We start from the raw sequence: 102,616 nt of genomic DNA, 5'->3' as shown, positions 1-102,616 counted from the left end.
CCTCCCCAATCATAACCCCACCGCCCTCTGCCCCCGCAACGCCCCCAACCCAACGGGCTTTGTCGCCAACGCCCCCCAATACGGCCGGCGGGGCAAGGGGTGCCCCGGCCCCCGGCGATTCTATTGACGCGCCTCGCAAGGCCCGTCAGTCTGAGGCCAAAACGGCTCACCGGCTGCTGTCAGGCGTGATGAATTATTCCGATCCATCCATCGTTGCATCCACGGCCGCTCCGTTCCTGAGCCTCGACGGCGTGCGCAAGACCTATCCCGGCGTTGTCGCGCTGGACGGGTTCTCGATCGAGGTCAGGCCCGGCGAGGTCATCGGCCTGGTCGGCGAAAACGGCGCCGGCAAATCGACGCTGATGAAGATCCTCGGCGGCGTGACCCGGCCGGACACCGGCACCATCACCGTCGATGGGGTCGCCCATGACAGTCTGACCGTCGAGGCCAGCATCGGTTCGGGCATCGCCTTCGTCCACCAGGAACTCAACCTGTTCGAGAACCTCGACGTCGCCGCCAATATCTTCTTCGGCCGCGAACCGCTGCGCGCCGGCCCGTTCAGGCTGGTCGACCGCGCCAGGCTGCGAGCGCTGGCGGCGCCGCTGCTCAAACGCGTGGGCGCCAATTTCTCGGCCGATACTCCGGTGTCGGCGCTGTCGCTGGCCCAGCAGCAAATGGTCGAGATCGCCAAGGCGCTGTCGATCAAGGCGCGGCTGGTCATCCTCGACGAACCGACATCGAGCCTGCCGATCGCCGAAACCGACAAGCTGCTCGGTGTCATCAAGGCGCTGAAGGCAGACGGCATCAGCGTCATTTTCATCTCGCACCGCCTGCACGAGGTCGAGCGCGTCGCCGACCGCGTCGTCGTGCTCAGGGACGGCATGCTCGCCGGAACCTTGCCGAAGAGCGCCATCAATCACGACCAGATGGTCAAGCTGATGATCGGCCGCATGCTGAAGGAGCGCGAGAAGGCCGCGGAATCGGCGCGCCCGCCGGGCTCTGTCGCGCTGTCGGTCAAGGCCATTCGCACCGCTGCCTATCCCGACCGGCCCGTCGACCTCGATGTCAGGCATGGCGAGATCCTCGGCCTCGCCGGTCTCGTCGGCTCCGGCCGGACGGAGCTGGCGCGCGTCCTGTTCGGCATCGACAAGAGCTTTGGCGGCTCGTTCCAGCTTGACGGAAAAGATCTGGTTCTAGGTTCGGCTGCGGACGCAGTGGCCAACGGTATTTTCCTCGTCCCCGAGGATCGCAAGCTGACCGGCATCCTGCTCGACCTGTCGATTGCCCAGAACATCTCGCTGCCCAATCTGCCGGCGCATTCGCGGCGCTCGCTGGTCTCGGCCGGCGCGGAATCCGCCACCGCCGAGAAGCAGAAGACCAATCTCGGCATCAGGGCGCCCTCCGTCCAGACGCGCACCGGCACGCTGTCGGGCGGCAACCAGCAAAAGGTCGTGCTGGCCAAATGGCTGGCGATGAAGCCGAAGGTGATGATCCTCGACGAGCCGACCCGCGGCATCGACATCGGCGCCAAGGCCGAGATCTACGGGCTGATGCGGGCGTTGGCCGATGCCGGCGTCGCCGTGCTGATGATCTCCAGCGACATGGAGGAGGTGATCGGCGTTTCCGACCGTATCGCCGTCATGCATGAAGGCCAGATCTCCGGCATTCTCGACAAGGACCGGTTCAGCCAGGAAAACGTGCTGCTGCTGGCGGTCGGCAAGCAGCCGAAGTAGTTCGCAGGCATTGGGAGAAGACGATGAGCAAGAAAGATCTCGGCCTGCTGATCCTGATCCTGGTGGTCGGCGCGGTGGTGGCGATCATCAACCCACGCTTCCTGCTGCCGATCAATCTCGCCAACACCTCGAACCTGATCGGGTTGTTCGGCATCCTGTCGATTGGCCAAGCCTTCGTCATCATCACCGGTGGCATCGAATTGTCGGTCGGCTCGGTGGTTGCGCTGCTCGGCGTGCTGTTCATCGACTTCATCGCCACGCGCGGCATGGCCTGGCCGGTCGCCCTGCCGCTGATCCTGGTGCTCGGCGGCATCATCGGGCTGGCGCATGGCTGGCTGATCACCCGGCTCAAATTGCAGCCTTTCGTGGTGACTTTGTGCGGCCTGTTGATCTATCGCGGCGTGGCGCGCTTCTACACCGCCGACGGCACCGCCGGCTTTGCCTTCGGACAGAACTTCCCGGAACTCGAGTTCCTGACGGCGGGGCGGTCCTGGGGCGTGCCGAACAGCTTCATCGCACTGATCGTCATCGCCGTCGTCATGTGGGTGGTGCTGCACCGGTCGGTGTTCGGGCGCTATCTCTATGCCATCGGCAAGAACGAGGAAGCGGCAAAATATTCCGGCATCCGCACCGGCCGCATCGTCATGGCCGCCTATGTCATCTGCGGCGTGCTGACGGCGCTGTCAGCTATCTATTTCGCCATGTACACACGCTCGATCTCGCCGGCGAGCCACGGCCAGTTCTACGAGCTCTATGCCATCGCGGCCGCGGTGCTCGGCGGCTTCTCGCTGCGTGGCGGCGAAGGCTCGCTGATCGGCGTCCTGCTCGGCACCGTGCTGCTGCAGGAGCTGCAGAACCTCGTCAACCTGCTCGGCATCCCGTCCTCGCTCAACTTCGCCGTCATGGGCGGGGTGATCCTCATCGGCGTGCTGGTCGACCAGCAATGGGGCGTGTTCAGGGCGCGGCGGCGGATGCTGGAAGCCACACGCAAGGGCGTGGCGGGTGCTGCCGCTGAGTGACGCAAAAATAGCTGGATGAAATACGCCGACTGCCATGGCAGGTGGCGTGAAAGAGTCAGCCGGAGCTTCGCGACAGCAGTTCAGGTCGGTCTCTATTTGGAACGAAACCCGTATCTGAGCGTTTATTTAAGCTTTGCTGCGCGGAGGCGTTCCATGCCCACGAATCCAGTTAGTACCGCCAAAGTAGGAACTCACCCCCTCCACCCGATGCTGATACCTTTTCCTGTCGCGTTTCTTGTCGGTGCGTTTGTCACCGACCTGGTTTTCTGGGGGACTGCCGATGCCTTCTGGGCACGAGCATCGATGTGGCTGATCGGGGCAGCCATAGTAATGGCCCTTCTCGCTGCGACAGCCGGTTTTATCGACTTCCTCAACGAGCCGCGCATTCGCGCCTTGTCCGACGCCTGGTACCACATGCTGGGCAACTTGACCGCGGTCGTTGTGGCACTGATCAATTTCTACCTTCGCTATGCGCAAGGCGCCGAAGCCGCGGTCCGCCCATGGGGTGCGCTCTTGTCGTTCATAGTGGTCTGCATACTGCTGTTCACCGGCTGGAAGGGCTGGGAGATGGTGTATCGGCACCACGTTGCAGTTCTGGATACACCAGCGGATGCGCCAGCGAAGCCTTCGACAACCACTGCCACGGATACTCGTCACGCTGGTCGGGACCGGCACGCCGCATGAGGCCATAATCCCGAAAAGTGGATACCGGTTTCCAAAAAGATATCGGTTAGACAAGTAGCGCCCATACCGAATGCATCGGATGGGCGCTACTTTAGATAAGGCCCGACATGTCGGAGAAGGCCATGGCCTTGCGCAGCACCTCGGCGAAGCGCTCGCCGGCGGCTTCACGAGGGCCGCTATTGTCGATCGAGGTGACACCCGGTCCGGACAGCGCCACATTGGCACTGCGCGCCAGCCGTGCCAGCACTTCGCCGCGCGACTCGCGACCGCGCAATGCCAGCCGCTCGGCCAGGATCTCCGGTGTAGCCGTGATCTCGACGATAGCCAGATTGGCGTAGCGCTCCCGCAGCGCCGGGATGATCGCGCGCGAGACGTTGGCGATCGCGACACGGCCGTTGGAGACTGACCAGTCGACTTCGGCCGGGATGCCGTAGCGCAGGCCATGCGCCTCCCAGGAAATGGCGAAGGCGCCATCCGCTTCGGCCTCGACGAAGGCAGCATCGGCTAGCGTATCGTGATCCTCGGTGGCCGCATCGCTCGGCCGGGTGATCACCCGGCGCACGAACTCCAGCCGGCTCTCGTCGGCAAACACGGCGCGCGCATAGCCGATCACCGTGTCCTTGCCGGCACCGCTCGGCCCGACGACGGCGACGAAGACACCGTCGCGGATCGGAAATCCCGTAGCGGACAATTCACGCTCGACCGATGCCGACACCATCATGCGACTCGGCGTCCCTGCCGCCAGACCGTGCGGACGACCGGGACATGGTCGTCGACGCGCACGCGAACCAGATCGGCGCGCCGGCCGGGCTCGATGACACCGCGATCGGTGAGGCCGACCGCCTCGGCCGGATTCTTCGAGACCATCGCCACCGCCTGTGGCAAGGAAATGCCCTCGACCACGTCGCCGAGGAAGAAGGCTGACTGGATCAGACTGAACGGAATGTAGTCCGACGACAGGATATCGAGCAGGCCATCGCCGGCCAGCGTGCGGGCCGAGACATTGCCCGAATGCGACGCGCCGCGCATGACGTTCGGCGCGCCCATCAATACGCCGAGCCCTGCCTCTTTTGAAGCCCGCGCCGCCTCCTCAGTGGTCGGGAACTCGGCGACGCGCACACCTTGCTCGATCGCTTCGTCGACATGGCCGACGGTTGCGTCGTCATGGCTGGCGAGCACGATGCCGCGCTCTTGGCAGGCAGCGGCGATGAAGCTGCGGTTCGGGCTCGAATTCCTCGCCGATTCCGCCATCCGCTTTTCGCAGAATTTCTGGAAATCGCGATCGGTCAGCTTCAGCTTGCGCTGGTAGTAATAGGCGTAGGTTTCCAAATTGACGAACTGGCGCTGTCCGGGCGCATGGTCCATCAGCGACGCCAGCCTGACCCGCTCGTCGCCGTCGAAATTGGCGAAGGCCGTGAGGCAGTCCGGCGCCGAAACCTCGCAACGCAGATGGAGGAAATGGTCGGCCCTGAGCCGGTCCTGCTGCACGCTGTCCTCGATCGCGTCGGCCAGCTTGCGTATGTCGGCGGCCGTCAGGTCGGCATCCTCGTCCATGCCGACACGCAAGGCGTCGAGCACGGTGGTGATGCCGGCGGTCGCCACCTGCGCGTCATGGGCGAGCACCGCGGCGATCGGGTTCCAGCGCACTTTCGGCCGTGGCGCGTAATGGCCTTCGAGATGATCGGTGTGGAGCTCGACCAGGCCAGGGATGATGAAGTCGCCGCCCATGTCCTCGCCGCTGCGGCCAGCGCCGGGATCGATGGCGGCGATCACCCCATCGCGCAGCACGATCGACCCTTCGACGATCTGGTCGGCGAGCACGATGCGGGCATTGTCAAGAACGGTCTCGGCGGTCATTTCAGGCAGTCCTTGCAGCATTTTGCGGCCAATTGAAAATGAATTGGCGTCGCACCATGCGGTTAAAGCAAATAGTCATTTAGGCAGTTCTTCTGGCCGGGCGGCGCCCGAGCGCGTGATGGGACAGCACCATGAACGGTGCGCCCGGTTCAGTTTCCACAAACAGCGTCAGCGCGTCCACCGCCACCGGCCGTTGCAGCACGTCCGCAAACAGGCTGTCGATTGCTAGGCGAAGACGAGGGCTTTCCTGTGACGACACCCGGCCGGACAGCGTCATATGGAAGCGAAACGTCTCGAAGACATAGGGATAGCCCCACTGGCAGAGATTGCGGAACTCGTCGGGCTTCAGCGAATCGGGGCTGCGCCGTTCGATCTCGGCTTCCGTCAACGGCGCGCGGAAGCGGTCGAAGTCACGCACCACGTCGTCGGCGAAGCGGTTGAGCGCCGGCAGCGGTGCTTCCGGCAACAGCGCGAAGAAGCCGTCGATCTGGGCGACGACGAGGCGCGGGATCGTAACCACCGGCGTCGCCTCGGCAAAATCGTCGAGTGCTGCACGAAGCGACGTTTCCGTCTCGTTGGAGGCCAGTCTGAAGGGCGCCTTCAGTGTCGCATGAAAGCCATAGCGGCGCGCCGAGGCGGTATGGAAGGCAACTTCTGCCGCGGACAACTCGCCCGCAGCCTCGACCGGCTTTGTGGCGGCACCGAATGGGTCGCGGCCGAGCCAGTTGGCGGCGATCCGTGCCAGCGGTTCGTCTTGTCGGGGGGTGAAATAGATCGCGTAGCGCATCGAAAGTCCTCGTCAGCCCCGCTGCCATAGGTGATTTCCATGACGAATTGACGAAGCTTTGCGGCGTTTTCGGTAACAAAACCACACAGCCGGGTCGTTAGCCGACGATTTTTCGCTTGGACCAGCGGTTGGGGCGAAGGGGAAGTGGTTAGGCCTTCATCAGCCATTCGTGCTCGGGCGCGTTGTGGAATTTCCACGTCCGCTTCGGTCCGGCCATGACGTTGAGATAATAGAGATCATAGCCGTGGCAGGCTGCGCAGGGGTGATAACCCTTGGGGACCAGCACGACGTCGCCGTCCTCGATCGCCATCGCCTCGTCGAGCGAACGAGCACCGTTCTCGTCGGCATCGGTGTAGACGCGCTGGAAAGCAAAGCCCTGTGGCGGGTTGAGACGGTGGTAATAGGTCTCCTCGAGATAGGATTCAGCCGGCAGATTGTCCTGGTCGTGCTTGTGCGGCGGATAGCTCGATGTGTGGCCGCCGGGTGTGATGACCTCAACCACCAGCAAGGAATCGGCCGGCTTGCCTTCCGGCAGGATGTTGGTGACGTAGCGCGTGTTGGTGCCTTTGCCGCGAACCTCCTGGCCGAGATCGTCGGGCGCGATGACACGGACCGGCAGACCGCCGCCCAGTCCTGGCGCCGAACAGACGGCAAGTTCGAGATCGGTATCGGCGCTCACCGACCACTCCGACCCCTGCGGCACATAGACCGACCAAGGCTTGCCTTCGAACGGCGACATGCGTTCGCCCAGCAGGCCGAGATCCTTGCCGCCGGCTTTGGCCTTGCCCTTGCCGGTGACGAACACCAGGCAGACCTCACGATCCGCGGTTTGCCCGGAAGCGCTCTCGCCGGGCCTGAGCCGATGCAGATCGAAGCCGACATAGGTCCAGCCGGCGTTTTGCGGCGTCACATGAGCGACGCGGCCGTGGCCATTATTGGCTTTGACGAGCAGCTTAGACATGGTCATTCCTTCGGTTTGGCGTCTGCCGATGGCTCGTCCTCGTCAGCCGGCTTGTAGAGGTAGAAAAACTGCCAGACGGCATAGCCGGCGAAGCCGAGCGCCATCACGCCCCAGAACGGCGTGCCGGTGGCGAATTCGATCACCGACCAGACCAGGCAGACCGCGACAACGGCGACGCGCCGCCACAGCGGTCGGAAAAACGGGTGCTCGGAGTCTTTCATCGGATCAACACCTTTCCTCGCGAACTCTCAAGCATTGGGAAAGCCCTGTGTCTCCACCGTATAGCCGGCCGCCGTCATAGCCCGCATCAATTCCTTGTAGCCGACCTGCGCCATCTTGAGCGGCGGGTTCTTCTTCGGATCCTGCTCGGCCTCGACCACGAACCAGCCTTCATAGCCATGGTCGGCGAGCCTCTGGACGATGGCGCCAAAATCCAGCGAGCCATCTCCCGGCACGGTGAAGGCGCCAAGTGCCACCGCGTCGAGGAACGATTGCTTCTCGCGATCCAGTCCCGCGATCACCTCCATGCGCACATCTTTCACATGCACATGGTTGATGCGCGGGTGGTGGTTATCAATAGCGCGCAGCACATCGCCGCCGGCAAAGGCCAGGTGACCCGCGTCGAGCAGCAATGGAATGCCTTCTCCCGAATAGCGCATGAAGGCATCTAGCTCTGGCTCGGTCTCAACTACTGCCGCCATATGATGATGGTAGGAGAGCGGCATGCCTTGCTCTGCACACCATTCGCCGAACTGCGTGAGCCGCCGGGCGTAGGCTTTCATTTCCTCGTCCGAAAGCCTGGGCTTGCTGGCGAGCGGCTTCGAGCGGTCGCCCTGGATGGAGCGGCCGACTTCACCATAGACGATACATGGCGCGTTCACCGCCTTGAACAGGTCGATCATCGGCTGGATACGATCCTTGTTCTTCGCCATGTCTTCGTCGATCAGCGTCCCCGAGAACCAGCCGCCGCAAAGCGTCACGTCGGCCTCTTTCAGGATCGGCAGCATGATTTGCGGATCGTTGGGAAAGCGGCGGCCCATTTCCATGCCGGTGAAGCCCGCCGAACGCGACTGCGCCAAGCATTCCTCCAGCGACACATCATCGCTGAGTTCGGCAAGATCGTCGTTCCACCATGCAATGGGGGACATGCCCAGTTTGGCTTTCAAGTCGTCACTCCGGTTTCAGACATTCGAGCGCGTTCGCGGAGGGCTTAAAGAGCCCGCCCGCTCAGCGCTTCCTCATATTTCTTGCGCGCCGCGTTCACTTGCGGCCGTGCCGAGACTTCCGGCACGGCGACATCCCACCAGCTTCCGCCGGCTTCGGTTGAAACCAGCGGGTCGGTGTCGATGACCAGCACCGTCGTTCGCGTGTTCTTCTTCGCTTGCGCCAGCGCCGTTTCCAGCCCGGCGATCGATGGCACTTTTTCGGCAATCGCACCCATGCTCGCAGCATGCGCGGCGAAGTCGATCTCGGGCAAGGTTTCGTGACGGGCGTCCTTCAGCAGATTGTTGAAGTTGGCGCCGCCGGTCGCCATCTGCAACCGGTTGATGCAGCCATAGCCGCGGTTGTCGAGCAGCACGATGGTCAGCTTGAGACCGAGCATCATCGAGGTCGCGATCTCGGAATTGAGCATCAGGTAGGAGCCGTCGCCGATCATCACGACGACCTCTTCGTCCGGCTTGGCCATCTTGACGCCAAGCCCGCCGGCGATTTCATAGCCCATTGTCGAGAAGCCGTATTCTGCGTGATAGGAGCCGGGCGCGCCCGCCTGCCATAGCTTGTGCAATTCGCCGGGCAAGCCGCCGGCGGCATGAAGCAGTACCACGCCGGAGCCCATGGCGCGCTGTACTGCGCCGATCACTTGCGCGTCGGACGGATAGGCGGCATTGGTCGACGCCGTCACCTTGTCGGCATCCGCTTGCCAGTTCTTCTTGCCCGTGATCGCATTGACGGTCCAGCCTGAAGGGGCTTTCCAGCCTTTCAGCGCCGCAGCGAGTTCGGCGAGCCCTTCCACCGCATCGGCGACCAGCGGCAGCGCCTGGTGCTTTCCGGCGTCAAAAGGCTGCACGTTGAGCCCGATGATGGTCCTGCCGGTATGCTTGAACAATGCCCAGGAGCCGGTGGTGAAATCCTGCAGTCTGGTGCCGACGGCAAGCACGACGTCGGCCTCTTCGGCCAGTCTGTTGGCCGCCGAAGTGCCGGTAACGCCGACCGCGCCCATGTTCAACGGATGATCGTCCGGGAGCGAGGATTTGCCGCCTTGCGTCTCACAAACTGGAATGCCGGCGCCTTGCACCAGTTTTGCCAACTCCTCGGACGCCTGCGAATAGAGTACGCCGCCGCCCGCGATCACCAGCGGCTTTTTCGCCGCTTTGAGTACCGCGACTGCGGCCGCCAGTTCGTTGCGGTCCGGGCGCTGCCGTCGCGGCGTCCAGAGTCGCTCGGCAAAGAAACTCTCGGGGTAGTCATAGGCCTCGGCCTGCACGTCCTGGCACAGCGCCAGCGTCACCGGGCCGCATTCGGCGGGATCGGTCAGCACCTGCATGGCGCGGTTGAGCGCCGGCATGATCTGCTCCGGCCGCGTGATGCGGTCGAAATAGCGCGACACCGGGCGGAGGCAGTCATTGACCGTCGCCGTGCCGTCGGAAAAATCCTCGGCCTGCTGCAGGACGGGATCGGGAATGCGATTGGCGAAGACGTCGCCGGGCAGAAACAGGACAGGCAACCTGTTTACATGCGCAAGTGCCGCAGCGGTCACCATGTTGAGCGCGCCGGGGCCGATCGAACTGGTCGCGGCCATGAAGCGACGGCGGAAATTGGCCTTGGCGTAGGCGATCGCCGCATGCGCCATTGCCTGCTCGTTATGGGCACGGAAGGTCGGCAGTTCGTCGCGAACCTGGTAGAGCGCCTCGCCGACGCCGGCGACATTGCCGTGGCCGAAGATCGCCCAGACGCCGCCGAAGATCGGCATTTTCTTCCCGTCCATCTCGGTCATCTGTCGAGCAAGAAAGCGGGTCAGCGCCTGCGCCATCGTCAGGCGGATTGTCTTGGTCATGTCGATTCCTCCGCAGTCCTTATGCCGCGCCTTCTTATGCTGCTTTGCGGCCGCGCGCCGCAAGCCATGCCTTGGTCAGTCTCTCGAAGCGAGATGCCATGTCGGCAACCGCTTCATCGTCTGACATCTTGCCGGCAAGCCATTGTTCGGCCGCGTTGATGAAGATGGTGCGGCCGACGGCAAAGCCCTTGACGATAGACGCCTTGGCGGTGGCAGCAAAGGCCGCTTCCAATTCGTCCTGCGGCGCTTCGAGGCCAAGCAGCACAATCCCGCGGCACCACGGATCGTTCTTCAGGATCACCGCCTCGATCTTTGCCCATGCGCCGGCCGATGCCTGCGGTTCGAGCTTCCACCAATCGGGCTTGATGCCGAGTGCGTAGAGTTCCTCGAGCGCGCGCGGGATGGTCATGTCGTCGAGCCTGCCGTGCTTGCCGGCGATGATCTCGACCAGAAGTTCTCTGCCCACTTTCCGCGCGGCCTCGAACAAAGCGCGCAGTTTCTGCTGCTGTTCGCTCTTCAGCGCGGCGGGATCGTCGGGATGATAGAAGCACAGGCACTTGATGCAGTGGTCGACCGGCCATTCGGTCAGTTGCGAACCTATGTCTTGCGAGAACTCGAAGCGAAGCGGCCGCGAACCCGGCAACTCGACCGGCCGGCCGAGCCAGGCGAAGGAATGGTGGGCGAATTCGAACATCGCCTCGCGTCCGTATTTTTCGTCGAGCAGCATGCCGTAGCCGGCGCGGCCAGCCGCGACCTTGGCCGCAGCCTTGACCGTCAACACCTTGAAAGCTGGGATTCGCGACGGATCGGCGCCGGCTTTTGCCGCGACATCCTCCAGCTGGACGCGGTGGTCGCAGGCGAACGCCATCAGCGAGGGGATGTCGCGCCGGCGCGTGGTCGCCCAATGGATGTGATTGATCGCCTCGTCCTTGCGCAGCGCCAGATGCTTGCTGCCGTTTTTCAGGAAGAACTGCAATTCCTCGAAAGTCGGGTATTCCGGTGCGCAGAGCAGCCGCGATACGGCAAAGGCGCCGCAGGCATTGGCCCAGGTCGCCGCCGTCGCCAGGCCTTCCTCGCCGAGCCAGCCGCGCAGGAAGCCCGACATGAAGGCGTCGCCGGCGCCGAGCACATTGTAGACCTCGATTGGAAATCCCTTGCCGACGATACCGTCCTCGAGGTCGTCGCTGATCGGCCCGTCATAGACGATGCAGCCCATGGCGCCGCGTTTCAGCACGATGGTTGCCGCCGACAGCGAGCGGATGGTTTTCAGCGCGCTCAGGCAATCGTCTGCGCCCGAGGCGATCATGATTTCCTCTTCGGTGCCGACGATGAGATCGCAATCGGGCAGCACCGTCTTCAACTGCGCCGAGACGCGGTCGGATTTCACATAGCGCTCGAAGCCTTCGGCGTGGCCGGCGAGACCCCAGAGGTTGGGGCGGTAGTCGATGTCGAACACCACCTTGCCGCCCTTGGCTTTCATGACACGGATCGCCTTGCGCTGGGCGGCGTCGCTGTTGGGCCGTGAAAAATGCGTGCCGGTGACGACGACCGCGCGTGCCGAAGCGATAAACGCCTCATCGATATCGTCTTTCGAAAGCGCCATGTCAGCGCAATCGCTGCGATAGAAGATCATCGGCGAGACGCCTTCATCCTCGACCGACAGCAGCACCAGGGCGGTCAGCCGCTCCGGATCGGTCTTGAGGCCTTGGACCGAAACGCCCTCGCGGGTCAGCTGCTCGCGGATGAAGCGGCCCATCTGCTCATTGCCGACGCGGGTGAGCAGCGCCGAGCGCAGGCCGAGCCTGGCAGTACCGACCGCGATATTGGCCGGACAGCCGCCGACCGACTTGGCAAAGGAAGTAATGTCCTCGAGGCGCGAGCCGATCTGCTGACCATAGAGATCGACGGAAGCGCGGCCGATGGTGATGATGTCGAGCGGCGCATGTCTCGCTTCCACGGCTTCGCCCATTCGAACCTCCCATCGGCTTGTTGTATTGGGTAACACGCGCGAGCGGCAGCGTGGCGCCGGCAATATGAAATAATAATTCCAATCCATAGTCAATATGGAACGAGCATTCCCAAGGCTGAAAAGTGCTGTGCAAGGCTCGCGCGTTCAGAAACTTTGAAGTCAGACGAACGTCAAGTGTCTACCACTGAAACCAGCTGATTTACCAAGGAAGCGGGCCATCATCGTTGAAGTACCCGGCGGTCGGGCCATCGGCGTCCAGGGTCGCCAGGTGAATGACGATCTCGGCCGCCTGCTGCACCGTGCGGTGACCTTTATACCCGTTGAGATCGGTGGCAGTGTAGCCGGGCGCCGCGGCGTTGACCTTGATGCCTTGGGGCGCGAGCTCCCTGGCGAACGCCACCGTGATGGCATTCAAGGCTGTCTTGGAGCTGCCGTAGCCCATCATGTTAACGGCGTGGTTCGTAGTGGCGGGATCGAGCGCCCGGCCGATGGACCCGGTGGAGCTGCTCACCATCACGATCCGGGCAGCAGGTGCTGCTAGCAGCAGCGGCAGGAATGCCTGGGTCACGCGGATCGGGCCGAAGACATTGACGTCGTAGGTGGCCTGGATGTCGGCGATCCGCTGCTGGCTCGGCGGCAGGTCGTAATTGATGGCGACGCCGGCGTTGTTCACCAGCACGTCGAGGCAGGGGCTGGCCTGCCTGAATGCCTCGGCTGCCGCCTTCACACTGTCATCCCGCGTGACGTCCAGCTCAAGCCACTCCACGTCGAGGCCTTCGGCGCGCAATGCCTGCGCCGCCGCCATGCCGCGTTCGGCGCTCCTGGCGCCGAGCCAGACCTTGAAGCCCATGGTCGCCAGTCGCCGGGCGATTTCACGGCCTATACCCTTGTTGGCGCCGGTCACCAGCGCGCTTTTCGATGTTCTCATAATCGGTGTCTCCATTTTTCTTGTGGAAGACCCACAAATGGTGCGAGGCAGCGGGCGTTGCGCGCCGGAAATTCTCCGCTCTTGCCTAATCCTCTCACGCTGTTGCGCCGCCGGTGCGAATGCGCGATGCTGGCGCAATGAGCGAAGCGCTGCAGGAGTTGATCGAGATCGCCAGCCGCCATGCGCGCGGGCGACGAACAAGAACGGCGGTTCCCCGCGTTTCGATAGGCCGCAGCGAAGTCGCCACGGCGACAATGCCAGGGGTGTGGGGGGCGGGGATCTTATTCGTACTGCAGGGCGCGAAGACGGTTCTGATCGGCGACCGGGCTCTTCGTTACAATCCGGCCAGCTATTTCATCTATACTGTCGAGACGCCCACCATCAGCCAGATAATCGAAGCGAGCGCGGCGCGTCCTTACCTGGCCATTGGCTTGACCCTTGACCTGCAGGCCGTCGCCGCGCTCCTCGTCGAGCACGCGCCGGCCCTCAGTGGCGACAGTTTCTCCACCTCTCCCGCTGATGACGATCTGCTCGACGCGTTGCGTCGAATGATGCGGCTGCTTGACCGGCCAGCGGAGATTCCCGTGCTCGCGACCATGATCGAGCGAGAGATGCTGTTTCGGCTCCTGCAAGGCCCCCAAGGCGGAAAGCTTCGTGAACTTGCGCGCGCCGATGGCCATCTGTCCCGGATTGGCCGGGCGATCGCCTGGATCCGTTCGCATCCCCATCAGCCGGTCCGGGTCGGCGATCTGGCCGAGATTGCCCGTATGAGCAGCGCTGCGTTTTATCGTCACTTCAAGGCGGCGACGGCCATGAGCCCAATCCAGTATCAAAAGCAAATCCGCTTGCTGGAAGCCCGCCATCTGCTGATTGCCCAGCCGGGCAACGTCGCACGTGTCGCCTTCGCCGTCGGCTATGAGAGTGCTTCCCAGTTCAGCCGGGAGTATGCCCGCCAGTTCGGGTCGCCGCCTGCCCGCGACGCAGCGCGGCTTTCGGCAGAAGGCGAAACCGCAATAGAGGTGATCTAAGGCTTGCGCTTCTTGCCAGTATCGCGCGGCTTCTCGCCGACCGCGACGGTCAGCGCCATAGCCAAAGCCATCGTCGCCGACAGCGAGCGGAAGCCGGCGAAATCGGCCTCGGCGACCTCGAACCAGACCCTGGCGAATTGGGCGAGTGGCGAAAAGGAGCTGTCGGTAATCGCCACGATCGGCACCCCTTGCTCCGAAATGACGCGCGCCTCCTCGATGGTGGCCGGGGCATAGGGCGAAAAGCTGATGGCGATCACGGCGTCCCTTGGAGAGGCAAAGCCGATCATCTCTGCATTGAGGCCGGCGGCCGATTCGATCAGCTGGTTGCGGATCTTGAGCTTGCCCAATGCATAGGCGATATAGGAGGCGACCGGGTAGGAGCGCCGCTTGGCCAGCACGTAAATGGTTTCGGCCTTGGCCAACACGGTGATCGCATCTTCGAAATGGTCTTCATTCAGCGTGCGCGAAATGTCGTTGAGCGAGGTACTGGCTGCGGCAACAAAACCGTCGAAAATCGCGCGGTGGCCGGCGCCTTCCTCGGCCTTGGCGCGCAATGCCGCCAGCCTTTCATCATAGGATGAGTTGCGCTCGCGCAGGCGCTCGCGAAATACCAACTGCAGGCTGGTGAAACCATCAAAACCAAGCTGCTGGGCAAAGCGGATCAGGGTCGAAGGCTGGACACCGGCGGAAGCGGCGATGCTGGCAGCGGTGCCGAAGGCGATATCGTCTGGGTTGTCGAGCGCATAGGCGGCGATCTGGGCGATACGTTTCGGCAGGCTGTGGCGCCGCTCCAGGATCGTCGCCCGCAGCGTCTCGAAATCGCGCGGCACCCGTTCGTCCATCGTCGCTCCGCCCAGGCTCATCGTCTGGTTCCCTCTGTGCCCCATCATAGCGGGCCTGTGCAAGAACACCATAAAAAATGAGACAAGCGTTCCATCTGCAGACAAAATGGACTAATTCATCCACACAATTTTGCACACAGGGAGGCAAGCGGATGGTCGGGGCAGGTCTTATCGGCACGGGTTTCATGGGCAAGTGCCACGCCATTGCCTGGAACGCGGTCGGCACCGTCTTTCCCGATGTGGCCAAGCCAAGGCTGGTCCATCTGGGCGAGGTCAACGAGGATCTTGCCAAACGCCGTGCCAGCGAATTCGGCTTCGCCAAGGCGTCCGGTGACTGGCGCGCCGTCGTCGACGACCCGGAAGTCGATGTCGTTTCGCTGACCACGCCGAACCAGTTCCACCCGGAAATGGCCATCGCCATCCTCGAAGCCGGCAAGCATCTGTGGTGTGAAAAACCGATGGCGCCGAGCTTCGCCGAGGCGAAAGCAATGGCCGCGGCGGCCCAAAAGTCCGGCAAGGTCGCCGCGCTCGGCTATAACTATATTCAGAACCCAGCGATCCGCCATATCGGCGCGCTGCTCGACGAGAAGATCATCGGCGAGGTCAACCATCTGCGTATCGAGATGGACGAGGACTTCATGGCCGATCCGGAGGCGCTGTTCTTCTGGAAGCACGAGGCGGCGTCCGGCTACGGCGCGCTCGACGATTTCGCCGTGCACCCGCTGTCGCTCATCGCCGTACTGTTCGGCCGCGTTGCCCGCGTCATGTGCGACATGGCCAAACCCTATGCCGACCGCCGCGTCGCCTCGGGCGGGCGCCGCGCGGTCGAGACCTACGACATCGCCAGCATCCTGATGCATCTCGAAAACGGCATCGCCGGCACGCTGCTGGTCAACCGTTCGGCTTGGGGCCGCAAAGGCCGGATCGCCATCCAGATTTTTGGCTCGAAGGGCTCGATCCTGTACGACCAGGAGCGGATGAATGAGTTCCAACTCTATCTGACGGCCGACCGGCCGACCGAGCAAGGCTACCGCACCATCCTGGTGGCGCCGCATCATAAGCCTTATGACGCCTTCCTGCCGGCGCCCGGTCACGGCCTTGGCTTTAATGATCTCAAGATCATCGAATGCCGGGAGCTGTTGACGCGGCTTGCCGGCAAGCCGGCGCGGATCATCGATTTCGACGAAGGCCTGGAGATCGAGCGCACGGTACACGCGATGGCGCGCTCGTTCGCGGAACAGCGCTGGATGGAGGTGCGGTAGTAAGTCCGCGCTGGTCTCCCCTTCTCCCCTTGTGGGAGAAGGTGGCCGAGCGAAGCTCGGTCGGATGAGGGGTGTTGGACGGATCGCTACAGCGAAGAAATAACCGCTTAAAATCCCTCAATATTTTACGCCGAGTTTCTTCCAGCACCCCTCATCCGGCTCGGCGCTGCGCGCCGATCCACCTTCTCCCACAAGGGGAGAAGGAGAAGTGCTCACGCGGCTCCCGGGCGATCGGCGATCATGGCACGTCTCGCCGACCGGCGCCGCTCGACGGCGTCGGCAAGGCCGTAAAGCACCGTCTCGGTGGTTGCCCAGTCGATGCAGCCATCGGTGATGCTCTGGCCATAGACGAGCGGCTTGCCGGGCACGACGTCCTGCCGGCCGGCGACGAGGTTGCTCTCGATCATGATGCCGACGATGCGCTCGTCGCCCGCCGCGATCTGGCCCGCCATGTCAGCCGCCACCAGCGGCTGGTTTTCCGGCTTCTTGCTGCTGTTGGCGTGGCTGACATCGATCATCAGCCGCGGCGCCACGCCGATCCGGCCGAGCTCAGCGCAGGCAGCAGCAATGCTTGCCGCGTCATAATTCGGCACAATACCGCCGCGCAGGATGACGTGGCAGTCCTCGTTGCCGGTGGTCGTCGCGATGGCGCTGCGCCCGCCCTTTGTCACCGCCATGAAATGATGCGGCTGGGCGGCGGACTTCACGGCTTCGGCGGCAATCCGCAGATTGCCGTCGGTGCCGTTCTTGAAGCCGACCGGGCAGGACAGGCCTGACGCCAGCTCGCGATGGATCTGGCTCTCTGTCGTGCGTGCGCCGATCGCGCCCCAGGCGACGAGGTCGGCAATATATTGCGGGGTGGCCATGTCGAGGAATTCGGTCGCTGAGGGAAGGCCGAGATTGTTGACCGCCGAGAGCACGTTGCGGGCCATCCGCAGACCCTTGTCGATGTTGAAGCTGCCGTCGAGGTCGGGATCGTTGATCAGGCCCTTCCAGCCGACCGTCGTGCGCGGTTTCTCGAAATAAACCCGCATCACGATCTCCAGCCGGTCCGACAGGCTTTCACGCAGCGATGCCAAACGGCTGGCATAGTCTACGGCGGCGGCCGGGTCGTGGATCGAACAGGGGCCGACGACGACCACCAGCCGATCGTCGGCGCCGGTCAGCACGGCATGGATGGCATTGCGTGATGCGGCAACGGTGCGCGTCGCCGTCAGCGTGCGCGGTATTTCCCGCATCACCTCGTCGGGTGTGCTCAGTTCTCTGATTTCCTTGACCCGAAGATCGTCTGTGGTCGTCAACACGGCTTCTGCTCCTGATTGGGAGACCTGCCGGCTGAAACAAAAAAGCCGCCAGGTCTGGCGGCTGTTCGGATGTTATTGCTGCAATCTTCAGATCGAGCGCAATCCTCCCGCCGCCAGCGAGCTCATAAAGTACCAATATGTGGCGGTCAGGTTGATCATGAGGGCTGATATAGTCGATGCGGATGCGCTTGTCACGTGCCTGGTGAGGAGGAGGTTTACTCCAGCCCATTCGCGATTGGCTGAAGCCCCCCGAACTTCGTCATCCCAGGGCGAAGCAGGAGCGGAGCTCCGTCGCGGAGACCCTGGGATCCATGCCGTTGCCTTGGCCAAGGAGTGCTGCGGAACTAAATTCTGCATTGTAGCGACGCCTAGATGTCACGGCATGGATCCTCGGGTCTGCGCCGCGTCGCTGCGCTCCTTGCTCTGCCCGTGGATGACGAAGTGATGGGCGGCGTTCCGCTAGACTTGCCGGCGTTATTCCGGTGACGCCCCGGCGATGCTCTGATCGTAGTCGACCAGCGACCCGGTCATGACGCCGGACTGCGGGCTGATCATATAGCTGATCAACCGGGCAAGCTGCGCCGGTTTCACCAATTGGCCCATCGGCTGCGCGGCTTCGGCCTTCTCCAACCAGTCCTCCGGCGCGTCGTGCCATTTCTTCTGCACGATCGCCTCGCCCTCGGTGTCCATCCAGCCGGGCAGCACCGCATTGCAGCGGATGCGATTGCCGCGATAGGCATTGGCGACATTCTTGGTGAGTGTCGCCAGCGCTCCCTTGCTCGACGAATAGGGCGCCAGGAACGACTGGCCGCAATGCGCCGACATCGACAGCACGTTGACGATCGAGCCCGGTACCTGGCGCGCCAGCAAATGCGCCACCACGCCCTGCATCAGGAAAAACGGGCCGCGCACATTGGTCTGGAATATCTGGTCGAACAGATCCTCGGAGGTCTCGACCAGCGAGCCGCGAGCCGAGGTGGCAGCGGCGTTGACCAGCGCGTTGACGGTACCAAAATGGCCAATCGCCGTTTCGACCGCACGCTTGCAGTCGGCCACTTTTGAGACGTCGGCGCTGATGAAGATGGCATCGACGCCTGCCCCCTTGAGGATGGCGACAGCCTTGTCGCCCTTCTCCTGCGAGCGGCCGATCAGCGCCAGCGCCCGGCAGCCCTCATCGGCCAGCGCTTCGGCGACGGCAAAGCCGATGCCTTGTGCGCCGCCGGTGACGATGGCGCGTGTTTCGGAATTGCGACCGGCTGAACCGTTCATCGCCTTGCTCCTGTGCTTGATAGTCAGATTGTTTTGTCGAGGCGGACGGTCTTGCCTTCCTTGGCCGATTTCAGCGCCGCATCCGCCAGCCTGAGCGCCACCAGCCCGTCCTTGCCGCTCGGCGCCGCCTTCTTGCCTGACGTCGCTGCCGCGATGAAGGCAGCGATCTCGTTGGCATAAGCGTCGAGGTAACGGGTCATGAAGAAATCGTGCAGCGGCGGCCGCGTATAGCCTTTCTCATTGGCCAGTTCGATCGACACCGGCCGCTGGTTCTCGGTCGCAATCATGCCTTTCGAGCCATGCACCTCGATGCGCTGGTCGTAGCCGTAGGTGGCGCGGCGTGAGTTGGAGATAACGCATTGCTTGCCGGAGGCGGTTTCGAGGATGACGCTGACGCTGTCGAAGTCGCCGGCCTCGCCGATCTTCTTGTCGACCAGCACCGAAGCATGCGCGCTGACCGCCACCGGCTCCTCGCCGAGCAGGAAGCGCGCCATGTCGAAATCATGAATGGTCATGTCGCGGAAGATGCCGCCCGAGCGGCCGATATAGTCGAGCGGCGGCGGGCCGGGATCGCGCGAGGTGATTGTCACCATTTCGACAGTGCCGATGGCGCCGTCGTCGATCGCCTTGCGCACGGCGGCAAAATGCGGATCGAAGCGGCGGTTGAAGCCGACCATCAGGGTGGCGCCGGCCTTATCGACGACGGCCAGGCAACGTTCCACCCTGGCGGCGTCGAGGTCGATCGGCTTTTCGCAGAAAATCGCTTTACCCGCTTTGGCGAAGCGTTCGATCAGATCGGCATGGGTATCGGTCGGCGTGCAGATGACGACCGCATCGATATCGCCGGCCTTCTCGATGGCATCGATGCTGCGCACTTCGGCGCCATAGGCAGAGGCCAGATCGGTCGCCGCCTTCTCGAAGGCGTCGGCAACTGCGACCAGCCTGGCCTCAGGATTGGAACCGACGGCGCGAGCATGGACCTTGCCGATACGGCCGGCACCGAGAAGAGCAAAGCGAAGAGGCATGAAGAGTTTTCCTTTGAGAATGATTCGGAAGGGAGGGCGTGTCAGCGCCTGTGGCTCGGCGTTGGCCGTTACGCCGCAAGTTCCGCCTGCCCGGTCTTGGCGCCGGTAATGTAGGAGACGATATCGTTGCCGTCGGTGTCCTGCTTGCGCAAATTAGCGACGATGCGGCCGCGCCGGAAAACGACGATCCGATCGACCAGATCGAACACCTGGCGCATGTTGTGAGAGATCAGGATCAGCGGTTCGCCATTCTCCTTCAGCGTGCGGATGATGTTTTCGACCTGCATCGTCTCCTGCACGCCGAGTGCCGCCGTCGGCTCATCCATGATGATGAGCTTGGACGCAAAGGTCGCGGTTCTGGCAATTGCCACGCACTGGCGCTGGCCGCCCGACATGTGGCGGATAGTATTGGAAAGATTGGGGATCTTGACCGCCGTGCGCACCAAGGCTGCCTCGGTCGCCTTGCGCATGAACTTGCGATCGAGGATCGAGAAGGGCCCGAGATTGAAAAGCACCCGCTCGCGGCCGAGGAACAGGTTCGACGGCACGTCGAGGTCGTCGGCGAGCGCCAGGTTCTGGAACACCGTCTCGATGCCCGCCTCGCGGGCTTCGATTGGGCCGGCAAAATTCACTTCCTTGCCATCGAACCACATCTTGCCGTTGGTGCGCTGCTCGACACCGGTGATCTGGCGTACGAAGGTCGATTTGCCCGCGCCGTTGTCGCCCATGATAGCGACATGCTCGCCCTTGCGCAGCTCGAAGTTGGCACCCTCCAGCGCATGGACGCCGCCATAATACTTGGTCAGGTTTTCGGTCTTCAGGACGATGTCCGACATGATCAAGCCCTCATTGCCCGCAGGCGTTGGCGCCACTGGTCGAGAACGACTGCGCCGACGATGATCACGCCTTTGACCATCTCCTGATAATATGCGTCGAGGCGCAGAAAGGTGAAGCCGGAGATGATGACGCCGAAGATCAGCGAGCCGATCACTGTCCCGATAATCGAACCGCGGCCGCCCGACAGCGAGACGCCGCCGATAACCGCCATGGCGATCGCGTCGAGCTCGTACATTACACCCATGCCGGCCTGGGCGGTGAGATTCTTGGAGCTCAGCACCACGGCGGCGAGCGCGGCGAGGACGCCGGCAATGACGTAGACGAGGATCTTGTGGTTGGCGATGTTGATGCCGGACATGCGCGCGGCGTCCTCATTGGAGCCGATTGCATAGCAGTGCTTGCCATATTTGGTGTAACTCAGGATCAGCTGGAACAGCACTGCGAGCGATATGAAAATGATGACCGGCATCAGCCCCTTGCCAATGGCGGCGAAACTCTCGGTCGGAAACGAGATCGGCTGCCCCTTTGACCACCATTTGGCGATGCCGCGCGCGGTGACCATCATGCCGAGCGTGGCGATGAACGGCGGGATGCGCGTGTAGGCGATCAAAGCGCCGTTGACCAGGCCGGCCAGCAGGCCGCAGCCGATCGCGACCAGCACGGGCACGATCACCGGCAGGTCGGTCCAGCCCTGCGCGATGAACATCGCCTTCGGGTTCGGGTTGCCATTGACGGTCGCCACCTGGGCGAAGCTCATGGCTATCATCGCCGTGGCGCCGACGATCGAACCTGAGGACAGGTCGATGCCGCCGGTAATGATCACCTGCGTCACGCCGATGGCAATGATGCCGACAATCGACACCTGCAGGATGATGATCTGCAGGCGCGCTTCGTTGAAGATCGCATCGATATTGTCGCGGGTGTTGAACAGGAAGCTGTCGCCCAGGAAAACCCGGCCGATCAGCTCGAAAGCGCCGACCAGGATGACGAGCGCCAGGAAGACGTTGAATTCGGCCGGCCATGCGCGCCGCTTCGCATCATAGCTGAGCCCGCCGACGCCGTGAGATGTCTGTGCCAATCGTGCTTCCTCCGTCAGCCACGGTCTCCACTCGGCGCTGTTCAGGCCGAGAGGGAAAAAGCGGAGCGGCGCTGTCTTACCTTGGCGCGCCGCTCCGTATCGGACAGGTCCGCCTCAGTTCTTCTTCAGGAACTTGTCGATATTTGCCGGCGTGACCAGCTGGAACGGGATGTAGACCTTGTGCTCGACCTTCTCGCCCTTCGCCAGCTTGAGCGCTGCGTCAAGCGCGCCGGCACCCTGGCCGGCCGCGTCCTGGAACACCGTCGCATCGAGGTCGCCCGCCTGCATCGCGGCAAGCGCATCCTGGGTAGCGTCGACCCCGCCGACGACAACCGACTTCATGTCGATGTTGGCGGCCTTCATCGCCTGGATGGCGCCGATGGCGCTTTCGTCATTATTGGCGATGACGCCGTCGAACGGCTTGCCGGTCGACAGCCAGTTGGTCATCAGGTTCTGCGCTTCTTCGCGCTTCCAGTTCGACGTCTGCTTGTCGATGATCTTGATGAAGCTGCACTCCGGCGTGGCGATCACGTCGTCAATGTCCTTGGTGCGCTGCACCGCTGCCTGGTTCGACAGCTCGCCCATGATCACATAGACGTTGGCTTCAGTCTTGCCGGCCTCCTTGAACAGGCGGCAGACCTCCTTGGTCTCGAGCGTGCCGGAATCGGCTTCGTTCGAGGCGACGAAGGCCTGGTTTTCGGGCAGCGTGTCGACGTTGACCGGCTCGCGATTGACATAGACCAGTGGAATCTTGGCAGCGGCGGCTGCGTCCGACATCGCCTGAGTCGCCGAGGTGTCGACCGGGTTGACGATGATGGCGTCGACGCCTGAGGCGGCGAAGTTCTTGATCTGGTCGAGTTGCTTGGCGACGTCGTTCTGCGCATCCTCCACCTGCAGCTCGACGCCGTCCATGCCCTTGGCCTGTTCAATCATGCCGTTGCGCAGCACTGTGAGAAAATTGTCGTCGAACAACGCCATCGACACGCCGATCTTGGCAGCAAAGGCGGACGAACTCATCAGCGCCGCGAACGCGACGCCCAAAAGCAGTTTTTTCATTTTATTTCTCCTCCACATTGGTGTCCGGCTGCACCGATCTACCCGGAATCCCCGATCTCGCAGGGAATTCTCTCCCGATTGCCATTTTTAGTTCCGGAGGCATTTGCCTAAAACAGATCTTCCGGAACGAAAGAACCAAAATTCTCAGTTGGTGAAATATTTATTCCATTTCGCTTGGGCGTCAAGCGAGATTTCGCCATGAGGAATGGATTTTCGGCATTTCGAGCGCTTTTAGACGGACGCTAACGCAAGCCAGGCCTGAAAGCGTTCTGATAGATTACATCATGTCTGCCGCCGATGACCGCGACGTCAGATGTTTTCCGGCAGATAAATGTCGAAGGGCAGAAAGGTCTGGCCCGGCGCATTCGCAGCGCCGGTCTCGATGGCATGCGCCATCAGCCCGACAAGCTCGCGGCAAAGCGCCGCCAGTGGCGTCGAGATCACCATGGTCAGGAAATTATCTGCCAGCGCCGCGCGGGAGTCGGGCGTGATCTCGTTGCAGACGACCGCCGGCATCTCAGCCGGCTTTGCCTCCCTCAGCGCCGAGATCGCGCCTTCCATGCCGCCACCGGCGACATAGCAACCGGCGAGATCAGGGTGGCGGGCCAGAAGCTCGATCATTGCATCATGCGTGATCTGGTTCGCTTCCAGATTGACCAACGTCTCGAGGAGAGTGAATTCCGGCGCCTGCTCGCGAAAGAAGGAGCGAAAACCGATCTCGCGAAGCTCATGGCCATGGAAGCGATGGCTGCCGACGAAGAGGGCAACCTTGCCAGGTCTCTTCGCGGCCTTCGAGATCATCCAGGCAGCGGTGCGGCCGACCTTGCGATTGTCCAGGCCAACATAGCCCTCGCGAATACCGGACGCAAAGTCGGAAAGCAGGGAGAACACCGGTACGCCATTGGCTTTGAGAGCCTCGACGGCGACCGTCAGCGTCGGGTGATCAGGCCCGACCAGGGCGACGGCCCTGGATTTGGCGGCCAGCTTGCGCATCCGCTCGACGATCTCGTCCGGCGCCAGCGAAGCGGCGAAGTCGATGGTGGCCACGCCGCGAAAGCGCGGCGACTGCGATACCGCCAGTTCAAGCTCGCGGGCAAATTCACTGTAGAAGACGTCCTCCCGTCTCAACAGCAGGAACCCGAGCCGGTATTCGGGCAATTCATGGCGCATCCGCTGCTTGATCAATCCGGCTGCGTGATAGCCGATGCTGGTCGCGGCCTCATAGACGCGGCGCGCGGTTTCCTCGCGCACCGGCAAGCGGTTGTTCAGCACCCGGTCGACGGTGGCAACGCTGACCCCCGAAATGCGCGCCAGGTCGGTGATCGTCGGCCGTTTCGCCATCGCTGCCTCATTCCACTGTTTGGCCCTTTTACACCATTCTGATGGAAAATGATAGAAACTATCTTTGTGATATTGAGCCTATCAGGGCTCGGCGTTATTTTGAACGCTGACCGAATATGATCGAGGCCTCCGCTATGGTGGATATTGGACTCCGAACCGGGAATACGAGCTCCGCAGCGGCGTCCCGACGCGACTATAGCCTGATCGGCCGCGACGCGAAGCTTGCCGTCGAGAGCGGGCTGGCGGCGGCCGAGTGGTATCACACCGACGTGCCGCGCAAGCAGATGAAGGAGCTGATGCAGCGCTCCGACGGCCCGGCGATCCGCGATACCATCGTCTGGCTCGGCGCCATGATCCTCAGCGGCGCCGGCGCCGCCTGGTTCTGGGGCAGCTGGTGGTGCGTGCCGTTCTTCTTCGTCTACGGCGTCCTCTACGGTTCCTCCACCGATTCACGCTGGCACGAATGCGGCCACGGCACCGCTTTCAGGACGCAGTGGATGAACGACGTGGTCTATCAGGTCGCCTGCTTCATGATCATGCGCAACCCGGTGACCTGGCGCTGGAGCCACACGCGCCATCATACCGATACCATCATCGTCGGCCGCGATCCGGAGATCTCGGTGATGCGTCCGCCCGATCTGCTGCGCGTGGTGCTCAACTTCGTCGGCATTCTCGACGCCTGGCATGCGATGAGCGACATGCTGCGCAATGCAGCCGGTATCGTCAGTCCGGCCGAAAGAACGTTCATTCCCGACCAGGAGCAGCCGAAGGCAATTCGCATTGCCCGCATCTGGACGACAATCTATGCCGCGACCATTGCGCTGGCGCTCTATACCGGCTCGTTCCTGCCGCTGATGCTGGTCGGTCTGCCCAGGCTTTACGGTGCCTGGCACCATGTCATGGTCGGCCTGCTGCAGCATGGCGGCCTGGCTGAAAACGTCACCGATCACCGGCTCAACAGCCGCACCGTCCACATGAACCCGATAAGCCGCTTCATCTACTGGAACATGAACTACCATGTCGAGCATCACATGTTTCCCATGGTGCCCTATCACGCGCTGCCCAGGCTGCACGAACTGATCAAGCACGATCTGCCGACGCCGACATCGTCCATCCTGGCCGGCTACCGCGAGATGATACCGGCTTTCCTGCGCCAGCTGCGCAATGAGGATTATTTCATCAAGCGCGAACTGCCGCCGACGGCGAGGCCCTATCGCGAGGACTTCCACAACGACAACGCTACCGCTGCGGTGGCTGCCGAATGACAAGCCCATGCCGAGGGTGCCAAGTATTGGGGGAGCCGTAGATGAGCGACTGGGTCGAGGCCTGTGACGCCGAGGACATCGACGAAGAGGACGTGATGCGCTTCGACCATGGCGGCCGCACCTTTGCCATCTATCGCAGCCCCGACGACGAGTATTTCGCCACCGACGGGCTTTGCACGCATGAGAAGGTGCATCTGGCCGACGGGCTGGTGATGGACGATATCATCGAATGCCCGAAGCACAATGGCCGCTTCAACTACAAGACAGGGGCTGCCAGGGGCGCGCCGGTCTGCGTCGATCTAAGAACTTATCCGGTCAAAGTCGACGCCGGCAAAGTCCTTGTCCGGATTGGTTGATGATGACGAAGGGAATGGTCATCATTGGCGCCGGCGAATGCGGCGGGCGCGCCGCCCTTGCGCTGCGCGAGCTCGGCTTTAATGGACCGGTGACGCTGGTCGGCGACGAGCCGCATCTTCCCTATGAGCGGCCGCCGCTGTCGAAAGACGCGATGGTTGCCGACGCGCCCCTGCTCAAGGCAATCGCCACCGACGCGATCCTGGCCGAAAGATCGATCAGGCATATCCATTCGGTTCAGGCGGTGGCGATCGACCGCGCGGCGCATGTCGTGCGCCTCTCGGACGGTTCCGTCCTGGCCTACGACAAGCTCCTGCTGGCGACCGGTTCGGTGCCGCGCAAGCTGCCGATGCCGGGCCTTGGTGGGCGCTGCGTCTACCTCCGGACCTTCAACGACGCGCTGGCCATTCGCGCCCATCTCAGCGCCGGAAATCGCATCGCCATCATTGGCGGCGGCTTCATCGGGCTTGAGCTTGCCGCGGCGGCACGCAGACTGGGTGCGGCGGTCACAGTTATCGAGGCGCAGCCGCGCATCTTGATGCGCGGCGTGCCGGCCGAGATCGCTGAGATCATCCATCAGGCGCATGAAGCCGAAGGCGTGAAAATCCTGTGCGGCGAGGGCATCGCCGCCATTGCCGATGATGGCGCCGAAGTGCGCATCGCGCTCGCCGGTGGACACGACATTGTCGCCGATCTTGCCGTGATCGGCATCGGCGCCGTGCCGGTGACCGGACTTGCCGCGGAGGCGGGGCTGACCGTCGACAATGGTGTCGCCGTCGACGCCGAGCTTCGCACCAGCGACCGGGATATCTTTGCCGCCGGCGATTGCTGTTCGTTTCCGCTCGCCATCTATGGCGGCCGGCGCGTGCGGCTCGAAGCCTGGCGCAATGCACAGGAGCAGGGCGCGCTCGCCGCAAGGAATATGCTTGGCGCCGGCGAGTCCCATGCGGCGGTGCCGTGGTTCTGGTCGGATCAGTACGGCCTGACCTTGCAGATCGCCGGCCTGTCGGACGAAGGCCGCAGCATCGTGCGCCGCGACCTCGGCGACGGCGCCTTCATCCTGTTCCACCTCGCCGAGGACGGCAGGCTGGTTGCGGCAAGCGGCATCGGCCCCGGCAACGCGGTCGCCCGCGACATAAGGCTGGCCGAGATGCTGATTGCAAAGCAGGCAAGGCCGGCGCCGGAAGCGCTAGTCTCGCAGGCGGTCAAATTAAAATCGCTGCTGGCGGCTTGATCCGCCGCGTGGATAATTGGCCGAACGCGTTCGGCTAAAACAGCGCTTTCAGCTCCGGCAGCTTGTCGTTGACCAGCCAGCCATAGTAATTTTCCTCGGGCAGCTTTTCCGGCTCGCCCGCAGCGCGGCGCTTGTCGTTCTCGGCTTTCAGCGCATAGGCGCGCTGTTCGGGATTGCCGACATTGTAGAGCGTCGACGTGATGCCGGGATTGCCTGAGATGTCGAAGCCGGCAATGCTTTTATAGGCGTCGATCGACTTCCTTATCGTCGCCGCGACATAAGGCAGTGTCAGGTCAGGGTCCATGATCGTCTTGTAGACCGCATTGGGGTCACCGACGTCGAGTTCCGGCAGGCCGGAAACCTTGTGCACGAGATCGCTCATCTGCAGTGCCGTCAGCGGATTGAGCTGGCCAAGGCCAAAAGTCTGGCCGGCATAATAAGGCTGGAAGAAAGTGGCGCCGAAGCGGTCGTTGGGAAAGCTCTCGCCGTTGACGGTTTTGCCGCGGAACGACCGGTTCCACACCTGTTCGCGGCACTCCCACAGATCGTAGCTGTCGGACTTCCCTGCGCATTTCGCAAATTGCGGCCGTTGCACGAAATCGGTGATGTCCTCGCCATCATAGGCAAAGGAGAGCTTGCTCGACAGATACGAGATCGCCTTGACGTAATAGGTCTGCAGCCGGTCATAGGCATCGACATTATAGGTATGCTCGCCGACGATGGCTCCAACGATATGCATTGGGTCGATGTCATAGGCCGCGGCTGCCTGCTTGATCTTACCGCGCAGCTCGGCATCGTTCTGGAGCAGCGCAAAGACTTTGCGGTATTTCGCCTGGAAGGTGGTGTTGGTCGCCTGGGTGCGCCGGCTCGAAGCGCCCGGTATGTCGGGCTGCTCGGTGTTGCGGTTGCCCGGCGGCACCATCGTTGCCGCTTGCGCGGCGAACATGGCTGCCGCCAGCGTCAGCCCCAAAATGACGAGGATCAGTTTTTTCATGCGCCGCCGCCCAAATAGTCGCCGGCAAACTAGGTAATGCTCCACCGGGAGTCGAGAGACGCCTGCACCCGACGGGACGAAAGCTTGCCGGATGCTTCCATTTGGCCACACATCGGGAATGCTGGGCCAAATTGGGGAGGCCGGGAGCAATTCCCCGACCCTCTTCGAGAATGAAGCGTCTCCTACAGGATGAAACGCGACAAGTCCGTGTTTCTGGAGAGGTCGCCGACATGCTTCTCGACATAGGCGGCATCGATGGTCACCGAGGTGCCGTTGCGGTCCGGCGCGTCATAGGAGATATCGTCCAGCACCCGTTCCATCACCGTCTGCAGCCGCCTGGCGCCAATATTCTCGACGCTGGCGTTGAGGTCCACGGCGATGCCGGCCAACGAATCGATGGCGTCGTCGGTGAAGACCAGATCGACGCCTTCGGTCTTCATCAGCGCGATATACTGCTTGATCAGGCTGGCTTCGGTCTCGGTGAGGATGCGGACGAAATCGCCCTTCTCCAGCGCCCGCAGCTCGACGCGGATCGGCAGGCGGCCCTGCAATTCCGGCAGCAGATCGGAGGGCTTAGCGACGTGGAACGCACCCGAGGCGATGAACAGGATGTGGTCGGTCTTCACCGGTCCGTATTTGGTCGCAACCGTGGTGCCTTCGACCAGCGGCAGCAGGTCGCGCTGCACACCTTCACGCGAAACACCGGCACCGATGCCGCCTTCGCGCGAGGCGATCTTGTCGATCTCGTCAAGGAAGACAATGCCGTCATTCTCGGTCGATTCGAGTGCCCTGCGCACCACTTCGTCCTGATCGAGCAGCTTGTCGGACTCGTCGCTGATCAACAGCCCGTAGGACTCCTTGACGGTCGTCTTGCGCAACTTGGTCTTCTTGCCGCCCATCGCTTTCGACAGCATATCGTTGATGTTGAGCACGCCGATATTGGCGCCCGGCATGCCGGGGATCTCGAAGCCGGGCATGCCGCCATTGCCGGTATCGGCCACTTCGATCTCAATCTCCTTGTCGTCGAGCTCGCCGTCGCGCAGCTTCTTGCGGAAACTGTCACGGGTGGCCGGGCTCGCCGTCTTGCCGACGAGCGCTTCGAGCACCCGTTCCTCGGCGTTGATGTGGGCACGCGCCTTGACGTCCTCGCGCATCTTCTCGCGAACCAGCCCGATGGCGATCTCGACCAGGTCGCGGATGATCTGCTCGACATCGCGGCCGACATAACCGACCTCGGTGAACTTGGTGGCTTCGACCTTGACGAAAGGCGCACCGGCAAGGCGTGCCAGGCGGCGCGAAATCTCGGTCTTGCCGACGCCGGTCGGGCCGATCATCAGGATATTCTTCGGCATCACCTCTTCGCGCATCTGGCCCTCGAGCTGCTGGCGGCGCCAGCGGTTGCGCAAGGCAATCGCCACGGCACGCTTGGCGTCTTTCTGGCCGATGATGAAGCGGTCGAGTTCCGAAACGATTTCGCGAGGAGAGAAGGTGCTCATGTCACTAAATTCCACTTTGCCACTGCCGAATGGACTCGAACGGATGCAGCAGCATGATCACGTTGAGTGTCAGATTGTCCCGGATGAGATAGCCGACACCGAATTCGAAGATGAGGGCGAGGGTTACGACCACCCATATAGGAAGCCTTCGCGCCATGACAAACCCCAGCACCATGGCCAGTGTGTCCGACACCGAATTGATGATGCTGTCGCCATAATAGTCGAGCGAGATCGTGCCAGCGCGATAGCGATCGATGATGAAAGGGCTGTTCTCGAGCAGCTCCCAGCCGCCCTCTATAACCACCGCAAAGGCCAGCCTGAGCCCGATCGGCGAGCGCGGGAAAAGGAACCACGCCAGCGCATAGAACAGGAAACCGTGAATGATGTGCGAGAAGCTGTACCAGTCGGAAATATGCTGGGAATTCTCCGAGCTTTGCACGATGCCGTGCCACAGCTTGACATAGCCGCAGGTACAGATCGGCGTCCGCCCCATGCCGTAAAGGACCCCGGCCTGGAAGATGACCAGGCCGAGAACCAGCAGAAGCCCCATTCGCCAACTGTCGTAGTAGGCCGAGACGGTTTTGTCGCTGGATACGCTCATGCTGCTATTGCCCCTCTTCTGCGTCACCCTGTCCGGCATCACCCCTCTGGGGCATCAATCGCCATCAGCACGGCATCGCCATATTCCGACTTCCTGCGATCGATAGCCGTGAAACCGGCCTTTTCATAGGCACGGATAGCCCGTGCATTGGCGGGGTCCGGGTCGATGATGACGCGCGGCGTACCTTCCTCGAAAAGCTGCTCGACGAACTGCCGGACGATCGCGGAGCCGTGGCCGACCCCGACAAGCTCCGGCACGCCGATCGACAGATCGATGCCGAGCGTGCCGAACGGCTGGTCGCTATAGGGATGGCCGTCCTCCAGATGCGGATCGTAGCTCTGCAAATAGCCGATGGGCTTTCCGTCGAGCTCGATAATCAGCGGCTCGACCGAAATGCTGTCGATATGCTCGCGGATCTCCGCAATCTCGGTCTCTGGGTCGTTCCACCATTCGGCGACATGCGGCTCGGCAAGCCAGCCGGCGATCATCGGCAGGTCCCTCTGGGTCACCGGCCGAAAACCATAGCGGAGGCTCCGCTCAGGCGGCATCGAGGGTTTCGACGACGAAGTTGTTGTTGGTGTAGACGCAAATGTCTGACGCGATCTGCATCGCCTTGCGGGCGATCTCCTCTGCGCCCTTGTCGCTGTCCACCAGCGCGCGTGCCGCTGCCAGCGCGTAATTGCCGCCCGAGCCGATGGCCATGACGCCAAATTCGGGCTCCAGCACGTCGCCGGTGCCGGTCAGCGCCAGCGACACCGACTTGTCGGCCACCAGCATCATCGCTTCCAGCCGCCGCAAATAGCGGTCGGTGCGCCAGTCCTTGGCAAGCTCGACGCAGGCGCGTGTCAGCTGGTCGGGATATTGTTCGAGCTTGGCTTCAAGCCGCTCGAGCAGAGTGAAGGCATCGGCGGTGGCGCCGGCGAAACCGGCGATGACGTTGCCGCCCTTGCCGATGCGGCGCACCTTCTTGGCGTTGCCTTTCATGATGGTCTGGCCGAGGCTGACCTGGCCGTCGCCGGCGATCACCACCTTGCCGCCCTTGCGCACGGTCAGGATGGTCGTGGCATGCATGGTCAGTTCATTCGACATTTTCTGCTCCGATAAGCACCGATCCCATCGAGGCGATCGGCGCGTTACGAGTGACTTGATCGGCCATATGTATGCATAGGCCGGACGATTGCAAACCGGCCATCCACCGGGTCGGATCGGGCTCCGCAGCGGTAACTGGCAATCGCCGGATCATGCTGCTAGAAGGCTTTCGTTTTCAGGCATGTGAACGCCTGAATCGTGCAAAATCTGAGACAAGGATGAGGTCATGGCGCCCCGTTCCGCCGAGATAAGCCGCAAGACCAGGGAAACCGACATCGCCGTGTCGGTTCAGGTCGACGGCTCGGGCAAATCCGACATTTCGACGGGCGTCGGCTTCTTCGACCATATGCTGGACCAGTTGTCGCGCCATTCGCTGATCGACATGACCGTGAGGGCCAAGGGCGACCTGCACATAGACGACCACCACACGGTCGAGGATACGGGCATTGCGCTCGGCCAGGCGCTGGCCAAGGCATTGGGCGAGCGGCGCGGCATCATGCGCTACGCCTCGATCGATCTCGCCATGGACGAGACACTGACGCGGGCGGCAATCGATGTCTCCGGGCGGCCTTTTCTGGTCTGGAATGTTTCATTCTCGTCGCCGAAGATCGGTACGTTCGACACCGAGCTGGTGCGCGAATTCTTCCACGCGCTGGCGCAGAATGCCGGCATCACGCTGCATGTCACCAATCATTACGGCGCCAACAACCACCACGTCGCCGAGACCTGCTTCAAGGCCGTGGCGCGTGCGCTGCGTTCGGCGCTTGAGCGCGACCCGCGCCAGCCGGACGCGGTTCCCTCCACCAAGGGATCCCTGAAAGGATAGCGTCATGGCCATCTATGTCGTGATGGAGCCGCCAGGCCGCAGCGAAAGCGTGGACACTACCTTTATCCGTGACGGCTTTGCCTGGCTCGGCTTCTTGGTGCCGCCGCTGTGGCTGGCCTGGCACCGGCTGTGGGTCGAGGCGGCATTGGCGTTTGTCGCCATGGGCCTGCTCTCGATGCTGGGCGAAAGGCTGGACCTGGAAACAGCCGGCTCGCTTTTATCTCTGCTTGTCATGCTCTTTGTCGGACTGGAAGGGCAGGGCTTGCGGATCGCAGGCCTGCGCCGTCGCGGCTGGCATGAATGGGGCGTGGTCGAGGCCGACAGGCTCGACGACGCAGACGTCCGCTATGCATTGGAAGCCGATGCTCAGTCGGATGAACAACCGACGGTGCAACGCATCGTCCCAGACGCAGCACATGCCCGGTCGGCGCAGATGGGCCTGGCGCTGGGGCTGAACCATATTCCGGGAAAGCCCTGAGATGAGGGTGGCGATCATCGATTATGGGTCGGGCAATCTGCGCTCGGCCACCAAGGCCTTCGAGCGTGCCGCGCATGAAGCCGGCATTGCCGCCGCGATCGAACTCACCGCCGATGCCGAGCGGGTCAGGACCGCCGACCGCATCGTCCTGCCCGGCGTCGGTGCCTATGCCGATTGCGCCGCTGGACTGCGTGCGGTCGCCGGCATGTGGGAAGCGGTCGAGGAGGTGGCGATCGCCAAGGCTCGGCCGTTCCTCGGCATCTGCGTCGGCATGCAGCTGATGTCGGAGCGAGGCCTGGAAAAGATCGTCACAAAGGGCTTTGGCTGGGTCGCCGGCGACGTCAAGGAGATCACGCCGGCCGATCCGACACTGAAGATCCCGCAGATCGGCTGGAACACGATTGATCTGAAGCGCAAGCATCCGCTGTTTTCCGGCATTGCGACGGGTGGCAAGGGACTGCACGCCTATTTCGTCCACTCCTACCATCTCGATGCACGGAAGGAGGATGAGGTGCTGGCGGTTGCCGACTATGGCGGCCCGGTAACGGCCGCTGTCGCCCGCGACAACCTAGCCGGAACGCAATTCCACCCCGAGAAGAGCCAGGCGCTGGGCCTGGCGCTGATCACCAATTTCCTAGGCTGGAGGCCCTGAACCATGAGCAAGAAGGGCTATTGGATGGCAATGGTCGATGTCCACGATCCCGAGATCTACAAGCAGTACATCGAGGCCAATGCCGCGGCTTTCGCGAAATACGGCGCGAAGTTCCCGGTGCGCGCCGGGCGGTACACCAGCCCGGAAGGACCGGCAGGCAATCGCCACGTGCTGGTGGAATTCGAATCCTATGAAAAGGCGCTGGAATGCTACGGCTCGCCTGAATACCAGGAGGCCTTGAAGTACAGGGTCGCCGGCTCGACCGGCCACTTTGTCATCGTCGAAGGCGCCTGAAGGTGTTTCTGTTTCCGGCGATAGACCTCAAGGACGGCAAATGCGTGCGCCTCAGGCATGGCGACATGGCGACCGCCACCATCTACAATGACGATCCCGCCGCTCAGGCGCGCGCCTTCGAAGAGCAGGGCTTCGAATGGTTGCACGTCGTCGACCTCAACGGCGCCTTCAAGGGCCAGAGCGTCAACAGCGCCGCGGTCGGCGCCATCCTGAAGGCGACGAGCAATCCGGTGCAGCTCGGCGGCGGCATCCGCACCCTGGCGCAGATCGAGGACTGGCTCGACCGTGGGCTGGCCCGCGTCATTCTTGGCACCGTGGCGGTGCGCGATCCGGATCTGGTCAGGCAGGCCTGCAAGGCATTCCCGGGCAAGATCGCCGTCGGCATCGACGCCAAGGGCGGCAAGGTCGCGGTCGAAGGCTGGGCTGAAGCCTCGAGCCTCGGCGTCATTGAACTGGCGAGGAAATTCGAGGGTGCCGGCGTCGCCGCCATCATCTACACCGATATCGACCGCGACGGTGTGCTGACCGGCATCAACTGGGACGCCACCATCGATCTCGCCGACGCGGTGTCGATCCCGGTTATCGCCTCGGGCGGGCTCGCCTCGATCGCCGACATCGTGCGCATGACCATGCCCGATGCCCGCAAGCTCGAAGGCGCGATCTCCGGACGCGCCCTCTACGACGGCCGCATCGACCCGGCCGAGGCATTGGCGATCCTGCGTGGCAAACCGATGGCAGGGGTGTGAAACGTGAAGGTCTCGATTATCGTTGCTCCCTACGACAGCGGGCACTATCACGAAGGGTGCGGCCAGGGGCCGGACGCCATCATCGGCGGTGGGCTGGTCGACGCCCTGACCGTGGCTGGCCATGACGTCGCCGTCGAAGATATCGGCAAGGTCGGAGACGAGCAGGGGCGCGAAATTGCAACCGGCTTCGCCGTCTGCAACGCCGTCGCGACCAAGGTTAACCTCGCCCGCGATGGAGGACGCTTCCCCATTATCCTTGCTGGAAATTGCCTGACCGCCGCCGGTGCGGTCGCCGGTGAAGTTGCGGATTCGATCATCTGGATCGACCAGCATGGCGATCTCAACACGCCGGAGACGTCCTCCTACGGCTTTCTCGACGGCATGGCGCTGGCGGCGACGCTCGGGCTCTGCTGGCATCCGATGGCGGCAGCAATTCCGGGGTTCCGGCCGATAGACCCTGCGCGCTGCATGCTGGTTGATGCCCGCGACCTCGATCCCGACGAAAAGCGACTGCTGGAAACTTTGCCGATCGTGCGCACCGAATGTGCCGGTGCACTCGATATGATCGGAAAGCTCACGGCGACAGGGACTGTGCGGGCGCATCTGCATCTCGACCTGGATGTCCTCGATCCGGATGTGTTGCAGGTGAACCGCTACGCGCACCCGGGCGGCCCGAGTCCGGAACAGCTACGGCAGCTTGCCTGCGGACTGGCCAGGTCAATCCCAATCGTCGGCGTGACGCTCTCGGCCTACGACCCGGCCTTTGATTCCCAGTCCGAAGTTCCGCCCGTCGTCGGCCAGCTGCTTGTCGACTTTCTTGCGGCGATCGAGAGGATCTGATGCTGAAAGCCCGCGTCATCCCCTGTCTCGACGTCAAGAACGGCCGTGTCGTCAAGGGCGTCAATTTCGTCGACCTGGTCGATGCCGGCGATCCCGTCGAAGCGGCAAAAGCCTATGACGCGGCCGGCGCCGACGAGCTCTGCTTTCTCGACATCACCGCCTCGTCGGAAAACCGCGAGACCATTTTCGATGTCATCGCCCGCACCGCCGAACAATGTTTCATGCCGCTGACCGTTGGCGGTGGCGTCCGTCAGGTCGCCGACATCAGGAAGCTGCTACTGGCCGGCGCCGACAAGGTGTCGATCAACACGGCGGCGGTGAAGACCCCAAATTTTGTCGCCGAGGCTGCCGACAAATTCGGCAACCAGTGCATCGTCGTCGCCATCGATGCCAAGAAAGTGTCCGCTGCGAGCGAGGCTGATCGCTGGGAGATATTCACCCATGGCGGCCGCGAGAAGACCGGCATCGACGCCGTCGAGTTCGCTCGGCGAGTGGTCGATCTCGGCGCCGGCGAGATCCTGCTAACATCGATGGACCGCGACGGCACCAAGGCCGGCTACGACATAGCCCTTACCCGCGCGGTCGCCGATGCCGTACGCGTGCCGGTCATCGCTTCCGGTGGCGTCGGCACGCTCGACCACCTTATCGAAGGCATTCGCGACGGCCATGCCGGCGCGGTGCTGGCGGCGTCGATCTTCCATTTCGGCACCTACAGCATCGCCGAAGCCAAGCTGCACATGGCTCAGGCCGGACTGCCGATGCGGCTGGACTCGCCGGGTAATCGGTCCTAGAGCCTTTCCGGCTAAGAAGAGGCTGTAAACGCCGTCATGACCGAGTTCTCGCTCTCCGATCTGGAGAAGATTATTGGCGAACGCGCACGTTCCGGCGATCCGGATTCGTGGACGGCCAAGCTCTTTCAGCGTGGCATGAGCAAGGCAGCGCAGAAACTCGGCGAAGAGGCAGTCGAAACGGTGATCGCAGCCGTCAGCGCCGATAGGGCCGCGCTTGTTTCGGAAAGCGCCGATCTCATTTATCATTGGCTTGTCGTTCTCGGCATAGCGGACATTCCGCTGAGCGATGTGCTCAACGAGCTTGAACGCCGCACCGGTCGTTCGGGCATCGCCGAAAAGGCGTCTCGGCTGGACCGGGGCTGATCGCTGCGGAGGAACTCGATGGACCAGCTCGCTCCTACCGAGAAGTATTCACCCTATCGTTTCTTCTCGGCCGAGCAATGGTCGCGGTTCCGCGCCGATACGCCGATGACGCTCACCGAGGACGAGGTCCGTCGTCTGCGGTCGCTGAACGATCCGGTCGATCTCCACGAGGTCGAGCGCATCTATCTTTCGATGTCACGGCTGTTGTCGGCTCATGTCGAAGCCAGTCAACTCCTGTTCAGGCAACGCCAGGCCTTCTTCAACGCGCTGGACGCGGCCAAGACACCGTTCATCATCGGCATTGCAGGTTCCGTGGCGGTCGGCAAATCGACCACGGCGCGCGTGCTAAAGGAGCTGCTGGCGCGCTGGCCGTCGAGTCCCAAGGTCGACCTGGTCACCACCGACGGTTTCCTGCTGCCGAACGAAATCCTGCGCCGCAACAATTTGATGGAGCGCAAGGGCTTTCCGGACAGCTACGACGTCGGCGCGCTGCTGCGCTTCCTGTCTGGCATCAAATCGGCGCAGCGCAACGTCCGCGCGCCGGTCTATTCGCACCTGACCTATGACGTCATTCCGGGCGAGTTCCAGACCATCGACCGGCCCGACATCCTGATCTTCGAAGGCATTAATGTCCTGCAGCCGGGCAAGCTGCCCAAGGACGGCAAGATCGTGCCTTTCCTGTCGGATTTCTTCGACTTCGCCATCTATATCGATGCCGAGGAGGCGCTGATCCATCACTGGTATATCGCCCGCTTCATGCGGCTGCGCGAAACCGCCTTCCGCGACCCGGCCTCCTTCTTCCACCGCTATTCGCAACTTTCCGAGGATGCGGCCCGCGCCATCGCCGAGGGCCTGTGGACCAACATCAACCTGAAGAATCTGCGCGAGAATATATTGCCGACCCGCGCCCGTGCCGATCTCATCCTGCGCAAGGGCGCCAACCATCTGGTCGAGGAAGTGGCGCTCAGGAAACTGTGAAATCCCGGGACATTCCTTAAAGTCATCTTAACCCAGTCTTTCTATTGTCGGGCCTGATCTGCGGGCTCGGCAAACAAATGAATGCGCCATTCCTAAACATCGATCGGCCGGCAGCTGACCGCATCGCACGTCCGGGCAGCGGCGGCGCAACGATTGCCCTGATCGTGCCTGTCCACAATGAGGAAGGCGCAATTGCTCCATTCCTGAAGGCGGTATGCGAAAGCACCGCGCCGCTGAAGGACAAAGGCGTTGCCCTCGAGTTCATCTTCGTCAACGACGGCAGCAGCGATACGACGCTCGAAAAGCTGATCGAAGCCCAACAAACCGATCCACGCATCCACGTAATCGACCTTTCACGCAATTTCGGCAAGGAAGCCGCGATGACCGCGGGGCTCGACAGCTGCGATGCCGATGCAGCGATTCCGATGGATGTCGATATGCAGGATCCGCCGCATGTCATTCCGCTGCTTGTGGAAAAGTGGCGCGAGGGTTTTGAGGTTGTTCTGGCCAAGCGAGCCAATCGGTCGAGCGACAGCTTTCTCAAGCAGCGCTCCGCCTCGATGTTCTACCGCGTTCACAACTGGATCGCGCAGCAGAAGATCCCGCACGATGTCGGCGACTTCCGTTTGATCGACCGCCAGGTCATCCAGGCGCTGCGGTCTTTGCCCGAACGCCGTCGTTTCATGAAGGGCCTGTTCGCCTGGGTCGGGTTCCGCACCGCAAGCGTCGAATATGTCCGCGATCAGCGCATCGCCGGCCAGTCGAAATTCTCCGGCTGGAAGCTGTGGAACTTCGCGCTCGAAGGCATCACCAGCTTCTCCACCGCTCCGCTTGAAATCTGGACCTATGTCGGCGCGACGATTTCCGCGCTGTCGTTCCTCTACGGCCTGCTGATCGTCGCCAAGACAATGATCTTTGGCGTTGATGTGCCCGGCTACGCCTCCCTGCTGGTCAGTGTTCTTTTCCTTGGCGGCATCCAGTTACTCGGCATCGGCATCATCGGACAATACCTCGGCAGGGTCTACGCCGAGATCAAGCAGCGTCCGATCTACATCGTGCGCCGCAAATATGAGGGAATGAGCTGATGGAGATCGACGCCTACCGACAGATGGCCGCCACCGAAGACGAGCATTGGTGGTTCTGCGGGCGTCGCGCCATCGCCGAGGCGGTCATTCGCAGCATCGGCCTGCCTGAAAACGCGCGCATCGTCGAGATCGGCGCCGGCACCGGCGGCAACATCCGGATGCTGGAGCAGTTCGGCGCAGTGACGGCAGTCGAGATGAGCGATCTCGCGCGCAGGATTGCCTGGGAAAAGACCGGCCGCGACTTCCTCGCCGGACATCTGCCGGACAACATTCCTGTCGCGCCGCAAAGCTGCGACCTCGTCTGCCTGTTCGACGTGCTGGAGCATGTCGCCGAAGACGAGGCGTCGCTTGCCGCGATCCGCCAAGTGCTGAAACCGGGCGGCAGCGTGGTCCTCACTGTGCCCGCACACCAATGGTTGTGGAGCACGCATGATGTGGGGCTGCATCATATGCGGCGCTATTCACGCAATCTGCTGCGTGAACGAATCGAAAGGGCTGGTTTCGCGATCGACCGGCTGAGCTACACAAATGCCGCGCTCTTCCCGGTAGCGGCGCTGGCAAGACTGGTGGACAGGTTGCGCAAGTCGGCCTTGCCAGCCGGCCATGCCACGCCGCCAAAACCACTGAATGCGGCGATGAAGGCAGTGTTTTCGGCGGAAGGCCGCATCATACCAAATGCAAGCTTGCCCTTCGGGGTTTCGCTGCTGGCGGTATTCCGCAAGGACAGCGCCGTCGAAACCGCTCGCCTCGACGAGAAATTGGCAGCTTGACCGCGTCATGGGCACCGGCTCGTATCGTCGACTATCGCGCTTTGCGCTGATTGGCATCGCGTCGACGCTGATCTACGCAGTTTGCGCTTTTCTGCTGTCGCGTGGACAGGCAACGGCGGCCCTGCCGGCGGCGCTCACATCGTTTGCGGCCTACGCCGTCGCCGCGCTGTTCTCCTACACCGGGCATAAATATTTCACGTTCACCTCGGGCGGCAGCCACGCTATGGAATTGCCCCGCTTCCTCCTGCTCACCGCTTCCGGCCTCGCCGTCGCGATCGCCCTGCCGGGGCTTTTGACCCAGATGCTCGGCGTCCCTGCCGCAATCCCGATCCTGCTCACCTGCATTGCCGTGCCGGTCATCAACTATGTCGTCCTCGGGCGGTGGGTGTTTCGTGGTCTCTAGCGCGCGATCCCTCAGTGAACTGCTGCCCGGCGCCAACCGCTTCTCGCCCTTTGTGGGCGTAGCGGGTGCTCCGTTGCTGCTGGCCAGTCTGGTCGTCACATACGCCGTCTGGCTATCGACCGTTGCAATTCCGACCAATGTTGACGTGTCGTGGCTTCTGGTCGTCTGCGACCGCCTGCTTGGCGGAGAGCGGCTCAACACCGACATCGTGGAGACCAACCCCCCTTTCTCGATCTGGCTCTACATGCCGTTCATGCTCCTGGAAAAGCTCACTGGCATGCGTGCGGAATTCTGGCTGACGCTTGGCGTCGTTTGCCTGAGCCTGGCCAGTCTTTTCGTTTCCGTCCGCATTCTCGCGCGCGATGAACCGGTCTACCGGCAGCCCCATGCGCTGTGGGCGGCAGCGGCGGCCCTGTTTTTGATCCTGTGTTTCATGCCGGATCAATTCGGCCAACGCGAGCACTTCGCATTGATTGCCATTCTGCCTTGGGTGGCGTTGCAATGCACACGTCAGCGGAACCTGGATTTCAGCGCGGGCTCGCGCCTGGAGCACATGGTCGCGGGCTTCGGCGCGGCGGTCGTGGTCATGGTCAAGCCGCCCTATTTTGTGCTGGCCTTCATGTTGCCGTCGCTCTGTCTTGCGCTTGAAAGGCGGTCGCTGAAACCGCTCTTCGTCGCAGAGAACCTGGTGGGCGCTGCGATCGTGGCCGCCTATATCGCGTCCATCGCGCTCTTCGACCGCGCTTACGTCAGCGACGTCCTGCCCTTGGTCAGGGAGGTCTATCTTCCGTTGAGGGCCTCTGCCGCCGATATGCTGGCAAACTGGCCGAAAGTGGTGCTGCTTCTGGCCGCCGCCACCGTGCTTGCGGCCGGCGGCCTGAGAAAGACGAACTGGGACGTCAGGATTCCGCTCCTGACCGCCCTGGGGTTCATTCCGGCCTTCATCGTCATGGGCAAGGGTTGGCCCAATCACGCGCTGCCGATGGTCGTTGTTGCGACACTTGCATTTGGCATCCAGCTTGTGCGGTTCGGCACATTCGGCAGTGCAGGCTTCGTTCGCAAGGCCGCCCTGATCTTCGGCTGCGTGCTGGTGCTGCAAATAGCGGTCAGGGCACAGTACGCGGCGCTGACGACGGATAACGGCCCGATCGCCCGGTCTGTCGCCGCGATCCGCGCAACGGTCGAAACCCCGACCATCATGTCTATTGCCGACCAGATGCAGGTTGCCCATCCCCTCGCCAGGCTGGTCGGCGGCAGGTTCATATCACGCCATCCGAGCGCCTGGGCGGTCTCCAACGCGGACACGCTCGCCCGCGTCACCGGCGATCTCGAACGGAGACCGGAACTTGAAAGCATCCGCGATCGGGTGATCGGCGAAAACGCCGCCGAGATATCAGCGAAGAAGCCCGATATCGTGCTGTCAGGCTCGCCCGCGTGGACTGCCCTGATGCTGCAGGACAAGCGGATCCAGGTTGCCTTGGCCGACTATCGTCTGCTGCACGCCGAGCCGGAAATCACTGTCTATCTGCGTTACACGGCGCCTGCGCCGCTCCAAACCGATTGAGCAGGAGCCCCCGGAAACCCATGACACGGCTGGATCCAATCGCTCCGCTGGACGACATATGGCTCGATCTCGAGAGCCTCGGTGCAACAGCATGAGCGTCTCGAACGACATTGGCGGCTTGAGCCGCTGGCGCGACCGGGATATTGCGGCGTCGCTGCTTCCTAGCCGCAATGTCCTGGCCATTGCCGCAGTCACCGTCTTCTCGATCTTCTGGCAGCGACGTTGGGGGACTGTTCCCGACACTAGCTGGCTGATCACGGTCTGCGAGCGTATGCTGTCCGGTGAGCGGCTTTACTCGCAAATCTATGAGACCAATCCCCCATTCAGCGTCTGGCTCTATCTGCCGCCAGTGGCTGCGGCCAGATTGCTGGGCACCGCCCCGGAAATCCTGGTTGAGGCCTGGACATACCTTGCCGTGCTTATCGGACTTTCGCTCTCGGGCGTGATCGTCAAGCGTGCGGGTTTCACCGAAACTGCATCATTGTTTGCACTGGGGCCAGCGTTTTGCGCAATGTTGGTGGTCTTCCCCGGAAATGCCTTCAGCGAGCGGGAGCATATCGGCATGGCACTTTTCATGCCGCTGCTTGCGCTTCATGCCTGGCGCGCGCGCAGAGATGCAGCTGCCCAACCAGACCCCGGGCTCGCCGTACTCGCCGGCCTGTCGGGCAGCATTCTGCTGCTGGTCAAGCCCTACTATGCGATCATGGTGTTGGCGCCGGCACTGGTCGTTGCAGTGCGCCGGCGCAGTCTGAAATCGATCTTCGCCCTGGAACACTGGGTCATTGGCGGCATCTGCGTTGTCTATCTCAGCACGGTCACGCTGATCCATCCGGAATTCATGCGCGACATCTATCCCCTCTTGGCGGACGTTTATGCAAAGATCGGCATCTTTTGGCCGATTGTGATCGGCTACGGTTTCTCGTGGTGTTTCCTTGTCTTCCTGATCTGGTGGCTGTGGCCTGCCAGGCGGTTTCCAGAGCTGGCGGCGGTAGCGTTGGCGGCATCGATCGCTGGCATGTTTCCCCTGTTCTACCAAGCCAAAGGCTGGTCTTATCATGCCTATCCCGCGATCTTTTGCGCTGTGGCAGCCATTTTCTGCCTGCTGGCACTGCCCAGGATCGTGCAGCAGCCGTCGAAGCTGTTGACGTTCGTGACGGCTCCTTCGCGAGCTTGGGCATTGGCGGCGGTGGCAATCGCTTTCTTGCCGTACTGGAGCACCCAGAAACCAGGGCCGGCGCTGGTTGCCGCAATTCGCGCCGCCACCGATCGGCCGACCGTAGCGTTGGTCAGTTCGGATATTTCCTCGGGACATCCGTTGAACCGTATGATCGATGGGCAGTTCGTTTCGACCCACGTCAGCGATTGGCTTGGAGCGTTCGCACTTTCCCTGTCCCGGCACGCAGCCCTCTCGGGTGACACCGCCGAAGCCACGCGTTACCAGGCCATCATGGCGCGCTACGTCGAAAGCAAACGCGAAGAGTTCGCGCGTCTGCGCCCGGATATCGTCGTCTTCAAGAAAAACAACACAATGTGGACAAGCCAACTGATGGGGCGTTTTGGCTTTGACGCCATCCTGGCGCACTACCGCATTCTTATCGAGGACGAGACCGAGCGCATCTATTTGCGCGACGATTATGTCCGCCCGGGCCACCGGCCACCCGAACAGCCTATTTCGGCATCGTCACCCGTCGCAGCGTCAGATTGATGCGGCCGCCACTCCTGAGCAATGCCGAGGTCGACGGGTAGATACGGTCGACGCCGTGAAAGCAGAGCCGCCCTTCGCCGCCAAGCACGACGACGTCGCCGCTCCTCAGCCTGAACGATTTGGTGGCGCCGTCGCGCGTCGTCTGGCCGACCCGGAACAGGCAATCGTCGCCGAGCGACACCGAGACGACAGGCGCGGAGAAATCGCTCTCGTCGCGGTCCTGGTGAAGACCCATCTTGGCATCCTGCGAATAGAAATTGACCAGGCAGGCTTCCGGCGGGTGCGCATAGGCAGATACATCCCGCCACAGTTCGAGCAGCATCTCCGGGATCGGCGGCCAAAGCCTTCGGGTCACCGGGTGGGTCGGCTGGTAGCGATAGCCGTGCTCCTTGTCGGTGACCCAGCCCAGCGGACCGCAATTGGTCATGCGCACGCTCATCTCCTTGCCGGTACGCGGCATCGCCGGCACGAACAGCGGCGCCTTCTGCACGACCTGCCTGATATCTTCCACCAGCACTTCCTGCATGGCGCGCGACAGGTAGCCGGGCATATGGCGGACGCCTTTGGGCAGTACGAGCATCGCGTCGCTTAATCCGTTGGTCTGGAGAAATCAGAATGCCACCGTCAAATGAAAACGGCGACCCGAAAGCCGCCTCCGACGGTGGCTGCGCGCTTTAACCGGCGATCTGAGATCCGAAGCCGCTTCGGCTGTCACTCATCCCCGACCCGGCCGCGCAGTTTCTTGATCGAGCCGCGCCCGGCCTTGCTCTTGAGTCGTCTTTCGACCGCGCCTTTGGACGGCCTGGTCTTCTTGCGCGGCGGTGGTGGTGGTTCGGCGGCCTTGGCGACCAGTGCCGTCAGCCGCGCCCGGGCGTCCGCCCGGTTCTGCTCCTGGGTGCGGAAGCGTCCAGCTTCGATGACGATGACGCCGTCCTTGGTGGCGCGCTGGCCGGCAAGCTTGATGGTCCGTTCGCGCACCCGCTCCGACAGGCCAGCCGCATTGGCGGCATCGAAGCGCAATTGCACTGCCGTCGCCACCTTGTTGACGTTCTGGCCGCCCGGGCCGGACGAACGAATGAAGTCCTCGTGCAGGTCGCCCGGATTAATCACCGCATCGTCGGTAATGATGATCTTGTCGTCGGCGTTCATGCCGCACTCATGGCGCGGCAGGCGAAAAAAGAAAAGGCCCGATCGAAGCCGGGCCTTGAAGCATCACCCGGGGCGACGGCTATTCAGCCGCTACCTGCATGCGTGGTGCGGCGCCGAGCACGGTGGCGTCGACATGGGCTTCGAACTTTTCGAAATTGTCGACGAACATGCCGACCAGCCTTGCCGCCTGCCGGTCGTAGGCGGGCTTGTCGATCCAGGTCGATCTAGGGTCGAGAATGGCGCGGTCGACGCCGGCAACCGTCACCGGTACGTCGAAACCGAAATTGGCGTCGGTGCGGAAGTCGGCCGCTTTCAGCGAGCCGTCGAGCGCCGCCGCAAGCAGCGCCCGCGTTGCTTTGATCGGCATTCGCTTGCCGGTGCCGTAGGCGCCGCCGGTCCAGCCGGTGTTGACCAGCCAGCAATCGACGCCTTGGCGGGCGATGAGCTCGCGCAACAGATTGCCGTATTCCGACGGATGCCGCGGCATGAACGGTGCGCCGAAGCATGTCGAAAATGTCGCTTCGGGTTCCGTAACGCCCTTCTCGGTCCCCGCCACCTTGGCGGTATAGCCGGAGAGGAAATGGTACATGGCCTGCGCCGGGGTCAGCCGCGCGATCGGCGGCATCACACCGAATGCGTCGGCGGTCAGCATGATGATGTTCTTCGGGTGGCTGGCGCGCCCCGTCTTGCTGGCGTTGGGGATGAAGTGGAGCGGGTAGGCGCAGCGTGTGTTTTCGGTCAGCCCGCCGTCGTCGAAATCCGGCACGCGGCCTGCGTCGAGCGCCACATTCTCCAGCACCGTGCCGAAGCGCTGGGTGGTGGCGAAGATCTCCGGCTCGGCTTCGGCCGAAAGCTTGATCGTCTTGGCATAGCAGCCGCCCTCGAAATTGAAGATGCCGTGCGGTCCCCAGCCATGCTCGTCGTCGCCGACCAGCGTGCGCGACGGGTCGGCCGACAACGTCGTCTTGCCGGTCCCGGAAAGGCCGAAGAAAACGGCCGCGTCGCCGACGGGCCCTTCATTGGCCGAGCAGTGCATCGGCATCACACCTTTTGCCGGCAGCAGATAGTTGAGCACGGTGAACACCGACTTCTTCATCTCGCCGGCATACGAGGTACCGCCGATCAACACGATCATGTGCGAAAGATCGACGGCAATCACCGTTTCGCCGCGCGTGCCGTGGCGGGCGGGATCGGCGCGGAACGACGGCAGGTCGATGATCGTCAAATCGGGCATGAAATGCTCGAGTTCGGCGGCGGCCGGTCGGATGAGCAGATTGCGGATGAACAAGGAGTGCCAGGCAAGCTCCGTGATCACCCTGGTCGGCAGCTTCAGCTCCTCGTCGGCGCCGCCGACCAGGTCCTGCACATAAAGGTCCTTTCCAGCCGCGTGGGCGCGAAAATCGCCAAGCAGCGTATCGAACTGGATCGGCGAAATCGCTTTGTTGTTGTCCCACCATACATGCGGCGCGGTGCTTTCGTCGCGCACCACGAATTTGTCCCTGGGCGAGCGGCCGGTGTGCTGCCCGGTCTCGGCGGCAAGCGCGCCATGCGCGGTGAGTCGGGCCTCGCCACGGCGGATTGCCTCCTCGTAGAGCGCGGCCGCGCCGAAATTATAGCGCACCACGCCCGTGGTTCTTAGGCCGATCCGATCGATTGCACATGCAGGATTGCGTTTGCCGGCTTCCGACATGGGTGTCCCTTCTTCGATTTACCGCGTCTTTACCGGCGAATTCCGGAACTCCCATTGCAGGAGCTAAAAACGTCAAAACCAGAAAAGGCGAATGATATCAAATCATTAATCGATTTAAATATTTTGAAAGTTGTTTAAATCGTTTATATGTGCAAAAACACTGATGGTTGCCCAAAGGATTGGCGATGTTCATTCGTCCAATCCATATCGAGGTACAATTGTGGCCGTCGACATGCCGCGCGTGACAGCGGATACAGCCTATGCCACATTTTGTGCCTAATTTGTCCTGCAAAAGCCCCTTCTCGACAAAGAAGGGACAGCTCATGAGGGAGCCGCTTGAAATGGCAACAATCGCGCTTGTCGACGACGATCGCAACATTCTGACTTCGGTTTCGATCGCCCTCGAATCCGAGGGTTATCGGGTCGAAACCTACACGGATGGGGCATCGGCGCTGGAGGGACTGGCGGCGCGCCCGCCGAACCTCGCCATCCTCGACATCAAGATGCCGCGCATGGACGGCATGGAGTTGCTGCGCCGGATGCGTCAGAAATCCGACCTGCCGGTGATCTTCCTGACCTCCAAGGACGATGAGATCGATGAACTGTTCGGCCTCAAGATGGGCGCCGACGACTTCATCCGCAAACCCTTCTCGCAGCGTCTTCTTGTCGAACGCGTCCGCGCCGTGCTGCGACGCGCCAGCACCCGCGAGGCGGCTGCCAAGGCGCCCAACCAGCAGGCCCGGTCGCTTGAGCGCGGCCAGCTTGTCATGGACCAGGAGCGCCACACCTGCACCTGGAAGGGCGAGCCGGTGACGCTGACCGTCACCGAGTTCCTCATCCTGCATTCGCTGGCCCAGCGTCCGGGCGTTGTAAAAAGCCGTGATGCGCTGATGGATTCGGCTTATGATGAGCAGGTTTATGTCGATGACCGCACCATCGACAGTCACATCAAGCGGCTACGCAAAAAGTTCAAGGCCGTCGATGATGACTTCGAAATGATCGAAACCCTTTACGGAGTCGGATATCGGTTCCGCGAAGCTTGAGTCGAGCGGGAGCTGCTATTCGATGGCAGTGCAAGTAGAGCGAGTGAGACGGTCGGGCGCCGCCAGGCGCCCGCCGCGGATTCTGCCCGGCTTCGTGTCGAAAATTACGGTGCCGATGCGCCGGTTTCTCGGCCATCACATCTTTTCCAGCCTGACGCGGCGTATCCTCTTTCTCAACCTTGCCGGCCTTGCCGTCCTGGTCACCGGCATTCTCTATCTCAATACCTTTCGCGACGGGCTGATCGACGCCCGTGTCGAGAGCCTGATGACTCAAGGCGAGATCATCGCCGGCGCGATCGCCGCCTCGGCGACGGTCGAGACCGATTCGATCAGCATCGATCCGGAGAAGCTGCTCGAGTTGCAGGCCGGCGAAAGCCTCGGCCCGGGCTCCGATCAGCTCGACAATCTCGATTTCCCGATCAATCCGGAGCGCGTGGCGCCGGTGCTCAGGCGGTTGATCTCGCCGACGCGCACACGCGCCCGCATTTACGACCGCGACGCCAACCTGCTGCTCGATTCCCGCCATCTCTATTCGCGCGGCCAGATCCTTCGCTACGACCTGCCGCCGGTCGAAGAGGAGCAGCCGGACCTTCTGGAGCGCATCCAGAAATTCGTCTTCGATTTCTTTCGCAACAAGCAGCTGCCCGTCTATCGCGAGCAGCCAGGTGGCAACGGCGCCGCGTTTCCGGAAGTGGTCAAGGCGCTTACCGGCAGCCCGTCGACGATCGTGCGGATCTCGGAGCAAGGCGAGCAGATCGTTTCTGTGGCGGTGCCGATCCAGCGCTTCCGTGCCGTTCTCGGCGTGCTGATGCTGTCGACCGAAGGCGGCGACATCGACAAGATCGTCGCGGCCGAGCGGAAGGCCATCCTGCGCGTGTTCGGCATTGCCGCCCTGGTTACCGCCATCCTGTCGATGCTGCTGGCCTCCACCATCGCCAATCCGCTGCGCCGGCTTTCCGCGGCGGCCGTCAGGGTTCGCCGCGGTGTCAAGAACCGCGAGGAAATCCCCGACTTCTCCGATCGGCAGGACGAGATCGGCAATCTGTCGATCGCCGTGCGCGACATGACCAATGCGCTGTACGCCCGCATCGAGGCGATCGAAAGTTTTGCCGCGGATGTCTCGCACGAGTTGAAGAACCCGCTTACCTCGCTGCGCAGCGCGGTGGAGACATTGCCGCTGGCCAGGAACGACAATTCGCGCAGCCGGCTGATGGATATCATCCAGCACGATGTGAGGCGGCTTGACCGTCTCATCACCGATATTTCCGATGCCTCCCGTCTCGATGCCGAGCTGGCGCGGGAAGATGCGGGAACCGTCGACCTCAAGAAGTTCATCACCGATCTGGTCGCCGTCTCGCGCGAGGCCACGCGCAACAAGAAGGCGGTCGAGATCGAATTCAAGGTCGCCAAACTGCCACAGGGCGTGAAAGGCTACTTCGTCGTCGGTCATGATCTGAGGATCGGCCAGGTGATCACCAACCTGATCGAGAATGCCCGCTCGTTCGTTCCCGAGGAACGTGGCCACATCACCATATCGCTGGCGCGCGCCGGCAAGTTCAACATCGTCACCATCGACGACAATGGACCCGGTATCCGGGCCGATAACATCGATCGCATTTTCGAGCGGTTCTATACCGATCGGCCGGCCGGCGAGGCGTTCGGTCAGAACTCGGGCCTTGGCCTGTCGATATCCAGGCAGATCGTTGAAGCCCATGGCGGCACGCTGAGCGCCGAGAACATCCCGGGCACCAAGCCTGGCGAGATCAAGGGCGCGCGCTTCGTGGTGACGCTGCCGGCGGAAGGCTGACGGATGAATTCCAATCACGCCTGGTCCTATTGTGCAGCCTGAAAATATTCACGGCACCGCGATCCTGATAGGTGATCGCGGCATTCTCATCACCGGACCGTCCGGCTTGGGCAAGACGACGCTGGCGCTCGCCTTGATCGATCATTGCAGCCAGCGTGGGCTGTTTTCCCGGCTGATCGGCGATGACCAGCTCTATGCTGCAGATTGCGACGGGCGGCTGGTCTGCCGCGCACCAGCCAGCATAGCCGGCCTCGTCGAGGTGCCGGGATTCGGCCCCAAACCGATACAGTTCGAGCCAAGCTGTGTGATCGACCTCATTATCCGGCTGGTGCCAGCCGGCAAAATGGCCCGCTTCCAGGAAGACTGCAGCGAACTCGTTGTCGGCGTACCAGTGCCGCGCATCGATCTTGCCGAGCGCAATGTAGCGGCGGCCTTGCCGGCATTGATGTCGCGCCTGTCGATTGCGCCTTTCCTGTGATCCGATTTCGATTTTTTGCTGCAATGCGTCAAATTGGCTTGGGCCGGCGCAATTTTGGGCTTGTCAACGGGCCTTGCGTCGACAAGATAGCGCTCCCGCCACCTGGAACGGTCGGCGAGCATAAAATGCGCCTGTGAAGCGGCGATGACGGGAGCCACCAAAGAATGATCGGACTCGTGCTTGTAACGCACGGTCAACTGGCCGCCGAGTTCCGCAATGCCGTGGAACATGTCGTTGGGCCACAAGACAATTTCGAGACCGTGGCGATCGGTGCCGACGACGATATGGAACAGCGCCGCCGCGACATTATCGAGGCAGTCGGCCGCGTCGATACGGGATCAGGCGTCATCGTTTTGACCGACATGTTCGGCGGCACGCCCTCTAACCTTGCCATTTCCGTGATGGAATCCGGGCGTATCGAGGTCATTGCCGGCATGAACCTGCCGATGCTGATCAAGCTGTCCAGCGTTCGCAAGGGCGACAACATGACGGCCGCGCTGGATGAGGCGCAGGCTGCCGGCCGTAAATACATCAATGTCGCCAGTCAACTCCTGAGCAGCAAATGAGCGCGCTCTTGCCGGAAAAGGACAAGATCGTTCGCGACTTTCCGATCGTCAACCAGCGCGGCCTGCACGCACGCGCCTCGGCCAAGTTCGTTCAAATCGCCAGTGGCTTCAACGCCACGGTCCAGGTCGAGAAGGACGGCGTCAAGGTCGGCGGCACCTCGATCATGGGCCTGATGATGCTGGCGGCGAGCCCCGGTTATTCGATCCGCGTCACCGCCACCGGCCCGGAGGCCGAAGAGGTCATCGATGCGCTGGAGCAACTGGTTGCTTCCCGTTTTGGCGAGGAATGCTGACGTGCGGGTCGCTTCCGAAGACATGCACGGATAAAGATTTCTTTATATCCCATTGTCGTCCGACTCCCGATCTGCTAGTCAGGCCGGCAACTCGCGCCCTCCGACACGCTTTCGGGGCGGGCGCGTCCCGCAATCAATTCGCATCGGAGCACTGCCATGACGGGTAGCAAGGACTATGTGGTCGCAGACATCGCGCTTGCCGGCTGGGGCCGCAAGGAGATCGAGATCGCCGAAACCGAAATGCCGGGCCTGATGGCCTGCCGCGAAGAATTCGGCGACAAGAAGCCGCTCAAGGGCGCGCGCATCACCGGCTCGCTGCACATGACCATCCAGACGGCGGTGCTGATCGAAACGCTTAAGGCGCTCGGCGCCGATATCCGCTGGGCTTCCTGCAATATCTTCTCGACCCAGGACCACGCTGCCGCGGCCATTGCCGAGGCCGCAATTCCGGTGTTTGCCGTCAAGGGCGAGACGCTGGAGGATTATTGGGTCTACACCGACAAGATCTTCCAGTGGGCCGATGGCGGCACCTCCAACATGATCCTCGACGACGGTGGCGATGCCACCATGTACATCCTGATCGGCGCCCGCGCCGAGGCCGGCGAGGATGTGCTGTCCAATCCGGGCAGCGAAGAGGAAGAGATCCTGTTTGCCCAGATCAAGAAGCGCATGCAGGCATCGCCCGGCTTCTTCACCAAGCAGAAGGAAGCGATCCGCGGCGTCACCGAAGAGACGACGACCGGCGTCAACCGGCTCTATCAGTTGCAGAAAAAAGGCCTGCTGCCGTTCCCGGCGATCAACGTCAATGATTCCGTCACCAAGTCGAAATTCGACAACAAATATGGCTGCAAGGAATCGCTTGTCGACGGCATTCGCCGCGGCACCGACACGATGATGGCTGGCAAGGTCGCGGTTGTCTGCGGCTATGGCGACGTCGGCAAGGGCTCGTCGGCTTCGCTCAAGGGCGCCGGCGCCCGCGTCAAGGTCACCGAGGTCGATCCGATCTGCGCGCTGCAGGCGGCGATGGACGGTTTCGAGGTGGTCACGCTCGAAGACGCAGCGCCGACGGCCGACATCGTTATCACCACCACCGGCAACAAGGACGTTGTTACCCTCGACCACATGCGCCTGATGAAGGACATGGTGATCGTCGGCAACATCGGTCACTTCGACAACGAGATCCAGGTGGCCTCGCTGCGCAACCTGAAATGGACCAACATCAAGCCTCAGGTGGATATGATCACCTTCCCGGACGGCAAGCGGATGATCCTTTTGTCGGAAGGCCGCCTGCTCAACCTCGGCAACGCTACCGGCCACCCGAGCTTCGTCATGTCGGCGTCCTTCACCAACCAGGTGTTGGCCCAGATCGAGTTGTACACCAAGCCCGGCCAGTACGAGAACCAGGTCTATGTCCTGCCGAAGCATCTCGACGAAAAGGTCGCGCGCCTGCATCTCGACAAGCTCGGTGCCCGCCTGACCGAACTGTCCGGCGAACAGGCGGCCTATATCGGCGTCACTCCGCAGGGACCGTTCAAGCCGGAACACTACCGCTATTAACCACGGCGAAACTTGCCACTAGATATTGAAGCCGGGCGATTGACTTTTCGCCCGGCTTTATTTTTGCGCTGATTGATTCTTCACGCCGATTCGCGCAAGCGCTATGGTGCTGATTCGCGGTCCGGGGACGAGGCCCGGGCGCACGCATCAGGGCGGTCTTGCATTCAGGCGGCGAAGAGGACCAAGACATGCCGGGGGATAACCCGCCTTGCGCGGGACAGGCCGTTTCCGGCGGCCATAACGATTCGATCACGGGCTCCGCTGCCAGAGGCGGCAGCCTTCTATGGCGCGCCGGCAGCCGTGTCGGGGTGCTGCTTGCTTCTTCCGCGCTGGTTGGTCCGCTGCTTGGCTTTACTGCACATGCCCAAACCCGCGTGGCGCAAAAGGCCGGGCTGTCGGTCAGCACGGTCGAGGTCATGCAACTCGCCATGTTCGTCGGCGTCATGGGGGCGGCATTGCTGTCGGCCATCTTTCTGATCCGCGAACGGGCGCGCACCGCGGCGGAAAATGCCGAGCTCAGGACCCGTATCGCCGACGTCAATGCCGCGCTGCAGCGCTCGGAGGCGCTGCTCCATTCCCGCGATCAGCGCGTGGTGGTATGGGCGGCCGAGAACAAGAAGCCCGAGCTTGTCGGGACATTGCCGATCGAGAGCGGCGCGCCGGAGGACCGGGCGGCCTTCCTGGCTTTCGGCCGCTGGCTGATGCCGCGTTCGGCGGCCGCACTCGAACATGCCGTCGCGGCACTGCGGGACAAGGCAAAGCCGTTCGATCTGGTCATCGAATCGCAGGCCGGCCAGCCGCTCGAGGTTCACGGCCGCAAGAGTGCGGCGCATGTGCTGGTTCGCTTCGTCTCGCTTTCGGAGACACAGCGAAGCCAGGCCAGGCTGAAGATCGAGAACCAGCGCTTAGCCGCCGACCATGAGACGCTGATCGGTCTTCTGGATGCGCTCAAGATGCCGTCATGGCTGCGTACTGTCGACGGGCGGCTGAAATGGGTCAACCGCGCCTACGCCGAAGCGGTCGAGGCCGAGAATGCCGAAGCGGCGGTCCGCGATGGCAAGGAATTCCTCGGCGGCCAGGCGCGCGACACGATCGCTGCGCAGCACAAGTCGCGCGCGGTCTTTGAACAGACGCTCTCCACGGTCATCGAAGGCGACCGCCGTATGTTTGCCGTGACCGATTTTGCCGGGGCGGATGGTTCGGCTGGTCTTGCCTGCGACATCAGCGCTATCGAGGCCATTCGCGCCGAATATGAGCGGACCATGCAGAGCCACGCCGACACGCTCGATCAGCTCAACACCGCCGTGGCGATTTTCGACACCGACGAGAAATTGCGGTTTTTCAATCAGGCGTTCCAGAAACTATGGGGCCTCGACAGCGGCTTCCTGCACAGCGCGCCGGACAACGCCTTGCTGCTCGACCGCCTGCGCAGCGAAGGCAAGATCGCCGAGCAGCCCGAATGGCGGCGCTGGAAAGAGAGCCTGCTCGGCGCTTACCGCGCGGTTGAATCGCAGGAGCATTGGTGGCATCTGCCGGACGGCAAGACCATTCGCGTCGTCGCCAATCCGCAGCCCAAGGGCGGCGTCACCTGGGTGTTCGAGAACCTGACCGAGAAGATGGACCTTGAAAGCCGCTACCAGACCGCCGTCCGGGTCCAGGGCGAGACGCTCGACAACCTCGCCGAAGGCGTCGCTGTGTTCGGCCCCGACGGCAGGCTGAGACTGTCGAACCCGGCGTTCGCGGCATTGTGGGGGCTGGATGCCGATGCCTCAAAACCCAACGTCCATGTCTCGACGATCCGCGACCTTTGCGACCGCCGTGCCGTCGACAGTCCGTGGGGCGGGTTCGTTGCCGCCATCACCGGCTTCGACGACGAGCGCCGCGACCGCCACGGCCAAACCGAATTGAACAACGGCACCGTTTTGCGCTACGCCGTCATCCCTTTGCCCAACGGCCAGGTGATGATGACCTTCGTCGACGTTACCGACAGCGTCAATGTCGAGCGGGCGCTGAAGGACAAGAATGAGGCGCTGCAAAAGTCCGACCAGATCAAGAACGAATTCGTGCAGCACGTCTCCTATGAGCTGCGCTCGCCACTCACCAACATCATCGGCTTTACCGAGCTTCTTTCACTGCCGTCGACTGGTCCGCTGAACCAGAAGCAACGCGAATATATCGGGCATGTCGGCTCGTCCTCCTCGGTCCTGCTCACCATCGTCAACGACATCCTCGACCTGGCGACGGTGGATGCCGGCATCATGGAACTCGACATTTCCGAAGTTCACATCGATCGAACCATTACGGCTGCCGCCGAACTGGTCGCCGACCGGCTGGAGGAACATGCGATCAAGCTTAGGATCGACGCGGCGGCCGCGCCGAAAACCTTCCACGGCGACGAGATCCGCGTCCGCCAGATCCTCTACAATCTGCTCAGCAATGCCGCCAATTACGCGCCGGAGGCGAGCACCATAACGCTCGCCTGCCGCCAACTTGCCGACGGCGTGGAATTTTCCGTTCACGATGACGGCCCCGGCATGCCGCCGGACCTGCTTGACTCAGTGTTCCGGCGCTTCGAGCCGCGCACCAATGGCGGCCGCCGCCGTGGCGCCGGGCTCGGCCTGTCGATCGTCAAGAGCTTTGTCGAACTGCATGGCGGCAGCGTCCGCATCGAGACCGGCAGGGATAAGGGCACCACGGTTGTTTGCACCTTTCCCGACACGCCGTCCGGCATCCGCGCGGCGGCCGAGTAGCGCGTTCGATGGCGGTATTGGTGCTGGAGCATTTTCTCGCCGACGAGGCTGCGACGGCAAGGTTCGGCGAGGATCTCGCCATGTCGCTGCGCATTGGCGACGTGCTCGCCCTCAAGGGCGATCTCGGCGCCGGCAAATCGACCTTGGCACGGGCGCTGATCAGGGCACTGGCCGACGATGCCGGACTCGACGTGCCGAGCCCGACCTTCACGCTGGTCCAGAGCTACGACACGCGTGTGCCGGTTCATCATTTCGATCTCTACCGCTTGGGCACGGCATCCGAGCTGGATGAGCTGGGCTTCGACGAGGCGCTGACGCAAGGCGCCGCGCTGGTCGAATGGCCGGAGCGGGCAGAGGCATATCTGCCGAAAACCTCGGTGCTGGTCGAACTTCTCCAGCAGGGCGACGGCCGATTGGCGAGACTATCGGGAGAGGGCGCCGCCTTCGAGCGCGCGGCGCGATCGCTGGCAATGCGCGATTTTCTCGGGCAGGCCGGTTGGGGCGAAGCGCAGCGACGATATTTCATCGGTGATGCCTCGGCTCGCTCCTACGAGATCGTCACGCTCGCCAGATTTCCGCCGCGGGTGCTGATGAACTCGCCAAGGCTGGTGCTCGGACCGCCAGTCCGCGACGGCAAACCCTATGCCGAGATCGCTCACACCGCGCAATCCGTTTCGGCGTTCGTCGCCATCGACCGGGCCTTGCGGGCCGGCGGCGTCAGCGTCCCGGAAATCTATGCCCAGGATCTCGACCAGGGTTTTCTCCTGCTGGAGCATCTCGGTTCCCAAGGGTTTCTCGACAAGCGCGGCCAGCCGGTGGCCGAGCGCTACGCTGCGGCGGCCGGACTGCTTGCCATGATGCACGGCAAAACATGGCCGACCCGCATGCAGGCCGGCCCCGGCGTCTTCCATGAGGTGCCGCCTTTCGACCGCGACGCCATGATGATCGAGGCCGAATTGTTGGTCGACTGGTATGTCCCGGCGATATCAGGCGCTCCGCCTAGAGAGGCGCTGCGCGCCGGTTACCGCAGCGAATGGAGTGCGGTGCTCGATCGGCTGGAGGGACGCGAATACACGCTGATGCTGCGCGATTTCCATTCACCCAACCTGATCTGGCGCGCTGACCGTTCCGGTCACGATCGCCTCGGCGTCGTCGATGTCCAGGACGCGCTGATCGGGCCGTCCGCCTACGACGTCGCCTCGCTAGCCATGGACGCGCGCGTCACTATCTCACCCGAAATCGAAAAGCACACGCTCGCCGCCTACATCGCCGCGCGACGCGCTGCCGGTGCCTTCGATGAGAACGAATTCCGCGAAACCTATGCAATCATGGCCGCACAGCGCAATTCCAAGATCCTCGGCATCTTCGTGCGGCTCGAAAAACGCGACGGCAAGCCTTATTATCTGAAGCATCTGCCGCGCATCCGCGACTATCTTCGCCGGGCACTGGCGCATCCGGCGCTGGCCGGGCTGCAGGATTTCTACATCGCCCACGACTTGCTGGAGGAACGCTCGATTTGACGGCTAAGGATTTGGGCCTGAAGGCGTCGGATGAGCAGTCGATGCCGACGACCGCCATGGTGCTCGCCGCCGGGCTCGGCAAGCGCATGCGGCCGATCACCGACACCATGCCGAAGCCGCTGGTCAAGGTCGCCGGCAAGACATTGCTCGACTGGGGGCTGGACTGCCTAGCCGAAGCCGGCGTCGCCACGGCCGTCGTCAACGTCCATTACCTCCCGCAACAGATCGTGGACCATGTAGCCCGCCGCAGTGCGCCGAGAATCGTCATCTCGGATGAGAGCAGGGGCTTGCTTGACTCCGCCGGTGGTATCGTCAAGGCATTGCCCAGGTTAGGGGCGCCCTTCTATGTGCTCAACGCCGACACCTTCTGGATCGACAGCGGCGTCTCCAATCTCAGGCGACTTGCCCTTGCATGGGAGGGCGCGACAATGGACATTCTGCTGATGCTTGCGGATCTCCAGTCGGCAACCGGACATAGCGGCGGCACCGACTTCCTGATGGCGCCGGGCGGCGCCTTGCGGCGTGCGAACAACGATCCCGCCGGTCTGATCTATGCCGGCGCCGCAATCGCCCATCCGCGCCTTTTCAAGGACGCTCCGACCGGGCCGCACTCGCTCAATGCCTATTTCGATGCGGCCATCGCTACTGGGCGCCTGTTCGGCATGAAAATGCAGGGTCACTGGATTACTGTCGGCACGCCCGACGCCATTCCGCTTGCGGAAGCGGCCGTCGCCGCCGCGCTTGCCGGCACGCCCAATGCTGTTGCTGAGGCACCCGGCGCTTTTACCGAGGCGAAATGAGCGGCTCCCGCCGCGTTTTCTCGATCCCGCCCGGAGCGCCGTTCCTGCCGACGCTGGCCGAGGCGCTGCTTGCGGGGCGCTTGGTTCCCGGCTTCGCCTATGACGGCGATCCGCTGGCGCTGGCCGATCTCACCATCTATGTGCCGACGCGCCGTGCGGCGCGGGCGCTTCGCGGCGTCTTCGTCGATGCCCTCTCGCGCTCGGGAAGCCGCTCGGCGATCCTGCCGGTCATCCGCCCGCTTGGTGAGTTCGATGAAGATGAAGCCGCCTTCGAGGCAGGAGCTTCGGTCGCCATCGACCTTGCGCCGCCGATCGCCGCGGTCGAGCGTCTTCTGCTGCTTGCGCCGCTGGTGCGGGCGTGGAAACGCCGCCTGCCGGCACATGTCGCGGCATTGTTCGACGAGGAGATCGTCATACCGGCCTCCGCCGCCGACGCCATCTGGCTGGCGCGCGACCTTGCACGCCTGAAGGATGAGATCGACACCGAAGGCACGGATTGGGCAAGGCTCGCCGACCTTGTAACCGGCAATCTTGCAGGCTGGTGGCAGGTGACACTCGACTTCCTGACCATCGTGACGGAGAACTGGCCGAACCTGCTCGAGGAACGCCATCGTTCCAATCAGGCCGCGCATCGTAATGCCCTGATAAGGCTGGAGGCGGCGCGGCTGAAGCGTAATCCGCCAGCCGGACCGGTGATCGCCGCCGGTTCCACCGGCTCCATTCCCGCCACGGCCGAGCTGCTTGCCGTGATCGCCGGTCTGCCCAATGGCGCCGTTGTGCTGCCCGGGCTCGACCGGGCGTTGGACGAGCCGTCCTTTGCCGCGATCACCACACCGGGCGCGCGCCCAGCCGTGCTTGGCCACCCGCAATACGGCCTGGCAAAGTTGATCGGCAAGATCGGCGTGCCGCGCGCCGATGTCGAGGAGATTGCTGTTGCGCCGCGACCGCTTGCGCTGCGCGCCGCACTTGTCGGCGAAGCGCTGCGCCCGGCGGAGACCACCGAGCTCTGGGCCGAGACGCGCGCCCGCTTTAGGGCCGGCGATATTGCCGAGGCCTTCGCCGATGTGACGCTTCTCGAAGCCGCCAGCGAACGCGACGAAGCCGTGGCGATCGCCGTCGCGCTCAAACAGGCCGTCGAACGGCCCGGCCAGCGCGCCGCACTCGTCACCGGCGACCGCGCTCTGGCGCGGCGGGTCTCAGTCGAGCTGCTGCGCTTCGGCGTTGCCGCCGACGATTCCGGCGGCACGCCGCTGATCAACACACCAGCCGCCAGCCTGCTCAGGCTGGCGCTGCAGGCAGCCTTCCGCCCGGGCGACCCCGTCGCCCTGCTGTCGCTGCTCAAGCATCCCCTGCTTGGCCTCGGCCTGGAGCGGGCAAGCGTGCGCTATGCGGCCGAAATCGTCGAACTCGTGGGGCTGCGCGGCGGCACAGGGCGTCCGGACGTGGCGTCGCTGCCGCAGCTCTTCGACACCCGGCTCCTCGAATTCGACGGCGGCGGCAATCGCCGTCCACCCTTCTGGTGGCCGCGGCTTTCGGTCAGGCGCATCGAACAGGCGCGCGACCTGCTGATCCGGCTAACGGCCGCGCTGGCGCCGCTGGTTGCTTTTCGCGGCGACGAGAATGCCGATCTTGCCACCCTTGTGCGCGCCAGCGTCGTTGCGCTCGAAAGTCTCGGCCGCGCCGCTGATGGCAGCCTGAGCGAACTCTATGCGGGCGATGCCGGCGAAAAGCTCGCCGAGCTCTTGCGCGGGCTGGTCGCGGCCTCGGTGTCGTTCTCCTTCGCCGCTGACGAATGGCCTGACGTGATGGAGGCGCTGATCGCGCCCGAGACGGTCAAGCCGGCGCAGGGCAGCGACAGGAACATCGCCATCTGGGGTGTGCTGGAAGCGCGGCTTCAGGATGTCGACACGCTGGTCGTCGGCGGGCTCAACGAAGGCGTGTGGCCGCGCAAGCCGGAGAGCGACCGCTTCATGTCGCGGCTGATGAAGACCGGCATCGATCTTGAACCGCCCGAGCGGCGCATCGGCCTTGCCGCCCATGATTTCCAGATGGCCATGGGCGCCAAAAAAGTGGTGCTGGCTCGCTCCGGCCGCTCCGGCGACGCACCGTCGGTACCTTCGCGCTGGCTGCAGCGCATCCTTACATTCGTCGGCGAGGACCACGCTGCTGCACTTCGCCGGCGCGGCGACGAACTGCTTGCCTGGGCGCGTGCGCTCGATGCCGGCGAAAAGCAGGACTTTGCGCCGAGGCCGCAGCCGAAACCGCCGCTCGCCGCGCGGCCGCACCACTTCTCGGTCACCGAGATCGAAACGCTACGCCGCGATCCCTATGCGGTCTATGCCAGAAGGATACTCGGCCTGATGCCGCTCGATCCGGTCATTCGCGATCCGGGCGCCGCCGAGCGTGGCACGCTGTTTCACGCCATTCTGCACCTCTTCTCGGCGAGGGTGGCCGACCCGCGCGCGCCGGAGGCGCTGGACGGGCTCATCGCCGCAGGCCGCTCCTGCTTTGCCGAGGCGGCCCTGCCGGCCGATGTCGAGGCGGTGTGGTGGCCGCGTTTTGAAAAGCTTGCCGCCGGCATCATCGAATGGGAGCGCGGCCGGGCCGCCGCCGTGGCACGGCGGCACGCCGAGGAACGCGCCGAAAAGACCGGTGTCGGCCGATCCGGCGTGACCCTGTCCGGCTACGCTGATCGAATCGATCTGCTGGCTGGCGGCATGGCCGACATCCTCGACTACAAGACCGGCTCCTCGCCATCCAAAGCGCAGGCGCACACGCTGCTCGCGCCGCAACTGGCGCTGGAGGGCGCGCTGCTGCGTCGCGGCGCCTTCAAGGAGCTTGGCGCCTGTGAGCCGTCGCAACTGGCTTTCGTGCGGCTGAGGCCGAATGGCGAGGTGTTCGAAGAATCGATCCTCGAATACAACCGCAAGCCGCGAACCGCCGCCGATCTCGCCGAAGAGGCCTGGGCGAGGTTGGAAAAGCTGCTGATCCACTATGCCGACCCGACGACCGGGTATTTGTCGCGGGCGTTGCCGTTCCGCGAGGGTGAGACCGACGGCGATTACGACCATCTCGCCCGCGTGCTCGAATGGTCGGCCGGCGGCGATGCCGACGACGAGGGAGGGGAGGCATGAAAAAGGCCTATCCCATTCCAAGCGACACTGTCGCCAGTCAGGCAAGCGCCTCCGATCCGCGCAATTCCGCATGGGTGTCGGCCAATGCCGGATCCGGCAAGACCCATGTACTCGCCCAGCGCGTTATCCGGCTGTTGCTGCGCGGCACCGATCCGTCCAAGATCCTGTGCCTGACCTATACGCGTGCCGCCGCCGCCAACATGTCGAACCGGGTGTTTTCGACCCTGTCGCAATGGACGGCCCTGGGCGATGCCGAGCTCTCGACACGGATAGAGGCGCTGGACGGCCGCCAGCCCGACCGCGAAACCATGCGCCGGGCGCGGCGGTTGTTTGCCGAGGCTCTGGAAACACCGGGCGGGCTGAAGATCCAGACCATCCACGCCTTCTGCGAATCGGTGCTGCATCAGTTCCCGCTGGAAGCCAATATCCCTGCGCATTTCGAAATGCTCGATCCGCAAATGGAGGCATCGCTGTTTGCCGCCGCCCGCCGCGACATGATTTCGGGCGGCGTTGCAGGCGATGCGGCATTGTCCGACGCCTTCGCCACCGTGCTGGAGCGCGGCGGCGAGCATGGGCTCGACGCACTGCTGGCCGAGATCGTGCGCAAGCGCGATGGTTTGCGTGCGTTCATCACCGCGGCCGGCGGCGATGGTTTTCAGGCGCTGTTCGACGAGTTCCATTTCCGCGCCGGCCAGACGGCCGAAGGTATAGCCGCCTCGGTCTGGCCGCTGCCCGGCTTCCTGCCGGATTATCTCGTCACCTTTTCACGGGCGGCCGAGGCCGCCGATGCGCGCATCGTGCTGAACAATCTGCTGCCATACGCCCGCCTTGCCTTTGCCGAGGAGGATCCGGTACGTCGCCTGAATTTGCTCTCCAAGGCTTTCCTGAGGGCCGACGGCGAGCCTTACGATCCGGCAAAGACATTTAAAAGGGCATTGCTTGACCGGCTGCCCGATCTTGCCGAACGTTATCTGGCGGCGGTCGACGCCATTCTCGAAATCTCCGACCGGCTGGCCTTGTTCAGGATGCTGGAAGGCACGCGTGCGGCGCTGACCATCGCCGACTGGCTGATCGCCCGTTACGAGCAATTGAAGCGCGCCCGCGGCTTCCTCGACTTTAACGACCTGATCACCCGCACGGTCAACCTTTTGGCACGGCCCGATGCCGGCCCTTGGGTGCAGTACAAGCTCGACCAGGGCATCGACCACATCCTGCTCGACGAGGCGCAGGACACCAGTCCCGACCAGTGGGAGGTGGTCAAGCGGCTGACAGAGGAGTTCTTTGCCGGGCTCGGCGCACGCGACGCGGTTCACCGCACCATCTTTGCTGTCGGCGACGAAAAGCAGTCGATCTATTCCTTCCAGGGAGCCGCCCCGGATTCCTTTGCCGACACCCGGCTTTTGTTTGCCGGCAAAGTTAGATCCGCCGCCGCCGCCTTCGCCGATCTCAAGCTGACCTGGTCGTTCCGCTCGACCGAAGATGTTCTTGCCGCCGTCGACCGGGTCTTTGCCGACCCGAACGTGCGGCGCGGCATCAGCCACGATCCTGATCCGCTCGACCACAAGGCGATCCGCACCGATGCGCCGGGTCATGTCGAGGTCTGGCCCTCGATCGGCGCCGACGTCGTCGACGAACCAGACGATTGGACGCAAGCGGTCGACCATGCCCACGCGCCGGCAGTCCGCGTCGCTGAAAACGTCGCCGCAACGATTGCCGGCTGGATCGGCAACGGTGAGGTCATCGAAGGCCGCGGCAAGAAACTCCGCCCCGGCGACGTGCTGGTGCTGGTGCGCAAGCGCGATCGCTTCGTCCATGCGCTGACGCGGGCGCTGAAGCGCCGCGACATTCCGGTGGCCGGCGCCGACCGGCTCAGCCTGCCTGGCCATATCGCGGTGAAGGACCTGATCGCACTCGGTCATTTTCTCATCCAGCCCGAGGACGATCTGTCGCTGGCTGCCGTGCTGCGCAGCCCGATCTTCGATGTTTCGGAAGAGCAGCTTTTCGCGCTTGCTGCCGAGAGGCCGTCGGGCGTCTCGCTGATCGCCTCGCTGCGCCGGCATGCCGGCGAAAGCGAGGCGTTGGCCGCCGTCGTCAGCCGACTCGACACATGGTCGAACGAGGCCGCATTCAAGCCGGTGTTCGAATTCTATGCCGCAGCTCTCGCCCGCGACGGCCTGCGCAAGAAGATGATCGCGCGGCTCGGTCCGGAGGCCGGCGATATCCTCGACGAATTCCTGAATTTCTGCCTGGCCGAGGAGCGAACCGGCCTGCCAGGGCTGGAATCCTTCCTGTCGACGCTGGAAAACGCCGGCCCCGAGATCAAGCGCGAAATGGACCAGACCCGCGACGAGGTTCGCGTCATGACCGTGCATGCCGCCAAAGGCCTGGAAGCGCCGGTGGTATTCCTTGTCGATGGCGGCTCCGCGCCGTTCAGCGACCAGCATCTGCCGAGATTGATGCCGTTCGAAGGCTCGGGCGACTGCTGGGAGGGCAAGGGCTATCTCTGGCGTTCGGCCAGCGATGTCGCCAATGGGTTTTCACGCGCCGCATCGGCCCGCGCCCGCGAACTCGCCGACGACGAATACCGCCGGCTGCTCTATGTCGGCATGACCCGCGCCGAGGATCGGCTGATCGTCTGCGGCTACCATGGCAAGCGGGCGCCGAATACCGGCACCTGGCATTCGATCGTCAGCCGCGCACTGGTCGGTGCCGCGGAGAGCGAAGAACGCCGGCATCCCGCCACTGGCGAGACCGTGCATCGTTTCCAGGTGACGAAACTGCCGCCCATGCCACTGGCGGCAGTGAACGAGGCACGACAGGCGGAACGCTTTGCACCACTGCCTGAAACCCTGTTCCGGCCTCTGCCGCCCTTCGAGGAATTGCCGCGGCCGCTCTCACCGTCCGGCGCCTCGGTGCTGATCGATGAGGCGCGGCAAGCGGTGGCCGACACGCGTTCGCCGGTACTGGATGCCGAAGCCGAGCCCGGCTTTGCCGTCATGCGCGGGCTGGCGCTGCACAAATTGCTGCAGATGCTGCCCGGCATCGCCGAGGGAAAACGCCGGGATGCCGCCGAACGCTATCTGGCAAGAGCCGGCGCGGAATGGCCCGACGACGAGCATGACAAGGCCGTGGCTGGCGTTTTCAGAATTCTTGCCGACAGCCGCTTCGCGCCGCTGTTTGCGCCAAACTCGCGCGCCGAAGTCGCCATCATGGGCAGCCTGGAGGTATGGGGCAAACTGCGCTCGATTTCCGGCAAGATCGACCGGTTGGCAGCAACGCCGGACAAGGTTTCGATCGTCGACTACAAGACCAATCGGCCAGCGCCAGCTACGCTCGCCGAAGTGCCGCAAGCCTATGTTCTGCAGCTCGCACTTTATCGCGCGCTGCTTCAGCCGCTCTATCCGGGACGCGAGGTCTCGGCGGCGCTGCTGTTCACCGAGGTGCCGCGGCTGATCGAGCTGCCGGCGGCGGCCATGGACGATGCGCTTGCTAGACTCACGGGAGCGTGACACAACACTTGCTTGAAGACGGACGCGATCACCACCACATTTGGTGCGACGAACAAATCGAAAGGATCTCAGCATGGCCACCGTCAAGGTCGACAAGAGCAATTTCCAGGCCGACGTGCTCAACGCCAAGGAGCCGGTCGTGGTCGATTTCTGGGCGGAATGGTGCGGCCCGTGCAAGATGATCGCCCCGGCGCTCGAGGACATCGCCATCGAACTCGGCAGCAAGATAAAGATCGCCAAGCTCAACATCGACGAGAATCCTGAGCTGGCCGCGCAGTTCGGCGTACGCTCGATCCCGACGCTGATGATCTTCAAGGGCGGTGAAGTCGCCGACATGAAGGTCGGTGCTGCGCCGAAAACGGCATTGTCGCACTGGATCAACGGCAGCCTCGCCTGATCCGATCAAAATTTTGCAGAAAAGCCCGGCCTCGCGCCGGGCCTTTTTTTGCTGGCGTCATTGGTGGACCGCTCTGGCACTCGCGGTTTGCCGCCCGGTATTCTTCTCTTCTCAATTCAAAGGAGAAGCGATATGACCGGATCCGCCAAGGCCACCGTCTTCATCGACAATGAGCGCGTCATCGTCACCGAATACCGCTTCGCCCCGGGAGACAACACCGGCTGGCATCGCCATGGCCACGACTATGTGATCGTGCCGTTGACCGACGGCAAGGTGAAGCTCCTGACCAAGGATGGCGAATCCTTTGCCGAGATGAAGAAGGGCGCGCCGTATTTCCGCAACGAGGGCGTCGAACATGACGTCATCAGCGCAAACGATGGCGAATTCGCCTTCATCGAGGTCGAGCTGAAGTAGTCCACCAACCATCGGCTGCGCCGCTACAATTGTCCGGCGAGGCGCGATCACCAATCCGCGATACGATCGCCACCGACGAATTGTGCGCTTTTCTCAGTATATTCAAACAGTTCGATCTTCACGCCGTTGGGGTCGCGGATCCAAGCCTGGTAGGTGTCATCGCACGCGAGTTTCTTTGAAGTGACATCAACCCCCTTTGACCTCAGATGGGCGATCGCGGCGTCGATGTTTTCCACTTCGAGGCAGAAGTGGTTGATCTGGTTCAAGTCGCTATAGCTTGCGCCGTCTTTCTGGAACACCTCGACATGGCTACGGCTGCCGCAATTGAGGTAGAAGCCGAAAATCTTCCCGTCGCGCAGGAAATTGAACTGAGTGTCCATGCCGAGGACGTCCCGATAGAAGCTTCGCGTCATCTCCAGGTCATTCGCGAAAATGCAAACGTGAGCGAGCTGCTTTACCTTGATCATGATTGGCTCCTCGCGGTGGTCTGACAGGTGTGGCGTCATCGTGGCCCGGCTGAAGCACGCCTCAAACCGGCGGCGTGCCGTTTTCGGCCAATACCGCGCCGGCCAGGTAAAGTGACCCGCCAATCAGGATGCGCGGCGGCGGTCCGTCCCATGTGTCGCGCAGCAGCATCAGTGCGTTTGCAACGGAACTAACCGGTTCGGCCGACAAGCCTGCCTCAATGGCGCGGGTCGCCAGTTCGTCGTTCGGCACGCCGGCGTCGCTCAGGCTCACCGGCACGGTGTAGACGTGCCGCACCAGCCCTTTGAAGGCGCGGAAATAGCCGCTTTGGTCCTTGGTGTTGATCATGCCCGAGATCAGGAACAGCGGCCGCGGGTTCTTTTCCTCCTGCTCGGCCAGGGCCTCAGCGACGACCACGCCGGCGCCGGGATTGTGGCCGCCGTCGAGCCAGATGTCGGCGCCCTTCGGCGCCAGTTCGCTCAGCCGTCCTTGCGGCAGCTTTTGCATGCGGCCCGGCCAGGCGACGTTCGCCATCGCCTTCTCGGCAGCGCGGTGGCTGATCTCGAAGCCGGCCGCCTTGACCGCCGCGATCGCCGCCGCCGCATTGGCGAATTGATGGCGCCCCGGCAGGCGCGGCGGCGGCAGGTCCATCAATCCGTCTTCGTCCTGATAGACCATGCGGCCGTTTTCCTCATAGGCAAGGAAATCCTGGCCATAGACGAAGGCGGGGCAGTCGAGCCGCTCGGCGGTTTCGATGAGCACCTGCTGGGCCGTCTCGCTTTCCTGCGCGCCGATGACGACCGGGCATCCGCGCTTGATGATGCCGGCCTTTTCGGCGGCGATCAGCTCGACGCGGTCGCCGAGATAGGCTTCGTGGTCGAGCGACACCGGCATGATCACCGACACGGCCGGCTCGGCGATGACATTGGTGGCGTCGAAGCGGCCGCCAAGGCCAACCTCGAGGATGACGGCATCGGCCGGATGTTCGGAAAACAGCAGGAAGGTGACGGCGGTGAGGATTTCGAAGACGGTGATCTTCTGGCCTTGATTGGCTTTGGCGACGCGGGCGATGGCTTCGGCGAAGACCTTGTCGTCCACCAGCCTGCCGCCGCCATCTGCGGCCAGCCGGTAGCGCTCGTGCCAGTTCACCAGATGTGGCGAGGTGTGGACGTGGACGCGGTAGCCGGCGGCTTCGAGCAGCGCCCGTGAAAAAGCAGCACAGGAGCCCTTGCCGTTGGTGCCGGCGATGTGGATGACCGGCGGCAGCTGGTCCTGCGGATTGCCGAGCCGCTCGAGCAGCCGCGAAATGCGGTCGAGCGAAAGGTCGAAGCCCTTCGGGTGAAGCGCCATCAGGCTTTCGATTTCGCGGTCGGCGGCAAGCGTGGTCATGGCGAATCCTAGGCGCGCCACGGACGGCGCGCAATCGCAGTTCGTGGCGAATGCGTCAGGCGTGCGGCCGGGCTTCGACCGGGATCACCGACGGCGGCAGGATTTCCGGCTCCTGCGGTTTTTGCTCTTCCGGCAGCTTGAGCAGCATTCTCAGCAGCCGCGCAATCGTCTGGCGCATCTCCAGCCGTGACACCACCATGTCGACCATGCCGTGTTCCATCAGATATTCGGCGCGCTGGAAGCCGTCGGGCAGCTTTTCCCTGATGGTCTGCTCGATGACGCGCGGTCCGGCAAAGCCGATCAGGGCCCCAGGCTCGGCAATATGCACGTCACCCAGCATGGCGTAGGAGGCGGTGACGCCGCCGGTCGTCGGGTTGGTCAGGACGACGATGTAGGGCAGGCCGGCCTCCTTCAGCCTGTCAACGCCGATCGTGGTCCGTGGCAGCTGCATCAGCGACAGGATGCCTTCCTGCATGCGGGCGCCGCCGGAGGCCGCAAACAGGATCAGCGGCCGCTTGCGCTGCAAGGCGACCTCGAAACCATGCACGATGGCATCACCGGCCGCCATGCCGAGCGAGCCGCCCATGAAGGCAAAATCCTGCACCGTCACCACCACCGGCAGGCCTTCGACCGTACCCAGCGCATTGATGATGGCATCTTCTAGGCCGGTCTTGGCCTTGGCATCCTTCAGCCGGTCCACATAGCGCTTCTCGTCGCGGAACTTCAGTGGATCCTGCACCACCTTGGGGTTTTCCAGCGTCTCGTATTTGCCGTCGTCGAGGAAGAATTTCAGCCGTTCCTTGGCCGAGATCTTCATATGGTGTCCGGAGGACGGGATGACGAACTGGTTCTGCTCCAGATCCTTGTGGAACACCATTTCGCCGGTCTCGGGATCCTTGATCCACAGGTTTTCCGGCATGTCGGTGCGGCGGCCGAGCATCGAATTGATCTTCGGACGGACGTAATTGGTGATCCAGTTCATCGCTTCGGCTCCTGTCCCTTAAGAAGACGTAGGAAGATTATTCGGCGGCAGCAAGGCGAGCCGCGCGAACCCCTTGCGAAAGCCCGCTGACCAGCGTGGCGACGGCCTCGGCCGGATCGGCGGTCTTTTCGCCCTTCGGCCCGAGCACGTTGGCGACGGCATTGACAATCGCGGTGCCGACAACGACGCCGTCGGCCGACGCGCCGATGGTGCGCGCCTGCTCGGCGGTCTTGACGCCGAAGCCGACGCAGACCGGCAGGTCGGTATGGCTCTTGATGCGCTTGACCGCTGCCGCCACCTTGCCGGTGTCGGCCAGCGCCGAACCGGTAATGCCGGTCATCGAGACGTAGTAGACGAAACCCGACGTGTTCTGCAGCACCTTGGGCAGGCGCTTGTCGTCGGTGGTCGGCGTCGCCAGCCGGATGAAATTGATGCCGGCCTTGAGTGCCGGGATGCAAAGCTCCTCGTCCATCTCAGGCGGCAGGTCGACGACGATCAGCCCGTCTATCCCGCTGGCCAGCGCATCGCTCAGGAAGCGCTCGACGCCGTAGATGTAGATCGGATTGTAATAGCCCATCAAGACGATCGGGGTTTCACTGTCGCCGGCGCGGAATTCCGAGGCCATCTTCAGCGTTTTGACCAGTGTCTGGCCGCCCTTCAGCGCCCGCAGGCCGGCCGCCTGGATCGCCGGGCCGTCGGCCATTGGATCGGAAAACGGCATGCCGAGCTCGATGATGTCGCTGCCGGCGCCGGGCAGCGCCTTCATGATCGACAGGGAGGTGTCGTAGTCCGGGTCGCCGCCCATGAAATAGGTGACGAGTGCCGGTCGACCTTCGGCCTTCAGCTTTGCCATGCGGCGGTCGATGCGAGTGGCCATGATCAGATCTCCATGCCCAGCATATTGGCCACTGTGTGCACGTCCTTGTCGCCACGGCCGGACAGGTTGACGATGACGATCTGGTCCTTGTCCATATCAGGCACGATCTTCACCGCCTGCGCGATGGCATGGGCCGATTCCAGCGCCGGAATGATGCCCTCGACGCGTGTCGTCAGCTGGAACGCCTCCAGCGCCTCGTCGTCGAGGATCGGCACATAGTCGACGCGGCCGGAATCGCGCAGCCATGAGTGCTCCGGCCCGACGCCGGGATAGTCGAGGCCGGCCGAGATCGAGTGGCCGTCCATGATCTGGCCGTCGGCGTTCTGCAAGAGGTAGGTGCGGTTGCCATGCAGCACGCCGGGCGCGCCGGCACTCATCGAGGCGCAATGCTCGATGCCGTCGAGCCCGCGGCCGCCGGCTTCGACGCCGATGATGCGCACCTGCCTGTCATCCAGGAAGGGATGGAACAGGCCGATGGCGTTCGAGCCGCCGCCGACACAAGCGATGATGGTGTCCGGCAGCCGGCCTTCCTGCTCGAGGATCTGGGCACGCGCCTCGGTGCCGATCACCGACTGGAAGTCGCGCACCAGCTCCGGATAGGGGTGCGGGCCGGCGGCGGTGCCGATCAGGTAATAGGTATCCTCGACATTGGTCACCCAATCGCGCAGCGCCTCGTTCATGGCGTCCTTCAGCGTGCCGTGGCCGGCGGTCACCGGCCGCACCTCGGCGCCCAGAAGCTTCATGCGAAAGACGTTGGGGCTTTGCCGGGCGACATCGGTTGCACCCATATAGACGATACAAGGAAGCCCGAAGCGCGCCGCCACTGTAGCGGACGCGACGCCATGCTGGCCGGCGCCGGTCTCGGCGATGATCCGCGTCTTGCCCATGCGCTTGGCGAGCAGGATCTGGCCGAGGCAGTTGTTGATCTTGTGCGAGCCAGTGTGGTTCAGGTCCTCGCGCTTGAAATAGACTTTTGCGCCGCCCCCGAGGCCCTTAGCCGCGGAAACCCCGCGAAGATGCCGGGTAAGGCCTTCGGCGAAATAGAGCTTCGAAGGCCGCCCGGCGTAATGCGTCGAGAGATCGGTCAGCTCGGCCTTGAAATCCGGGTCGTTCTTGACCTCGTTCCAGTGCCGCTCCAGCTCGAGGATCAGCGGCATCAGCGTTTCGGCAACGAAACGACCGCCAAAAATGCCGAACATGCCCTGCTCGTCGGGGCCGGTGCGGAAGGAATTCGGTATCGCCGGCTTATCCATCGCCGATCTCCTGGTCTGCGGTTTGAAGCGTGGTCAGGCGGCGCGGTTGTCGCGTGCTGCCCCGACGGCCCGGAAAAATTGTTCGATCAGCGCCGGTTCCTTGACGCCCGGCGCGTTTTCCACGCCCGAAGAAATATCTATTCCGGGCGGGTTCACGAGCCGAACGGCGTCGCCGATATTTCCAGCATTGAGCCCACCGGAAAGCATGTAATCGACGCCGGCGTCAAGGCCGGCAAGAATGCGCCAGTCGAAGGCAAGACCGTTGCCGCCCGGCAATTCCGAATTCCTAGGCGGCTTGGCATCGAACAGAAAGCGGTCGGCAATGCCGACGAAGGGTTTTACCTGCTCGAGATCGGCAGCCTCGCTGACCGGCAGCGCCTTCATCACCGGCAAGCCGTAGCGCGCCTTCACCTCGGCCACCCGCTCAGGGGTTTCGGCGCCGTGAAGCTGCAGCATGTCGGGCTGCATTTTTTCGACGATCTCATCCAGAAACGCGTCGCCGGCGTCGACCGTCACCGCAACCGCCTTGGCCCTGCCGCGCGCCGCTTCGCGCAGGCGGCCAGCTTCCGCCGGCTCGACATAGCGCGGGCTTTTGGCAAAGAAAATGAAGCCGACATGGCTGGCGCCGCCGGCCAATGCCGCGGCCAGTGCCTTGTCGGTCTTCAACCCGCATATCTTGATGTCCAGCGCCATGGCGCGGGATTGGCATGAAACGGCCAAAGAGTCGAGAAAAAGCATCCTGTTTGCCGCCAGCGCGGAACGCGCTACCTTGCTAATGTAAGAGCGCAACGCGCTACCTTGCTAATATAAGAGCGCAACGCTGCTTGCTCAGGCACAGAGGCGGGAGAACAAAGATCATGCCGGAAAAGACCGTCGCGGAACTCAGGCAAAAGCTGGCGCAGGCCCATGAGGTCATCGCTCATTTGATGGACAAGGCAGCCTTCAACGGCGCCGAGGCGCACCGGGCGCTGGCTTATTTCAGCAACGATGGCTTCGAGAAGGATTTCTTGCCCTGGCCGCGCCATGTCGATGAGGGGTTGCGGCCGGAGGAGTTGAACGCGGCCAATGACGATTGAGCAATTAAGCCCTGATCAAAGGCGCACTCTGTCAATGGCGTGTTCCTCCTCTCAACGCGCGACTTAGGTTGTTCATGGCCTCCAACGGAAAGTCATGTTTGCGCCAGTTTTCCTTGTAACCTTCGAGGTCATGTGTGTTCAAAACCTCACGCGCCGCACTGAGAACTGCTTCTGCGAACTCTCGCAACCCGCATGTGGCTTCAAGTTTCACCTCGCCGAAGTCGTCTGGCTCGTCAGACCAGATTTCTGAAAATTCCAGTATCTGCACTCTGACAAAAGCGCCTTCCGGCACCAGTACGAAGCGATACTCACCGGGTTCATCACAGAAGCGTGCGACCGAATACCTGGTGCCTTTCAGCGCGTTCAGCGTAGCGCCAAGCAGCTCGTTGAGGGCATCGCCCAGATAAGACGCCGCCACGGTCGCCTGAAGGTCCCCGACCGTGACATCGCACATCGCCCAGCCCGCTCCAATCAGCCGGTATTCGATCCGCGCAGGCATCAATCACTCGAACGCGATCGCCTGCAGCGCGCCGCCATTGCGCTTGAGCCAGTCCTTGCAGCGCTCGGTATCCGGGCAAAGCTGCTCGCATAATTTCCAGAATTTCGGGCCGTGGTTCATCTCCTTGAGATGCGCCACCTCATGCGCGACGAGGTAGTTTATCACCGGCCGCGGCGCCATCATGATGCGCCAGGAAAACGACAGATTGCCGTCCGACGTGCACGATCCCCAGCGGCTCGACGTATCCTTGAAGCGGATCGCCTTGGCCCGCTTGCCGACCGCGGCACTATGCTTGGTCACCAGCGCTTCGATCTCGCGCTTGGCTTCGCGCTTCAGGAAATCGGCGATGCGGCGCGGCAGATGCACACGCTCGCCATGCACGATCATCAGCGGCCCGCGCTCGTCGCGCGACAGCGTGACGGTTCCGCGTTTCGACGGTTCATGGACGATGCGATGCGGCACGCCGCGCACCGGTACCTTGATGCCGGGCCGCACCTGCGGCCGGTTGGGTACCTTGGCCAGCCTTTGCTCCAGCCAGTCCTGATGGCGGTCGAGGAATTTTTCCACCTCGCCGCGGCGCAGCCCCGGCGGCACGGTGATGCGCAAACCGCGGCCGCCGGAATCGATGCGTAGCGTCAGGCGCCGCGCCCGGTCGTTCTCGACGATCTTGAGCGGCAGCGTGCGGCCGGCAACGCAATGCTCGCGCTCCACGACGGGCGTGGGCTTGGGTTTCGTCGGGGTGCGAAAGAAGCCGAAGGACATTCCGGGACGATACGTGATTCGAGGGAAACGACTAGAACAAAAAAGAAACGGCGCCGCTGACGCGACGCCGTTGGATTATCTATCTGGGCACGGGACCTTACTCGTCGAGCAGGCCTGGCGTGGAGTTGCCGCCGCGTTTGTTGTTCGTCGTCGAGCCGGTTGACCCACCGGTCGTGGGCGACGTCGACTTGTTGCGGTTGGCCATGAAGCGGTCGAACTCTTCCTGGTCCTTGGCGCGGCGCAATTCGCGGGCATATTCATCGAACTCGCTCAGCATCTCGTCGAGCTTGCGGCGTTCCTCGGCAAGCCGCTCGAGTTCCTTTTCGCGCCAGTCGTCGAAAGCGACGTTGCCGGTGCGGGCGGAGCCATGGCCCCAGCGCGCGGCCTTGTCGGAACCGCGGCGGCAACCGGCGAAGATGCCGTCGGTGGCGCGGTTGACGTCGCGCTTGAAGCCCTCGAGCCGGTCGCCCCAGATGATGTAGGCGAGCATGGCGAAGCCGAGCGGCCAGAACACCATGAACCCGATCACCATCAACGCGATGGTCGCCGGCGTCCAGGCCGGACGGATCAATGCAGATGTGTTCATTTCTCCCAATCCTTCAGTTGGAGACAGCCAAATCCGGCTGCGTGGAATCGAAATGGGATGAAAAAAACGGCGATTCAAGACAGCAACCGCCAAAACCGGACAAGCGGCTGAAATGATTATCGCTTTTTGAGCTTTTCGAGGAAAAGAGCAGCCAGGCCCCGTAAGGGGGCAATGCCGCCGACGGTTCTGTAGGAAAATCCAGCGCCGATCGCGTCTGCTGGCTGAGTGCAATGGTTTGACGCTTCGAAGCCGTCCGTTCAAAAATCCAGAGGCGCATTGTCGACGACCTCTTTCATCACGAAGAAGGTTCTCGTCTGGCGAACGCCGGGCAGTGCGATCAATTGGTCCCCGTGGATTCGGTTGAAATCCGCCATGTCACCAACCCTGATCTTCAGAAAATAATCGAAGTCGCCTGCCACCAGATGGCAGTCGAGGATGAATTTCAGTTTGGCGACGGCCTTTTCGAATTCCGCGAAACTCTCCGGGGTCGAACGGTCGAGTACGACGCCAACCATCACCAACGCGCCTCTGTCGACCTTCTGCGGGGTCACCATCGCCCTGACATGGCTGATGTAGCCTTCATCGAACAGGCGTTGCGTCCGGCGGTGGCACGTCGCCGGGCTAACAGCGACCGACTGCGCCAGCTCCGCATTGGTCAGTCGCCCATTGCCCTGGAGCAGGCGCAACATTTTCAGGTCGATCCGGTCGAGCGCTGCGCGCATGAAAGATTCTTCCGTTATTCGGATTAAGACTCGAATATATATGACATTTCAATGCCATGAAGCGATATTTTGGATATTCTGGGCTCGATCTTTGAGAGCACATTTCAAGGCAGAGCTGATAGTGTTCATCGCACCACACCGCAATGAATGGAACAAGCGAGGGCACTCTCATGCTCGAGAAATTCGAACGTTATCCGCTCACATTCGGGCCGACCCATATCGAGAAACTGGAGCGGCTTGGTGGTCATCTCGGCGGGAAGGTCGATCTCTATGCCAAGCGGGAGGATTGCAATTCCGGCCTTGCCTTCGGTGGCAATAAACTGCGCAAGCTCGAATACATCGTCCCGGACGCGATCGCCTCAAACGCCGATACGCTGGTGTCGATCGGTGGCGTCCAATCCAACCATACGCGCATGGTGGCGGCCGTCGCGGCGAAGATCGGCATGAAGTGCCGCCTCGTGCAGGAAAGCTGGGTGCCCCACGAGGACGCCGTCTACGATCGCGTCGGCAATATCCTTTTGAGCCGGATCATGGGCGCTGATGTCCAGATGGTCGATGAGGGTTTCGACATCGGGATTAGGGAAAGCTGGGAACAGGCAATCGCGGATGTGAAGGCCAAGGGTGGCAAACCCTATCCGATTCCGGCCGGGGCTTCGGTACACAAATATGGCGGCCTGGGCTATGTCGGCTTTGCCGAGGAGGTCCGCGCGCAGGAGAAGGAGCTCGGCTTTGCCTTCGACTACATCGTCGTTTGTACCGTCACCGGTTCGACTCACGCCGGCATGCTGGTCGGCTTCGCCAAGGACGGCCGCGAGCGCAAGGTGATCGGCATCGACGCATCCTGCACCCCGGCGCAGACCAAGGCGCAAGTGCTCAAGATCGCGCAGAGCACCGCGACGCTGGTCGAACTCGGCAAGGAGCTCGATGAGAACGATGTCGTCCTGATCGAAGATTATGCCTATCCGGTCTACGGCGTCCCCTCGCAGGAGACGAAGGAAGCAATCCGTCTCTGCGCGCGTCTTGAAGGCATGATCACGGATCCGGTCTATGAGGGAAAATCCATGCAGGGCATGATCGATCTCGTGAGCAAGGGTTATTTTCCCAAGGGATCGAAAGTGCTCTACGCCCACCTTGGCGGCGCTCCGGCCATCAACGGATATGCTTATGCGTTCCGCAACGGCTGAATCTATCCCGCCTGCCGCACCATGGCGTCCACCGCCCGCACCAGCATGTCGAGATCCTGCGGCCGCGACAGGCGGTGGTCGCCGTCGGGAATGAGCGACAGCGTGACGTCGTCGGCCGGCAGCAGGCTGACCAGCTTCAACGCATGGCTCGACGGCACGTCGGGATCGGCAAGGCCTTGCAGGATGTGGACCGGACAGTGCGTGTCGATCGGCCCGGTCATCACCCGGTTGTTGCGGCCGTCCTCGATCAGTGCGCGCGTGTAGATGTACGGTTCGGCGGAATAGTCCGACGGCTCCTCGAAAAAGCCCTTTTTCCTGAGGTTGCGCTTCTGCGCCCCGGTCAGCACCGGCTCCACCAGTTCGAATGTGAAATCGGGCGCCGGGGCCAGCAGCACAAGACCTGCGATGCTGTTTTCGCCCGCCTTGCGCAATTCCTGCACCATGCGCAGCGCGATCCAGGCGCCCATCGAGGAGCCGACCAGGATCTGCCTGCCCTGGGTGAAGCGGCGGAAAACCGCCAGGCTCTCGCCCAGCCATTTCGAGATGGTGCCGTCGGCAAAGGCGCCACCCGATTCGCCGTGGCCGGAATAATCGTGGCGCAGAAAGGCGCGACCTTCTTTGCGCGCCCATTCCGACAACGTTTCGGCCTTGGTGCCCAGCATGTCCGATTTGTAGCCGCCGAGCCAGACGATGCCGGGCTCGGCACCTGTCGCATGCCTGACGGCGATGCTCGTCCCGTCGACGTCCAGAAAGATCGGGGTGGTGGTCATGGTGTATTCCCTCACGCCGGTCTTTTGACACAGCAAGGCATTCAACGAAAAGTGCTCCGCCACTTTCTTCGCTTGGTGCAGAGGAGCATTCCATCGAGCAGGTGATTTCCTGAGAATGCTGTGCTATTGACTCCGACCGCGCGCTCACCACATTGCGCGTTCGCAATTCTGAACTGAAGAACCCCTTAACGAAACGGCTCAAGGAGACCACGACCATTCGCAGACCTTTCAAAGCAGCGGCGCCCACCAAGGAAGGCCCGCGCTCCAACCGTGACATCCGGGTTCCCCGGGTCCAGCTAATCGACGCCGAAGGCCAGAACCGCGGCGATGTCTCCATCAACGACGCATTGCTGCTCGCCGAAGAGGCGGGGCTCGATCTGGTCGAGATATCGCCCAATGCAGTGCCGCCCGTCGTAAAAATCCTCGATCTCGGCAAGCTGAAATACGCCAACCAGAAGAAGGCGGCCGAGGCGCGCAAGAACCAGAAGGTCATCGAGATCAAGGAGATCAAGATGCGCCCGAACATCGACAGCCACGACTATGAGACCAAGATGAAGGCCGTCCGGCGCTTTTTCGAGGAAGGCGACAAGGTCAAGCTGACATTGCGCTTCCGCGGTCGCGAGATGGCGCATATGGAACTCGGCATGCAGCTTCTGAACAAGGTTCGCGAGGAAGTGGCGCCCATCGCCAAGGTCGAAGCCGAACCGAAGCTCGAAGGCCGTCAGATGATGATGGTGCTGGCGCCCCGCTAAAGCGCGTTGCGCTTTAGTTCTGTTTTGTGCATGTCGTTGTCGCAAAACCGCTGCGCACTGTTGGGCGACGTGCATTAAATCCGCCTGAATCATGTTGCAAGGCGTCCCGGCGATCGGCGGGGCGCCTGTTTCTTGGCCAGACGCTGCGATCGCCGGCGAGAGCAAAGACGCTCTGGTTCCCTCGACGATCGGATTCCCGACATGGTCAATGACGTCAAGCATTCGGAAGCCAAATATGGGCTGGGCAGCTACCAGCACACGCGCAGGATGGTGCTTGCCGTCGTCGTCGTCGTCCTTTTCGCGATGCTTTTGTTCGGGCAGTCGGTTTTTCCGCCCGATACGCCTGTGCATGAAACGATCGAAATGGTTGGCGTCGTGCTGATCTTTCTCGGCATCGTCGGACGCTTGTGGTCGACGCTCTATATCGGCGGTCGCAAATCCTCCGAAGTGGTGACCGGCGGACCGTATTCGATCACCCGCAACCCGCTCTATGTCTTCTCTACTTTAGCTGCCGCCGGTGTCGGCGCACAGATCGGCTCCATCACCGCCACGATCGGCTTTGGAGCGCTCTGCGCGGGTGCCTTTTACATCGTTATCCTGCGCGAGGAGAAATTCCTCAAGCAGGCTCTCGGCGCGCAATACCAGGCCTACCTGGCGAAAGTGCCGCGCTTCTTCCCGAAACTGTCGCTGTATCAGGAAGGCGACACCGGCAGCTTCAAGCCGCGCCTGCTGCGAACCACGCTGCTGGACGGGCTGGTCTTCCTCGTTGCCTTGCCGGCTTTCGAACTGATCGACGGCGCCCAGCAGTCCGGCATATTGCCGGTGCTGTTCCGTTTCCCCTGAGTACAGTGTTGCTGAATACAGTGTTGCTGAGCACGGGGTGTTGCGCGCCAGCCCGCTTTGACGTATAGGACCGCCGTTCCCAAAAAACCGCCCGGCAGGGCATGCCGTGGCGGTTTCATTTGCTTTTCGGGCTTTGGTCGGCCTGAAGCGAACAAAAAGCGCATTGGTGCGCATATAAACGGAGTAGCAAAATGCCCAAGATGAAGACCAAATCGGCCGCCAAGAAGCGGTTCAAGATCACAGGTACGGGTAAAGTTCTGTCGGCTGCGGCCGGCAAGCGTCACGGCATGATCAAGCGTTCCAACAAGTTCATTCGAAATGCCCGCGGCACGATGGTTCTGGCTGAACCGGATGGCAAGAAGGTCATCAAGAATTTTCTGCCGAACGGCCTCTAGGGCATGATGCCAAAAAGTTGCAGACTTTTTGGAAACATCATGCGCCAAAATAAGAGCATTCGGTCTGGGCACGCATTTGTTTTACGCAATTCCGAACGGAAAACCGCCAGGCACTTTCCTGGAATTGCTTTTAAGGAGATCATGACATGGCACGCGTAAAGAGAGGCGTCACCTCGCACGCCAAGCACAAGAAGGTCCTGAAAGCCGCCAAGGGTTTTTACGGCCGTCGCAAGAACACCATCCGCATCGCCAAGCAGGCGGTGGAAAAGTCGCTGCAGTACGCCTATCGCGACCGCAAGAACCGCAAGCGCTCGTTCCGCGCGCTGTGGATCCAGCGCATCAATGCGGCGACGCATGAGCATGGCCTGACCTATGGCCGTTTCATCGACGGTCTCAACAAGGCCGGGATCGAGATCGATCGCAAGATCCTGTCGGACATGGCCATCCACGAGCCGCAGGCCTTCGCCGCACTCGTGGCCAAGGCCAAGGTCGCGCTCGAATACCTGAAGAACACCACGCCGAATGCTTTTGAAAGCGCTGTCGCTTAAGACCAGCGCTTCCCAAGCTATTCGACACTTGATTTGGGAAACCCGCGCTGGCAGGGCTGGCGCGGGTTTTTCTTTGCTTCCAATCGGATCTGGAACATGAGTGACATGGAAACTCTCGAAAATTCCCTGATGGCCGAGATCGCCTCGGCCGCCGACGAGCAGGCGATCGAGGCGGTGCGTGTCTCTGCCCTTGGCAAGAAGGGCTCGGTTTCCGAGATGCTGAAGACGCTCGGCTCGATGAGCGCCGAGGAGCGACAGGTCAAAGGCCCGGCAATCAACGGCCTCAAGAACCGCGTCACCGAGGCACTTTCGGCGCGCCGCGCCGAGCTGAAAGATGTGGCGATCACGGCACGGCTTGCCGCCGAGAAGGTCGACGTCAGCTTGCCGGTCAGGCAATCGCCGGCCGAGCGCGGCCGCATCCATCCGATCAGCCAGGTTATCGACGAGATCGCGGCGATTTTCGGCGATCTCGGCTTTGCCATCGCCGAAGGTCCGGACATCGAGACCGACTATTACAATTTCACCTCGCTGAACTTCCCGGAAGGCCACCCGGCGCGCGAGATGCACGACACGTTCTTCTTCCAGCCGGACGAGCAGGGGGAGCGCAAGCTTTTGCGCACCCACACCTCGCCGGTGCAGATCCGCACCATGGAGATGCAGAAGCCGCCGATCCGCATCGTCATTCCCGGCAAGACCTACCGGCAGGATTCCGATGCCACCCACTCGCCGATGTTCCATCAGGTCGAGGGGCTGGTGATCGACAAATCGGCCAACGTCGCCAACATGAAATGGGTGCTGGAGGAGTTCTGCAAGGCCTTCTTCGAAGTGCCGAGCGTCAAGATGCGCTTCCGGCCGTCCTTCTTCCCGTTCACCGAGCCCAGCCTCGAGGTCGACATCCAGTGCGACCGTTCGCGGCCCGGCGAGGTGCGCTTCGGCGAGGGCTCGGACTGGATGGAGATCCTCGGCTGCGGCATGGTCCACCCCAATGTGCTCCGTTACGGCGGGCTCGATCCCGACGAATACCAGGGCTTCGCCTGGGGCATGGGCATCGACCGCATCGCCATGCTGAAATACGGCATGCCGGATCTGCGCGCCTTCTTCGACGCCGATGTGCGCTGGCTGTCGCATTACGGTTTTAGGCCGCTTGACATGCCGACGCTGTTCGGGGGCTTGAGCGCGTGACGACCGGGCCGCAGCAAATCCGCGGGCAGCTCGCCTTCCTGCACATGTGCGACGCGCGGACGCATAGCTTCAAGTGCAGCGTGCCCAGACCAGACGGAACACAGTCATGAAACTCACCCTCTCCTGGCTCAAGGATCATCTCGACACCGACGCCTCGCTGGCGGAAATCGTCGAGCGTCTCACCTCGATCGGCCTCGAGGTCGAGCATGTCGACGACCGGGCGAGCCTGGCCCCCTTCGTCATCGCCAAGGTGCTGACGGCGGTCCAGCATCCCGACGCCGACCGGCTTCGCGTGCTGACCGTCGACACCGGCGACGGCAAGCCGCCGGTGCAGGTCGTGTGTGGAGCGCCGAACGCCCGCGCGGGCCTGATCGGCGCCTTTGCAGCACCGGGCACCTATATTCCCGGCATCGACGTGACGCTGACCGTCGGCAAGATCCGCGGCGTTGAAAGCCACGGCATGATGTGCTCCGAGCGCGAGCTCGAATTGTCCGAGGAGCATGACGGCATCATCGACCTTCCGGCCGATGCGCCGGTCGGTACCAGCTTCGCCGCCTATGCCCATCTCGACGACCCGCTGATCGAGATCAATCTGACGCCGAACCGGCCGGATGCGACCAGTGTCCATGGCATCGCCCGCGATCTGGCGGCGAGCGGGCTCGGCACGCTGAAGATCGCGCCGATAGAGCCGATCCCCGGCAAGGGCGAGACGCCGGTCAAGGTGACGATCGAAGCGCCGGAGCTCTGTCCCGGCTTTGCGCTGCGCCTGGTACGCGGCGTCAAGAACGGACCGTCGCCGAAATGGCTGCAGCAAAGGCTTCTCGCCATCGGCTTGAGGCCGATCAGCGCGCTCGTCGATATCACCAATTACGTCACCTTCGACCGCGGTCGGCCGCTGCATGTTTTTGACGCTGCGAAGGTCACCGGCAATCTCACCGTGCGCCGGGCGCATGACGGCGAAAAGGTGCTGGCGCTCGACGGCCGCGAATACACGCTGACGCCGGAGATGTGCGTCATCGCCGACCAGGACGGCATCGAATCGATTGCCGGCATCATGGGCGGCGAGCATTCCGGCTGCGACGAGAACACGTCAGACGTGCTGATCGAGTCGGCGCTTTGGGACCCGATCACCACCGCCCGCACCGGCCGCACACTCGGCATCATCACCGACGCGCGCTATCGGTTTGAGCGTGGCGTCGACCCGGAAATGATGGTTCCCGGCTTGGAGCTGGCAACGAAGCTGGTGCTCGATTTCTGCGGTGGTACGCCGGCCCAAACCCGAGTCGTCGGCTATGCCGGCCATCAGCCGAAGATCGTCTCGTTCCCATTGTCGGAAGTGAAGCGGCTGACCGGCATCGAAGTGCCGCGCTCGACAAGCCTCGACATTCTTGCCCGCCTCGGCTTCAGGCCGGAGGGCACGGGCGATGTCGTCAATGTGGCGGTCCCGTCCTGGCGGCCGGATGTCGACGGCAAGGCCGACCTGGTCGAGGAGGTCATGCGCATCCACGGCGTCGACAACATCGCGCCGCAGCCGCTCGGTTCGCACGATGCGGTCAACGCCAGGATCCTGACTGTGCTGCAGATCCGCACCCGCGCCGCCAAGCGGGCACTTGCCGTGCGCGGCATGATGGAGGCCGTCACCTGGTCGTTCATTCCGGCAAAACACGCCGAATTGTTCGGCGGCGGCCAGCAGGCGCTGAAGCTTGCCAACCCGATCGCCGCCGATATGTCGGACATGCGGCCGTCGCTGCTGCCGGGGCTGATTGCGGCAGCACAGCGCAATGCCGACAGGGGCATCGGCGATATCGCGCTTTTCGAAGTGTCGGGCACTTACGAGGGCGACGGCGCCGACCAGCAGCGGCGCGTTGCCGCCGGCGTGCGGCGCGGCACCGCCAAGCTCGAGGGCTCCGGCCGCCATTGGGCCGGCAACGCCGGCGCCGTCGGCGTCTTCGATGCCAAGGCCGATGCGATCGCAGCACTCGAAGCCTGCGGCGCGCCGGTCGAGCGGCTGCAGATCGAGGCTGGCGGCCCGGCCTGGTATCATCCCGGCCGCTCCGGCACGATCAAGCTTGGGCCGAAGGTAATCCTTGGCACGTTTGGCGAGTTCCACCCGAAGACACTGGAGGGGCTGGACGTCTCCGGCCCGCTCTGCGGCTTCGAAGTGTTCATCGATGCGGTGCCCGAGCCGAAGGCCAAGCCGACGCGGACGAAGCCGAGGCTTGATCTGTCCGCCTTCCAGGCGGTCAAGCGCGATTTCGCCTTCGTTGTCGACAAGGCGGTCGAAGCCGGCACACTCGTTCGCGCCGCCCTTGCCGCCGACCGAAAGCTGATTTCCGGCGTCTCGGTGTTCGATGTTTTCGAGGGTGCAGCGCTCGGCGCGGCGAAAAAATCGATCGCCATTGAAGTGTCGATCCAGCCGGTCGAAAAGACGCTGACCGACGACGATTTCGAGGCGCTGGCCAAGCGCATCGTCGAGAATGTCGGCAAGCAGACCGGCGGCGTGCTCAGAACCTAGAACGGATGCGATGATGGTTCACACCAGCAAACTCTCCATCACCTGGCTGGCAACTCACATCGGGACGATCGACGGCTTCTTGGATGACCAGGAATGCGCCGATCTGATCGCTGACAGTGAACGGCGCGGTTTCGAGGCGGCCAAGGTGAACAGCTCCGGCGGCGCCACCGTCCTGAAGGAGCTTCGCAATAACGACCGGGTTGTCTTCGATGACGAGGACCTTGCGGATTTGCTCTTCGCACGGGCGCGGCCTCTGCTCTATCGTGGTCTCGGCGACTGGCGCTTGACCGGGCTGAATGAGCGTTTCCGTTTCTATCGCTATGGGCCGGGCCAGAAGTTCGATTGGCACCATGACGGCTATTTCGAGCGCCACGCCTTGGAGCGCAGTCAGTTCACGTTCATGATTTATCTATCAGATGGATTTGAAGGGGGAGGAACCTCGTTTCGCGGCGAGATGCCGGGCTATGCCGGTAGCAGTCTTCTGGTGAAGCCGAAGAAAGGAATGGCACTGGCGTTCTACCATCCGATCGAGCATCGCGGCGACGAGGTGCTGTCGGGGCGCAAGTACGTCATCCGGACGGACGTGATGTACAAGCGCCAATGAAACGCTGTCCGTTCTGCCGCTGAGCTAAATGCACCTGACCCCGCTGGAAGTGTTTTTCGTCAAGGAGTTCTGCCGTTCCGCCGGCGTTTCTCCTGACATGATGCGTGCGCTGAAAGTCAAAGTACGCAGCCGCGATCCTGTAGGATTCATGACCAGAGTCACTCCCTCATCGGTTCCCCCGGAATTGCGCTTTGAGAGTCGAGTGTTCAGTTCGCTTCGGGTAGCGTGCGTTGGACCTGACCAGCTTCTTTGCGGCATGGTGCTGTTCTTCGATGAGATTGAAGGAAAGCTAGATGCGATCGAAGGCTTTGTGTATGGCGAAGAATGGCCGTCAATCGAGGAGCCAGTCTTCTGGTCCGAGACCGACCGAACAATGAGCCTTGGGCGGGAGGGAAACTAGCCTGCAGAAATGGGCGTCACGACGCCCTTTCCGATAATTGCACAACGCATGGCGCGCTGAGGACCTAGAGGGGTTGCCGGCAGGTGACGAATCGCCGTCCAAAGGGCGATGGACCATTTGCGCTATTCAGGGCTGCCCTTTGAGGAACAGCGTGCAGCCTTTCTCGATATCGTCTCGGCCGATCCGCTGATTGGCGAGACGCTGTCGCGAGTGCGGGCGCTTGACCTGCGGGACTGGCTGGTCGTGTCCGGCGCGCTTTACAACAGCGTCTGGAATCACCTGACCGGAAAGCCCTCGGGGTACGGCATCCGGGATGTCGACCTGTTCTATTTCGATGAGAGCGATCTGTCCTATGAAGCCGAGGACACGGTCATCCGCCGGGCGGCGAAGCAGTTCGAAGGACTGACGCTGCCGGTCGAAGTGCGCAACCAGGCGCGGGTGCATCTGTGGTTTGAGGCGCGCTTTGGCGGTTCCTATCCCAGACTGTCGTCGTCCGCCGAGGCGCTGTCCTATTTCGCTTCGAAAACCCATGCGGTCGGCGTTAGATTCGGCACCGATGGGCAACTCGCGCTCGTGGCGCCGTTCGGGCTCGACGACATCTTCTCGTTTCGCGTTACCCCGAACCGTGCACTGGATAATCGGCAGACGCACGAGATGAAGGGCGCGCGTGCCAGGGAGAACTGGCCGGAGATCAGTGTCGTGCCTTGGTAGGAAATGTCGGCGCGAGGCACCCCCCTCTGCCCTGCCGGGCATCTCCCCCTCAAGGGGGGAGATCGGATGTCGCCTCGGCTTTCGCCAATCACCGGCGCCGGAAGGGCGGGCAGGGCGCGGGAACTGCCAATCTCCCCCCTTGAGGGGGAGATGTCCGGCAGGACAGAGGGGGGTGCCTCGCGCCGAGGTCTCACAACGCTTTGCATCGCACCGTATTAGTCAAAAAGGGGTGCCGAAACGCCCCGTTTCGATTACGCCGTCGATTGCCGTTCACCCGTTAACCAGCGCCAGCAGCTCCTCGGTATAGCGCTTGCCGACCACCTTTTCCGGCGACAGGGCGTCGCCGATTGATGCCACCTCGGCCTGGCTCAGCACGATATCGGCTGCCGCCGTATTCTGCTCCAGATGGCGCATTTTTCGCGCACCGGGGATCGGGACAATGAAGTCGCCCTGATGCAGCACCCAGGCGAGCGCCAGCTGCGCCGGCGTCACGCCCTTCCCGGCGGCCATCTTTTCCAGCACGGCGACGACCGCCGCATTGGCCGCCATGGCGTCGGCCTGGAAGCGCGGCAACCCGCGGCGCCAGTCGTCGGCGCCGAGAACATCGGGCTTGGCGATCGTGCCGGTGAGCAGGCCGCGGCCGAGCGGGCTATACGGGACAAAGCCGATGCCGAGCTCGCGGCAGACGGCAAACACTTCCCCCTCCGGATCGCGGCTCCACAGTGAATACTCGCTCTGCACGGCGGCGATCGGGTGCACGGCATGCGCCCGGCGGATGGTCGCCGCACTCGCCTCCGACAGGCCGAGCGCCCGCACCTTGCCCTCGCGCACCAGCTCGGCCATGGCGCCGACCGTATCCTCGATCGGCACGTTGGGGTCGACGCGGTGCTGGTAATAGAGATCGATCACCTCCGTATCCAACCGCTTCAATGACGCTTCGGCCACGGCCTTGACATGCTCCGGGCGGCTATCGACACCGGCCATGCGCTCCATGCCGCTCCCTTCTTCGAGGATCTTGAAGCCGAATTTGGTTGCGATCGTCACCTTGTCGCGCACCGGCTTCAGCGCCTTGCCGACCAGGATCTCGTTCTCGTAAGGGCCATAGACCTCGGCCGTGTCGAAGAAATTGACCCCGATCTCGACGGCATGGCGCAGCGTGGCAATCGCCTCCGCCTCCGGCTGGCCACCATAGGCAAAGCTCATCCCCATGCAGCCGAGGCCGACCGGGTAGACGTCAAGTTTATTGCCAAGCTTGCGGGTTTGCATCACGTGTCTCCTTGTTGTGATGGTTGTGATGCCGCAGAGATAGCGTCTTGCGCCGAGTTCGATAATCGGCTCTCATTTGCACGGGCTGTTCCAAGAAATAGATCAATGAAGCGAACCCATCTTTCACAGCTCGCGGTACTGGCAATGGTCGCCCAATGCGGCAGTTTTCGCGGCGCCGCCAAGGAACTGGCAATCGCGCCATCGGCGGTCAGCCACGCGGTGTCCAGCCTCGAAGCGCGCCTCGGCGTGCGCCTTCTGGCGCGCAGCACGCGCAGCGTCGCTCCGACCGAGGAGGGCGCGCAACTGCTCGAGCGCCTCAGGCCGGCGCTGTCGGAAATCGACCTGGCGCTGGAATCGGCGATTGAGGCGCGCGACCGGCCGGGGGGCAATCTCAGGCTGACGGTGCCGCGAACCGCCGCCCATCTGGCGCTGACGCCAAGGCTCAGCGCCTTTGCTGCTGCCTATCCCGACATCGTGCTGGAGATCGTCATCGAGGACCGCTTCACCGATGTGGTCGAGGGCGGCTTCGATGCCGGTGTGCGACTGGGCGAGAGCCTGCAGCGCGACATGATCGCGGTGCGTATCGGACCAGACCTTCGCGGCGCGGTGGTCGGCGCGCCAGCCTATTTCGAGACCATGCCCAAGCCGCAGCATCCGCGCGATCTCGCCGCTCACCGCTGCATCCGCTTCCGCTTCTCCAGCGGCATTCTCTACCGCTGGGAATTCGAGCAAAACGGCGAGGAGATCGAGATACCGGTGCAAGGGCCGCTGATCCTCGACGAGGACCATCTGATTGCCAACGCCGCAGTCGACGGCGCCGGGCTCGCCTTCGTGTTCGAGGACTATGTCCGCGACGCGCTCGCCGCCGGCAAGCTCGTTCGCGTGCTGGAGGACTGGTGCCCGCGCTTCGACGGCTTCTTCGTCTATTACCCCAGCCGCCGCCAGATGCGGCCGGCGCTCAGGGCCTTTGTCGATTTTTTCAAGGTCGGCGAGTAAGCCAACCCTCCCCACACGGGAGAGGTGGAAGAAAGCCGACCTGGCATTCGTTCACCGACCATGTCAGCACTGCCCAAAAACCAGACGGCCGGCTACGGCTGGACGGCGATCATCCTTCACTGGCTGATCGCGGCGCTCTTTATCGGCCAGTTCGTGCTCGGCTTCGTCATGGTGCGGCTGTCCAGCCAGCGCACCGCCTTCGAGCTGATCCAGCTGCATAAATCCTTCGGCTTCCTGCTGCTTGGACTGGTCATCCTGCGCATCGCCTGGCGCCTAGGCAGACCGGCCCCGCCGCTGCCGCGCTCGGTCGGGCCTTTCGAGCGCCGTGCGGCGCCGCTGGTCCATCTCGCGCTTTATGCGTTTCAGCTCGCTCTGCCGTTGTCCGGCTGGGCGCTGGTCTCGGTCTCGGTGCTGGAGATCCCGAGCGTGCCGTTCAATCTGTTCGTCATGCCCAATCTGCCGCTCGGTGAATCGGACACGGCAGAAAGCTTCTGGGCAGCGACGCACTGGTATCTCGCCTATGCCGGCATCGGACTTGTCGCTTTGCATCTCGCCGCAGCGCTGCGCCATCATTTCTGGCTGAGGGATACCGTGCTGACGCGCATGATCACGGCTTCGTCACATCACGACAGGGAATAGAGCGGACGGCTCATTCGTTGATGGGGCGAGGACGCAAGAAAGCGTTGCCTGCCAAGAGGACCATTTCCATGTACGCGCGCATCTTCGGATTTGCGGCCGCCGCCGCTTGTTTTGCCATGCCTGTTTTCGCCGCCGTTGCCCTCGGCGATGCGGCCGGCAGCTACATCATCCGCCCGGGGAGTTCCAGCATCCACTTCTCCATCGGCAAGCTCGGCGGCGGCGGGCTCGACGGCGCCTTCGCCCGCTTCAAGGGCAGTATCCTGATCGACAACAGCGATGTCGGCCGGTCCCAGGTCAATTTCACCATCTTCCCCGAAAGCGTCGGTACCGGCCAAAGCCGCATCGATGCCTTTCTTCGCTCGGACGCGGTGTTCGACGCGGCCGACAATCCGGAGATCCAGTTCCGTTCGACCAGCGTCAAACGGACCGGCGACACGTCAGCCCTGGTTACCGGCAGGCTGACGGCGCGCGGCAAGACCTTTCAGGAAAAATTCACCGCCGATCTCGGCGGCCTCAAGGCGGGCACGATAAAATTCCACGTCACCGGCAAGGTGCTGCGGTCGCGCTACGGCATGGATGTCGGCACGCCGATTTATTCCAACGTCGTCGACTTCGACATGACGCTGACCGGCAAGCGGGGATAGTCTTTGCAGGACCGGGGTTCCGCAAGGGCAGCGCCGGCATCCGGACAAGCCGCAGATGATCGCCCTGTTCGCCGCCATGCTCCCGCATTGGCTTTTCCGCCGATTTCAGGCAAACCTCCAGGCCTGCAATCGAGAGGAGAAATCTGATGTTCCGATGGGGTGTTTTGTCGACGGCCAAGATCGGCCGCGAGCAGCTTTTGCCGGCAATCGTCGAGGCGGAGAACGGCGTGCTGTCCGCGATTGCCAGCCGCGATCTGTCGAAAGCGCGGGCGCTGGGCGAACGCTTCGGTGCGCGCCACGCGTTCGGCTCCTATGAGGAGCTGCTCGCCTCCAGCGACATCGACGGCGTCTACATTCCGCTGCCGACCTCGCAGCATGTCGAATGGACGGCCAAGGCGATCGAGGCCGGCAAGCATGTTCTGGTCGAAAAACCGCTGGCGCTCGATGCCAAGGACATTCCGCCGCTGATCAAGCTGCGCGATGCCAGGAAGGTGCTGGTCTGCGAAGCCTTCATGGTCGTCTACCATCCGCAATGGATCAAGGTGCGCGAGCTGATCGCCAACGGCGCCATCGGCCGGCTGCGCCATGTCCAGGGCGCGTTCTCCTATTACAATGTCGACCCCAACAACATGCGCAACAAGCTCGATCTCGGCGGCGGCGCGCTGCCCGACATCGGTGTCTACCCGACAGTGTCGACACGCTTTTCGACCGGCAAGGAGCCGCTGCGCGTCCAGGCGACGATCGAGCGCGACAAGACGTTCGGCACCGACATCTATTCCTCGATCCGCGCCGATTTCGGCGACTTCGAGCTGTCGTTTTACCTGTCGACGCAGATGGCGGCACGCCAGGTGATGGTCTTCCACGGCGAGAAGGGCTTCATCGAGGTGTTCTCACCGTTCAACGCCGGGCTCTACGACCATCACCGCGTCGAGCTGCACAACCAGAACCACAGCGAGGCGCAGGTGTTCCGCTTTCCCGGCACGCAGCAATACCGGCTGGAAGTCGAGGCCTTCGCGCGGGCTGCGCAGGGCGGCAAGGACCGCGTCTTCACTCTGGAAGAATCGGTGCTCAACCAGAAGGTCATCGATGCCATCTTCCGCGCCGGCGAGAAGGAAGGCTGGGAAACAGTCTAGGCCGGCCATGATCCCACAACGGGACCGGTTTTTGGACGAGATCATGGCCAAATAGATGTCCGACGCTGCGGATGTGATCATTGTCGGCGCCGGCCTTGCCGGCCTTGTCGCGGCGGCCGAACTGTCTGCGGCCGGCAAGAAGGCCATCATTGTCGAGCAGGAGCCGGAGCAGTCGCTTGGCGGCCAGGCATTCTGGTCGCTCGGCGGCATCTTCCTCGTCGATTCGCCCGAACAACGGCGCATGCGCATCCGCGATTCGTATGAGCTGGCGCTCGAGGACTGGCTGGGCACCGCAGCCTTCGACCGCACGGAAGATCTCTGGCCGCGCCGCTGGGCCGAGGCCTATCTCGGCTTCGCCGCCGGCGAGAAGCGCTCCTGGCTCATGCAGCGCGGCTTGAAATTCTTTCCGGTGGTCGGCTGGGCCGAGCGCGGCGGCGGCAATGCCGTCGGCCACGGCAATTCGGTGCCGCGCTTCCACATCACCTGGGGCACCGGCCCTGGCGTGCTCGAACCGTTCGTGCAGCGCGTGCGCGAGGCCGAGAAACGCGGGCTGATCCGCTTCAAATTCCGTCACCGGGTCAACGAATTGACGCGGACGGGCGGCGTCGTCGACGGCGTGCGCGGCGACCTGTTGGCGGCGAGCGATGCCGAGCGCGGCCGCAAGAGCTCGCGCGAGATCACCGGCAATTTCGAGGTGAAGGCACAGGCCGTCATCGTCGCCTCCGGCGGCATCGGCGCCAATCACCAGCTGGTCCGGGAGAATTGGCCGAAGCGGATGGGCGCGCCGCCGAAACGCATGATCACTGGCGTTCCCGATCATGTCGACGGCCGCATGCTGGCGATCGCCGAAGCCGCGGGCGGCCGGCTGATCAACCGCGACCGCATGTGGCACTATGTCGAGGGCGTCAGGAACTGGGCACCGATCTGGACCGATCATGCGATCCGCATCCTGCCCGGCCCGTCATCGCTGTGGCTCGATGCGCGCGGCAAGCGCCTGCCGGTCCCGCTCTATCCCGGCTTCGACACGTTGGCCACGCTCAGCCACATCATGAGCACCGGCTTCGATCATTCCTGGTTCATCCTGACCAAAAAGATCATCCAGAAGGAGTTCGCGCTGTCGGGCTCCGAGCAGAACCCCGATCTGACGGGGAAGAGCTGGCGCCAGGTGCTCGGCCGCGCCACCAGCGGCGTGCCCGCGCCGGTCAAGGCGTTCATGGAGAAGGGCGAGGATTTCATCGTCGAGCCTGATTTGCCGGCGCTGGTCGCCCGCATGAACGCAGTGGCCGGCAGCGAGCCGCTGCTCGAACTGGCGCAGGTTGAGCGCGAAATCCGCGCCCGCGACCGGCAGCTCGACAATCCGTTCTCCAAGGACATGCAGATTACTGCGTTGCGCGGCGCGCGAGCCTATCTCGGCGACCGGCTGATCCGCACCGCAAGACCGCACAAGCTGCTCGATCCCGCCAATGGCCCGCTGATTGCCGTCAGGCTCAGCATCCTGACCCGCAAGACGCTCGGTGGGCTGGAGACTGACCTCGACAGCCGCGTGCTGGGCGCCGGCGGCCAACCAGTCGAGGGGCTGTACGCGGCGGGCGAGGCCGCCGGTTTCGGCGGCGGCGGCATGCACGGCTATGCAGCGCTCGAAGGCACGTTTCTCGGCGGCTGCATCTTTTCCGGCCGCAGTGCCGGACGGGCGGCGGCACGCGCGGTGGGGTGAAACAAGGCCCGCCGGCGGCCGTTGCGCCAAGGTGGCGGGTCGCACCGAGTGGCCAACTTCCCTTAGAGCATTTTGCAGCCAAATGGAATCATTTGGCGTCCGCATAAATGCGGCAAAACAGATAGTTAGAGCGGGTTACCGGTTCCAGGAGAACCGGAACCGGCTCTAGGCGAAGGGCTGCAAATTGACGTCTTGAAGCTTGGAACCGGCAAGCAAAGCCTCGAGCACCTGCTTCTTGAGAGACAGGCACTGCGAACGGGCAAGTTTGACGATGGCGGAAACCTCGCCTGCCTCGCAGGCAAGGACCAGCTCCTTTTGCTGGGCGATGATCAACTGGGTGAAGTCGCGGGACTTGAAGCCGAGGTGGAGAACCCGCGCCGACTGGTCGAGTATCTGGTCCAGGAGATGCGCCAGTCGTAAATTTCCCGAGAGCTCCGCAAGGGCCAGACGAAAGGCACGGTCGGCCGCAAGGAAGGCGACGTGGCTGCGTAGCGTCTCCGGCTTCAGCACTTTTTGCGCTGCCAGCCTGACATCCTCGAGCCCGCGCTCGGTCATGTTCGATGCCGCCACCCTGAACACTTCCGGCTCGATCAAGCTGCGGACATCGAAGATCTCGTTGACATCCCGCAGGCTGAGCGTAGCAACGACGTAGCCGCGGCGCGGCTCGCTCCTGACCAGAGCTTCCTGCATCAGACGAGCCAGCGCCGCGCGGATCGTCGCCTTTTTGATCTGGTATCGATCACCGATCTGTTTCTCCGTCAGCGCTTCGCCGGGGCGCAACACGCAGGCAATGATGTCGTTCCTCAGCTGCTCATATGCCTGTTCCCTGCGAAGGACGTCGGCGGCTGACAGTGCTGTCGCCTCGACCGTGGCCGGCCTTGCCGGTTCGGCGGTCAACTTCGTCGTTTTCATATTCTGTCCGTCTGGCTGTCCCGTTGACGCTGGCATCAGCATTCGCTAGCGTGAGCATCTCAGATTGATGATCTGAGCATCTCAGGGAGGGTAACTGATATGCCTTTACCCGCCAACTCGCCTCTCTACGCCGTTGCCGATGATATCGTCAATGCCGCGAAGGGGCCAGATCCCCTCGAAGCGGTAAGGACGGTCCTGGGCGACTACACCAACCGCTTTCACGCATCGGGAACACTCGCTCACGAAGAAGACGACGACGAGGTGCTTCTGCATGCGAGTCCGAACCTGACGATCTATCACATCACTCTGTCGCCCGGCCTGCAGTACCCGCCTCACAACCACCTGATGGATGCCTTGATCGGCATCTACAAGGGCAGCGAGACGAACTTCATCTATCCCGTTGCCGGCAGCGAACTCGATGTTCCCGAAAGGCAGGACATCGCAGCGCCTGCCGTGGTGCACATGGCGTCAAATACCGTTCATGCGGTTGCGAATACGGGCGGTGCGCGATCGGGTGCGCTGCATGTCTACCTCGGCGATCTCACACGAACCCACCGGCAGCTGTGGAGTCCGGATAGCAACCAGGCCGAGCCGTTTGACAATGACCGCTATCTGGCCGGCGCTCGGCCCATTCAGCAGTCCGGGCACGAATGAGCGCAGGGGCGTCGCGGGCGGCGAAATTGGCCGTGATCAGCGGACCCGTCGGAATCGCGTCACACTTGTCACTCTCGCCAATCCGCTATCGCCCCTATCCTATCTGACGACCCAACACGTCGCGCATGCGGCGACAGACCAGCAAGGGAGATGCACAATGACGGCACATCAGAATGGCACAGGCGAGCAGACGACGCGGCTCGCGATGAAGACACCACCGGTCGTTTCGCCTGACGCGTGGGAGGCCGCGCGCCAGCAGCTGCTCGTGAAAGAGAAGACCGTGACCCGGGCTCGCGACGCACTGGCCGCCGAGCGCCGGCGGATGCCGTGGATGGCGGTGGAGAAGACCTATACGTTCGAAGGGCCTGACGGAAAGGTGAGCCTGCTCGACCTGTTCGAGGGCCGCCGTCAGCTGATCGTCTACCGCGCTTTCTTCGAGCCCGGCGTATTCGGCTGGCCCGACCACGCTTGCCGCGGCTGTTCGCTGGGGGCGGACCAGGTCGGCAACCTCGCCCATCTGAACGCCCGCGACACCACGCTTGCCTACGCCTCGCGCGCACCGCAGGCCGACATTGCGCGGCTGAAGGCGCGGATGGACTGGAAGATGCCCTGGTACACCATCACCGACAGCTTCGATGCCGATTTCGGCGTTGACGAATGGCACGGCCACAACGTGTTCATCCGCGACGGTGATCGCGTGTTCCGTACCTACTTCATCAACAACCGCGGCGACGAGGCGATGGGGACCGTATGGAGCTATCTCGACCTGTCGCCGCTCGGCCGCCAGGAGGTTTGGGAGGATTCGCCCGAGGGCTATCCGCAGACGCCGACGTACAAGTGGTGGAACTGGCACGACAATTACGGCGCCGAAGCCGTCCCCGACAAAAAATGGGTCGAGATATCGGACGCCGGAGAGGCCGCGTTCCGGAATCGCACCGAATAGAACGTCTTTGGCGTCGCGGAAATGCGGCCAGGGCAATTGGAGGAGCGGGATGCACGGTTCGACCGCATCCCGCTCGCTATGTAGGACTACGGACATGAGCGAGATTCATGCAGGCGGATCCACCGGCGATGCGAGCCCGGCCGGCCATAGTGCAGCCGATTGGCTGTCCTTTGCGGCCGCGCCGACCTTCGCAACCATGGCGCTGCTGACGCTTCTCGGCGGAGCGCCGGACATGATGTGCTCGACCGGGCAAGAGGCGTCACCGCTGGGCGGCATGGTCCCGATGTACCTGCTGATGAGCGGCTTTCATTTAGGACCTTGGCTGAAGCAGGTTTCCGGCCGGCGACGCCGCCGCAAATAGAGCTGTACCGGCCGACAAAGGCCCGTTCTGGTCGGGAAGACATCCCTCACCAGATCCACTCGCCCCTTCCCAAAACCGCTACCGCATCGACAATCCGGGTAAAGCTCGAGCGGGCGCGGCCGGCCGTGTGCCTGGCGCGCAAATAGCCATGCACCAGCCCCGGCTCCTCGAGCCACCAGGCGCGCCCGCCCGCGGCAACGATGCGGTCGCGATAGGCTTCGCCGTCCGACGACAGCGGGTCGCATTCAGCGGTGATCACGACGGTGGGCGGCAGATTGGCGAACTCGGCGTCGGCGAGCGGCCACAGAGTGAGATCGCCGGTGCGATCCTCGCCACCGGTCCTGATGTCCCTGTAGAAAACGAGGTCGCGCGCGGTAAGCATCGGCGCCTCCGCGTGGGTGACGTAGGAACCGGCGGAGCTGTCGCCGCCAAGGCCGGGATAGACCAGAATCTGGCCGATCGGCTTGCGCGCATGGCCGCGCGTTGCGTGGCTGACAGCGGCGGCGAGATTGCCGCCGGCACTGTCGCCGCAGAGCAGGACAGGACGCTCGTAAGTCGCCGCCGCCCATTCGAAGGCGCAGATGGCGTCGTCGAAGGCGGCCGGATGAAGGTGCTCAGGCGCCAGCCGGTAGTCGACCGAAACCACTTCATAGCCGGTGCGGCCGCAAAGCTCGGCGCAGAGGTCGTCATGGCTGTCGAGCCCGCCGAGGATAAAACCGCCGCCATGGAAATAAAGCACCATCGCCGAAGCTTCCGGCGCCGGAGCGCGGTAGACGCGGATCGGGATGTGCCAGGGTGTGGCAATGGCGGTGGTTTCCGCCGTGACGCCTTGGGGATAGCCGGCAAAGAACTCGCGGCACATCCTGTTGTAGATCTCGCGCTGCTCGGCGATGGTGTAGTCGATCGTATCGGGCGGATAATAGGTATTGGTCCGCTCGATGAAGGCCCAGGTCTCGGCGTCGATGAGGGTTTTGTAGTCGGTCATGGGCGCTGAATGGATCGCAATGAATCCGCCTGAACACCCCCCTCTGGCCTGCCGGCCATCTCCCCCTCAAGTGGGGAGATCGGCAGCTTCGGCGAAACCGCCTTTTCTCCGGCGTCGGCAATTGGCGAAAGCGATGATGACATCCAATCTCCCCCCTTGAGGGGGAGATGTCCGGCAGGACAGAGGGGGGTGAGCGCCATCATTCCTGCAATGCCACTACTTCCCCTTCCACACCGGATCGCGCTTCTCGGCAAAGGCGCGAAAGCCCTCGAGATTGTCCTCCGAGCCGTAGAGTGCGTCAACCGTCGATAGTTGCCGGCGCGTCACCCGGTTCATCGCGTCCTGGAACGTCAGCGATTCTGCGACCCGGGCCGTCTCCTTGATCGCGGCGAAGACCAGCGGCGGGCCGCTGGCGAGCAGCCGCGCGATCTCCCAGACGCGGTCCTCAAGTCTTTCCTTGGGCAGCACCTCGTTGACCAGGCCCCATCGATGCGCCTCGGCGACATCCATCCAGCGGCCGGTGAGCAGAAGGTCCATGGCGACATGGTAGGGGATGCGCTTCGGCAGCTTGATCGTCGCCGCATCGGCCAGCGTGCCGGCACGGATTTCGGGCAGGGCGAAGGAGGAGTGATCCGATGCATAAATGAGGTCGCAGGATAGCGCCAGTTCGAAGCCGCCGCCGACCGCCATGCCGTTGACGCAGGCGATCACCGGCTTGTTGAGGTCGCGCAGTTCCTGCAGCCCGCCGAAGCCGCCGACGCCATAGTCGCCGTCGACCGCGTCGCCGCCGGCCGCGGCCTTCAGGTCCCAGCCGGCGCAGAAGAACTTGTCACCGGCGGTCTTGACGATGGCGACGCGCAAGTCGGGATCGTCGCGAAACGCCTTGAAAGTCTCGCCCATCAGCCGCGACGTCTTCAGGTCGATGGCATTGGCCTTGGGCCGGTCGAGCGTGACTTCGAGGACAGCGCCTTCGCGGCGGGTCGAAATGATTTCAGACATTCTTCTTGTCTCCAAGCACCAGCAGCGCATCGGCGATCCAGGCGCCCTTGCCTTCGGTGCAGACGATCAGCGGATTGATGTCGAGTTCCTCGATCTCGCCGGCGTTTTGCTGCACGAAAGCGGCAATGCCCGATATCGCATCGATTGCCGCTGCAACATCGGCCTTCGGCCGACCGCGATAGCCGTCGAGCAGCGGGAACAGTTTCAGCCCGCGCAAAGCGGCCTCGATATCGTCGCGGGTCGCCGGCAGCATCAGCGTGACGCTGTCGCGCAACAGCTCGACCAGCACGCCGCCGGTGCCGAGCGTCATCACGGCGCCGAACATCGGGTCGCGGGTGAAGCCGACGAGCAGCTCGGCGACGCCGTCGCGCACCATGCGCTCGACATAAAGGCCCGTGCCGAGCGGGCCGAGATCGTGGGCGGCGGTGCTGACCGATTCGGCATCCCTCAAATTGAGCCGGACCGCATCGAGCTCGGACTTGTGGATGACGCCAAGGGCCTTCAGCGCCACCGGGAAGCCGAGCGCCATCGAGGAGATGACCGCTTCGACCGCGTTGCCGGCGCGCTCGCCCTTCGGCACGGGGAGCCCGGCCTCGATGAGCCGCGCCTTCGCCTCGGCCTCGTCCGGCGTGACATCGTCGCCGGCCGGCGCGCCGGACGCCGAAGTGTCGATCGGCTGCGCCTGCGGCTCGCGCCAGGCCCAGCCGATGAAGGCCGCCGCCTGGGCGGCGTCCATGGCTTCGGAGATGCCGAACAGCGGCACCATGCCCCGCGCCATCAGGCCGGCAGTGTATTCCTCGGGCAGGTTCTCCGGCAGCGAGGAGACGATCGCGCCTTGCGCGCTGTTGGTCTTCAGCGCCACTTCGAAGGCGCGCAGCGTCGCCCACCAGTCGGTGTCCGAGCAGCGGTCGGGGCGCGGGAAATCGAGCACCAGCATGTTGAGGTCGAAGCCGCCCGACACCATCGCGGTGAAGGTGGCGGTCATCGCCGGCTCGTTGTTCCAGATGAAGGTGTGGTAGTCGAGCGGGTTGGCCACCGCGACCAGCGGCCCGAGCGTCGATTTGACATGCGCGCGGTGCTCGGGGGTGAGTGGCGGAAACGTCACCCAGCGGTCTTCGGCGCTGTCGGCCATCACCGACGCCTCGCCGCCCGAACAGCTCATCGACGACAGCCGGTAGCCGGGCAGGGGGCCGGTGACGTGCAGCAGCTTGAGCGCCTCGATGAAGGCCGGGATCGAATCGATGCGGGCGATGCCGAGCCGCCTCAGGAAGGCGCCGGACGCTGCGTCCGAGCCGGCTAGCGACGCGGTATGGGAAACGGTCGCCTGCCGCGCCTGCTCGGAGCGGCCGACCTTCATGGCGATGACAGGCTTTTTCAGCTCGCGCGCCCGTGCCGCCAGCCTTTCGAAGCCGGCTACCGAATCGAAAGCCTCGATATGCAAGCCGAGCGCGGTGACACGGTCGTCCTCGATCAGGCCGAGCGCCATTTCGGAAAGCCCGGTCTGCGCCTGGTTGCCGGCGGTCATCAGAAAGGCGATCGGCAGGCCGCGCTTCTGCATCGTCATGTTGATGGCGATGTTCGACGACTGGGTGATGATGGCAACGCCGCGACCGCCTTCTGGCAGCCTGATGCCGCCATGCTGGTCGGGCCACAAAAGCGCGCCGTCGGCATAGTTGATGAGCCCGTAGCAGTTCGGCCCGATGATTGGCATTTGGCCCGCCGCCGCGACCAGCTCGGCCTGCAGCCGCTCGCCGTCTTCGTCATAGGCCTCGGTTTCGAGAAAGCCGGCGGCGAAGCAGACCGCACCGCCGGCGCCGCGTTCGGCCAGTGCCTTGACCACTTCGATGGTCAAGCGCCGGTTGACGCCGACGAAAGCGGCATCCGGCGCACCGGGTAATTCGGCCACCGAGCGATAGGCCTTGCGGCCGGCGACCTCGGCCTTGCTCGGATGCACCGGCCAGATCTCGCCGGCAAATCCCATCTTGATCGATTGCGCGACGACGGCGGCAGCCTGCGCGCCACCGAAGACCGCGATCGTTCGTGGGCGCAAAAGACGTTCAAGTTTGTGCATGAACACCCCCCTCTGCCCTGCCCTCTTTGCCAAAACTTGGCATCTCCCCCTCAAGGGGGGAGATTGGCAGTTGGGCCGCCGGCCCCAGGCATGCAACGGCAATAACTGGCGAAATCAGGAATGGCGGCCAATCTCCCCCCTTGAGGGGGAGATGTCCGATAGGACAGAGGGGGGCGCGAAGGAATGCAAACATTGCGCTGTTCAGCCCCCGAACGGGCGCAGCAGCGCCCGCGAGATGATGTGGCGCTGGATTTCCGAAGTGCCTTCCCAGATGCGCTCGACGCGGGCGTCGCGCCAGATGCGCTCGAGCGGCAAATCGTCCATCAGCCCCATGCCGCCATGGATCTGGATCGCCTCGTCGGCGACGAAGGCAAGCATCTCGGTGGCCTTCAGCTTGGCCATGGCCATGTCCTGGTCGGTAACGGTGCCCTGATCGTACTTCCAGCCGGCTTCGAACACCATCAGGTCGGCGGCCTTCAGCTCGGTCGCCATGTCGGCGAGCTTGAACGACACGCCCTGGAATTTGCCGATCGGCTGGCCGAATTGCTGGCGCTGCGCGGCGTATTCGATGGCATGGCCAAGCGCCCGGTCGGCACGGCCGAGGCAGGTGGCGCCGACCTGCAGGCGCGTTGCGCCGAGCCAGGAATTGGCGACATCGAAGCCTTTGTGGACCTCGCCGAGTACCTGGCTCGCCGGCAACCGGCAATCGTCGAATTCGAGGATGGCGTTGGTGTAGCCGCGATGCGAGACGTTGCGGTAGCCGTCGCGAACGGTGAAACCCTTGGTGCCCTTGTCGACGAAAAAGGCGGTGATCTTCTTGCGTTTGCCACGCGAAGACTCTTCCTCACCCGAGGCCATGAAGACGATGGCGAAATCGGCGAGGTCCGCGTGGCTGATGAAATGCTTGGTGCCGTTCAGCACCCAGTCGTCGCCGTCTTGCACGGCGGTTGCCTTCATGCCGCGCAGATCGGAGCCGGCGCCCGGCTCGGTCATTGCCAGGCAATCCCATTTCTCGCCGCGAATGCACGGGAACAAATACTTCTCGCGCTGCTCCGGCGTGCCGGCAAGAAGGATGTTGGAGGGCCGCGCCACGCAGGTCCAGTGCAGCGCGTAGTTGGCGCGGCCGAGCTCCTTTTCATAGAGCAGCCAGGTCACCGTATCGAGCCCGGCGCCGCCGACATCGGCCGGCATGTTGGCGGCATAGAGGCCGGCTTCGATCGCCTTGGCCTTGATCTCCTCGATCAGCTCACGGCGCAGCACGCCGGTACGCTCCACTTCGCGCTCATGTGGGTAAAGCTCGTTCTCGACGAAGGCCCGCGTCGTCTCGACGATGAGCTTCTGCTCCTCCGAAAGACCAAAATCCATGGTCTCAGCCTTTCTTCCTTTTCTTCGGCTTTTCAGCCTTTGCCTTTTCGGCCGCCTTGGAGGCGGTGGGCTTCTTGGCCGCGAGCTTGGCCAGCTGCCTGGTGTAGTCCTTATGCAGGGCGCCGGCACCCCAGCCTTTGCCTTTGTTCTGCTTCGACAGTGCCTCCATGATGGCGACCAGATTGTCGTCGCGGATCTTTTCGAGCTCGCGGATCGACAGACCGTGCGCCTGATCGTCCGACTGGGTGGCGATCAGCTCGACCAGCTCATCGTTGAACTCCGGCACGTCCATCAGCTTGGTCCACGGCCATTTCAGGCACGGGCCGAACTGCGCCATGAAGTGGCGCATGCCGGCCTCGCCGCCGGCGACGCGATAGACTTGGAACATGCCCATCTGCGCCCAGCGCAGGCCGAAGCCGTAGCGCATGATGTCGTCGAGCTCCTCGACCGTGCAGATGCCGTCCTTGACCAGCCACAGCGCCTCGCGCCAGGCCGCTTCGAGCAGCCGGTCGCCGACGAACGCTTCGATCTCCTTGCGGATCACCACCGGCTTCATGCCGATCGAGGCATACATCTCCGTGGCGACTTCGATCGCCTCGGGAAAGGTCTGTTCGCCGCCGACGATTTCGACCAGCGGCAGCAGATAGACGGGGTTGAACGGATGGCCGACGACCAGCCGCTCCGGGTGCTTCTTCATCGCCACCTGCATGTCGGTCGGTTTGATGCCGGAGGTGGAGGAGCCGATAATGGCGTTGGCCGGTGCATAAAGGTCGATCTCGGCCAGCACGCGGTGCTTCAGGTCGAGCCGCTCCGGCACGCTTTCCTGGATGAAGTCGGCGTCGGCCACCGCCTCGGCGATCGTCTTGGCGAAGGTAAGCTTGCCCTCTTTCGGCAGGCCGCCGGGCAGCATCTGCTTGTAGGCGCGGCGTGCGCCCTTCATCACCTCGCCGACCTTGCGTGACGCCTCGGGATCGGGATCGAAGATCGACACGTCGATGCCGTTGAGCAGCAGCCGCGCCACCCAGCCGGCGCCGATGACGCCGCCGCCGATCGCGGCCGCCTTGTTGATGATGCTCATGCGGAAGCTCCGGTTCTTGTGCGGGCTGTTGCGGGGTCGGTGAGGGCGACACGCTCGCCGGCACGGATCACGGATGCATCATAGGCCTTGCGCGCGAACACTTCGAGCACGAAGGGCCGGAAGAAATCGATCGGCAATGTCTCGTAGTCGGGATCGAAGCTCGACTGATCCCAGCGTTCGCAAAACTTATCGCAATCGTCGAAGTAGATGTGCCCGGCGAAACGGTCGCGGGCGTGTGGATTGCCGCCGAGGTGGTGGGCGTAATAGAGGCGCTGGAAATCGCCGTGCTTCTCCACCACCCAGGTGCATTGCTCGCGCACAAAAGGCTTCAGGATCGACGCCGCATACTCGTCGTGGTTATAGGGCGCGTAGATGTCGCCAATATCGTGCAGCAAGGCGCAGGCAATCCAGTCGGTGTCGGCGCCGTCGCGCCAGGCCCGTGTTGCCGCTTGCAGTGAATGGCCGAGCCGGGTGATCTTGTAGCCCGAGAGGCCCGCATCAAGCTGGACGAGCGCGTCGAGCAGCCGCTCGCCGGTCTTTGCCGCATAGTCGATCTCGTGCTCGGTGAGGAAGGCATAGTCCTCGCGGTCGCCGTCCTTCATGGCGGTGAATTTCACGGTCTTCATCGGCGGCTCCTCCCAACCGGCTACCGGCTTTCAAAGCGGTGCGCGCTTCGTCAGGTTCAGCTTCTTGCGGACTTCGTCCGGGCCGATGACCCTGGCGCCCATATTCGACACGATGCTGACCGCCCGCTCGACCAGCTGCGCATTGGTCGCCAGCACGCCCTTGTCGAGCCAGAGATTATCCTCCAGTCCGACGCGGACATTGCCGCCGGCCAGCACCGCGGCTGCGACATAGGCCATCTGGTTGCGGCCAATGGCAAAGGCCGACCAGTTCCAGGTCGACGGTACATTGTTGACCATGGCCATGAAGGTGTTGAGGTCGTCCGGCGCGCCCCACGGCACGCCCATGCACAATTGCACCAGCGCGTCCGGCTTCAGCACTTCTTCCTCGACCAATTGCTTGGCGAACCACAGATGCCCGGTGTCGAAGGCCTCGATCTCCGGCTTGACGCCGAGCGCCGTCATCATGCCGCCCATGGCACGCAGCATGCCGGGCGTATTGGTCATGACATAATCGGCCTCGGCGAAATTCATGGTGCCGCAATCGAGCGTGCAGATTTCCGGCAGGCACTGGCTCACATGTTCCATGCGGTTGCTCGCGCCGCCCATGTCCGTGCCTTTTTCGTTCAGCGGCAGCGGCTTCTCCGGCGGGCCGAATACCATGTCACCCCCCATGCCGGCGGTCAGGTTCAGCACCACGTCGACGTCCGCCGCGCGGATGCGCTCGGTTACTTCGCGATAGAGATGCACGTCGCGCCTAGGCTTGCCGGTCTCGGGATCGCGCACATGGCAGTGCACGATTGCAGCACCTGCCTGTGCCGCCTCGATAGCCGAATCGGCGATCTCTCTGGGCGAGCGCGGCACATGCGGGCTGCGGTCCTGCGAACCGCCGGACCCGGTCACGGCACAGGTAATGAAAACCTCACGGTTCATCGCTAACGGCATCGGACTCTCTCCCAATAGAACGTAGGGCAAGAATGCCTGACTTGCCGGAAACTGTTTTGCGTTTTACGAAGATCGTGTGACCAAAAACGAAAAACCGACGATCTTTCGGGCCGAGCGTTTGCCGCTCAAGGTAACGCTGCTGGTATTCTCCGGCTCGTCGATCATGTGCGTCGCGTCGGCCGTCGATCCGTTGCGCGCCGCCAACCGCATTGCCGGTGAGACGCTGTTTGATTTCAGGCTGGTCTCGGTGACAGGCGAGGCGCCGGTCACCACATGCGGCCTGCCGGTGGCGGTCAGCGGCCGCTTCGATGCGGCTGACACAACCGATATGCTGGTCGTCGTCGCCGGCTTCGGCACGCAGAACTACGCCACATCGGCCCTGCTGTCCGGACTGCGCCGGGCGGCGCGCGCGGCACGCGCCTGCGGCGGCGTCGAGGCCGGCACCTGGCTGGTTGCCCGCGCGGGTCTGCTGGAGGGGCGCAGCGCCACCACCCACTGGGAGGACATGGAGGATTTCTCGTCGGCCTTTCCCGGCGTCGACGTGCGCCCCGACCGCTACGTCATCGATGGCCCCGTGTTCACCACCGGCGGCGCCTCGCCGACCTTCGACCTGATGCTGCATCTGATTCGCACGCGGCTCGGCATGGCCGTGGCGCTAGATGTCGCGAGCGTCTTCATCTACGATCAGGCGCGCGCCGCGACGGACGCGCAACCGCTGGTCTCGCTCGGCCGTCTCGACGGCTACGATCCCAGGCTGGCGCAAGCCATTCGGCTGATGGAAGCGCATGTCGACCAGCCGCTGACTATCACCGCCGTGGCAAAGCGCGCCGGGGTGACGGCACGGACGCTGGAAAGCATCTTTCGCAAGTCGATCGGCGAAACGCCCGGCGCTTATTACCTCAGGCTGCGCCTCGGCGCCGCGCGCCGGCTGGTGGTCGACACGCGCATCGCCATGGCGGACATTGCCGGGCGAACGGGGTTTTCGTCCGCCGCGGCATTTTCCAGAGCGTTTTCAAGAGCGTTCGGCGAAGCGCCGGTCAGGCTGCGTCGGGGATAATGCATGTCGCCCAAAAGCTTGGCCACGGGCTTGACCCGAGGGTGCGGAGCGGTTTTGGGATAACGACATGCATAGACAAAGGTAGATCAGGCAGCGTCCTGGCGGTCGCTGCTGCCGTCGATCTGCGAGCGCATCTGTCTCGCAAGATGGGTCTCGAAGCGGCTGGCGACCGCGCGATCCCATTCGTTTGCACTCAGCGCACCTTGTTTCGGGTGCGGCAGCGCCATCAGCCGGTCGATGATCGATCCAGCCTCGCCAGATGAGAGCAGGGCGTCGATTTCGCGTTCGTGCTGCATATCGTTTCGCCTCCTTCTTTCTGAATCCCGCCACGAACCACACTATAGGAGGTTCGTGACGGCTGTTTGAAGGCAAGAGCGAGGCGATTGATGGGCGATGCCGGGCAAAGTTTTGTCCGCCGCCGCCCATCTTGGGCACGATCGTTCCGGCAGGTCAGGCAGTGCTTCAGCCAAGCCGCATCGACAGTTCAACATCCTCGCCGAACGGCGTGGACATGTAGCCACTCCCGGTCGAGCGCACCCGCTCGAGGTATTCGGGGCAAAGATCTGCGTTGTCGGCAACGACGAAGGCGCCCGGCCTGAGGCGGCTTTCAACCAGACTCAAGATCTCGGGATAGAGCGCTTTGGCGCCGTCGAGCAGAAGCAGGTCGACGCTTTCGGGAAGATCGACGCTTAATGTTTGCAGCGCGTCTCCTTCGCGGATTTCCACCATGTCAATGAGACCGCCTGCTGTCAGGTTACTCCTCGCGCGCGCGACCTTGGATGGCTCGAACTCGCTGGTGATCAGGCGGCCGCCGCCATTGTCCCGCAAGGCTGCGGCAAGGTGCAGGGTCGAGATGCCGAACGAGGTTCCAAATTCAACGATCGTCCTTGCGCCGCTGCCTCGTGCCAGCATGTAGAGCAGCATGCCGGTCTCTCGCGAGACGGGAAGCCAGAGGTCCTTTAGCCGCCCATAGAAATCGAGGTATTCGGTCTTGCTTCGAATGAGGCGGCTCCGCTCCTCGGCGGAGAGTTCCGCCACCGCGGGGCTCGTTGCGGCAGCGGCTTCCTCGAACAGGCGGTCCAGCAGGGGCGCGAGCGGCGTTGTCGTCAGTGTGGTCATATCGGTCTCCAGTCGGAATTGAATGCGTTCTTGTGCGGCACTCAAAATACGACTAATCATTCGCATTCACTAATCGCATTGGCGCGGCTCTCAATGAGCGATCACCGAAGTCCGCGGATTTCCTCGCGAAAACAGCCGAGGCAGGCCCGCTCGACGGAGCTCGTCGCTGCGATTTTGCAGGCTGCTGTTCAGGTTTTGGCGAAAGAAGGCGCGCAGCGCTTCACCACGGCGCGGGTGGCCGAGAAGGCCGGCGTCAGTGTCGGATCGCTGTATCAGTATTTTCCGAACAAGGCGGCGATCCTGTTCCGGCTCCAGAGCGACGAATGGCGGCAGACGACCAGTTTGCTGCGCGATATCCTCGAGGATATCAGGAAACCGCCGCTTGACCGGCTGCGCGACCTGGTCCACGCCTTCCTCCGCTCGGAGTGTGACGAGGCTGCTGTGCGTGTGGCGCTCGACGACGCCGCCCCGCTTTATCGCGACGCGCCTGAGGCGCAGGCGGCAAGGGCGTCCGGAGACCGCACCATCCAGCTCTTCATGCAGGAGGCGTTGCCCAACGCCTCGCAAGTGACTCGCGAATTGGCCGGCGACCTGATCATGACGACGCTGAGCACGGTGGGGAAACAGTTCTCGGAGGCGCCTCGAACCTCGATGGAGATTGAAGCCTACGCCGACGCCATGGCCGACATGCTCTGCGCCTACCTGAGAGGCCTCAATCACGGCTAAGGCAAATGCCAGGCCCGGTCAGCAAGCAGGGCGAAGTTTCGCACGGGGCAAACCTTGTTGGTTTCAGCCCCGCGGAAAGCCGCCTTTATCCGCGGCCGTTCGAACAATGCGGCCGCGAACCGGGTACGCCTCAGACGTACCGATTGACGATGTTTTCGAGCAATTCCTGGCGGCCGGATCTGGGCTGCGGCTCGATCTTCT

105 protein-coding genes (1 of these 105 only partly in view) are annotated in these 102,616 nt (G+C 63.0%); 56 read left to right on the top strand and 49 right to left on the bottom strand.

From position 1 onward, the window contains the following. Positions 1-188: 188 nt before the first annotated feature. The 3 genes from NKK47_RS09895 to NKK47_RS09885 all read left to right on the top strand — a co-directional run bounded on the left by NKK47_RS09895 (position 189) and on the right by NKK47_RS09885 (position 3,436). Positions 189-1,733, top strand: coding sequence for a sugar ABC transporter ATP-binding protein (locus NKK47_RS09895; protein WP_352568572.1), 1,545 nt, complete (start codon positions 189-191; stop codon positions 1,731-1,733). Between the two features lie 23 nt (positions 1,734-1,756). Beyond that, on the top strand, positions 1,757-2,752 hold the full coding sequence (locus tag NKK47_RS09890) for an ABC transporter permease (RefSeq protein ID WP_023677502.1): 996 nt from the start codon (positions 1,757-1,759) through the stop codon (positions 2,750-2,752). Positions 2,753-2,905: 153 nt separating this feature from the next. Continuing rightward, on the top strand, positions 2,906-3,436 hold the full coding sequence (locus tag NKK47_RS09885; protein WP_352472336.1) for a DUF2231 domain-containing protein: 531 nt from the start codon (positions 2,906-2,908) through the stop codon (positions 3,434-3,436). A 91-nt stretch (positions 3,437-3,527) separates the two neighbouring features. On the opposite strand, the gene phnN is transcribed toward NKK47_RS09885, so the two are convergent. From phnN to NKK47_RS09840, 9 genes are all read right to left on the bottom strand, one after another. Next, positions 3,528-4,157: a phosphonate metabolism protein/1,5-bisphosphokinase (PRPP-forming) PhnN gene (gene phnN, locus NKK47_RS09880; RefSeq protein WP_352455997.1), complete on the bottom strand. Its 630-nt coding sequence runs from the start codon at positions 4,155-4,157 to the stop codon at positions 3,528-3,530. Further along, a complete protein-coding gene (locus tag NKK47_RS09875; protein WP_352576376.1) occupies positions 4,154-5,293 on the bottom strand; it encodes an alpha-D-ribose 1-methylphosphonate 5-triphosphate diphosphatase in 1,140 nt (379 codons plus the stop codon). Before NKK47_RS09875 ends, phnN begins: the two co-directional genes overlap by 4 nt. Positions 5,294-5,372: 79 nt before the next feature. Beyond that, positions 5,373-6,080, bottom strand: coding sequence for a DUF1045 domain-containing protein (locus NKK47_RS09870; protein ID WP_352576374.1), 708 nt, complete (start codon positions 6,078-6,080; stop codon positions 5,373-5,375). A gap of 148 nt (positions 6,081-6,228) precedes the next feature. Beyond that, complete coding sequence (gene iolB, locus NKK47_RS09865; protein WP_352576372.1) at positions 6,229-7,041, bottom strand: 5-deoxy-glucuronate isomerase; 813 nt, start codon at positions 7,039-7,041, stop codon at positions 6,229-6,231. Between the two features lie 2 nt (positions 7,042-7,043). Then, positions 7,044-7,262: a DUF3329 domain-containing protein gene (locus tag NKK47_RS09860; RefSeq protein WP_352576370.1), complete on the bottom strand. Its 219-nt coding sequence runs from the start codon at positions 7,260-7,262 to the stop codon at positions 7,044-7,046. 27 nt (positions 7,263-7,289) lie between these two features. Next, positions 7,290-8,207 carry a myo-inosose-2 dehydratase gene (gene iolE, locus NKK47_RS09855; protein ID WP_352576368.1) on the bottom strand — a complete coding sequence of 306 codons (918 nt, stop codon included), beginning with the start codon at positions 8,205-8,207 and terminating at the stop codon, positions 7,290-7,292. 44 nt (positions 8,208-8,251) lie between these two features. Continuing rightward, positions 8,252-10,096, bottom strand: a complete 1,845-nt coding sequence (iolD, locus tag NKK47_RS09850) for a 3D-(3,5/4)-trihydroxycyclohexane-1,2-dione acylhydrolase (decyclizing) (RefSeq protein ID WP_352576366.1) — start codon at positions 10,094-10,096, stop codon at positions 8,252-8,254. Positions 10,097-10,130: 34 nt separating this feature from the next. Next, positions 10,131-12,065 carry a bifunctional 5-dehydro-2-deoxygluconokinase/5-dehydro-2-deoxyphosphogluconate aldolase gene (locus NKK47_RS09845; RefSeq protein WP_352576364.1) on the bottom strand — a complete coding sequence of 645 codons (1,935 nt, stop codon included), beginning with the start codon at positions 12,063-12,065 and terminating at the stop codon, positions 10,131-10,133. 199 nt (positions 12,066-12,264) lie between these two features. Further along, positions 12,265-12,993 carry an SDR family oxidoreductase gene (locus tag NKK47_RS09840; protein WP_352576362.1) on the bottom strand — a complete coding sequence of 243 codons (729 nt, stop codon included), beginning with the start codon at positions 12,991-12,993 and terminating at the stop codon, positions 12,265-12,267. A 137-nt stretch (positions 12,994-13,130) separates the two neighbouring features. On the opposite strand from NKK47_RS09840, the gene NKK47_RS09835 reads away from it, so the two are divergent. Then, positions 13,131-14,021, top strand: a complete 891-nt coding sequence (locus tag NKK47_RS09835) for an AraC family transcriptional regulator (RefSeq protein ID WP_352576360.1) — start codon at positions 13,131-13,133, stop codon at positions 14,019-14,021. On the opposite strand, the gene NKK47_RS09830 is transcribed toward NKK47_RS09835, so the two are convergent. After that, a complete protein-coding gene (locus NKK47_RS09830; protein WP_352576387.1) occupies positions 14,018-14,863 on the bottom strand; it encodes a MurR/RpiR family transcriptional regulator in 846 nt (281 codons plus the stop codon). The two genes, NKK47_RS09835 and NKK47_RS09830, sit on opposite strands and share 4 nt — an antisense overlap. A 152-nt stretch (positions 14,864-15,015) precedes the next feature. Here NKK47_RS09830 and NKK47_RS09825 point away from each other — a divergent pair, with 152 nt between their 5' ends. Beyond that, complete coding sequence (locus tag NKK47_RS09825; protein WP_352576358.1) at positions 15,016-16,125, top strand: Gfo/Idh/MocA family protein; 1,110 nt, start codon at positions 15,016-15,018, stop codon at positions 16,123-16,125. Between the two features lie 212 nt (positions 16,126-16,337). On the opposite strand, the gene NKK47_RS09820 is transcribed toward NKK47_RS09825, so the two are convergent. From NKK47_RS09820 to NKK47_RS09790, 7 genes are all read right to left on the bottom strand, one after another. Continuing rightward, on the bottom strand, positions 16,338-17,429 hold the full coding sequence (locus tag NKK47_RS09820; protein WP_352576356.1) for a 3-deoxy-7-phosphoheptulonate synthase: 1,092 nt from the start codon (positions 17,427-17,429) through the stop codon (positions 16,338-16,340). Between the two features lie 474 nt (positions 17,430-17,903). Further along, entirely contained in the window at positions 17,904-18,698 is a 795-nt protein-coding gene (locus tag NKK47_RS09815) for an SDR family oxidoreductase (RefSeq protein WP_023677517.1), read from the bottom strand. Positions 18,699-18,721: 23 nt separating this feature from the next. Then, on the bottom strand, positions 18,722-19,723 hold the full coding sequence (gene iolG, locus NKK47_RS09810) for an inositol 2-dehydrogenase (protein ID WP_352576354.1): 1,002 nt from the start codon (positions 19,721-19,723) through the stop codon (positions 18,722-18,724). A gap of 68 nt (positions 19,724-19,791) precedes the next feature. Then, a complete protein-coding gene (locus NKK47_RS09805; protein WP_352576352.1) occupies positions 19,792-20,559 on the bottom strand; it encodes an ATP-binding cassette domain-containing protein in 768 nt (255 codons plus the stop codon). Positions 20,560-20,561: 2 nt separating this feature from the next. Then, positions 20,562-21,638, bottom strand: a complete 1,077-nt coding sequence (locus NKK47_RS09800) for an ABC transporter permease (protein WP_292655972.1) — start codon at positions 21,636-21,638, stop codon at positions 20,562-20,564. Between the two features lie 114 nt (positions 21,639-21,752). Then, positions 21,753-22,694 (bottom strand): sugar ABC transporter substrate-binding protein, encoded by a 942-nt coding sequence (locus NKK47_RS09795; protein ID WP_352451673.1) that lies wholly within the window; start codon positions 22,692-22,694, stop codon positions 21,753-21,755. 309 nt (positions 22,695-23,003) lie between these two features. Continuing rightward, positions 23,004-24,035 (bottom strand): LacI family DNA-binding transcriptional regulator, encoded by a 1,032-nt coding sequence (locus tag NKK47_RS09790; protein ID WP_023677522.1) that lies wholly within the window; start codon positions 24,033-24,035, stop codon positions 23,004-23,006. Between the two features lie 116 nt (positions 24,036-24,151). On the opposite strand from NKK47_RS09790, the gene NKK47_RS09785 reads away from it, so the two are divergent. Genes NKK47_RS09785 through NKK47_RS09775 form a run of 3 tightly spaced genes read left to right on the top strand, consistent with a single transcriptional unit; the run spans position 24,152 to position 26,888 of the window. Beyond that, positions 24,152-25,300 carry a fatty acid desaturase family protein gene (locus NKK47_RS09785; protein ID WP_502904983.1) on the top strand — a complete coding sequence of 383 codons (1,149 nt, stop codon included), beginning with the start codon at positions 24,152-24,154 and terminating at the stop codon, positions 25,298-25,300. Positions 25,301-25,341: 41 nt separating this feature from the next. Then, positions 25,342-25,656 carry a MocE family 2Fe-2S type ferredoxin gene (locus NKK47_RS09780; protein WP_023677524.1) on the top strand — a complete coding sequence of 105 codons (315 nt, stop codon included), beginning with the start codon at positions 25,342-25,344 and terminating at the stop codon, positions 25,654-25,656. 2 nt (positions 25,657-25,658) lie between these two features. Continuing rightward, positions 25,659-26,888 carry an NAD(P)/FAD-dependent oxidoreductase gene (locus NKK47_RS09775; RefSeq protein ID WP_352576383.1) on the top strand — a complete coding sequence of 410 codons (1,230 nt, stop codon included), beginning with the start codon at positions 25,659-25,661 and terminating at the stop codon, positions 26,886-26,888. A 34-nt stretch (positions 26,889-26,922) separates the two neighbouring features. Here the strand turns inward: NKK47_RS09775 and NKK47_RS09770 are convergent, their stop codons facing one another. The 5 genes from NKK47_RS09770 to hslV form a co-directional block, all read right to left on the bottom strand. Continuing rightward, complete coding sequence (locus NKK47_RS09770) at positions 26,923-27,882, bottom strand: DUF1402 family protein (protein ID WP_352576350.1); 960 nt, start codon at positions 27,880-27,882, stop codon at positions 26,923-26,925. Between the two features lie 182 nt (positions 27,883-28,064). After that, the gene (gene hslU / locus NKK47_RS09765; protein ID WP_352454824.1) at positions 28,065-29,378 is read right to left on the bottom strand and encodes an ATP-dependent protease ATPase subunit HslU; all 1,314 of its coding nucleotides are present in this window, start codon (positions 29,376-29,378) and stop codon (positions 28,065-28,067) included. A gap of 4 nt (positions 29,379-29,382) precedes the next feature. Then, the gene (locus NKK47_RS09760; RefSeq protein ID WP_023677528.1) at positions 29,383-29,979 is read right to left on the bottom strand and encodes a DUF2585 domain-containing protein; all 597 of its coding nucleotides are present in this window, start codon (positions 29,977-29,979) and stop codon (positions 29,383-29,385) included. Positions 29,980-30,017: 38 nt separating this feature from the next. Next, on the bottom strand, positions 30,018-30,527 hold the full coding sequence (locus NKK47_RS09755) for a GNAT family N-acetyltransferase (protein WP_352576348.1): 510 nt from the start codon (positions 30,525-30,527) through the stop codon (positions 30,018-30,020). Further along, positions 30,517-31,068: an ATP-dependent protease subunit HslV gene (gene hslV / locus NKK47_RS09750; RefSeq protein WP_023677530.1), complete on the bottom strand. Its 552-nt coding sequence runs from the start codon at positions 31,066-31,068 to the stop codon at positions 30,517-30,519. The genes NKK47_RS09755 and hslV overlap by 11 nt, the downstream gene beginning before the upstream one ends. 226 nt (positions 31,069-31,294) lie before the next feature. Here hslV and hisB point away from each other — a divergent pair, with 226 nt between their 5' ends. From hisB to NKK47_RS09680, 14 genes are all read left to right on the top strand, one after another. After that, on the top strand, positions 31,295-31,894 hold the full coding sequence (gene hisB, locus NKK47_RS09745) for an imidazoleglycerol-phosphate dehydratase HisB (protein WP_352576346.1): 600 nt from the start codon (positions 31,295-31,297) through the stop codon (positions 31,892-31,894). Between the two features lie 4 nt (positions 31,895-31,898). Further along, complete coding sequence (locus NKK47_RS09740; protein WP_352576345.1) at positions 31,899-32,372, top strand: DUF2628 domain-containing protein; 474 nt, start codon at positions 31,899-31,901, stop codon at positions 32,370-32,372. A 1-nt stretch (position 32,373) separates the two neighbouring features. Continuing rightward, on the top strand, positions 32,374-33,024 hold the full coding sequence (gene hisH / locus NKK47_RS09735; protein ID WP_352576343.1) for an imidazole glycerol phosphate synthase subunit HisH: 651 nt from the start codon (positions 32,374-32,376) through the stop codon (positions 33,022-33,024). A gap of 3 nt (positions 33,025-33,027) precedes the next feature. Beyond that, entirely contained in the window at positions 33,028-33,318 is a 291-nt protein-coding gene (locus tag NKK47_RS09730) for a DUF1330 domain-containing protein (protein WP_352576341.1), read from the top strand. Between the two features lie 2 nt (positions 33,319-33,320). After that, positions 33,321-34,064 carry a 1-(5-phosphoribosyl)-5-[(5-phosphoribosylamino)methylideneamino]imidazole-4-carboxamide isomerase gene (gene hisA, locus NKK47_RS09725; protein ID WP_352454816.1) on the top strand — a complete coding sequence of 248 codons (744 nt, stop codon included), beginning with the start codon at positions 33,321-33,323 and terminating at the stop codon, positions 34,062-34,064. Positions 34,065-34,067: 3 nt separating this feature from the next. Next, positions 34,068-34,904 (top strand): arginase family protein, encoded by an 837-nt coding sequence (locus NKK47_RS09720; RefSeq protein WP_352576339.1) that lies wholly within the window; start codon positions 34,068-34,070, stop codon positions 34,902-34,904. Beyond that, positions 34,901-35,695, top strand: a complete 795-nt coding sequence (gene hisF, locus NKK47_RS09715) for an imidazole glycerol phosphate synthase subunit HisF (protein WP_352576381.1) — start codon at positions 34,901-34,903, stop codon at positions 35,693-35,695. The genes NKK47_RS09720 and hisF overlap by 4 nt, the downstream gene beginning before the upstream one ends. 36 nt (positions 35,696-35,731) lie before the next feature. Further along, positions 35,732-36,058 carry a phosphoribosyl-ATP diphosphatase gene (locus tag NKK47_RS09710; RefSeq protein WP_352576337.1) on the top strand — a complete coding sequence of 109 codons (327 nt, stop codon included), beginning with the start codon at positions 35,732-35,734 and terminating at the stop codon, positions 36,056-36,058. Between the two features lie 18 nt (positions 36,059-36,076). Then, complete coding sequence (gene coaA, locus NKK47_RS09705) at positions 36,077-37,036, top strand: type I pantothenate kinase (protein WP_023677538.1); 960 nt, start codon at positions 36,077-36,079, stop codon at positions 37,034-37,036. Positions 37,037-37,113: 77 nt separating this feature from the next. Next, positions 37,114-38,121: a glycosyltransferase family 2 protein gene (locus tag NKK47_RS09700; protein ID WP_352454814.1), complete on the top strand. Its 1,008-nt coding sequence runs from the start codon at positions 37,114-37,116 to the stop codon at positions 38,119-38,121. Further along, the gene (locus NKK47_RS09695; RefSeq protein ID WP_352576335.1) at positions 38,121-38,891 is read left to right on the top strand and encodes a class I SAM-dependent methyltransferase; all 771 of its coding nucleotides are present in this window, start codon (positions 38,121-38,123) and stop codon (positions 38,889-38,891) included. The genes NKK47_RS09700 and NKK47_RS09695 overlap by 1 nt, the downstream gene beginning before the upstream one ends. A gap of 7 nt (positions 38,892-38,898) precedes the next feature. Then, entirely contained in the window at positions 38,899-39,294 is a 396-nt protein-coding gene (locus NKK47_RS09690; RefSeq protein WP_023677541.1) for a GtrA family protein, read from the top strand. Further along, positions 39,284-40,858, top strand: coding sequence for a hypothetical protein (locus NKK47_RS09685; protein ID WP_352576333.1), 1,575 nt, complete (start codon positions 39,284-39,286; stop codon positions 40,856-40,858). The genes NKK47_RS09690 and NKK47_RS09685 overlap by 11 nt, the downstream gene beginning before the upstream one ends. A 91-nt stretch (positions 40,859-40,949) precedes the next feature. Next, positions 40,950-42,563: a hypothetical protein gene (locus NKK47_RS09680; protein ID WP_352576332.1), complete on the top strand. Its 1,614-nt coding sequence runs from the start codon at positions 40,950-40,952 to the stop codon at positions 42,561-42,563. On the opposite strand, the gene NKK47_RS09675 is transcribed toward NKK47_RS09680, so the two are convergent. The 3 genes from NKK47_RS09675 to NKK47_RS09665 form a co-directional block, all read right to left on the bottom strand. Further along, complete coding sequence (locus tag NKK47_RS09675) at positions 42,526-43,143, bottom strand: alpha-ketoglutarate-dependent dioxygenase AlkB family protein (protein WP_352576330.1); 618 nt, start codon at positions 43,141-43,143, stop codon at positions 42,526-42,528. The two genes, NKK47_RS09680 and NKK47_RS09675, sit on opposite strands and share 38 nt — an antisense overlap. Before the next feature lie 131 nt (positions 43,144-43,274). After that, entirely contained in the window at positions 43,275-43,712 is a 438-nt protein-coding gene (gene arfB / locus NKK47_RS09670) for an alternative ribosome rescue aminoacyl-tRNA hydrolase ArfB (RefSeq protein WP_023677545.1), read from the bottom strand. A 79-nt stretch (positions 43,713-43,791) separates the two neighbouring features. After that, positions 43,792-45,402: a phosphoenolpyruvate carboxykinase gene (locus tag NKK47_RS09665; RefSeq protein ID WP_352568486.1), complete on the bottom strand. Its 1,611-nt coding sequence runs from the start codon at positions 45,400-45,402 to the stop codon at positions 43,792-43,794. Between the two features lie 341 nt (positions 45,403-45,743). Between NKK47_RS09665 and NKK47_RS09660 the strand changes: the two genes are divergently transcribed. The 13 genes from NKK47_RS09660 to NKK47_RS09600 all read left to right on the top strand — a co-directional run bounded on the left by NKK47_RS09660 (position 45,744) and on the right by NKK47_RS09600 (position 63,670). After that, entirely contained in the window at positions 45,744-46,445 is a 702-nt protein-coding gene (locus NKK47_RS09660) for a response regulator transcription factor (protein ID WP_023677547.1), read from the top strand. Between the two features lie 22 nt (positions 46,446-46,467). Beyond that, positions 46,468-48,252 carry a sensor histidine kinase gene (locus NKK47_RS09655; RefSeq protein ID WP_352576328.1) on the top strand — a complete coding sequence of 595 codons (1,785 nt, stop codon included), beginning with the start codon at positions 46,468-46,470 and terminating at the stop codon, positions 48,250-48,252. 31 nt (positions 48,253-48,283) lie between these two features. Next, the gene (locus NKK47_RS09650; protein WP_023677549.1) at positions 48,284-48,730 is read left to right on the top strand and encodes an HPr kinase/phosphorylase; all 447 of its coding nucleotides are present in this window, start codon (positions 48,284-48,286) and stop codon (positions 48,728-48,730) included. Between the two features lie 164 nt (positions 48,731-48,894). After that, positions 48,895-49,296: a PTS sugar transporter subunit IIA gene (locus NKK47_RS09645; RefSeq protein WP_023677550.1), complete on the top strand. Its 402-nt coding sequence runs from the start codon at positions 48,895-48,897 to the stop codon at positions 49,294-49,296. Then, complete coding sequence (locus NKK47_RS09640; RefSeq protein ID WP_023677551.1) at positions 49,293-49,589, top strand: HPr family phosphocarrier protein; 297 nt, start codon at positions 49,293-49,295, stop codon at positions 49,587-49,589. Before NKK47_RS09645 ends, NKK47_RS09640 begins: the two co-directional genes overlap by 4 nt. 156 nt (positions 49,590-49,745) lie before the next feature. Beyond that, the gene (gene ahcY, locus NKK47_RS09635) at positions 49,746-51,146 is read left to right on the top strand and encodes an adenosylhomocysteinase (RefSeq protein WP_352576326.1); all 1,401 of its coding nucleotides are present in this window, start codon (positions 49,746-49,748) and stop codon (positions 51,144-51,146) included. 188 nt (positions 51,147-51,334) lie between these two features. Then, on the top strand, positions 51,335-53,896 hold the full coding sequence (locus tag NKK47_RS09630) for a sensor histidine kinase (RefSeq protein ID WP_352576324.1): 2,562 nt from the start codon (positions 51,335-51,337) through the stop codon (positions 53,894-53,896). An 8-nt stretch (positions 53,897-53,904) separates the two neighbouring features. Continuing rightward, a complete protein-coding gene (gene tsaE, locus NKK47_RS09625) occupies positions 53,905-55,416 on the top strand; it encodes a tRNA (adenosine(37)-N6)-threonylcarbamoyltransferase complex ATPase subunit type 1 TsaE (RefSeq protein WP_352576322.1) in 1,512 nt (503 codons plus the stop codon). Between the two features lie 41 nt (positions 55,417-55,457). After that, positions 55,458-56,216 carry a nucleotidyltransferase family protein gene (locus NKK47_RS09620; RefSeq protein ID WP_352576321.1) on the top strand — a complete coding sequence of 253 codons (759 nt, stop codon included), beginning with the start codon at positions 55,458-55,460 and terminating at the stop codon, positions 56,214-56,216. Beyond that, positions 56,213-59,350 (top strand): double-strand break repair protein AddB, encoded by a 3,138-nt coding sequence (addB, locus tag NKK47_RS09615; protein WP_352576319.1) that lies wholly within the window; start codon positions 56,213-56,215, stop codon positions 59,348-59,350. Before NKK47_RS09620 ends, addB begins: the two co-directional genes overlap by 4 nt. Further along, positions 59,347-62,859, top strand: coding sequence for a double-strand break repair helicase AddA (gene addA, locus NKK47_RS09610; RefSeq protein ID WP_352576317.1), 3,513 nt, complete (start codon positions 59,347-59,349; stop codon positions 62,857-62,859). Before addB ends, addA begins: the two co-directional genes overlap by 4 nt. Before the next feature lie 73 nt (positions 62,860-62,932). Next, the gene (gene trxA, locus NKK47_RS09605) at positions 62,933-63,256 is read left to right on the top strand and encodes a thioredoxin (RefSeq protein ID WP_023677558.1); all 324 of its coding nucleotides are present in this window, start codon (positions 62,933-62,935) and stop codon (positions 63,254-63,256) included. A 132-nt stretch (positions 63,257-63,388) separates the two neighbouring features. Beyond that, on the top strand, positions 63,389-63,670 hold the full coding sequence (locus NKK47_RS09600; RefSeq protein WP_023718287.1) for a cupin domain-containing protein: 282 nt from the start codon (positions 63,389-63,391) through the stop codon (positions 63,668-63,670). A 47-nt stretch (positions 63,671-63,717) separates the two neighbouring features. On the opposite strand, the gene NKK47_RS09595 is transcribed toward NKK47_RS09600, so the two are convergent. The 6 genes from NKK47_RS09595 to NKK47_RS09570 form a co-directional block, all read right to left on the bottom strand. Then, positions 63,718-64,137: a VOC family protein gene (locus NKK47_RS09595; RefSeq protein ID WP_352576315.1), complete on the bottom strand. Its 420-nt coding sequence runs from the start codon at positions 64,135-64,137 to the stop codon at positions 63,718-63,720. A 61-nt stretch (positions 64,138-64,198) separates the two neighbouring features. Further along, the gene (locus NKK47_RS09590) at positions 64,199-65,524 is read right to left on the bottom strand and encodes a bifunctional folylpolyglutamate synthase/dihydrofolate synthase (RefSeq protein WP_352472565.1); all 1,326 of its coding nucleotides are present in this window, start codon (positions 65,522-65,524) and stop codon (positions 64,199-64,201) included. Between the two features lie 55 nt (positions 65,525-65,579). After that, complete coding sequence (accD, locus tag NKK47_RS09585) at positions 65,580-66,506, bottom strand: acetyl-CoA carboxylase, carboxyltransferase subunit beta (RefSeq protein ID WP_352576313.1); 927 nt, start codon at positions 66,504-66,506, stop codon at positions 65,580-65,582. Positions 66,507-66,543: 37 nt separating this feature from the next. After that, a complete protein-coding gene (gene trpA, locus NKK47_RS09580) occupies positions 66,544-67,383 on the bottom strand; it encodes a tryptophan synthase subunit alpha (RefSeq protein ID WP_023677563.1) in 840 nt (279 codons plus the stop codon). Positions 67,384-67,385: 2 nt separating this feature from the next. Then, a complete protein-coding gene (trpB, locus tag NKK47_RS09575) occupies positions 67,386-68,636 on the bottom strand; it encodes a tryptophan synthase subunit beta (protein ID WP_352576311.1) in 1,251 nt (416 codons plus the stop codon). A gap of 33 nt (positions 68,637-68,669) precedes the next feature. Continuing rightward, positions 68,670-69,329, bottom strand: a complete 660-nt coding sequence (locus tag NKK47_RS09570; protein WP_352576379.1) for a phosphoribosylanthranilate isomerase — start codon at positions 69,327-69,329, stop codon at positions 68,670-68,672. Between the two features lie 164 nt (positions 69,330-69,493). Here NKK47_RS09570 and NKK47_RS09565 point away from each other — a divergent pair, with 164 nt between their 5' ends. Continuing rightward, complete coding sequence (locus NKK47_RS09565; protein ID WP_023718294.1) at positions 69,494-69,712, top strand: hypothetical protein; 219 nt, start codon at positions 69,494-69,496, stop codon at positions 69,710-69,712. A gap of 31 nt (positions 69,713-69,743) precedes the next feature. Here NKK47_RS09565 and NKK47_RS09560 read toward each other — a convergent pair whose 3' ends face one another. From NKK47_RS09560 to NKK47_RS09540, 5 genes are all read right to left on the bottom strand, one after another. Beyond that, entirely contained in the window at positions 69,744-70,211 is a 468-nt protein-coding gene (locus tag NKK47_RS09560) for a hypothetical protein (RefSeq protein ID WP_352576310.1), read from the bottom strand. Positions 70,212-70,214: 3 nt separating this feature from the next. Beyond that, positions 70,215-70,973, bottom strand: a complete 759-nt coding sequence (locus NKK47_RS09555; protein ID WP_352451640.1) for a M48 family metallopeptidase — start codon at positions 70,971-70,973, stop codon at positions 70,215-70,217. A gap of 97 nt (positions 70,974-71,070) precedes the next feature. Beyond that, the gene (locus NKK47_RS09550; protein WP_023677569.1) at positions 71,071-71,559 is read right to left on the bottom strand and encodes a DUF2852 domain-containing protein; all 489 of its coding nucleotides are present in this window, start codon (positions 71,557-71,559) and stop codon (positions 71,071-71,073) included. A gap of 13 nt (positions 71,560-71,572) precedes the next feature. Further along, positions 71,573-71,836, bottom strand: coding sequence for a hypothetical protein (locus NKK47_RS09545; RefSeq protein WP_352576308.1), 264 nt, complete (start codon positions 71,834-71,836; stop codon positions 71,573-71,575). Next, positions 71,817-72,281 (bottom strand): Lrp/AsnC ligand binding domain-containing protein, encoded by a 465-nt coding sequence (locus tag NKK47_RS09540; protein ID WP_352454794.1) that lies wholly within the window; start codon positions 72,279-72,281, stop codon positions 71,817-71,819. The genes NKK47_RS09545 and NKK47_RS09540 overlap by 20 nt, the downstream gene beginning before the upstream one ends. A gap of 170 nt (positions 72,282-72,451) precedes the next feature. On the opposite strand from NKK47_RS09540, the gene NKK47_RS09535 reads away from it, so the two are divergent. Then, the gene (locus NKK47_RS09535) at positions 72,452-73,465 is read left to right on the top strand and encodes a 1-aminocyclopropane-1-carboxylate deaminase (protein WP_023677571.1); all 1,014 of its coding nucleotides are present in this window, start codon (positions 72,452-72,454) and stop codon (positions 73,463-73,465) included. Between the two features lie 2 nt (positions 73,466-73,467). Here the strand turns inward: NKK47_RS09535 and NKK47_RS09530 are convergent, their stop codons facing one another. Beyond that, a complete protein-coding gene (locus NKK47_RS09530; protein WP_352472561.1) occupies positions 73,468-74,235 on the bottom strand; it encodes an alpha/beta hydrolase in 768 nt (255 codons plus the stop codon). A 215-nt stretch (positions 74,236-74,450) separates the two neighbouring features. Between NKK47_RS09530 and infC the strand changes: the two genes are divergently transcribed. The 9 genes from infC to NKK47_RS09485 all read left to right on the top strand — a co-directional run bounded on the left by infC (position 74,451) and on the right by NKK47_RS09485 (position 82,185). After that, positions 74,451-74,987: a translation initiation factor IF-3 gene (gene infC / locus NKK47_RS09525; RefSeq protein ID WP_023677573.1), complete on the top strand. Its 537-nt coding sequence runs from the start codon at positions 74,451-74,453 to the stop codon at positions 74,985-74,987. A 201-nt stretch (positions 74,988-75,188) separates the two neighbouring features. Continuing rightward, positions 75,189-75,830: a methyltransferase family protein gene (locus NKK47_RS09520; RefSeq protein ID WP_352576306.1), complete on the top strand. Its 642-nt coding sequence runs from the start codon at positions 75,189-75,191 to the stop codon at positions 75,828-75,830. Positions 75,831-76,021: 191 nt separating this feature from the next. Beyond that, positions 76,022-76,225: a 50S ribosomal protein L35 gene (gene rpmI, locus NKK47_RS09515; protein WP_006201248.1), complete on the top strand. Its 204-nt coding sequence runs from the start codon at positions 76,022-76,024 to the stop codon at positions 76,223-76,225. Between the two features lie 146 nt (positions 76,226-76,371). Further along, the gene (gene rplT / locus NKK47_RS09510) at positions 76,372-76,773 is read left to right on the top strand and encodes a 50S ribosomal protein L20 (protein WP_006201247.1); all 402 of its coding nucleotides are present in this window, start codon (positions 76,372-76,374) and stop codon (positions 76,771-76,773) included. A gap of 96 nt (positions 76,774-76,869) precedes the next feature. Beyond that, positions 76,870-77,955 carry a phenylalanine--tRNA ligase subunit alpha gene (gene pheS / locus NKK47_RS09505; RefSeq protein WP_352451635.1) on the top strand — a complete coding sequence of 362 codons (1,086 nt, stop codon included), beginning with the start codon at positions 76,870-76,872 and terminating at the stop codon, positions 77,953-77,955. Positions 77,956-78,061: 106 nt separating this feature from the next. Continuing rightward, on the top strand, positions 78,062-80,470 hold the full coding sequence (gene pheT, locus NKK47_RS09500) for a phenylalanine--tRNA ligase subunit beta (RefSeq protein WP_352576304.1): 2,409 nt from the start codon (positions 78,062-78,064) through the stop codon (positions 80,468-80,470). Positions 80,471-80,480: 10 nt separating this feature from the next. Continuing rightward, positions 80,481-81,074 carry a prolyl hydroxylase family protein gene (locus tag NKK47_RS09495; protein WP_352568469.1) on the top strand — a complete coding sequence of 198 codons (594 nt, stop codon included), beginning with the start codon at positions 80,481-80,483 and terminating at the stop codon, positions 81,072-81,074. 28 nt (positions 81,075-81,102) lie between these two features. After that, positions 81,103-81,474: a hypothetical protein gene (locus NKK47_RS09490; RefSeq protein ID WP_352568468.1), complete on the top strand. Its 372-nt coding sequence runs from the start codon at positions 81,103-81,105 to the stop codon at positions 81,472-81,474. Positions 81,475-81,582: 108 nt separating this feature from the next. Continuing rightward, the gene (locus NKK47_RS09485) at positions 81,583-82,185 is read left to right on the top strand and encodes a nucleotidyltransferase family protein (RefSeq protein ID WP_352568466.1); all 603 of its coding nucleotides are present in this window, start codon (positions 81,583-81,585) and stop codon (positions 82,183-82,185) included. Between the two features lie 270 nt (positions 82,186-82,455). Here the strand turns inward: NKK47_RS09485 and NKK47_RS09480 are convergent, their stop codons facing one another. After that, positions 82,456-83,451, bottom strand: a complete 996-nt coding sequence (locus NKK47_RS09480; RefSeq protein ID WP_352568464.1) for an aldo/keto reductase — start codon at positions 83,449-83,451, stop codon at positions 82,456-82,458. Between the two features lie 105 nt (positions 83,452-83,556). Here NKK47_RS09480 and NKK47_RS09475 point away from each other — a divergent pair, with 105 nt between their 5' ends. The 5 genes from NKK47_RS09475 (at position 83,557) to NKK47_RS09455 (ending at position 88,577) form a co-directional block, all read left to right on the top strand. Then, entirely contained in the window at positions 83,557-84,447 is an 891-nt protein-coding gene (locus NKK47_RS09475; protein WP_352576302.1) for a LysR family transcriptional regulator, read from the top strand. 60 nt (positions 84,448-84,507) lie between these two features. Beyond that, positions 84,508-85,086, top strand: coding sequence for a cytochrome b (locus NKK47_RS09470; RefSeq protein ID WP_352568460.1), 579 nt, complete (start codon positions 84,508-84,510; stop codon positions 85,084-85,086). Between the two features lie 68 nt (positions 85,087-85,154). Further along, positions 85,155-85,730 (top strand): YceI family protein, encoded by a 576-nt coding sequence (locus tag NKK47_RS09465; RefSeq protein WP_352568458.1) that lies wholly within the window; start codon positions 85,155-85,157, stop codon positions 85,728-85,730. Between the two features lie 146 nt (positions 85,731-85,876). Further along, positions 85,877-86,863, top strand: a complete 987-nt coding sequence (locus NKK47_RS09460; RefSeq protein ID WP_352484691.1) for a Gfo/Idh/MocA family protein — start codon at positions 85,877-85,879, stop codon at positions 86,861-86,863. 55 nt (positions 86,864-86,918) lie between these two features. Beyond that, positions 86,919-88,577 (top strand): FAD-binding dehydrogenase, encoded by a 1,659-nt coding sequence (locus tag NKK47_RS09455; protein WP_352576300.1) that lies wholly within the window; start codon positions 86,919-86,921, stop codon positions 88,575-88,577. A 165-nt stretch (positions 88,578-88,742) separates the two neighbouring features. Here the strand turns inward: NKK47_RS09455 and NKK47_RS09450 are convergent, their stop codons facing one another. After that, positions 88,743-89,489 (bottom strand): GntR family transcriptional regulator, encoded by a 747-nt coding sequence (locus NKK47_RS09450; RefSeq protein WP_352576298.1) that lies wholly within the window; start codon positions 89,487-89,489, stop codon positions 88,743-88,745. A gap of 99 nt (positions 89,490-89,588) precedes the next feature. On the opposite strand from NKK47_RS09450, the gene NKK47_RS09445 reads away from it, so the two are divergent. From NKK47_RS09445 to NKK47_RS09435, 3 genes are all read left to right on the top strand, one after another. Then, positions 89,589-90,143, top strand: coding sequence for an autotransporter (locus tag NKK47_RS09445; RefSeq protein WP_352576296.1), 555 nt, complete (start codon positions 89,589-89,591; stop codon positions 90,141-90,143). Positions 90,144-90,300: 157 nt separating this feature from the next. After that, positions 90,301-91,086 carry a DUF899 domain-containing protein gene (locus NKK47_RS09440; RefSeq protein ID WP_352576294.1) on the top strand — a complete coding sequence of 262 codons (786 nt, stop codon included), beginning with the start codon at positions 90,301-90,303 and terminating at the stop codon, positions 91,084-91,086. Positions 91,087-91,180: 94 nt separating this feature from the next. Further along, the gene (locus tag NKK47_RS09435; RefSeq protein WP_023677590.1) at positions 91,181-91,447 is read left to right on the top strand and encodes a hypothetical protein; all 267 of its coding nucleotides are present in this window, start codon (positions 91,181-91,183) and stop codon (positions 91,445-91,447) included. A gap of 46 nt (positions 91,448-91,493) precedes the next feature. Here NKK47_RS09435 and NKK47_RS09430 read toward each other — a convergent pair whose 3' ends face one another. From NKK47_RS09430 to bcoG, 7 genes are all read right to left on the bottom strand, one after another. Beyond that, complete coding sequence (locus NKK47_RS09430) at positions 91,494-92,432, bottom strand: alpha/beta hydrolase (RefSeq protein WP_352576292.1); 939 nt, start codon at positions 92,430-92,432, stop codon at positions 91,494-91,496. 216 nt (positions 92,433-92,648) lie between these two features. Beyond that, a complete protein-coding gene (locus tag NKK47_RS09425; RefSeq protein ID WP_352451620.1) occupies positions 92,649-93,431 on the bottom strand; it encodes a carnitinyl-CoA dehydratase in 783 nt (260 codons plus the stop codon). Further along, positions 93,424-95,502: an acetate--CoA ligase family protein gene (locus NKK47_RS09420; RefSeq protein WP_352576290.1), complete on the bottom strand. Its 2,079-nt coding sequence runs from the start codon at positions 95,500-95,502 to the stop codon at positions 93,424-93,426. Before NKK47_RS09420 ends, NKK47_RS09425 begins: the two co-directional genes overlap by 8 nt. Positions 95,503-95,703: 201 nt before the next feature. After that, positions 95,704-96,867, bottom strand: coding sequence for an acyl-CoA dehydrogenase family protein (locus NKK47_RS09415; protein WP_352576288.1), 1,164 nt, complete (start codon positions 96,865-96,867; stop codon positions 95,704-95,706). 4 nt (positions 96,868-96,871) lie between these two features. Further along, complete coding sequence (locus NKK47_RS09410; RefSeq protein ID WP_352464602.1) at positions 96,872-97,945, bottom strand: carnitine 3-dehydrogenase; 1,074 nt, start codon at positions 97,943-97,945, stop codon at positions 96,872-96,874. Further along, the gene (locus NKK47_RS09405; protein ID WP_023677594.1) at positions 97,942-98,571 is read right to left on the bottom strand and encodes an HD domain-containing protein; all 630 of its coding nucleotides are present in this window, start codon (positions 98,569-98,571) and stop codon (positions 97,942-97,944) included. Before NKK47_RS09405 ends, NKK47_RS09410 begins: the two co-directional genes overlap by 4 nt. A gap of 30 nt (positions 98,572-98,601) precedes the next feature. Further along, a complete protein-coding gene (bcoG, locus tag NKK47_RS09400) occupies positions 98,602-99,513 on the bottom strand; it encodes a 3-dehydrocarnitine:acetyl-CoA trimethylamine transferase BcoG (protein ID WP_352576286.1) in 912 nt (303 codons plus the stop codon). A 76-nt stretch (positions 99,514-99,589) separates the two neighbouring features. Between bcoG and NKK47_RS09395 the strand changes: the two genes are divergently transcribed. After that, positions 99,590-100,570, top strand: coding sequence for a GlxA family transcriptional regulator (locus NKK47_RS09395; RefSeq protein WP_352576284.1), 981 nt, complete (start codon positions 99,590-99,592; stop codon positions 100,568-100,570). Between the two features lie 86 nt (positions 100,571-100,656). On the opposite strand, the gene NKK47_RS09390 is transcribed toward NKK47_RS09395, so the two are convergent. Continuing rightward, entirely contained in the window at positions 100,657-100,866 is a 210-nt protein-coding gene (locus tag NKK47_RS09390) for a hypothetical protein (RefSeq protein ID WP_023680243.1), read from the bottom strand. 166 nt (positions 100,867-101,032) lie between these two features. Beyond that, positions 101,033-101,689: an O-methyltransferase gene (locus NKK47_RS09385; RefSeq protein WP_352576282.1), complete on the bottom strand. Its 657-nt coding sequence runs from the start codon at positions 101,687-101,689 to the stop codon at positions 101,033-101,035. Between the two features lie 93 nt (positions 101,690-101,782). Here NKK47_RS09385 and NKK47_RS09380 point away from each other — a divergent pair, with 93 nt between their 5' ends. Beyond that, positions 101,783-102,415, top strand: coding sequence for a TetR/AcrR family transcriptional regulator (locus tag NKK47_RS09380; protein WP_352576280.1), 633 nt, complete (start codon positions 101,783-101,785; stop codon positions 102,413-102,415). Positions 102,416-102,545: 130 nt separating this feature from the next. Here the strand turns inward: NKK47_RS09380 and xylA are convergent, their stop codons facing one another. Then, a protein-coding gene (gene xylA / locus NKK47_RS09375) for a xylose isomerase (protein ID WP_352576278.1) crosses the window boundary here: on the bottom strand, positions 102,546-102,616 show its 3' end. The gene runs 1,255 nt beyond the window's last position; the window shows 71 of its 1,326 coding nt (coding positions 1,256-1,326); its start codon lies off the right edge, out of view; its stop codon occupies positions 102,546-102,548.

This window comes from Mesorhizobium sp. M0019 (genome assembly GCF_040323975.1).
In the GTDB taxonomy this organism is placed as follows: domain Bacteria; phylum Pseudomonadota; class Alphaproteobacteria; order Rhizobiales; family Rhizobiaceae; genus Mesorhizobium.
Note: the sequence above shows the minus strand (reverse complement) of the source record. Positions and strands in the feature narration are given on the sequence as shown.

Bases quoted from the DNA above. Each gene is read 5' to 3' on its own strand.
- NKK47_RS09535 (WP_023677571.1), top strand. From the start codon at position 72,452: ATGCTCGAGAAATTCGAACGTTATCCGCTCACATTCGGGCCGACCCAT.
- NKK47_RS09435 (WP_023677590.1), top strand. From the start codon at position 91,181: ATGAGCGAGATTCATGCAGGCGGATCCACCGGCGATGCGAGCCCGGCC.
- NKK47_RS09430 (WP_352576292.1), bottom strand. From the start codon at position 92,432: ATGACCGACTACAAAACCCTCATCGACGCCGAGACCTGGGCCTTCATC.
- NKK47_RS09780 (WP_023677524.1), top strand. From the start codon at position 25,342: ATGAGCGACTGGGTCGAGGCCTGTGACGCCGAGGACATCGACGAAGAG.
- NKK47_RS09680 (WP_352576332.1), top strand. From the start codon at position 40,950: ATGAGCGTCTCGAACGACATTGGCGGCTTGAGCCGCTGGCGCGACCGG.
- NKK47_RS09570 (WP_352576379.1), bottom strand. From the start codon at position 69,329: ATGGCGCTGGACATCAAGATATGCGGGTTGAAGACCGACAAGGCACTG.
- NKK47_RS09565 (WP_023718294.1), top strand. From the start codon at position 69,494: ATGCCGGAAAAGACCGTCGCGGAACTCAGGCAAAAGCTGGCGCAGGCC.
- NKK47_RS09485 (WP_352568466.1), top strand. From the start codon at position 81,583: ATGGACCATTTGCGCTATTCAGGGCTGCCCTTTGAGGAACAGCGTGCA.
- NKK47_RS09460 (WP_352484691.1), top strand. From the start codon at position 85,877: ATGTTCCGATGGGGTGTTTTGTCGACGGCCAAGATCGGCCGCGAGCAG.
- tsaE (WP_352576322.1), top strand. From the start codon at position 53,905: ATGGCGGTATTGGTGCTGGAGCATTTTCTCGCCGACGAGGCTGCGACG.
- NKK47_RS09490 (WP_352568468.1), top strand. From the start codon at position 81,103: ATGCACCTGACCCCGCTGGAAGTGTTTTTCGTCAAGGAGTTCTGCCGT.
- NKK47_RS09760 (WP_023677528.1), bottom strand. From the start codon at position 29,979: ATGAGCGTATCCAGCGACAAAACCGTCTCGGCCTACTACGACAGTTGG.
- NKK47_RS09470 (WP_352568460.1), top strand. From the start codon at position 84,508: ATGTCAGCACTGCCCAAAAACCAGACGGCCGGCTACGGCTGGACGGCG.
- trxA (WP_023677558.1), top strand. From the start codon at position 62,933: ATGGCCACCGTCAAGGTCGACAAGAGCAATTTCCAGGCCGACGTGCTC.
- NKK47_RS09805 (WP_352576352.1), bottom strand. From the start codon at position 20,559: ATGTCGGACATCGTCCTGAAGACCGAAAACCTGACCAAGTATTATGGC.
- NKK47_RS09555 (WP_352451640.1), bottom strand. From the start codon at position 70,973: ATGTCCTTCGGCTTCTTTCGCACCCCGACGAAACCCAAGCCCACGCCC.
- NKK47_RS09700 (WP_352454814.1), top strand. From the start codon at position 37,114: ATGAATGCGCCATTCCTAAACATCGATCGGCCGGCAGCTGACCGCATC.
- NKK47_RS09640 (WP_023677551.1), top strand. From the start codon at position 49,293: ATGAGCGCGCTCTTGCCGGAAAAGGACAAGATCGTTCGCGACTTTCCG.
- NKK47_RS09795 (WP_352451673.1), bottom strand. From the start codon at position 22,694: ATGAAAAAACTGCTTTTGGGCGTCGCGTTCGCGGCGCTGATGAGTTCG.
- NKK47_RS09495 (WP_352568469.1), top strand. From the start codon at position 80,481: ATGATGGTTCACACCAGCAAACTCTCCATCACCTGGCTGGCAACTCAC.
- rpmI (WP_006201248.1), top strand. From the start codon at position 76,022: ATGCCCAAGATGAAGACCAAATCGGCCGCCAAGAAGCGGTTCAAGATC.
- NKK47_RS09380 (WP_352576280.1), top strand. From the start codon at position 101,783: ATGAGCGATCACCGAAGTCCGCGGATTTCCTCGCGAAAACAGCCGAGG.
- rplT (WP_006201247.1), top strand. From the start codon at position 76,372: ATGGCACGCGTAAAGAGAGGCGTCACCTCGCACGCCAAGCACAAGAAG.
- NKK47_RS09770 (WP_352576350.1), bottom strand. From the start codon at position 27,882: ATGAAAAAACTGATCCTCGTCATTTTGGGGCTGACGCTGGCGGCAGCC.
- NKK47_RS09690 (WP_023677541.1), top strand. From the start codon at position 38,899: ATGGGCACCGGCTCGTATCGTCGACTATCGCGCTTTGCGCTGATTGGC.
- NKK47_RS09445 (WP_352576296.1), top strand. From the start codon at position 89,589: ATGCCTTTACCCGCCAACTCGCCTCTCTACGCCGTTGCCGATGATATC.
- hisB (WP_352576346.1), top strand. From the start codon at position 31,295: ATGGCGCCCCGTTCCGCCGAGATAAGCCGCAAGACCAGGGAAACCGAC.
- NKK47_RS09475 (WP_352576302.1), top strand. From the start codon at position 83,557: ATGAAGCGAACCCATCTTTCACAGCTCGCGGTACTGGCAATGGTCGCC.
- NKK47_RS09740 (WP_352576345.1), top strand. From the start codon at position 31,899: ATGGCCATCTATGTCGTGATGGAGCCGCCAGGCCGCAGCGAAAGCGTG.
- NKK47_RS09815 (WP_023677517.1), bottom strand. From the start codon at position 18,698: ATGAACGGTTCAGCCGGTCGCAATTCCGAAACACGCGCCATCGTCACC.
- NKK47_RS09665 (WP_352568486.1), bottom strand. From the start codon at position 45,402: ATGTCGGAAGCCGGCAAACGCAATCCTGCATGTGCAATCGATCGGATC.
- ahcY (WP_352576326.1), top strand. From the start codon at position 49,746: ATGACGGGTAGCAAGGACTATGTGGTCGCAGACATCGCGCTTGCCGGC.
- hslU (WP_352454824.1), bottom strand. From the start codon at position 29,378: ATGAGCACCTTCTCTCCTCGCGAAATCGTTTCGGAACTCGACCGCTTC.
- NKK47_RS09835 (WP_352576360.1), top strand. From the start codon at position 13,131: ATGAGCGAAGCGCTGCAGGAGTTGATCGAGATCGCCAGCCGCCATGCG.
- iolD (WP_352576366.1), bottom strand. From the start codon at position 10,096: ATGACCAAGACAATCCGCCTGACGATGGCGCAGGCGCTGACCCGCTTT.
- NKK47_RS09390 (WP_023680243.1), bottom strand. From the start codon at position 100,866: ATGCAGCACGAACGCGAAATCGACGCCCTGCTCTCATCTGGCGAGGCT.
- NKK47_RS09450 (WP_352576298.1), bottom strand. From the start codon at position 89,489: ATGAAAACGACGAAGTTGACCGCCGAACCGGCAAGGCCGGCCACGGTC.
- NKK47_RS09730 (WP_352576341.1), top strand. From the start codon at position 33,028: ATGAGCAAGAAGGGCTATTGGATGGCAATGGTCGATGTCCACGATCCC.
- NKK47_RS09790 (WP_023677522.1), bottom strand. From the start codon at position 24,035: ATGGCGAAACGGCCGACGATCACCGACCTGGCGCGCATTTCGGGGGTC.
- NKK47_RS09600 (WP_023718287.1), top strand. From the start codon at position 63,389: ATGACCGGATCCGCCAAGGCCACCGTCTTCATCGACAATGAGCGCGTC.
- NKK47_RS09440 (WP_352576294.1), top strand. From the start codon at position 90,301: ATGACGGCACATCAGAATGGCACAGGCGAGCAGACGACGCGGCTCGCG.
- NKK47_RS09425 (WP_352451620.1), bottom strand. From the start codon at position 93,431: ATGTCTGAAATCATTTCGACCCGCCGCGAAGGCGCTGTCCTCGAAGTC.
- NKK47_RS09465 (WP_352568458.1), top strand. From the start codon at position 85,155: ATGTACGCGCGCATCTTCGGATTTGCGGCCGCCGCCGCTTGTTTTGCC.
- coaA (WP_023677538.1), top strand. From the start codon at position 36,077: ATGGACCAGCTCGCTCCTACCGAGAAGTATTCACCCTATCGTTTCTTC.
- NKK47_RS09755 (WP_352576348.1), bottom strand. From the start codon at position 30,527: ATGCCGCCTGAGCGGAGCCTCCGCTATGGTTTTCGGCCGGTGACCCAG.
- NKK47_RS09590 (WP_352472565.1), bottom strand. From the start codon at position 65,524: ATGACCACGCTTGCCGCCGACCGCGAAATCGAAAGCCTGATGGCGCTT.
- phnN (WP_352455997.1), bottom strand. From the start codon at position 4,157: ATGATGGTGTCGGCATCGGTCGAGCGTGAATTGTCCGCTACGGGATTT.
- NKK47_RS09385 (WP_352576282.1), bottom strand. From the start codon at position 101,689: ATGACCACACTGACGACAACGCCGCTCGCGCCCCTGCTGGACCGCCTG.
- NKK47_RS09630 (WP_352576324.1), top strand. From the start codon at position 51,335: ATGCCGGGGGATAACCCGCCTTGCGCGGGACAGGCCGTTTCCGGCGGC.
- NKK47_RS09410 (WP_352464602.1), bottom strand. From the start codon at position 97,945: ATGAGCATCATCAACAAGGCGGCCGCGATCGGCGGCGGCGTCATCGGC.
- NKK47_RS09875 (WP_352576376.1), bottom strand. From the start codon at position 5,293: ATGACCGCCGAGACCGTTCTTGACAATGCCCGCATCGTGCTCGCCGAC.
- NKK47_RS09420 (WP_352576290.1), bottom strand. From the start codon at position 95,502: ATGCACAAACTTGAACGTCTTTTGCGCCCACGAACGATCGCGGTCTTC.
- NKK47_RS09675 (WP_352576330.1), bottom strand. From the start codon at position 43,143: ATGCTCGTACTGCCCAAAGGCGTCCGCCATATGCCCGGCTACCTGTCG.
- addA (WP_352576317.1), top strand. From the start codon at position 59,347: ATGAAAAAGGCCTATCCCATTCCAAGCGACACTGTCGCCAGTCAGGCA.
- NKK47_RS09480 (WP_352568464.1), bottom strand. From the start codon at position 83,451: ATGCAAACCCGCAAGCTTGGCAATAAACTTGACGTCTACCCGGTCGGC.
- pheS (WP_352451635.1), top strand. From the start codon at position 76,870: ATGAGTGACATGGAAACTCTCGAAAATTCCCTGATGGCCGAGATCGCC.
- NKK47_RS09775 (WP_352576383.1), top strand. From the start codon at position 25,659: ATGACGAAGGGAATGGTCATCATTGGCGCCGGCGAATGCGGCGGGCGC.
- accD (WP_352576313.1), bottom strand. From the start codon at position 66,506: ATGAACTGGATCACCAATTACGTCCGTCCGAAGATCAATTCGATGCTC.
- NKK47_RS09645 (WP_023677550.1), top strand. From the start codon at position 48,895: ATGATCGGACTCGTGCTTGTAACGCACGGTCAACTGGCCGCCGAGTTC.
- NKK47_RS09885 (WP_352472336.1), top strand. From the start codon at position 2,906: ATGCCCACGAATCCAGTTAGTACCGCCAAAGTAGGAACTCACCCCCTC.
- pheT (WP_352576304.1), top strand. From the start codon at position 78,062: ATGAAACTCACCCTCTCCTGGCTCAAGGATCATCTCGACACCGACGCC.
- NKK47_RS09520 (WP_352576306.1), top strand. From the start codon at position 75,189: ATGGTCAATGACGTCAAGCATTCGGAAGCCAAATATGGGCTGGGCAGC.
- trpB (WP_352576311.1), bottom strand. From the start codon at position 68,636: ATGGATAAGCCGGCGATACCGAATTCCTTCCGCACCGGCCCCGACGAG.
- NKK47_RS09655 (WP_352576328.1), top strand. From the start codon at position 46,468: ATGGCAGTGCAAGTAGAGCGAGTGAGACGGTCGGGCGCCGCCAGGCGC.
- NKK47_RS09405 (WP_023677594.1), bottom strand. From the start codon at position 98,571: ATGAAGACCGTGAAATTCACCGCCATGAAGGACGGCGACCGCGAGGAC.
- NKK47_RS09660 (WP_023677547.1), top strand. From the start codon at position 45,744: ATGGCAACAATCGCGCTTGTCGACGACGATCGCAACATTCTGACTTCG.
- NKK47_RS09595 (WP_352576315.1), bottom strand. From the start codon at position 64,137: ATGATCAAGGTAAAGCAGCTCGCTCACGTTTGCATTTTCGCGAATGAC.
- NKK47_RS09710 (WP_352576337.1), top strand. From the start codon at position 35,732: ATGACCGAGTTCTCGCTCTCCGATCTGGAGAAGATTATTGGCGAACGC.
- NKK47_RS09540 (WP_352454794.1), bottom strand. From the start codon at position 72,281: ATGCGCGCAGCGCTCGACCGGATCGACCTGAAAATGTTGCGCCTGCTC.
- NKK47_RS09695 (WP_352576335.1), top strand. From the start codon at position 38,121: ATGGAGATCGACGCCTACCGACAGATGGCCGCCACCGAAGACGAGCAT.
- NKK47_RS09870 (WP_352576374.1), bottom strand. From the start codon at position 6,080: ATGCGCTACGCGATCTATTTCACCCCCCGACAAGACGAACCGCTGGCA.
- arfB (WP_023677545.1), bottom strand. From the start codon at position 43,712: ATGAACGCCGACGACAAGATCATCATTACCGACGATGCGGTGATTAAT.
- NKK47_RS09785 (WP_502904983.1), top strand. From the start codon at position 24,152: ATGATCGAGGCCTCCGCTATGGTGGATATTGGACTCCGAACCGGGAAT.
- iolG (WP_352576354.1), bottom strand. From the start codon at position 19,723: ATGCCTCTTCGCTTTGCTCTTCTCGGTGCCGGCCGTATCGGCAAGGTC.
- hisH (WP_352576343.1), top strand. From the start codon at position 32,374: ATGAGGGTGGCGATCATCGATTATGGGTCGGGCAATCTGCGCTCGGCC.
- NKK47_RS09890 (WP_023677502.1), top strand. From the start codon at position 1,757: ATGAGCAAGAAAGATCTCGGCCTGCTGATCCTGATCCTGGTGGTCGGC.
- NKK47_RS09840 (WP_352576362.1), bottom strand. From the start codon at position 12,993: ATGAGAACATCGAAAAGCGCGCTGGTGACCGGCGCCAACAAGGGTATA.
- iolB (WP_352576372.1), bottom strand. From the start codon at position 7,041: ATGTCTAAGCTGCTCGTCAAAGCCAATAATGGCCACGGCCGCGTCGCT.
- trpA (WP_023677563.1), bottom strand. From the start codon at position 67,383: ATGGCCACTCGCATCGACCGCCGCATGGCAAAGCTGAAGGCCGAAGGT.
- NKK47_RS09545 (WP_352576308.1), bottom strand. From the start codon at position 71,836: ATGCGCCTCTGGATTTTTGAACGGACGGCTTCGAAGCGTCAAACCATT.
- hslV (WP_023677530.1), bottom strand. From the start codon at position 31,068: ATGTCGAATGAACTGACCATGCATGCCACGACCATCCTGACCGTGCGC.
- NKK47_RS09620 (WP_352576321.1), top strand. From the start codon at position 55,458: ATGCCGACGACCGCCATGGTGCTCGCCGCCGGGCTCGGCAAGCGCATG.
- NKK47_RS09415 (WP_352576288.1), bottom strand. From the start codon at position 96,867: ATGGATTTTGGTCTTTCGGAGGAGCAGAAGCTCATCGTCGAGACGACG.
- NKK47_RS09560 (WP_352576310.1), bottom strand. From the start codon at position 70,211: ATGCCTGCGCGGATCGAATACCGGCTGATTGGAGCGGGCTGGGCGATG.
- bcoG (WP_352576286.1), bottom strand. From the start codon at position 99,513: ATGCCGTTAGCGATGAACCGTGAGGTTTTCATTACCTGTGCCGTGACC.
- addB (WP_352576319.1), top strand. From the start codon at position 56,213: ATGAGCGGCTCCCGCCGCGTTTTCTCGATCCCGCCCGGAGCGCCGTTC.
- NKK47_RS09845 (WP_352576364.1), bottom strand. From the start codon at position 12,065: ATGGGCGAAGCCGTGGAAGCGAGACATGCGCCGCTCGACATCATCACC.
- NKK47_RS09455 (WP_352576300.1), top strand. From the start codon at position 86,919: ATGTCCGACGCTGCGGATGTGATCATTGTCGGCGCCGGCCTTGCCGGC.
- NKK47_RS09825 (WP_352576358.1), top strand. From the start codon at position 15,016: ATGGTCGGGGCAGGTCTTATCGGCACGGGTTTCATGGGCAAGTGCCAC.
- NKK47_RS09830 (WP_352576387.1), bottom strand. From the start codon at position 14,863: ATGGACGAACGGGTGCCGCGCGATTTCGAGACGCTGCGGGCGACGATC.
- NKK47_RS09530 (WP_352472561.1), bottom strand. From the start codon at position 74,235: ATGACCACCACCCCGATCTTTCTGGACGTCGACGGGACGAGCATCGCC.
- NKK47_RS09895 (WP_352568572.1), top strand. From the start codon at position 189: ATGAATTATTCCGATCCATCCATCGTTGCATCCACGGCCGCTCCGTTC.
- NKK47_RS09550 (WP_023677569.1), bottom strand. From the start codon at position 71,559: ATGAACACATCTGCATTGATCCGTCCGGCCTGGACGCCGGCGACCATC.
- NKK47_RS09860 (WP_352576370.1), bottom strand. From the start codon at position 7,262: ATGAAAGACTCCGAGCACCCGTTTTTCCGACCGCTGTGGCGGCGCGTC.